Annotated in this window: 124 protein-coding genes, 1 tRNA gene and 3 pseudogenes (1 of these 128 only partly in view); 88 read left to right on the forward strand and 40 right to left on the reverse strand. The window is 69.2% G+C overall.

The window, feature by feature from the left end; all coding sequences use genetic code 11:
• Together JKG67_RS14230 and JKG67_RS14235 are read left to right on the forward strand one after the other, a co-directional pair.
• Positions 1-735, forward strand: a 735-nt coding sequence (locus tag JKG67_RS14230) for an IS256 family transposase (protein ID WP_203338000.1), incomplete at its 5' end; no start/stop codon positions are given.
• A gap of 436 nt (positions 736-1,171) precedes the next feature.
• The gene (locus JKG67_RS14235) at positions 1,172-1,507 is read left to right on the forward strand and encodes a hypothetical protein (RefSeq protein ID WP_203338001.1); all 336 of its coding nucleotides are present in this window, start codon (positions 1,172-1,174) and stop codon (positions 1,505-1,507) included.
• A 191-nt stretch (positions 1,508-1,698) separates the two neighbouring features.
• On the opposite strand, the gene JKG67_RS14240 is transcribed toward JKG67_RS14235, so the two are convergent.
• Positions 1,699-1,869 (reverse strand): hypothetical protein, encoded by a 171-nt coding sequence (locus JKG67_RS14240; RefSeq protein ID WP_203338002.1) that lies wholly within the window; start codon positions 1,867-1,869, stop codon positions 1,699-1,701.
• A 46-nt stretch (positions 1,870-1,915) separates the two neighbouring features.
• Complete coding sequence (locus JKG67_RS14245) at positions 1,916-2,497, reverse strand: cob(I)yrinic acid a,c-diamide adenosyltransferase (RefSeq protein WP_203338003.1); 582 nt, start codon at positions 2,495-2,497, stop codon at positions 1,916-1,918.
• A gap of 52 nt (positions 2,498-2,549) precedes the next feature.
• On the opposite strand from JKG67_RS14245, the gene JKG67_RS14250 reads away from it, so the two are divergent.
• From JKG67_RS14250 to JKG67_RS14285, 8 genes are all read left to right on the forward strand, one after another.
• Positions 2,550-2,897, forward strand: coding sequence for a PadR family transcriptional regulator (locus JKG67_RS14250; RefSeq protein ID WP_203338004.1), 348 nt, complete (start codon positions 2,550-2,552; stop codon positions 2,895-2,897).
• A complete protein-coding gene (locus JKG67_RS14255; RefSeq protein WP_203338005.1) occupies positions 2,894-3,595 on the forward strand; it encodes an HAAS signaling domain-containing protein in 702 nt (233 codons plus the stop codon). The genes JKG67_RS14250 and JKG67_RS14255 overlap by 4 nt, the downstream gene beginning before the upstream one ends.
• Before the next feature lie 43 nt (positions 3,596-3,638).
• Entirely contained in the window at positions 3,639-5,642 is a 2,004-nt protein-coding gene (locus JKG67_RS14260; protein WP_203338006.1) for an ethylmalonyl-CoA mutase, read from the forward strand.
• A gap of 94 nt (positions 5,643-5,736) precedes the next feature.
• Positions 5,737-5,928, forward strand: coding sequence for a hypothetical protein (locus JKG67_RS14265; protein WP_203338171.1), 192 nt, complete (start codon positions 5,737-5,739; stop codon positions 5,926-5,928).
• A gap of 67 nt (positions 5,929-5,995) precedes the next feature.
• Complete coding sequence (locus JKG67_RS14270) at positions 5,996-7,693, forward strand: hypothetical protein (protein ID WP_203338007.1); 1,698 nt, start codon at positions 5,996-5,998, stop codon at positions 7,691-7,693.
• 35 nt (positions 7,694-7,728) lie between these two features.
• Positions 7,729-8,736 carry a hypothetical protein gene (locus tag JKG67_RS14275; RefSeq protein WP_203338008.1) on the forward strand — a complete coding sequence of 336 codons (1,008 nt, stop codon included), beginning with the start codon at positions 7,729-7,731 and terminating at the stop codon, positions 8,734-8,736.
• Between the two features lie 54 nt (positions 8,737-8,790).
• Positions 8,791-9,315, forward strand: coding sequence for a ferritin (locus tag JKG67_RS14280; protein ID WP_203338009.1), 525 nt, complete (start codon positions 8,791-8,793; stop codon positions 9,313-9,315).
• Positions 9,316-9,349: 34 nt separating this feature from the next.
• Positions 9,350-10,258 (forward strand): FAD-dependent oxidoreductase, encoded by a 909-nt coding sequence (locus JKG67_RS14285; protein ID WP_203338010.1) that lies wholly within the window; start codon positions 9,350-9,352, stop codon positions 10,256-10,258.
• Here the strand turns inward: JKG67_RS14285 and JKG67_RS14290 are convergent.
• Complete coding sequence (locus JKG67_RS14290; RefSeq protein WP_203338011.1) at positions 10,247-10,894, reverse strand: DUF952 domain-containing protein; 648 nt, start codon at positions 10,892-10,894, stop codon at positions 10,247-10,249. The genes JKG67_RS14285 and JKG67_RS14290 overlap by 12 nt on opposite strands.
• Before the next feature lie 33 nt (positions 10,895-10,927).
• On the reverse strand, positions 10,928-11,473 hold the full coding sequence (locus JKG67_RS14295) for a DUF1990 domain-containing protein (RefSeq protein ID WP_307816580.1): 546 nt from the start codon (positions 11,471-11,473) through the stop codon (positions 10,928-10,930).
• 31 nt (positions 11,474-11,504) lie between these two features.
• Between JKG67_RS14295 and JKG67_RS14300 the strand changes: the two genes are divergently transcribed.
• On the forward strand, positions 11,505-12,062 hold the full coding sequence (locus JKG67_RS14300; protein WP_203338012.1) for a hypothetical protein: 558 nt from the start codon (positions 11,505-11,507) through the stop codon (positions 12,060-12,062).
• Here the strand turns inward: JKG67_RS14300 and nucS are convergent.
• Positions 12,059-12,736: an endonuclease NucS gene (gene nucS, locus JKG67_RS14305; protein ID WP_203338013.1), complete on the reverse strand. Its 678-nt coding sequence runs from the start codon at positions 12,734-12,736 to the stop codon at positions 12,059-12,061. The genes JKG67_RS14300 and nucS overlap by 4 nt on opposite strands.
• A gap of 120 nt (positions 12,737-12,856) precedes the next feature.
• Here nucS and JKG67_RS14310 point away from each other — a divergent pair, with 120 nt between their 5' ends.
• A complete protein-coding gene (locus tag JKG67_RS14310; protein WP_203338014.1) occupies positions 12,857-13,276 on the forward strand; it encodes a hypothetical protein in 420 nt (139 codons plus the stop codon).
• A 216-nt stretch (positions 13,277-13,492) separates the two neighbouring features.
• The gene (locus JKG67_RS14315; RefSeq protein ID WP_203338015.1) at positions 13,493-14,659 is read left to right on the forward strand and encodes a 3-hydroxyacyl-CoA dehydrogenase NAD-binding domain-containing protein; all 1,167 of its coding nucleotides are present in this window, start codon (positions 13,493-13,495) and stop codon (positions 14,657-14,659) included.
• A 56-nt stretch (positions 14,660-14,715) separates the two neighbouring features.
• Here JKG67_RS14315 and JKG67_RS14320 read toward each other — a convergent pair whose 3' ends face one another.
• A complete protein-coding gene (locus JKG67_RS14320) occupies positions 14,716-15,297 on the reverse strand; it encodes a DinB family protein (RefSeq protein WP_203338016.1) in 582 nt (193 codons plus the stop codon).
• Positions 15,298-15,379: 82 nt separating this feature from the next.
• Between JKG67_RS14320 and JKG67_RS14325 the strand changes: the two genes are divergently transcribed.
• Positions 15,380-16,333, forward strand: coding sequence for a helix-turn-helix transcriptional regulator (locus tag JKG67_RS14325; protein ID WP_203338017.1), 954 nt, complete (start codon positions 15,380-15,382; stop codon positions 16,331-16,333).
• A gap of 4 nt (positions 16,334-16,337) precedes the next feature.
• Positions 16,338-17,108: an alpha/beta fold hydrolase gene (locus tag JKG67_RS14330; RefSeq protein WP_203338018.1), complete on the forward strand. Its 771-nt coding sequence runs from the start codon at positions 16,338-16,340 to the stop codon at positions 17,106-17,108.
• A 15-nt stretch (positions 17,109-17,123) separates the two neighbouring features.
• Here the strand turns inward: JKG67_RS14330 and JKG67_RS14335 are convergent, their stop codons facing one another.
• On the reverse strand, positions 17,124-18,377 hold the full coding sequence (locus JKG67_RS14335) for a pyridoxal phosphate-dependent aminotransferase (protein ID WP_203338019.1): 1,254 nt from the start codon (positions 18,375-18,377) through the stop codon (positions 17,124-17,126).
• 71 nt (positions 18,378-18,448) lie between these two features.
• Here JKG67_RS14335 and JKG67_RS14340 point away from each other — a divergent pair, with 71 nt between their 5' ends.
• The 6 genes from JKG67_RS14340 (at position 18,449) to JKG67_RS14365 (ending at position 23,980) form a co-directional block, all read left to right on the forward strand.
• Positions 18,449-19,363: a LysR family transcriptional regulator gene (locus JKG67_RS14340; RefSeq protein WP_203338020.1), complete on the forward strand. Its 915-nt coding sequence runs from the start codon at positions 18,449-18,451 to the stop codon at positions 19,361-19,363.
• A 408-nt stretch (positions 19,364-19,771) separates the two neighbouring features.
• Positions 19,772-21,010, forward strand: coding sequence for an HNH endonuclease signature motif containing protein (locus tag JKG67_RS14345; protein WP_203338021.1), 1,239 nt, complete (start codon positions 19,772-19,774; stop codon positions 21,008-21,010).
• A 122-nt stretch (positions 21,011-21,132) separates the two neighbouring features.
• A complete protein-coding gene (locus JKG67_RS14350) occupies positions 21,133-21,678 on the forward strand; it encodes a hypothetical protein (protein WP_203338022.1) in 546 nt (181 codons plus the stop codon).
• Between the two features lie 401 nt (positions 21,679-22,079).
• A complete protein-coding gene (locus JKG67_RS14355) occupies positions 22,080-22,553 on the forward strand; it encodes a hypothetical protein (protein WP_203338023.1) in 474 nt (157 codons plus the stop codon).
• Positions 22,554-22,633: 80 nt separating this feature from the next.
• Positions 22,634-23,266 carry a DUF2461 domain-containing protein gene (locus tag JKG67_RS14360; RefSeq protein WP_203338024.1) on the forward strand — a complete coding sequence of 211 codons (633 nt, stop codon included), beginning with the start codon at positions 22,634-22,636 and terminating at the stop codon, positions 23,264-23,266.
• Between the two features lie 69 nt (positions 23,267-23,335).
• On the forward strand, positions 23,336-23,980 hold the full coding sequence (locus JKG67_RS14365) for a DUF998 domain-containing protein (RefSeq protein WP_203338025.1): 645 nt from the start codon (positions 23,336-23,338) through the stop codon (positions 23,978-23,980).
• A gap of 26 nt (positions 23,981-24,006) precedes the next feature.
• Here JKG67_RS14365 and JKG67_RS14370 read toward each other — a convergent pair whose 3' ends face one another.
• Positions 24,007-24,546, reverse strand: coding sequence for a CGNR zinc finger domain-containing protein (locus JKG67_RS14370; RefSeq protein WP_203338026.1), 540 nt, complete (start codon positions 24,544-24,546; stop codon positions 24,007-24,009).
• A gap of 39 nt (positions 24,547-24,585) precedes the next feature.
• Here JKG67_RS14370 and JKG67_RS14375 point away from each other — a divergent pair, with 39 nt between their 5' ends.
• Together JKG67_RS14375 and JKG67_RS14380 are read left to right on the forward strand one after the other, a co-directional pair.
• The gene (locus tag JKG67_RS14375) at positions 24,586-25,533 is read left to right on the forward strand and encodes an EamA family transporter (RefSeq protein ID WP_203338027.1); all 948 of its coding nucleotides are present in this window, start codon (positions 24,586-24,588) and stop codon (positions 25,531-25,533) included.
• A 27-nt stretch (positions 25,534-25,560) separates the two neighbouring features.
• On the forward strand, positions 25,561-26,037 hold the full coding sequence (locus JKG67_RS14380) for a hypothetical protein (RefSeq protein ID WP_203338028.1): 477 nt from the start codon (positions 25,561-25,563) through the stop codon (positions 26,035-26,037).
• A gap of 103 nt (positions 26,038-26,140) precedes the next feature.
• Here JKG67_RS14380 and JKG67_RS14385 read toward each other — a convergent pair whose 3' ends face one another.
• The 3 genes from JKG67_RS14385 to mce all read right to left on the reverse strand — a co-directional run bounded on the left by JKG67_RS14385 (position 26,141) and on the right by mce (position 29,336).
• On the reverse strand, positions 26,141-27,328 hold the full coding sequence (locus JKG67_RS14385; protein ID WP_203338029.1) for a coiled-coil domain-containing protein: 1,188 nt from the start codon (positions 27,326-27,328) through the stop codon (positions 26,141-26,143).
• A gap of 104 nt (positions 27,329-27,432) precedes the next feature.
• Complete coding sequence (ccrA, locus tag JKG67_RS14390) at positions 27,433-28,770, reverse strand: crotonyl-CoA carboxylase/reductase (RefSeq protein ID WP_203338030.1); 1,338 nt, start codon at positions 28,768-28,770, stop codon at positions 27,433-27,435.
• Between the two features lie 116 nt (positions 28,771-28,886).
• Positions 28,887-29,336: a methylmalonyl-CoA epimerase gene (gene mce, locus JKG67_RS14395; protein ID WP_203338031.1), complete on the reverse strand. Its 450-nt coding sequence runs from the start codon at positions 29,334-29,336 to the stop codon at positions 28,887-28,889.
• 128 nt (positions 29,337-29,464) lie between these two features.
• Here mce and JKG67_RS14400 point away from each other — a divergent pair, with 128 nt between their 5' ends.
• The 6 genes from JKG67_RS14400 (at position 29,465) to JKG67_RS14425 (ending at position 33,945) form a co-directional block, all read left to right on the forward strand.
• On the forward strand, positions 29,465-30,658 hold the full coding sequence (locus JKG67_RS14400; RefSeq protein ID WP_203338032.1) for an acetyl-CoA C-acetyltransferase: 1,194 nt from the start codon (positions 29,465-29,467) through the stop codon (positions 30,656-30,658).
• Complete coding sequence (gene meaB / locus JKG67_RS14405; RefSeq protein WP_203338033.1) at positions 30,658-31,662, forward strand: methylmalonyl Co-A mutase-associated GTPase MeaB; 1,005 nt, start codon at positions 30,658-30,660, stop codon at positions 31,660-31,662. The genes JKG67_RS14400 and meaB overlap by 1 nt, the downstream gene beginning before the upstream one ends.
• Before the next feature lie 108 nt (positions 31,663-31,770).
• Positions 31,771-31,941 carry a hypothetical protein gene (locus JKG67_RS14410; RefSeq protein ID WP_203338034.1) on the forward strand — a complete coding sequence of 57 codons (171 nt, stop codon included), beginning with the start codon at positions 31,771-31,773 and terminating at the stop codon, positions 31,939-31,941.
• Between the two features lie 4 nt (positions 31,942-31,945).
• The gene (locus JKG67_RS14415; RefSeq protein WP_203338035.1) at positions 31,946-32,467 is read left to right on the forward strand and encodes a PH domain-containing protein; all 522 of its coding nucleotides are present in this window, start codon (positions 31,946-31,948) and stop codon (positions 32,465-32,467) included.
• Entirely contained in the window at positions 32,467-32,955 is a 489-nt protein-coding gene (locus JKG67_RS14420; protein ID WP_203338036.1) for a MarR family winged helix-turn-helix transcriptional regulator, read from the forward strand. Before JKG67_RS14415 ends, JKG67_RS14420 begins: the two co-directional genes overlap by 1 nt.
• 42 nt (positions 32,956-32,997) lie before the next feature.
• On the forward strand, positions 32,998-33,945 hold the full coding sequence (locus JKG67_RS14425) for a tetratricopeptide repeat protein (protein WP_203338037.1): 948 nt from the start codon (positions 32,998-33,000) through the stop codon (positions 33,943-33,945).
• Between the two features lie 30 nt (positions 33,946-33,975).
• On the opposite strand, the gene JKG67_RS14430 is transcribed toward JKG67_RS14425, so the two are convergent.
• Positions 33,976-34,764: an NUDIX domain-containing protein gene (locus JKG67_RS14430; protein ID WP_307816581.1), complete on the reverse strand. Its 789-nt coding sequence runs from the start codon at positions 34,762-34,764 to the stop codon at positions 33,976-33,978.
• Positions 34,765-34,872: 108 nt separating this feature from the next.
• Here JKG67_RS14430 and JKG67_RS14435 point away from each other — a divergent pair, with 108 nt between their 5' ends.
• The 12 genes from JKG67_RS14435 (at position 34,873) to JKG67_RS14490 (ending at position 42,537) form a co-directional block, all read left to right on the forward strand.
• Complete coding sequence (locus tag JKG67_RS14435; protein ID WP_203338038.1) at positions 34,873-35,091, forward strand: hypothetical protein; 219 nt, start codon at positions 34,873-34,875, stop codon at positions 35,089-35,091.
• Between the two features lie 37 nt (positions 35,092-35,128).
• Positions 35,129-35,908, forward strand: a complete 780-nt coding sequence (locus JKG67_RS14440) for an enoyl-CoA hydratase/isomerase family protein (RefSeq protein WP_203338039.1) — start codon at positions 35,129-35,131, stop codon at positions 35,906-35,908.
• 83 nt (positions 35,909-35,991) lie between these two features.
• Positions 35,992-36,423: a hypothetical protein gene (locus JKG67_RS14445; RefSeq protein WP_307816582.1), complete on the forward strand. Its 432-nt coding sequence runs from the start codon at positions 35,992-35,994 to the stop codon at positions 36,421-36,423.
• A gap of 153 nt (positions 36,424-36,576) precedes the next feature.
• Entirely contained in the window at positions 36,577-37,350 is a 774-nt protein-coding gene (locus JKG67_RS14450; RefSeq protein ID WP_443678538.1) for an electron transfer flavoprotein subunit beta/FixA family protein, read from the forward strand.
• A 10-nt stretch (positions 37,351-37,360) separates the two neighbouring features.
• The gene (locus JKG67_RS14455) at positions 37,361-38,314 is read left to right on the forward strand and encodes an electron transfer flavoprotein subunit alpha/FixB family protein (RefSeq protein WP_203338041.1); all 954 of its coding nucleotides are present in this window, start codon (positions 37,361-37,363) and stop codon (positions 38,312-38,314) included.
• Between the two features lie 101 nt (positions 38,315-38,415).
• Positions 38,416-39,261: an alpha/beta fold hydrolase gene (locus JKG67_RS14460; protein WP_203338042.1), complete on the forward strand. Its 846-nt coding sequence runs from the start codon at positions 38,416-38,418 to the stop codon at positions 39,259-39,261.
• Between the two features lie 62 nt (positions 39,262-39,323).
• Positions 39,324-40,574: a glutamate-5-semialdehyde dehydrogenase gene (locus JKG67_RS14465; RefSeq protein ID WP_203338043.1), complete on the forward strand. Its 1,251-nt coding sequence runs from the start codon at positions 39,324-39,326 to the stop codon at positions 40,572-40,574.
• 29 nt (positions 40,575-40,603) lie between these two features.
• Positions 40,604-40,741: a hypothetical protein gene (locus JKG67_RS14470; RefSeq protein WP_203338044.1), complete on the forward strand. Its 138-nt coding sequence runs from the start codon at positions 40,604-40,606 to the stop codon at positions 40,739-40,741.
• A 5-nt stretch (positions 40,742-40,746) separates the two neighbouring features.
• Positions 40,747-41,364, forward strand: coding sequence for a nicotinate-nucleotide adenylyltransferase (gene nadD / locus JKG67_RS14475; RefSeq protein ID WP_203338045.1), 618 nt, complete (start codon positions 40,747-40,749; stop codon positions 41,362-41,364).
• Between the two features lies 1 nt (position 41,365).
• The gene (gene rsfS / locus JKG67_RS14480) at positions 41,366-41,755 is read left to right on the forward strand and encodes a ribosome silencing factor (protein ID WP_203338046.1); all 390 of its coding nucleotides are present in this window, start codon (positions 41,366-41,368) and stop codon (positions 41,753-41,755) included.
• A 2-nt stretch (positions 41,756-41,757) separates the two neighbouring features.
• Positions 41,758-42,363, forward strand: a complete 606-nt coding sequence (locus JKG67_RS14485; protein ID WP_238998507.1) for a histidine phosphatase family protein — start codon at positions 41,758-41,760, stop codon at positions 42,361-42,363.
• A gap of 101 nt (positions 42,364-42,464) precedes the next feature.
• A tRNA-Ala gene (locus JKG67_RS14490) sits at positions 42,465-42,537 on the forward strand.
• A gap of 96 nt (positions 42,538-42,633) precedes the next feature.
• Here JKG67_RS14490 and JKG67_RS14495 read toward each other — a convergent pair.
• Both JKG67_RS14495 and JKG67_RS14500 read right to left on the reverse strand, forming a co-directional pair.
• A complete protein-coding gene (locus tag JKG67_RS14495; protein ID WP_203338048.1) occupies positions 42,634-43,401 on the reverse strand; it encodes an HD domain-containing protein in 768 nt (255 codons plus the stop codon).
• Between the two features lie 571 nt (positions 43,402-43,972).
• The gene (locus JKG67_RS14500; RefSeq protein ID WP_203338049.1) at positions 43,973-44,779 is read right to left on the reverse strand and encodes a class I SAM-dependent methyltransferase; all 807 of its coding nucleotides are present in this window, start codon (positions 44,777-44,779) and stop codon (positions 43,973-43,975) included.
• Positions 44,780-44,894: 115 nt separating this feature from the next.
• On the opposite strand from JKG67_RS14500, the gene JKG67_RS14505 reads away from it, so the two are divergent.
• Positions 44,895-45,665 carry a helix-turn-helix transcriptional regulator gene (locus JKG67_RS14505; RefSeq protein WP_203338050.1) on the forward strand — a complete coding sequence of 257 codons (771 nt, stop codon included), beginning with the start codon at positions 44,895-44,897 and terminating at the stop codon, positions 45,663-45,665.
• Positions 45,666-45,761: 96 nt separating this feature from the next.
• Here the strand turns inward: JKG67_RS14505 and JKG67_RS14510 are convergent, their stop codons facing one another.
• The 3 genes from JKG67_RS14510 to JKG67_RS14520 all read right to left on the reverse strand — a co-directional run bounded on the left by JKG67_RS14510 (position 45,762) and on the right by JKG67_RS14520 (position 47,783).
• Entirely contained in the window at positions 45,762-46,295 is a 534-nt protein-coding gene (locus JKG67_RS14510; RefSeq protein WP_203338051.1) for a DUF3558 domain-containing protein, read from the reverse strand.
• 127 nt (positions 46,296-46,422) lie between these two features.
• Positions 46,423-47,508, reverse strand: coding sequence for an MBL fold metallo-hydrolase RNA specificity domain-containing protein (locus tag JKG67_RS14515; protein ID WP_203338052.1), 1,086 nt, complete (start codon positions 47,506-47,508; stop codon positions 46,423-46,425).
• A complete protein-coding gene (locus JKG67_RS14520) occupies positions 47,496-47,783 on the reverse strand; it encodes an MBL fold metallo-hydrolase (protein WP_203338053.1) in 288 nt (95 codons plus the stop codon). The genes JKG67_RS14515 and JKG67_RS14520 overlap by 13 nt, the downstream gene beginning before the upstream one ends.
• Positions 47,784-47,900: 117 nt before the next feature.
• On the opposite strand from JKG67_RS14520, the gene JKG67_RS14525 reads away from it, so the two are divergent.
• Both JKG67_RS14525 and JKG67_RS14530 read left to right on the forward strand, forming a co-directional pair.
• Positions 47,901-50,321, forward strand: a complete 2,421-nt coding sequence (locus JKG67_RS14525) for a phosphoketolase family protein (protein WP_203338054.1) — start codon at positions 47,901-47,903, stop codon at positions 50,319-50,321.
• Positions 50,321-51,436 carry an acetate/propionate family kinase gene (locus tag JKG67_RS14530; RefSeq protein WP_238998493.1) on the forward strand — a complete coding sequence of 372 codons (1,116 nt, stop codon included), beginning with the start codon at positions 50,321-50,323 and terminating at the stop codon, positions 51,434-51,436. The genes JKG67_RS14525 and JKG67_RS14530 overlap by 1 nt, the downstream gene beginning before the upstream one ends.
• Here the strand turns inward: JKG67_RS14530 and JKG67_RS14535 are convergent.
• The 5 genes from JKG67_RS14535 to JKG67_RS14560 are packed head-to-tail and all read right to left on the reverse strand — an operon-like array spanning position 51,414 to position 56,004.
• Positions 51,414-51,956 carry an AAA family ATPase gene (locus JKG67_RS14535; RefSeq protein WP_203338055.1) on the reverse strand — a complete coding sequence of 181 codons (543 nt, stop codon included), beginning with the start codon at positions 51,954-51,956 and terminating at the stop codon, positions 51,414-51,416. The two genes, JKG67_RS14530 and JKG67_RS14535, sit on opposite strands and share 23 nt — an antisense overlap.
• Entirely contained in the window at positions 51,953-53,638 is a 1,686-nt protein-coding gene (locus JKG67_RS14540; RefSeq protein ID WP_203338056.1) for an NAD(P)/FAD-dependent oxidoreductase, read from the reverse strand. The genes JKG67_RS14535 and JKG67_RS14540 overlap by 4 nt, the downstream gene beginning before the upstream one ends.
• Complete coding sequence (locus JKG67_RS14550; protein WP_238998494.1) at positions 53,631-55,124, reverse strand: cation:proton antiporter domain-containing protein; 1,494 nt, start codon at positions 55,122-55,124, stop codon at positions 53,631-53,633. Before JKG67_RS14550 ends, JKG67_RS14540 begins: the two co-directional genes overlap by 8 nt.
• Positions 55,125-55,127: 3 nt before the next feature.
• On the reverse strand, positions 55,128-55,349 hold the full coding sequence (locus JKG67_RS14555) for a cation:proton antiporter regulatory subunit (protein ID WP_203338057.1): 222 nt from the start codon (positions 55,347-55,349) through the stop codon (positions 55,128-55,130).
• A 55-nt stretch (positions 55,350-55,404) separates the two neighbouring features.
• Positions 55,405-56,004 carry a TetR/AcrR family transcriptional regulator gene (locus JKG67_RS14560; protein ID WP_203338058.1) on the reverse strand — a complete coding sequence of 200 codons (600 nt, stop codon included), beginning with the start codon at positions 56,002-56,004 and terminating at the stop codon, positions 55,405-55,407.
• Between the two features lie 90 nt (positions 56,005-56,094).
• Here JKG67_RS14560 and JKG67_RS14565 point away from each other — a divergent pair, with 90 nt between their 5' ends.
• The 5 genes from JKG67_RS14565 to JKG67_RS14585 are packed head-to-tail and all read left to right on the forward strand — an operon-like array spanning position 56,095 to position 60,925.
• Entirely contained in the window at positions 56,095-56,847 is a 753-nt protein-coding gene (locus JKG67_RS14565) for an SDR family oxidoreductase (RefSeq protein WP_203338059.1), read from the forward strand.
• A complete protein-coding gene (locus tag JKG67_RS14570) occupies positions 56,847-57,617 on the forward strand; it encodes an SDR family oxidoreductase (protein WP_203338060.1) in 771 nt (256 codons plus the stop codon). Before JKG67_RS14565 ends, JKG67_RS14570 begins: the two co-directional genes overlap by 1 nt.
• A complete protein-coding gene (locus JKG67_RS14575) occupies positions 57,614-58,597 on the forward strand; it encodes an NADPH:quinone oxidoreductase family protein (protein ID WP_203338061.1) in 984 nt (327 codons plus the stop codon). Before JKG67_RS14570 ends, JKG67_RS14575 begins: the two co-directional genes overlap by 4 nt.
• Positions 58,594-59,631 (forward strand): phosphotransferase family protein, encoded by a 1,038-nt coding sequence (locus JKG67_RS14580; protein ID WP_203338062.1) that lies wholly within the window; start codon positions 58,594-58,596, stop codon positions 59,629-59,631. Before JKG67_RS14575 ends, JKG67_RS14580 begins: the two co-directional genes overlap by 4 nt.
• A gap of 52 nt (positions 59,632-59,683) precedes the next feature.
• The gene (locus tag JKG67_RS14585) at positions 59,684-60,925 is read left to right on the forward strand and encodes an acyl-CoA dehydrogenase family protein (RefSeq protein ID WP_203338063.1); all 1,242 of its coding nucleotides are present in this window, start codon (positions 59,684-59,686) and stop codon (positions 60,923-60,925) included.
• Positions 60,926-60,983: 58 nt separating this feature from the next.
• On the opposite strand, the gene JKG67_RS14590 is transcribed toward JKG67_RS14585, so the two are convergent.
• Together JKG67_RS14590 and JKG67_RS14595 are read right to left on the reverse strand one after the other, a co-directional pair.
• Positions 60,984-61,364: a Rieske (2Fe-2S) protein gene (locus JKG67_RS14590; RefSeq protein ID WP_203338064.1), complete on the reverse strand. Its 381-nt coding sequence runs from the start codon at positions 61,362-61,364 to the stop codon at positions 60,984-60,986.
• Between the two features lie 48 nt (positions 61,365-61,412).
• The gene (locus JKG67_RS14595; RefSeq protein ID WP_203338065.1) at positions 61,413-61,817 is read right to left on the reverse strand and encodes a DUF4383 domain-containing protein; all 405 of its coding nucleotides are present in this window, start codon (positions 61,815-61,817) and stop codon (positions 61,413-61,415) included.
• Between the two features lie 135 nt (positions 61,818-61,952).
• Here JKG67_RS14595 and JKG67_RS14600 point away from each other — a divergent pair, with 135 nt between their 5' ends.
• The 6 genes from JKG67_RS14600 to holA all read left to right on the forward strand — a co-directional run bounded on the left by JKG67_RS14600 (position 61,953) and on the right by holA (position 70,417).
• On the forward strand, positions 61,953-62,411 hold the full coding sequence (locus JKG67_RS14600; protein ID WP_203338066.1) for a DUF2867 domain-containing protein: 459 nt from the start codon (positions 61,953-61,955) through the stop codon (positions 62,409-62,411).
• 166 nt (positions 62,412-62,577) lie between these two features.
• Positions 62,578-65,076: a leucine--tRNA ligase gene (gene leuS / locus JKG67_RS14605; RefSeq protein ID WP_203338067.1), complete on the forward strand. Its 2,499-nt coding sequence runs from the start codon at positions 62,578-62,580 to the stop codon at positions 65,074-65,076.
• 277 nt (positions 65,077-65,353) lie between these two features.
• Complete coding sequence (locus tag JKG67_RS14610; protein ID WP_203338068.1) at positions 65,354-66,220, forward strand: DegV family protein; 867 nt, start codon at positions 65,354-65,356, stop codon at positions 66,218-66,220.
• A gap of 95 nt (positions 66,221-66,315) precedes the next feature.
• Complete coding sequence (locus JKG67_RS14615) at positions 66,316-67,107, forward strand: ComEA family DNA-binding protein (RefSeq protein WP_203338069.1); 792 nt, start codon at positions 66,316-66,318, stop codon at positions 67,105-67,107.
• A gap of 4 nt (positions 67,108-67,111) precedes the next feature.
• On the forward strand, positions 67,112-69,427 hold the full coding sequence (locus JKG67_RS14620; protein ID WP_307816583.1) for a ComEC/Rec2 family competence protein: 2,316 nt from the start codon (positions 67,112-67,114) through the stop codon (positions 69,425-69,427).
• Positions 69,428-69,439: 12 nt separating this feature from the next.
• Positions 69,440-70,417, forward strand: a complete 978-nt coding sequence (holA, locus tag JKG67_RS14625) for a DNA polymerase III subunit delta (protein ID WP_203338070.1) — start codon at positions 69,440-69,442, stop codon at positions 70,415-70,417.
• A gap of 51 nt (positions 70,418-70,468) precedes the next feature.
• On the opposite strand, the gene rpsT is transcribed toward holA, so the two are convergent.
• Together rpsT and JKG67_RS14635 are read right to left on the reverse strand one after the other, a co-directional pair.
• Positions 70,469-70,729, reverse strand: coding sequence for a 30S ribosomal protein S20 (gene rpsT, locus JKG67_RS14630; protein ID WP_203338071.1), 261 nt, complete (start codon positions 70,727-70,729; stop codon positions 70,469-70,471).
• A gap of 223 nt (positions 70,730-70,952) precedes the next feature.
• Positions 70,953-71,897, reverse strand: coding sequence for a phosphotransferase family protein (locus JKG67_RS14635; protein WP_203338072.1), 945 nt, complete (start codon positions 71,895-71,897; stop codon positions 70,953-70,955).
• 76 nt (positions 71,898-71,973) lie between these two features.
• Between JKG67_RS14635 and JKG67_RS14640 the strand changes: the two genes are divergently transcribed.
• Positions 71,974-72,513: a GNAT family N-acetyltransferase gene (locus JKG67_RS14640; protein ID WP_203338073.1), complete on the forward strand. Its 540-nt coding sequence runs from the start codon at positions 71,974-71,976 to the stop codon at positions 72,511-72,513.
• Here JKG67_RS14640 and JKG67_RS14645 read toward each other — a convergent pair whose 3' ends face one another.
• The 4 genes from JKG67_RS14645 to JKG67_RS14660 all read right to left on the reverse strand — a co-directional run bounded on the left by JKG67_RS14645 (position 72,514) and on the right by JKG67_RS14660 (position 75,725).
• A complete protein-coding gene (locus JKG67_RS14645) occupies positions 72,514-73,695 on the reverse strand; it encodes a WD40 repeat domain-containing protein (protein WP_203338074.1) in 1,182 nt (393 codons plus the stop codon).
• A gap of 151 nt (positions 73,696-73,846) precedes the next feature.
• Positions 73,847-74,347 carry a DUF4919 domain-containing protein gene (locus JKG67_RS14650; protein ID WP_203338075.1) on the reverse strand — a complete coding sequence of 167 codons (501 nt, stop codon included), beginning with the start codon at positions 74,345-74,347 and terminating at the stop codon, positions 73,847-73,849.
• On the reverse strand, positions 74,344-75,381 hold the full coding sequence (locus JKG67_RS14655) for a M48 family metallopeptidase (protein WP_203338076.1): 1,038 nt from the start codon (positions 75,379-75,381) through the stop codon (positions 74,344-74,346). Before JKG67_RS14655 ends, JKG67_RS14650 begins: the two co-directional genes overlap by 4 nt.
• The gene (locus JKG67_RS14660; protein WP_203338077.1) at positions 75,381-75,725 is read right to left on the reverse strand and encodes a hypothetical protein; all 345 of its coding nucleotides are present in this window, start codon (positions 75,723-75,725) and stop codon (positions 75,381-75,383) included. The genes JKG67_RS14655 and JKG67_RS14660 overlap by 1 nt, the downstream gene beginning before the upstream one ends.
• A gap of 140 nt (positions 75,726-75,865) precedes the next feature.
• Here JKG67_RS14660 and lepA point away from each other — a divergent pair, with 140 nt between their 5' ends.
• From lepA to JKG67_RS14675, 3 genes are all read left to right on the forward strand, one after another.
• Positions 75,866-77,737 (forward strand): translation elongation factor 4, encoded by a 1,872-nt coding sequence (lepA, locus tag JKG67_RS14665; protein ID WP_203338078.1) that lies wholly within the window; start codon positions 75,866-75,868, stop codon positions 77,735-77,737.
• Positions 77,738-77,742: 5 nt separating this feature from the next.
• Entirely contained in the window at positions 77,743-78,390 is a 648-nt protein-coding gene (locus JKG67_RS14670) for an MOSC domain-containing protein (RefSeq protein ID WP_203338079.1), read from the forward strand.
• Positions 78,391-78,766: 376 nt separating this feature from the next.
• Positions 78,767-79,174 carry a hypothetical protein gene (locus JKG67_RS14675; protein WP_203338080.1) on the forward strand — a complete coding sequence of 136 codons (408 nt, stop codon included), beginning with the start codon at positions 78,767-78,769 and terminating at the stop codon, positions 79,172-79,174.
• 367 nt (positions 79,175-79,541) lie between these two features.
• Here the strand turns inward: JKG67_RS14675 and JKG67_RS14680 are convergent, their stop codons facing one another.
• Together JKG67_RS14680 and JKG67_RS14685 are read right to left on the reverse strand one after the other, a co-directional pair.
• On the reverse strand, positions 79,542-80,051 hold the full coding sequence (locus JKG67_RS14680) for a YbjQ family protein (RefSeq protein WP_203338081.1): 510 nt from the start codon (positions 80,049-80,051) through the stop codon (positions 79,542-79,544).
• Positions 80,051-80,371, reverse strand: coding sequence for a YbjQ family protein (locus JKG67_RS14685; protein WP_238998496.1), 321 nt, complete (start codon positions 80,369-80,371; stop codon positions 80,051-80,053). Before JKG67_RS14685 ends, JKG67_RS14680 begins: the two co-directional genes overlap by 1 nt.
• Positions 80,372-80,531: 160 nt before the next feature.
• On the opposite strand from JKG67_RS14685, the gene JKG67_RS14690 reads away from it, so the two are divergent.
• The 3 genes from JKG67_RS14690 to JKG67_RS14700 all read left to right on the forward strand — a co-directional run bounded on the left by JKG67_RS14690 (position 80,532) and on the right by JKG67_RS14700 (position 83,915).
• Positions 80,532-82,352: an AMP-dependent synthetase/ligase gene (locus tag JKG67_RS14690; protein ID WP_203338082.1), complete on the forward strand. Its 1,821-nt coding sequence runs from the start codon at positions 80,532-80,534 to the stop codon at positions 82,350-82,352.
• A complete protein-coding gene (gene hemW, locus JKG67_RS14695; RefSeq protein ID WP_203338083.1) occupies positions 82,349-83,557 on the forward strand; it encodes a radical SAM family heme chaperone HemW in 1,209 nt (402 codons plus the stop codon). Before JKG67_RS14690 ends, hemW begins: the two co-directional genes overlap by 4 nt.
• Positions 83,558-83,618: 61 nt before the next feature.
• Entirely contained in the window at positions 83,619-83,915 is a 297-nt protein-coding gene (locus tag JKG67_RS14700) for a TM2 domain-containing protein (protein ID WP_203338084.1), read from the forward strand.
• Between the two features lie 14 nt (positions 83,916-83,929).
• Here the strand turns inward: JKG67_RS14700 and JKG67_RS14705 are convergent, their stop codons facing one another.
• Positions 83,930-84,772, reverse strand: coding sequence for a DUF3097 domain-containing protein (locus JKG67_RS14705; RefSeq protein ID WP_203338085.1), 843 nt, complete (start codon positions 84,770-84,772; stop codon positions 83,930-83,932).
• A 116-nt stretch (positions 84,773-84,888) separates the two neighbouring features.
• Here JKG67_RS14705 and JKG67_RS14710 point away from each other — a divergent pair, with 116 nt between their 5' ends.
• Together JKG67_RS14710 and JKG67_RS14715 are read left to right on the forward strand one after the other, a co-directional pair.
• Positions 84,889-85,476: a PadR family transcriptional regulator gene (locus JKG67_RS14710; RefSeq protein ID WP_203338086.1), complete on the forward strand. Its 588-nt coding sequence runs from the start codon at positions 84,889-84,891 to the stop codon at positions 85,474-85,476.
• On the forward strand, positions 85,473-85,883 hold the full coding sequence (locus JKG67_RS14715) for a DUF1707 SHOCT-like domain-containing protein (RefSeq protein ID WP_203338087.1): 411 nt from the start codon (positions 85,473-85,475) through the stop codon (positions 85,881-85,883). The genes JKG67_RS14710 and JKG67_RS14715 overlap by 4 nt, the downstream gene beginning before the upstream one ends.
• Here JKG67_RS14715 and JKG67_RS14720 read toward each other — a convergent pair.
• Positions 85,844-86,659, reverse strand: coding sequence for an MBL fold metallo-hydrolase (locus JKG67_RS14720; RefSeq protein WP_203338088.1), 816 nt, complete (start codon positions 86,657-86,659; stop codon positions 85,844-85,846). The genes JKG67_RS14715 and JKG67_RS14720 overlap by 40 nt on opposite strands.
• 96 nt (positions 86,660-86,755) lie before the next feature.
• On the opposite strand from JKG67_RS14720, the gene hrcA reads away from it, so the two are divergent.
• The 4 genes from hrcA to JKG67_RS14740 all read left to right on the forward strand — a co-directional run bounded on the left by hrcA (position 86,756) and on the right by JKG67_RS14740 (position 90,428).
• Positions 86,756-87,772: a heat-inducible transcriptional repressor HrcA gene (gene hrcA / locus JKG67_RS14725; RefSeq protein WP_203338089.1), complete on the forward strand. Its 1,017-nt coding sequence runs from the start codon at positions 86,756-86,758 to the stop codon at positions 87,770-87,772.
• Between the two features lie 34 nt (positions 87,773-87,806).
• Positions 87,807-88,961 carry a molecular chaperone DnaJ gene (gene dnaJ / locus JKG67_RS14730; RefSeq protein WP_203338090.1) on the forward strand — a complete coding sequence of 385 codons (1,155 nt, stop codon included), beginning with the start codon at positions 87,807-87,809 and terminating at the stop codon, positions 88,959-88,961.
• Between the two features lie 4 nt (positions 88,962-88,965).
• A complete protein-coding gene (locus JKG67_RS14735) occupies positions 88,966-89,706 on the forward strand; it encodes a 16S rRNA (uracil(1498)-N(3))-methyltransferase (protein WP_203338091.1) in 741 nt (246 codons plus the stop codon).
• Positions 89,707-90,086: 380 nt separating this feature from the next.
• Positions 90,087-90,428, forward strand: coding sequence for a hypothetical protein (locus JKG67_RS14740; protein ID WP_203338092.1), 342 nt, complete (start codon positions 90,087-90,089; stop codon positions 90,426-90,428).
• A gap of 31 nt (positions 90,429-90,459) precedes the next feature.
• Here JKG67_RS14740 and JKG67_RS14745 read toward each other — a convergent pair.
• The 3 genes and pseudogenes from JKG67_RS14745 to JKG67_RS19255 form a co-directional block, all read right to left on the reverse strand.
• Positions 90,460-91,071: pseudogene (locus JKG67_RS14745) on the reverse strand (transposase); the annotation flags it as partial.
• 3 nt (positions 91,072-91,074) lie between these two features.
• Positions 91,075-91,218 (reverse strand): annotated as a pseudogene (locus JKG67_RS19305) (IS256 family transposase); the annotation flags it as partial.
• Between the two features lie 731 nt (positions 91,219-91,949).
• Positions 91,950-92,072 carry a hypothetical protein gene (locus JKG67_RS19255; protein WP_372442107.1) on the reverse strand — a complete coding sequence of 41 codons (123 nt, stop codon included), beginning with the start codon at positions 92,070-92,072 and terminating at the stop codon, positions 91,950-91,952.
• A gap of 710 nt (positions 92,073-92,782) precedes the next feature.
• Between JKG67_RS19255 and JKG67_RS14750 the strand changes: the two genes are divergently transcribed.
• The 8 genes and pseudogenes from JKG67_RS14750 to JKG67_RS14780 all read left to right on the forward strand — a co-directional run bounded on the left by JKG67_RS14750 (position 92,783) and on the right by JKG67_RS14780 (position 96,923).
• On the forward strand, positions 92,783-93,007 hold the full coding sequence (locus tag JKG67_RS14750) for a hypothetical protein (protein ID WP_203338093.1): 225 nt from the start codon (positions 92,783-92,785) through the stop codon (positions 93,005-93,007).
• A gap of 229 nt (positions 93,008-93,236) precedes the next feature.
• Positions 93,237-93,389, forward strand: a complete 153-nt coding sequence (locus tag JKG67_RS14755) for a hypothetical protein (RefSeq protein WP_203338094.1) — start codon at positions 93,237-93,239, stop codon at positions 93,387-93,389.
• A 38-nt stretch (positions 93,390-93,427) separates the two neighbouring features.
• Positions 93,428-94,327 carry a hypothetical protein gene (locus JKG67_RS14760; protein WP_203338095.1) on the forward strand — a complete coding sequence of 300 codons (900 nt, stop codon included), beginning with the start codon at positions 93,428-93,430 and terminating at the stop codon, positions 94,325-94,327.
• Between the two features lie 104 nt (positions 94,328-94,431).
• Positions 94,432-94,615 (forward strand): annotated as a pseudogene (locus tag JKG67_RS19310) (IS256 family transposase); the annotation flags it as partial.
• Positions 94,616-94,741: 126 nt separating this feature from the next.
• Positions 94,742-94,891, forward strand: a complete 150-nt coding sequence (locus tag JKG67_RS14765) for a 16S rRNA (uracil(1498)-N(3))-methyltransferase (protein ID WP_307816584.1) — start codon at positions 94,742-94,744, stop codon at positions 94,889-94,891.
• Between the two features lie 46 nt (positions 94,892-94,937).
• The gene (locus JKG67_RS14770; protein ID WP_203338096.1) at positions 94,938-96,098 is read left to right on the forward strand and encodes a hypothetical protein; all 1,161 of its coding nucleotides are present in this window, start codon (positions 94,938-94,940) and stop codon (positions 96,096-96,098) included.
• 11 nt (positions 96,099-96,109) lie between these two features.
• Positions 96,110-96,451, forward strand: coding sequence for a hypothetical protein (locus tag JKG67_RS14775; protein ID WP_203338097.1), 342 nt, complete (start codon positions 96,110-96,112; stop codon positions 96,449-96,451).
• A complete protein-coding gene (locus tag JKG67_RS14780; protein WP_203338098.1) occupies positions 96,414-96,923 on the forward strand; it encodes a hypothetical protein in 510 nt (169 codons plus the stop codon). The genes JKG67_RS14775 and JKG67_RS14780 overlap by 38 nt, the downstream gene beginning before the upstream one ends.
• On the opposite strand, the gene JKG67_RS14785 is transcribed toward JKG67_RS14780, so the two are convergent.
• Both JKG67_RS14785 and JKG67_RS14790 read right to left on the reverse strand, forming a co-directional pair.
• A complete protein-coding gene (locus JKG67_RS14785; RefSeq protein ID WP_203338099.1) occupies positions 96,913-97,920 on the reverse strand; it encodes a Gmad2 immunoglobulin-like domain-containing protein in 1,008 nt (335 codons plus the stop codon). The two genes, JKG67_RS14780 and JKG67_RS14785, sit on opposite strands and share 11 nt — an antisense overlap.
• On the reverse strand, positions 97,917-98,465 hold the full coding sequence (locus JKG67_RS14790) for a SigE family RNA polymerase sigma factor (protein ID WP_203338100.1): 549 nt from the start codon (positions 98,463-98,465) through the stop codon (positions 97,917-97,919). Before JKG67_RS14790 ends, JKG67_RS14785 begins: the two co-directional genes overlap by 4 nt.
• Before the next feature lie 103 nt (positions 98,466-98,568).
• On the opposite strand from JKG67_RS14790, the gene JKG67_RS14795 reads away from it, so the two are divergent.
• From JKG67_RS14795 to era, 12 genes are all read left to right on the forward strand, one after another.
• Positions 98,569-98,928: a histidine triad nucleotide-binding protein gene (locus JKG67_RS14795; RefSeq protein WP_203338101.1), complete on the forward strand. Its 360-nt coding sequence runs from the start codon at positions 98,569-98,571 to the stop codon at positions 98,926-98,928.
• Between the two features lie 103 nt (positions 98,929-99,031).
• Positions 99,032-100,063, forward strand: coding sequence for a PhoH family protein (locus JKG67_RS14800; protein WP_203338102.1), 1,032 nt, complete (start codon positions 99,032-99,034; stop codon positions 100,061-100,063).
• Positions 100,060-100,533, forward strand: coding sequence for an rRNA maturation RNase YbeY (ybeY, locus tag JKG67_RS14805; protein ID WP_203338103.1), 474 nt, complete (start codon positions 100,060-100,062; stop codon positions 100,531-100,533). Before JKG67_RS14800 ends, ybeY begins: the two co-directional genes overlap by 4 nt.
• Before the next feature lies 1 nt (position 100,534).
• Positions 100,535-101,857, forward strand: coding sequence for a hemolysin family protein (locus tag JKG67_RS14810; RefSeq protein WP_203338104.1), 1,323 nt, complete (start codon positions 100,535-100,537; stop codon positions 101,855-101,857).
• Positions 101,850-102,200 carry a cytidine deaminase-like protein gene (locus JKG67_RS14815; RefSeq protein ID WP_203338105.1) on the forward strand — a complete coding sequence of 117 codons (351 nt, stop codon included), beginning with the start codon at positions 101,850-101,852 and terminating at the stop codon, positions 102,198-102,200. Before JKG67_RS14810 ends, JKG67_RS14815 begins: the two co-directional genes overlap by 8 nt.
• Entirely contained in the window at positions 102,197-102,805 is a 609-nt protein-coding gene (locus tag JKG67_RS14820; protein WP_203338106.1) for an HAD family hydrolase, read from the forward strand. The genes JKG67_RS14815 and JKG67_RS14820 overlap by 4 nt, the downstream gene beginning before the upstream one ends.
• Positions 102,806-102,949: 144 nt before the next feature.
• A complete protein-coding gene (locus tag JKG67_RS14825; RefSeq protein ID WP_203338107.1) occupies positions 102,950-103,351 on the forward strand; it encodes a VOC family protein in 402 nt (133 codons plus the stop codon).
• A 19-nt stretch (positions 103,352-103,370) separates the two neighbouring features.
• On the forward strand, positions 103,371-104,282 hold the full coding sequence (locus JKG67_RS14830; RefSeq protein WP_203338108.1) for an alpha/beta hydrolase: 912 nt from the start codon (positions 103,371-103,373) through the stop codon (positions 104,280-104,282).
• Positions 104,283-104,367: 85 nt separating this feature from the next.
• On the forward strand, positions 104,368-105,801 hold the full coding sequence (locus JKG67_RS14835) for an FAD-binding oxidoreductase (RefSeq protein ID WP_203338109.1): 1,434 nt from the start codon (positions 104,368-104,370) through the stop codon (positions 105,799-105,801).
• Positions 105,798-107,066 carry an SAM-dependent methyltransferase gene (locus JKG67_RS14840; protein WP_203338110.1) on the forward strand — a complete coding sequence of 423 codons (1,269 nt, stop codon included), beginning with the start codon at positions 105,798-105,800 and terminating at the stop codon, positions 107,064-107,066. The genes JKG67_RS14835 and JKG67_RS14840 overlap by 4 nt, the downstream gene beginning before the upstream one ends.
• A 25-nt stretch (positions 107,067-107,091) precedes the next feature.
• Positions 107,092-107,877: a siderophore-interacting protein gene (locus JKG67_RS14845; RefSeq protein WP_203338111.1), complete on the forward strand. Its 786-nt coding sequence runs from the start codon at positions 107,092-107,094 to the stop codon at positions 107,875-107,877.
• The gene (gene era / locus JKG67_RS14850) at positions 107,874-108,791 is read left to right on the forward strand and encodes a GTPase Era (protein WP_203338112.1); all 918 of its coding nucleotides are present in this window, start codon (positions 107,874-107,876) and stop codon (positions 108,789-108,791) included. The genes JKG67_RS14845 and era overlap by 4 nt, the downstream gene beginning before the upstream one ends.
• Here era and JKG67_RS14855 read toward each other — a convergent pair.
• Positions 108,763-109,437, reverse strand: partial view of an NUDIX hydrolase gene (locus JKG67_RS14855; protein WP_203338113.1) — the 3' portion only. Its footprint extends 36 nt past the window's final position; the window shows 675 of its 711 coding nt (coding positions 37-711); its start codon lies off the right edge, out of view; the stop codon is at positions 108,763-108,765. The genes era and JKG67_RS14855 overlap by 29 nt on opposite strands.

A 109,437-nucleotide genomic window follows, 5' to 3' on the forward strand; every position in this document is an offset into this window, starting at 1 on the left:
GTGATCATCATCGATGCGATCGTGCTCAAGGTCCGCGAGGGCAGCGTCGCCAACCGGCCTGTGTACGTGGCGATGGGCGTGAACCTCGACGGCTTTAGGGATGTTCTGGGCATGTGGGTCGGCCCCTCGGGCGGCGAAGGAGCCAAGCAGTGGATCAACATGCTGACCGACCTGAAGAACCGTGGCATCCTCGACGCATGCATTGTCTGTTGCGACGGCCTCAAGGGTCTCCCGGAGGCGATCAACGCGGTCTGGCCCCAAGCGGTCGTGCAGACCTGTGTGGTGCACCTGGTCCGCAACAGCCTGCGGTACTCCTCCAAGCAGCACTGGCAGAAGATCACCGGGCAACTGCGTCGGATCTACACCGCGCCGACCGTGGAGGCCGCGGAGTTCGAGTTCGAGATCTTCGCCGAGGAGTGGGAAGTGAAGTACCCGGCGATGATCAAGCTGTGGCGCAACGCGTGGGCCGAGTTCGTGCCGTTCCTCGACTTCCCCGTCGAGGTCCGCAAGATCATCTACACCACCAACGCGATCGAGTCCCTCAACGCCCGGTTCCGGGCCGCGACACGGCGGCGCGGGCACTTCCCCGACGAGCAGTCCGCGCTCAAGGTCCTCTACCTCGCCGTGCGGCATCGCGAAGTGAACCGGCCCAACCCCAGCGGCCGGATCGCCGGCTGGAAGAACATCCTCAACGTCTTGTCCATGACCTACGGCGACCGCCTGGGTCTCAACTGAGCCGATGCCCACTTACACAAAGTTTCCGACAGACCCGCGATATTGGCTGGGCGCACGAGTATGGCTTGATCAAGCACGGCACCTATGCTGAAGCGCAAGATTCCAGGCGTGATCGAGCCAACAATGCCTACGCGCTCAGGTGGTACGCAGGCAATTCTGGCCTTGTTCGAGGATGGTTCAGGGCAGCGTCGGGGATGGAGACGTTCTTGCGTCGAATAGGCGCCCATGCGGACTGGCTGTTCAGCCGGGGTGCGGGGTATAGGCTTTGACTTCTTTCGATGCGCAAGTTCCGGTTCCACGATCGAGGCGCCGTGTGTGTATGGCTGGGGGTATCGTGGTTGGAGTCGTACTAGGTTTTGGGCTCTCGGCTGCTGTGGATTGGGTCCGCCAACCCGTCGACTGCCACGAACGTCAGGTGGCGGCGGATGCTCTTGCAGTGCTTGACGTGTTCTACTCGCCACCCCTCGCAGCGTTGAAACTTTCTGGGTCGTGCTCGGAGTCAGTACTGAACTATTACGGGGTGGAGGCTCGTATCGATGCGAGCGACGCTGCCGAAGCGGTAGAGGTGCTACGGCGCTTGCGATGCGATGATCATGAGATCGGTCCTGTCGTGGAGGAAGTCGATGCTGTCGCGGACGCTCATCTGCAATGCCAACTGCCCGAACTTGGGTTAGTGAGAATCGCCGTCAATCCCGGCGGGATCGAGCCTTCTGAACGCCCCGGAGTTGCCATCTGGATGACGTTCGTTGGTTCAGTCTCAACTGGTCAGTGAAGTAGCGGCTGTGGGCGAACTTGATCGGCACGACTGCCCTCACCACTTACGATGCTGCTGGACGCTTGGCCACACAGAGCGATGGTCTCGCCACGTACACCTACACCTACACCTACACCTACGGCCTGAGTTGGGTCACCTGAACTGATTTGCGAGTGGCAGATCTCGCTGACCTGCGACGATGCGTGCGGTTAGTGTGCCGTCAAGGCACTAAATAGGGATCGGTAGGATCGCGCCGTGGCGTGGGTTCGGCGGGTTCGTACGAACAGGATGTAGGCCATCGCCAGGAACGTGGTGGTGCCGGCCACCGTCTCGACCCGGTACGACGATCCCTGATTGCTGATGCCGAAGAAGCGGTCCACGGGGCGTAGTTTGGCAGAGACCCGGCGCTGTGAGGTGACGCGGGCGTTACGACTCGCCGCGCTCGCCGCCCGGCACCCACAGCACGTCGCCCTGTTCGCGGTTCGCGTACCTGGCCAGGATGAAGAGCAGGTCCGAGAGCCGGTTCAGGTAGGTGATCGCCAGCAGATTCATCACCTCGGCGTGCTCGGCGTACGCAGCCCAGGCCGACCGCTCGGCACGGCGGCACACGGTGCGGGCCACGTGCAGTTGCGCCGCTGCCTGGGTACCGCCATTGAGGATGAACGAGCGCAACGCGGGCAGGTCCGCGTTGTAGTGATCGCACCACTCCTCGAGCCGGTCGATGTAGGACTGCTCGACCCGCAACGGCGGGTACTCGGGGTTCTCCACGACCGGGGTGGACAGGTCGGCCCCGACATCGAAGAGGTCGTTCTGGATCCGGGTCAACACCGTGACCACGTCGGGCTCCAGTGCGCCGGTGGCCACCGCCACCCCGATCTGAGCATTCGTCTCGTCCACGTCGGCGTACGCCGCGAGGCGGAGATCGGTCTTGGCCGTCTCGCTCATGTCGCCCAGGCGGGTGCTCCCGGCGTCGCCGGTGCGGGTGTAGATGCGGGTGAGGTTGACCATGGGTTCACGGTAGCGCTTGCGTTTAGTGGCGTCACTGGGTACCTTGTCTCGCATGGTACCCAGTGACGACGCCATCCTCACCCACCTGAGACGTGGTGCGTTGGAGTACTGCGTGCTGGCCACGTTGGCCGACGGCAGTCGCTACGGACTCGACCTGGCGCGCAGCCTCGGCGGGGACGGGCTGCTGCTGGCCAGTGAGGGCACCCTGTATCCGCTGCTCGCCCGACTGCGGAAGGCCGGCATGGTCTCCACGATCTGGCAGGAGTCGGCCGAAGGGCCACCCCGTCGGTACTACGAGCTCACCTCCAGTGGCCGCGAGGCGCTGGACACCTTCGTCGGAGTCTGGCCCAGATTCCGGAACGCAGTCGATGACATCGTTGAAACGGGAGGAACCCCATGAACGCCACCGAACACCCCGAGGTGATCCGCTACCTGGACGCGTTGACGTCACTGCTGACGCCACTGGACCCCGCCGATCGGGCTGAGGTGCTCGCTGGGGTCCGCGAGCACCTTGAGGCAGCCGTGGCTGAGCGCCCCACCGAGGTGGCGCAGGTGCTGGCCGAGCTCGGCCCCCCGGAGTCGGTCGCCCGAGCGGCGTACGCCGAGCACGGTGGGCCCGCCGCTGAGCCGACCCGCGCCGCCGACCGGGCGGCGGTGCCGGTGGTGGTGGCGCTGCTGCAGCTGCTGGGCCTGCTGATCCTGCTGCTGAGCTACGTCGCCTTCGCTCCGGTGGTCACCACCACCTCCGAGGAGGTGAACGGAGTCGTCAGTACCGAGGTGTTCTACCCCGCCGGCGCCGCCATCCTCGGGGCCTTGGCGGCCGGCGTGTTCGCGCTGCCCCTGTGGCTCGCCGCGGCCGTCCTGGTCGGGCTCTCCGGGCTGTGGTCGCGTCGGGAGAAGCTGCTCTGGATGGTGCTGCTGCCCGGCTCCGCCGCGCTATTGGGCGGGCTGCCGGACCTGGGCTGGCAGCTCCTGGGTGAGACCGGCCTGACCATCGGCGCCCTGACCGGCACGGTGCTGGTGGTGGTGGCCGTGCCGCTGCTGGTGTGGCGGCTCACCGCTCGCGGCCGGGAGCAGTGTCGGATTCACCACACCTGAGACCAGTGGCTCGGGTGTGGGATTCGGCATACCCTGACTCCTCATGAGCACTCCTGAAAAGGATCGCCCCTGGGTGATGAGGACCTACGCCGGCCATTCGACCGCCGAAGCGTCCAACGAGTTGTACCGCACCAACCTCGCCAAGGGGCAGACCGGACTCTCGGTCGCCTTCGACCTGCCCACCCAGACCGGGTACGACCCGGACTCGCCGCTGGCCCGCGGCGAGGTCGGCAAGGTCGGCGTACCGGTGCCGCACCTGGGCGAGATGCGCAAGCTCTTCGACCAGATCCCGCTCACCGGGATGAACACCTCGATGACCATCAACGCCACCGCGATGTGGCTGTTGGCGATGTACCAGGTCGCCGCCGAGGAGCAGAACCCCGACCTGTCGCCCACCGAGGTGGCCCATCAGCTCGCCGGGACCACGCAGAACGACATCATCAAGGAGTACCTGTCCCGGGGCACCTACGTGTTCCCGCCGGAGCACTCCTTGCGGCTGATCAGCGACATGATCGCCTACACGGTCCACCAGATCCCCAAGTGGAACCCGATCAACATCTGCAGCTACCACCTGCAGGAGGCCGGCGCCACGCCCAAGCAGGAGTTGGCCTACGCGCTCTGCACCGCGATCGCCGTCCTCGACGCGGTCCGCGACGCCGGCCAGATCGACGAGGCCGACTTCGAGAAGGTGGTCGGCCGGATCAGCTTCTTCGTCAACGCCGGGGTCCGGTTCGTGGAGGAGACCTGCAAGATGCGGGCCTTCGTCGAGCTCTGGGACGAGATCACTCGGGAGCGGTACGGCGTCACCGACCCGAAGATGCGCCGGTTCCGCTACGGCGTCCAGGTGAACTCGCTCGGTCTCACCGAGGCGCAGCCGGAGAACAACGTCCAGCGGATCGTGCTGGAGATGCTCGGCGTGACCCTGTCCAAGGACGCCCGGGCCCGCGCCGTACAGCTGCCGGCCTGGAACGAGGCGCTCGGGCTGCCGCGTCCGTGGGACCAGCAATGGTCGCTGCGCTTCCAGCAGGTGCTCGCCTTCGAGTCCGACCTGTTGGAGTACGACGACATCTTCAACGGCTCGCACGTGATCGAGGCGAAGGTGGCCGAGCTGGTCGCCGGTGCCCGCGAGGAGATGGACCGGGTCCAGGCCATGGGCGGTGCCATCGCCGCGGTCGAGTCCGGCTACATGAAGGAGGCGCTGGTGTCGGCTCATGCCGAGCGCCGGGGCCGGATCGAGTCCGGTGACGAGATCATCGTCGGCGTCAACAAGTTCACCACCACCGAGCAGTCCCCGCTGACCGCGGATCTGGACGGCGCGATCCAGACCGCCGACCCCGAGGCCGAGCGGGCCGCCATCGCCTCCGTCGAGGCCTGGAAGGCGCAGCGCGACGACAACGCGGTGGCCGAGGCGCTGGCCCGGCTGGCCGCCGACGCCAAGAGCGACGTCAACCTGATGGACGCCACCCTCGCCTGCGCCCGCGCCGGGGCCACCACCGGCGAGTGGGCCGGCACTCTGCGCGAGGTTTTCGGCGAGTTCCGGGCTCCCACCGGCGTCGCCGGAGCCGTGGGTGTGGCCGACGCCGGCGCGGAGCTGTCTGCGGTCCGGGACCGGGTGCAGGCCACCGGTGAGGAACTGGGCGGCCGGTTGCGGCTGCTGGTCGGCAAGCCGGGGCTGGACGGGCACTCCAACGGCGCCGAGCAGGTCGCGGTCCGGGCCCGGGACGCCGGGTTCGAGGTCATCTACCAGGGCATCCGGCTCACCCCGGAGCAGATCGTCGCCGCGGCGGTGGCCGAGGACGTGCACTGCGTCGGGCTGTCCATCCTCTCCGGCTCCCACATGGAGTTGGTGCCGGCGGTCCTGGACGGCCTGCGGGAGGCCGGCCTCGACGACGTACCGGTGATCGTCGGCGGGATCATCCCCGACACCGACGGCAAGGCATTGCTGGGACAAGGTGTGGCGGCCGTCTACACGCCCAAGGACTTCGGGCTCACCGGGATCATGGACGGCATCGTGGACGTGATCCGCAAGGCCAACGGCCTCGCCTGAGGCTCGTCGACCGGCCGGGGGAGTGGCCGGTCTCACGTCCACACGGTGAGATTCAGGTTAGGCATACCTCATTAGGTTGGCCTAACCTGTGTGTGTGGCCAAGAAGAAGACCAACGCGGTGCAGCCGAAGGTGAAGTGCTGTGTCAGCAAGTCACGCTGCAAGCGCTGCCCGATCCGACTGCTCAAGGAAGGCAACCTGCCCGACGGGTACACCGTCAAGAAGCGGGCCCTGGTGCGAGTCGACGGCAAGAAGGTCACCAAGAAGCAGCTGCAGAAGGCCGCCTGAGGTTTCAAACGCTTCCGGGCTGGGTATGCCAAGGTGACACTTGTACGCCCGAACACCGAGGAGCCCGATGAGCGGCCCGGAGACCATCCACGCAGAGATGACGTCCGGCAACTTCACGACCATCACCGGCGTGGAGACCGCTGTCGCAGACGTGATGACCGAAGTCAGTGCCAACGTCGCCCTGATCAGATACGCAGCGGACAAGCCCGACTGGGTGAGCCCGGGTCGGCGAACCCGTTTCAACATGGAGGCGTGGACCACTAGGGCAGCCGCCGAGGTTTCCTTCGTCCGCCTCAACCGGGCCGAGTTGGCTTTGCGGATGGTGGCGGACTCGTACCGCTGGATGGTCGAGGCCGCCGACCATGTCATCGGGCAATGGCGAGCACAGAAGCCGCAGATCACCAGCGCAGCGCACCTGCTCCTCTTCCGGGCCGCAGTGATGCTGGCGCAGCGCGGGATCCAGCAGGTGTACCGCGACCGGCTCGTCGAGGCACGCGACTTCGTGGTGAGCGACCCGCTGTCGGAGCAGCTGAGTGAGTGGCTCAAGCATGGCCTCAGTCGGAGCATGCGTCACGACCTTGAGACCCCTATCAACCTCGGTCCGATCATCCCGAACACCCTGGCCACCGGTGACGACGACGGATGGATCCCCCAGGGGCTGGGCTACGACCCGGCGACCGGTCTGTTGCTCCAGGCGTCATACCAGAAGGTGGGCGACGGCTTCGACCAAGCGCAACTCTCCCTGGTCGACCCCGACACCGGGAGGCTGATCAACACAGTCGGACTCGGCGAAGCCATCGATCCCAGCGGTCCGCACAACGTGGGGCCACCGGACCACGCCGGTGGGGTCGCCGTGCACGGCGACACGGTTTGGGTCACCTCGTCGGGGAAGCCGCCGCACGTCTACCCGTACTCGATGACCCAGTTGCGCGAGGCGGCGCCCGGGGCCACAGTCAAGCCGTCGGCCGACCGGCAACAGGTCGCCGCTGGCGCCACCACCACCATCGTCGGCAACACCCTGTATGTCAGCACCTTCGCCAAGGAGACCCCTGGCAGGCTCTACACCTACACCTGGGACGAGCGGACCGGCAGTTGGGTCGATGAGCGGGGCCCGTTCCCGAGCCCGCCGCAGACGCAGGGCATCGCGGTCAAGGGGGACACCATCGTCTTCAGCACCTCCTATGGCCGCCACCATGCCAGCACTCTGCAGAGCTATCCGCTCAGTCAGGTGCTGGGTCGCGAAGGATCACTCGGTGAGCCTCTCGAGACGGTGGAGTTGCCGAACATGACCCAGGGTGTGGTTGCCCTACCGGATGCGTTGTTGACCACCACTGAGGCCGGGGCGGATTCCTTCTCCGCTCCCACGGGCGGCTCGTTCGAGTCGCTGTGGGCGCAGATGAAGATGACGGTCACCCCCTACGCCGAGGTCGGCCTCGACGGGCATGGCATCGAGGTCGAGCCGGCCACGCTCACCGAGGCGAGCAGCCTCTTCCGAGAAGCCGAGAACGGCCTCGAGACGGCCCGCAAACGGATCGAGAGCCTGGCCCTCCCGCCCGCGAGCCTCGGCGTTGTGCCTGGTGCGGTCGAGTTCGCCGGTGCCGTGGGCGAGCACCTCGACGAGACCGCGCGCTGGCTGGAGGAGAGCCGTGTCAGCGCCGACATCACCGCCGATGATCTGGTCGCTGCCGCCCGCGACTACGAGGAGACCGACGCCGGCGTCGGGGGGATCTTCGGTCGGCTCCGCGACCTCTTCGGTGAGTCGTGAGCACCGCGCGGGGCGCATATCGTGCGCTGAGTCTGGTGGCTCTGCTCGTCGGGCTGCTGCTGGGGTCGTGTGCGTCGGAGGGTGGTACAGGAGCCTCGTGGCCGACGGCTGTGAACCCCGTCGAGCAGGCCGAGCCGATGTGGGTGACTGGCTCGGTGCTGCACCTCGGTGACGGCACCCGGCTCGACCTGGGCCACCAGGTGCTGCGCTTCGTGGCCGCTGGCGGTGGCGTCTACTTCGTGAGCTCCGACGAGGAGGCTCGCGACCTGGCAGCCTCCGAGTCCGACGGGATCCCCGCGGCGTACCTCTTCTTCGCCGACCGTGATGGCGTCCAGGACACGGGCGCCCGGATCGATTGGCGCAGCCTGCATGCCTCCCCGGACGGGCGCTACCTCGCCTACATCGACCGGGTCTCGGGGCCGACCGAGCAGTACGACTACCCGGTCGCAGAGGCGGTGATCATCGACCTGGAGCGAGGGCACGAGGTCGTCCGAAGCCGGCAGGGGATGGGGTGGGAGAGCGATGACCCCGATCATGTCCCCGACCTGCCGTGGCTCTACGAGGAGTCGCCCCCCGGTGTGCTTGGTGTCAGTAACGAGTTCGCCTGGGTTGCCACCACCGAGGGCGTACTCGCCGTCGACCTGGCTTCCGGCGGCACTGCCTGGGTGGCAGACGAGGAGGCGCTGCCATGGACTGCCCCACGCTATGACGATCCGTCGATCCGGTACCCGGGACCGTGGAACACCGAGGGCACCTGGGCGATCGCGACGACCCACCCACGGAGTCACTTCGTCTCTGCTGACGGGGACGTGCTGGTCCCCGAGGCGCCTGGCCCGAGTTGGGGCTTGAGTCGCTGGCTGGACGAGACCACCGCGTTCGGGGCGGTGGTCGACGAGGCACCGACCGAGGCGGGCTGGGCCGACACCGACGCGCTCGCCACCTGGATCACCTGCACGGTGCCGGACGGGGTCTGCCGCCCGATTCCGGGCGCCGAGGGCATCGACCGGCTCGAGGTGCTTCTGCCGCATCCCAGCCAGCCATGAAGGTCTCTCGACCGGAGTCCGGCTCGGCGGCACCTGGCAGATAGGCTCTGGCTCATGACTGCGTCTCCCTTCGCTGACCTGCTCAATGCCCAGATCGGCAACGAGCTGGCCGCTCACAACCAGTACCTCGCCTGCGCCGTCCACTACGACGGTTTGACGATGCCGCAGACGGCGGCGTTCTTCTACGCCCAGGCGCTCGAGGAGCGCGACCACGCGATGATGATGGTGCAGTACCTGCTCGACACCGACGCCGACGTGCGTATCCCCGCCGTCGACGCGCCCACCTCCACCTTCGACGGCGTCGTCGAGCCGGTCGCTCTGGCGCTGGAGCAGGAGAAGCGAGTCACCCAGCAGATCAATGCCTTGGTGCGGACCGCACGCGAGAGCGACGACTACGCCGCCGAGCAGTTCATGGCGTGGTTCGTCAAGGAGCAGGTCGAGGAGGTCGCCACCATGAGCGACCTGCTGGCCGTGGTCACCCGCAGCCAGGATGACCTCAACGACATCGAGGAGTACGTCGCCCGGGAGACCGGCGGCGGCGACGCGGACCCGACCGCACCCCCGGCCGCCGGAGCCTGACCCACTCGGGCGCCGGATGCGGCACACTCGACCCATGTCGCGTGTGACCGTCGTCGGCGCCGGGGTGATCGGCCTCAGTTGTGCGGTCCGGTTGCTGGAGGCCGGCTACCGGGTCGACGTACTGGCCCGTGACCTGCCGCTGGAGACCACCTCGGCGGTGGCGGCCGCCATCTGGTACCCCTACCGGGCGCTGCCGCAGCAGCGAGTGAGCGCCTGGTCGCAGACGACGTACACCGTCTTCGACGCCCTCGCCGACACCGACCCCGAGTCGGGGGTGGTGATGCGTGAGGGCACCGAGGTGTTCGCAGCGCCGACCCCGGACCCGTGGTGGTCCGACGCGGTGCCCCGGCTGGCCCGCGAGTCGCTGCTGCCGACCGGATTCGCGGACGGGTGGACCTTCCGGACTCCGGTGGTGGAGATGCCCATCTATCTGGCCTGGCTCGCGGCCAGGGTCCGGGAACTCGGCGGCACCCTCACCCGGATCAGCCTGCGCGGGCTGCCCGAGCCGGCCCCGGGCAACGTGATCGTGGACTGCGCAGGACTGGGAGCCAGGATGCTGGCAGACGACTCGAGCCTGGTGCCGGTGCGGGGACAAGTAGTGCGGGTTGCCCAGTTCGGCTTGGAGCGCTGGTGGCTCGACGCGTCCGGGCCGACGTACGTGGTGCCCCGCAGCAACGACGTCATCGTCGGGGGCACCGACCAGGAAGGGGAGTGGAGTCGTACGCCGTCCCCGGAGACCGCCGCTCAGATCCTGGACAGGGCTCGCAGGCTGGTGCCGGCGCTGGCCGATGCCGAGGTCCTCGGCCATCGGGTGGGGCTGCGCCCGGTGCGGCCCGCGGTGCGACTCGAGCGGGTCGGGGATGTGGTGCACTGCTACGGGCACGGGGGCGCCGGGGTCACCTGCTCGTGGGGGAGTGCCGAGGAGGTCGTCTCACTGCTGTGAGGAGCCCGGGCATGGCCGGGGGCGCTCGATGCTGCGCTCCCTGGCACGGACCAGTCGGGTCGCGATCAGCGTGCCCACGACCAGCACAGCGATCGCCGACCAGAACCCGGCGTGGGGGCCGAGGGTCGTCTGTGCGGCGATGCCGACCGCCCCAGCGACGGTGATCACGCCGAAGCCGAGCGCGATCCGGAAGATGATCTCCTCGAGGAAGAGTTGCATGAAGCTCTTCGACGGCTGCTCACTCGAGGGCACCGGAGCCGTGACGCCGAGGGGGGCCGCCGGCTCGGCGGGGGCGTCCGCCGAGTCGGCCGCGGGTGCCGAGCCCAGGTCGATCACCTGGACCACGGCGTCGACGTTCACCGCGCCGTAGATGTGCGGGAACGTCTCTCCGGTCGTCGGGTCGCCGATCTCGTCGATGACCGGTGCGGTGAGTCGCTCGGGGTCGATCACCAGCAGCACCAGCGGCTCGTCCACGTCGCTGTAGAGGGCGTCGCGGATCCGTTGCCACTGGTCACCCCGGGAGGCATGGATGAACCCGACCTCGGCCAAGGAGGCGCCCCGCGTGGAGCCGACGTACTGGCCGTCGCTGCGTGCCTGGGCCCACTCGGCGGCCGTGCAGAGATGGAAGATCCGCACGTCAGAACGGCCCTCCCTCGCGATGGTGGCTGCTCACCGTCTCCTCCTCGGACGCTCCGGGTCGATCGCCCGAAGATACCGCTGGGTGAAATGGTCCTGGGCCCGGCGGCTCAGCGGCCCGCCGAGTCGGGCGAGCCTGGTGGCGGGGCGGGAGAAGGCCCGGATCGTGAAGGTGGCTTCGTCGTCGTGGCGGGTGAGGACGAACGCTTCCTCGCCGGACTCCGGATGGCCGGGCAGCGTCCCGTAGGCGAATCCGACCCGATCCGGCTCCTCGATCACCGAGACGACGCGGCACACCGCGTCGATGCCCAGCAGGCTCGGTCCCACCCGCATGCTGACGACCTCGTCGGGGGCGACCCGCGGCGCCGAGGAGCGGACCCGAAGCCCGGCGCGCTCGTGCATGCCCCAGGTCATCAGCAGTTCGGCTGCCCCCTCGAACGCACCCCGAGGCAGCGTGGTGGAGTGCGCGAGGTGTCGGTAGCCGGGCGGCATCGCGGAGGCGGTGGCGCCGACCTCGGAGTAGGTCAGCGGCAGGGAGCGAAGCCTGATTGCCGCGCCTTCGCCGAGCAGGGCTACCACCGTTCCTCCTGCCTCCCGAGCATCGTGGCTGGTGTGGGCCTCGATGACGCCGCCGTGCCAGACTCTAGCGATGCGCCCTGGGACAGTCGTGCTCGGCACGAGGCCGGAGGTCGTCACGCTGACCGAGTTGAGTTTCAGTTGGTTCCGCACGAAGGAAACCCGCCAGGAGTGCGCGTACGAAGGGTGGACCGTCGACGGCGTACCGCTTCGTCAGTTGGTGTCGTTCCCTCCGAGCCCGATGGTGCAGCAGGTCACGCCGATCAGGAATGGTCAGGCGAATCACGGCTACGAGGCCGACTACCTCCGTGCGATCCTCGCCGAGGAGCCTCCGCCCGAGTTCGCCGTGATGCCTGATGGCCGGGTGCCGTTGCTGATGTGCGAGGCCGATCTCCATCTGTACTGCGGGACGCTGACGGCCGAGATCGTCCGTGGCGATCGCGTTGTGGTGTGGCGTGACTTCGCCTGGCAGGTCTGTCAAGAGCCGATTGCCGAGAATGCCGGTGAGTTGTCCGCGTTGACCTTCACGTTCGACCGGCACCAGTACGACGAAGTGGTACGGAACCTCCTCGATCGAGCGCTGAGTTCCTAGAAGAGACGCTCGGTGGGGTCGTCCAGCCCGCGCAGGGCGTCGTAGTCGACCACGGCACAGGTGATGCCGCGGTCCTCGGCGAGCACCCGCGCCTGGGGCTTGATCTCCTGGGCGGCGAAGATGCCGCGCACCGGCGCCACCAGGGTGTCCCGGTTCAGAAGTTCGAGGTAGCGGGTGAGCTGCTCGACACCGTCGATCTCGCCGCGGCGCTTGATCTCCACCGCGACCGAGGCGCCCGCCGCGTCGCGGCACATCAGGTCCACCGGTCCGATCGGGGTCGGGTACTCCCGCCGGACCAGGATGAGTCCGTCGGCCAGGGTGGCGGGGTGCTCGGCCAGCAGGACCTGCAGGTGCTTCTCCACCCCGTCCTTCTGCAGTCCGGGGTCGATGCCCAGCTCGTGGGAGGTGTCGTGGTGGATCTCATCGATCAGGATCCGCAACGTGTCGTCGCTCTTGGGGTTGGTCACCGTCCACTCGGCCCGGCCGTCGTCGGCGGTGCCCTCACTGAACGTGCACGGGGGGCTCATCCAGTTGAGCGGCTTGTAGGAGCCGCCGTCGGAGTGGATGAGCACCGACCCGTCCCCCTTGAGCATGATCACCCGATCCGCCATCGGCAGGTGGGCGGTGAGTCGACCGGCATAGTCGACCTGGCAGCGAGCAACGACGAGACGCACGGGAGCCGAGGCTACCCGAGTTCCAGCGCGCTGTGGTCCTCGCCCGTGCCGGTGCGGTTCCGCCACGAACCGGATGCCGAAGCGACGTTCAGGTGCGAGACTGAAGCGATGGATCCATCGATGAAGATCACCGTGAACGGGGTGGAGTACACCTCCTGGGAGCAGATGCCTCCCGAGGTGCGGGCAGCGCTGTCGCAGGCGCTCCCGGATGCCGACGGCGACGGGGTCCCCGACCTCCTCCAGGGCGGGTCCGCACTCGATGCGTTGCGGGGGCTCGGTGAGGGCAGCATCACCACCTCGGTCTCGTCGTACACCGTCGATGGCACGGAGTACTCCTCGGCCAGTGAGTTGCCCGAGCGGGTACGACGCGCGCTGGAGCAGGCGGGGGTGCTGCCGCCCGACGCGGCCACGGCGCCGCTCGGGACGCCGGTGGCACCTCCAGAGGCTCCTGCGGCTCCCCGGCAGACGATGCTCAACGGCGAGCCGTTCGACCCGTCCGCCGAGCCGAAGCGGAAGCGTTGGTGGCAGTTGGGCCACTGACCTGGCGCCGTGGCCTCGATACATCGGCTCGTTCCTCGCCGACACTCGACCACCGAGGAACTTGGGCGTCCTCGCCGACACTCGACCACCGAGGAACTTGGGCGTCCTCGCCGACACTCGACCAGCGAGGCGCTTGTGGCGACCGGGTCGGTCGGGGAGCGTCCGAGTGCTGAACTGGGGATTACCGGCCGGTAGCAGGCGTGGCACGCTTCGGGTATGAGCGACCAGACCACCCTCCGCGACACGCTGATCCTGCCGTACCTCAACCACGCCGCGCGCATGTTCGAGTCGGGCTATGCGTCCGCGACCGACATCGACAACGCGATGCGTTTCGGGTGCGGCTACCCGCAGGGTCCGTTGGCGACCATCGACGAGCTCGGTGTCGCGGCGGTCCGCGACCAGCTCGCCGCCCGGTTCGCCGAGACCGGCGACAACCTGCACCGGCCTGCCGACGTACTGGAGAAGCTGGTGGCCGAAGGCTCGACCTTCGCCGAGTCCGGCGCCGCAGGCGGAGCCGCCGCCCCGGAGCTGAAGCAGTCGATCTCGAAGGTCGGCGTGGTCGGCACCGGCACCATGGCGTCGGGCATCGTCCAGGTCTTCGCGCAGGCCGGGTACGACGTGGTCTTCGTCGGCCGCGGCGAGGACAAGCTCGCCGGTGTCCGGACCTTCATCGAGAAGGGGCTCGGCAAGCTGGTGGAGAAGGGTCGCCTGGAGGAGGCCGACAAGGAGGCCACCCTGGGTCGACTGACCGGCTCCACCACCCGCGAGGACCTGGCCGACGTCGACATCGTCGTCGAGGCCATCGCCGAGGACCTCGCCATCAAGACCGAGCTCTACAAGGACCTCGACCGGATCTGCAAGCCCGGCGCGATCCTGGCCACCACGACGTCGTCGATGCCGATCACCAAGCTCGGTGAGGCGACCACGCGCCCCGAGGCCGTCATCGGGATGCACTTCTTCAACCCGGCGACCATCATGAAGCTGGTCGAGGTCGTCACCACCGAACAGACCTCGGCCGAGGTCAACGAGACCGTGCTCGCGCTCTGCGCCAACGTCAAGAAGGTCGCCGTCTCCTGCGGTGACCGGTCCGGGTTCATCGTCAACTGCCTGCTCTTCCCCTACCTCAACGACGCGGTGAAGCTCGCCGAGTCGGGGGTGGCGAGCATCGACGAGATCGACGCGGCGATCAAGGAGACCACCGGCTTCCCGATGGGCCCCTTCGCGCTCCTCGACGTGGTCGGCAACGACGTCTCGCTGGCCATCCAGAAGGAGCTCTTCGCCGAGTTCGGTGAGCCCGGCTTCGCCCCGGCCGCCACCCTGGAGGCCAAGGTGGCCGAGGGTGCCCTGGGCCGCAAGACCGGTCGCGGGTTCCACACCTACTGAGTCACATCGTCGCGAGCTCCCGTCCGATCAGGACGGGAGCTCGCGGCGTCCTCGGATCAGGCGGCCGGTCGCCACGGCTTGAGCCAGGGCGTCTCCGGCCAGCCCTCGTAGCCGGCGATCAGCTCATACATGGTGGCCCCGTCGATCGACTCGCGGATCAGGTCGGCGTGGCCGGCATGGCGTGCCAACTCCTCGATCAGGTGGAACCACACCCAGCGAACCGACCAATGCGCGACGTCCTTGGGGAACCAAGGCACGTCCGGAACCGGAACCGGAGTGTCCAACGGGAGTCGCTCGACAGCCTCGAGTACGTCGGCGCAGACCTCCTCGTAGGCGGCCAGCGCGTCAGCCGGGTCATCGCTCGGGCCCCAGACGAAGTCACTGCCATAGGCGGACTCGGCCTCCGGCACCGGCGGAGCCAGTTCCGGGGCAGCCAAGGCGTCCCTCAGCCACCCCCGTTGAGCGGCGGTCACATGCTTGAGGAGCCCGCCCAGGCACAGTTCGCTGGGTGCGTGGCGACGGCCGAGGGCCTCATGGTCGAGGCCGAACACCACGGCACGGAACGCGTCCTGTTGCTGGAGGAGGTAGGTGCGCAGGGCGCTGCGTTCGTCGGTCACGGGTGGGGCGGGGACGGGCATCGGAGACTCCTTCTCTCGGGTGATCCCAGTCTCCCGTAGAAACAGGACAGATCCTGTCCTCTATGCATGGCAGGGTGAACCCATGAGTGAGACCACCACCAGGCTGTTGCGCCTGCTCGCGCTGCTTCAGCAGCGACCGGTCTGGACCGGCCCGGAGCTGGCCGAGCGGCTCGGTGTGACCACCCGCAGCATCCGCCGCGACGTCGAGCGACTCCGAGTGCTCGGCTACCCGGTGCACGCACAACAGGGCGCCGGCGGTGGTTACCAACTCGGTCGTGGCAAGGAACTGCCGCCGTTGCTGCTCGATGACGAGGAGGCGGTGGCCACCGCGATCTCGCTGCGACTGGCCGCCGGAGGCACGGTCACCGGGGCCAGCGAGGCCGCCCTGCGGACCCTCGCCAAGCTGGACGCGGTGATGCCTCCGCGGCTGCGTTCGGAGGTGCACGCGATCTCCGAGGCCACCGACATCCTGCTCGGCGGGTCGATCGAGGTCGACGGCGAGGCGCTGCTCCGGCTGGCTCGGGCCTGCCGCGACCAGGTCCGGGTCCGCTTCGACTACACCACGAGGGACGACCGGGCCGCCGAGCGTCACGTCGAGCCGGTCCGGCTGGTGGCCACCGGGCGACGGTGGTACCTGATGGCCTTCGACCTCGACCGTGACGACTGGCGGACTTTCCGGCTGGACCGGATGGGCGAGGTGCGGGTCGGCACCTGGCGCTTCCAGCTCCGCGACCATCCGGACCCGCTCGAGTACGTGCAGCGCTCGCTCAGCCAATCGGCGTACCCGACCACGGCGCAGGTGCGCGTCCAGGCGCCGGCCGCGGTCCTCCGCGACCAGGTGTCGCCGGCCGCCGGGGAGGTGGTCGAGGTGGACGAGGCGAGTTGTCGACTGCTGCTCGGGTACGACGACCCGGAGTGGCTGGTCTGGTACCTGCTGCGACTGGGTCATCCGCTGCGGATCGAGCAGCCACCGGAGCTGGCGGGCGCCGTACGCGACATCTGCGCGCGGGTGCAGGCACTGGCAATGCCAGACTGACCCCGTGCTGCACACCACCACCCACGGCGACGCGGGCAGCGCGGTCGTCTTCTGTCACGGGCTCTTCGGCCAGGGCCGCAACTTCACCCAGCACGCGAAGTCCCTGGCCGCCGACCACCGGGTGCTGCTGGTCGACATCCCCAACCACGGCCGCTCGGCGTGGACCGAGCGCTGGGACTTCGTCGCCGCCGCCGACGAGGTCGCGGAGCTGCTGGACCCGGCCACCCCGGTCACGCTGGTCGGCCACTCGCTGGGCGGCAAGATCGCGATGGTGCTGGCGCTGCGCCACCCCGAGCTCGTGCAGCGGCTCTGTGTGGTCGACGTGTCACCGGTGCCCTACGCCCACGGCGAGGAGTTCGCCGGCTACATGGACGCGATGCTCGCACTGGATCTGAGTGCGCTGCAGCGGCGCGAGGACGCCGACGCCGCCCTGGTCGAGGCGGTCCCGAATCCGGTGGTGCGCGGCTTCCTGTTGCAGAACCTGCGCCGCGACGGTGACGGCTGGTCGTGGCAGTTCAACCTGGCCCTGCTGCGGCGGGATCTCGAGACGCTCAGCGGCTGGCCGGGTGACGAACTGGCCGGGCTGCCGCCGTACGACGGCAGGGTGTTGTGGATCGCGGGCGAGCGGTCCAACTACATCACCGAGGAGTACGCGTCGGTGATGGAGGGCTACTTCCCGCGCACCCGGCGGGTGACCATCAAGGACGCCGGTCACTGGGTGCACTCGGAGCAGCCCGAGGTCTTCATCGAGGTGCTGCGTCGCTTCACCCGCTGACCGGCCGCTGCCGGTTCAGGGTGAGCCGAGCAGGTCGTCCAGTGCCTCGGAGAAGCGATCCAACTGAGCCGAGATCCACGGCAGCGCCAGCGGGTCGTCGGCCTGCAGCGAGGCGAGTCGCTCGGTGTCACTCTCGCCGTACAGCATGCTGGTGGTGAACCGGACCCGGAGCGCATCGACCGGGCCTTCGAACTCCGGCGCCGGCACCGAGCCGAGACCATGCTGGTCGACCAGCCATCGGGACAGCCCTGCTGCGTCGGTGATGCCGCGCCGGGCGAGCGGCTCGGCCAGTTCGGCGAAGTCCGGGTAGACATAGAAGCCGGCCTGCGGGTCGGGAAGCAGTGCACCCACCGTGCGGAGCCGGGCGGCTGCGGACGCAGCCACCTGGCCATGCAACCGGGCGCTCGCCAGGATCCGCTGCCGCAACTCCACCGGCTCGGCGAACGCATCGGCAGCCACGTGCTGCACCGGTAGCGGCGCCGCGGACCAGATCTCGCTGGCGATGGTCAGCACTCGGTCGCGCAGTGCCTCGCCACGGGCGCCCGCGGGGAACCTGGCCACCCCGGTCCGCCAGCCGCCCACCGCCAGCGACTTGGACAATCCGGTGGTGACCACGGTCCGCTCGGGGGCGAACCAGGCCGGGCTGGGCACCACGGTGTCCGGGTCGTGCGGCAGGTCGGCGTAGATCTCATCGGAGAGGATCAGCAGGTCGTGCGCCTCGGCGAGCGCGGCGATCGCGGCCACCGTCGCGGTCGAGACCACCCGCCCGGTCGGGTTGTCGGCCACCGTCAGCACCAGCACCCGGGGGGCCTCCCCGGCGGCCGAGGCCTCCGCCAGCATCGCCGCCAGGCGTGCCGGGTCGGGGGCGCCGCCCTGGCCGGGCTCCACCGGCACATGCCAGACCCGCCGACCGGCCAGCGTCGCCTGGGCCGCGTAGCTGACCCAACTCGGCGCGGGCAGTGCGACGTCGGCCTCCGCGGCCAGGAGTACGGCGTACAGCAGCGCCTTGCTGCCCGGCCCGGCGACCACCTGGGCGGGGTCGGTGGGCAGGCCGCGGCGGGCCCAGTAGCCGGCTGCGGCGGTGCGTAGTTCGTCGACGCCGGCCACCGGGCCGTAGCCGTTCCTGCCGGCATGCTCGGCGAGGGCGTGCCGCAGTCGGGGGTGCACCGGCAGGCCGACCTCCCCGAAGCCCATCGGCAGCACCGGCTGTCCGGCCTGGCGGCGGGCGAGGAGTTCCTGATTGATGGCGAGCGTGGCGGAGACCTTCATGCCTCCCATCGTCGACGCCAGCATGCTTAACTACAAGCATTGATTACTGGCTCTAAGCATAAGGATTAATGATGCTCAGCACCCATCGGCTCTCGCTGTTGGTCGCCTTCGCCCGGCATGGCAGCATCGCTGCCGCGGCCGAGGCTCTCGGCTACACGCCGTCGGCGGTCTCCCAGCAACTGGTCCGATTGGAGCAGGAGGCCGGGGTGGGGCTACTCGATCGCAGTGCCCGCAGCGCCGAGCTCACCGACGCCGGCCGACTGCTGGCGGAGCACGCGCAGCTGATCCTGGCTGCGGCCGAGGACGCCGAGGCTGCGCTGGCGGCCCAGGCGGGGGTCATCTCGGGCGAGGTGCGGGTGGCGGCGCTTCCGTCCGCAGCGCTGGCGTTCGCCCCGCTGCTGGTGAGGCAGTTGCGGCGGCATCGGCAACTCCGTCTGGTCTTCGTCGAGGCCGTTGGCCCGGCCGGGGTGGCGGCAGTGCGGGAGCGGGTCGCCGACATCGCCCTGGTGGAGCGTTGGGCAGGCGCGCCGGCCGCCGACCCCGCACTCTTCACGCAGCACCTGGTCCACGACCCCTTGGAACTCGCGGTCCCCCGGAGGCACTGGCTGGCCAACCCCGACGCTCCGGTCGACCTCGGCGAACTCGTCGATGAGTCCTGGATCATTGCGCCGCCGGGGGAGCCGTCCCGGGCTGGAGTCGAGCGGCTGATGGCGCCGTACGGCGGGGTGCCGGCGGGCGCTTGGGAGTTCGAAGGGCAGTCGGTGATCCTGAGCCTGGTCGCCCATGGTGCCGGCATCGCCGCGGTGCCGGCGCTGACCGCGCGGGTCGGCACTGCCGGGGTGGTTCGGCGGGCGATCCCGGGTGCGCCGGTGGCTCGGGAGATCGATGCGGTGGCGCGCACGTCGACGCTGGCCCGACCCGCCGTGGCCGCCACCCTCGCCGCCCTCCGCTCCGCCGCCCAGCAACTCCTCCTCCCCACCCCCTGACCCACCCCCCGCCCCACCCCCCGCCCCACCCCCCGACCCACCCCCCGCCCCACCCCCCGACCCACCCCCCGACCCACCCCCCGACGAAGTGGGGTTTGTGGCCGCGCGAGGTGGGGTTTGTGGCCGCGCGAGGTGGGGTTTGTGGCCGCGCGAGGTGGGGTTTGTGGCCGGTCGAAAGGGGGGTTGTGGCCGGTCGGGGGTGTCGGGGGTGGAGATTTGGTCTTGAGGTTGTGTCTATTTCCGAACTGGTGTACGTTTGATGGCAGCTGGTTCGGTGAGGTGTCTCCTCCATGTAGGGGTGTTCGAAGCCGGAACGGTGAGACGCAGCACGGTGGCAGTGACCACGGATCCGTGGCCCCCCGGCGTCGCAGTCGAGATGACTCCTGCGAACCCGAGGTGGTGACTGGCGTGTATTCGGAAGTGTTGACGCATCCGTTGATCGAGTGTGTGGCGGTGGTGGAGGAGGCGCTGGCGGGTGCGGTGGGGTGTGAGCCGTTGTACCTGCCCACCCCGGCCAAGGCCGAGGTGTTGGCGCGGCTGGTCGGGGTGCGGTCGCGGTTGGACGGGTTGTTGTTGCGGGTGATGGCCGGTGCTGGTGAGGTGGCTGAGTCGGTGGGGGCGCGTGACGTCGGTGGCTGGTTGGCGGCCGAGACTCGTCAGGATGTGCGGGCGGCCAAGGCTGATGCGAGGTTGGCGGCCGAGCTGGACCGGCGGTGGGTGGCTACCGGGGCTGCGTTGAGTAGCGGGATGGTGTCGTTGGAGCAGGCCCGGGTGATCGCCGCGGTGTTGGGTGAGGTGGCCGAGGATCTCGATGCCGAGGATCTGGTGAAGGCCGAGGCAGTGATGGTCGAGGAGGCCTCCAGGCTTGACCCGCGGGCGTTGCGGGCCCTGGGCCGGCACCTGGTGCGGGTGGTGAACCCGGAGAAGGCTGATGAGGCCGAGGCGCGGCGGCAGGCCGAGACCGACGAGCACGCCGCAGGCAGGTCCCGGCTCACTCTGCGTGAGGTCGGGGACGGGACGATGCGCATCACTGGGGTGGTGCCGGAGTCGGTAGGGCGGCGGTTGAGCGCCTATCTGGAGGCGTTCGCCCAGCCTCGTAAGCAGGCCGCGGCCGCTGATGGGCGGCGGGTGCCGCGTCCGAAGTTGTTGGCTGATGCGTTGCGGGACCTGTTGGAACGTCTCGACCCGGCCGGGCTCCCGGCCCATGGCGGTGATGCGACCACAGTGATCATCACCATGGACCTGGACCGGCTCCGTGCCGGCGTGGGCGCCGCGGGCCTGGGGTGGGACGGTGATGTCGGGATGTCTGCGGCCGAGGTACGCCGGCTTGCCTGTCAGGCCGCCCTGATCCCGATGGTGCTGGGTTCTGGCAGCGAGGTCCTGGACGTGGGCCGCAAGAGCCGACTCCACACTCCGGTGCAACGCAAAGCGATCCGGTTGCGGGACAAGCATTGTCGGGCCGAGGGGTGCACGGTGCCCGCCCAGTGGTGCGATGTGCACCACCCCCATGCCTGGAGTCAGGGTGGGGGGACCTCGGTGGCCAACGGGATGTTGTTGTGCTCCCACCACCACCACCGATCCCACGACCCCGGCTACGACCACACCCTGCTCCCCGACGGAAGCGTCAGGTACCACCGCCGCACCTGAACCAGCGTGCGGGTTCAGCGGATGGCCCTTTGTCCACAGGGAGAACCACAGGGCTTCCCCCTGTCCGGGGTGGCTGGGTAGCCTGCCTCCTGATCTGGTTGCCTTGCTCGGGAGGTCCCCTCGTGATTCTTCGACGTCGCACTGCTGTCGTCGCTGCCGTTGTTGTGGCGATGGCCGGTGCCCTGTCCGCGTGTACCGGCGACGACCCGGGGCCTGAGCCGGAGCCGACCGTCGCGCCGACCCCTGCTCCGGAGCCGGAGCCCGAGCCGACTGCGGAGCCGGTGGAGCGAGAAGACCCTGAGGACTTCATCCGCCGATGGGTCGAGGTCAGCGCTGCCATGCAGAACTCCGGCGACACGACCGACTACCGGTCCATGACGCCAGACTGCGAGCCATGCCAGGGCTTCGCCGACACCATTGAGCGCTTCTATGCGGCGGGCGGCCATGTGAAGACGAATCCGTGGCAGATCAGGGACCTTGAGTTGCATGGTCGAGTTGGCCCGGTGAGGGAGTACCGGTTCGTCGCCGAGACGAGCCAGTCTGAGTACAAGGAGTCGGCCGACGAGGAGCCCCGGACCTCAGAAGAAAACGTCTACGACGCCTACGTTGAGATCGTTCGCGCGGGTGACTCGTGGCATGTCCGTGCCTACGGCGAGTTCGTCCGATGAGCGCTCTGCGAGTGGGGACCCTGGTCCTTGTCTGGGTCCTCGTAGCCAGTCTGGCCACGTCAATTGCCGGTCCCTCCGTGGCATCAAGTCCGAACCGAGAGTGTCCGTCTGAGAACGCCGAAGCGACTGGTGACCTCGGGATGGTGTCCGGTGTCTGCAAGCGAGATGCTGCCGGGTGGGGACATGAGGCGGCCACTGCCGAGTCGCACTGGATCTACTTTCTTCGCCAGCCTTGTGACGATGGTGGGGACTGTCTCTTCACGCCGTCATGTGTACGTGGGGGAGAGGCAGGTGAGTTCTGGGAAGTCTTCCGACGCGACGCACGCCAGCCCGACGAAGGACCAGAATCCTGGGAGTACCGGGGGAGTTTCTGCAGAGTCGCAGGAGAGGATCCCTTCGCGGTGACGCCGGGGGTGGTGCAGCGGGCGTTCGAGCGGTTGGAGTGGCCGGCGGCGGAGCTGTTTGTGGAGCCGGATCGTGGGTGGACGTTGGTGCAGTTGGAGACGAACTTCTATACGACGAATACGGAGCCGAGTCGTCAGGTGGTGGTGTTGTTCGGGGTGGAGGTGGAGGTGGAGGCGTCGCCGGTGTCGTGGACGTGGCGGTTCACGGAGGGGAAGTCGGTGTGGGAGGAGCGGCATCGGGTGGTGACGACGTCGTCGCCGGGTGCTCCGTTGCCGGTGGGGTCGGTGAGTCATGTGTATCGGTGGGCGGGGCAGGTGTTTCGGCCGCGGGTGGATACGACGTATGTGGGGCGGTTCCGGGTTGATGGTGGTGGGTGGCAGGAGATTCCGGAGTCGTTGATGGTGCCGGGGGTGCCGATCGAGTTGGTGACTCGGGAGGCTGCCGCGGTGCTGGTCGACCCACAGGGCTGATCTTTGGGGAAGGTTGAGGTCACCTGGTGCACCGAGACTTCCCCGAAACGGGCGCGTCACCGCACAGGCACAATGGGGCGGTGACCTTCCAAGGCTTCCCCGTCGCCGCGCTCGACTTCTACGACGACCTCGAGGTCGACAACACCAAGTCCTTCTGGGAGTCCCACAAGGACGTCTACAAGGAGCAGGTGCACGCGCCGATGGTGGCGCTCACCGACGCCCTCGCCCCGGAGTTCGGCGCCGCCAAGGTGTTCCGGCCCTACCGGGATGTCCGGTTCAGCAGGGACAAGGCGCCCTACAAGACCCATCAGGGTGCCTTCGTCGGGCTCGCCCCGGCTGCCGGTTGGTACGTCGAACTCTCGGCCCGCGGCGTGCGTGTCGGCGGTGGCTTCTACGAGGCCGACAGCACCCGACTGGCGGCCTTTCGGGCCGCCGTACAGGATCGCCGCCAGGGTGCGGCACTGGAGCGGGTGGTCGCCCAACTCAACGCGAGCGGCTGGACGATCGAGGGCGATCGGCTCAAGACCTCTCCGCGGGGCATCTCTGCCGACCATCCGCGGATCGAACTATTGAGGCATCGCTCCCTGGTCGGCATGCGCAGCTATGGGTTCGAGCCGGTCATCCACACCCCCGAACTCCTCGATCGGATCCGGGCGGACTGGAGGGCCCTGCACCCGCTGAATGACTGGTGCGCCACGGCGCTCGCCGAGTGAACTCGGTGTCGTCACGCACGACCACCACGATGCCGCTGCGGTGCCTCGCGCAACGACTAGGGTGACCTGATGCCCTTGGCACAAGGACGACGGCGCCTCGGAGTCGCCGGGGTCTGGGCTGAGCGCTGGGGAGCGCTGGCCCTGCTCATGCGCCCGGCCTACATCGCGATCGAGTTCGTTGTGGCCGCGGCAACGACGGGCCGCTACAGCTTCCTCTCCGATTCGGTGAGCCGACTCGGTGAGGTCGGTTGCCTGGCGACGTACTGCTCGCCGCGACACGAACTGATGAACGGCTCGTTCATGGTCTTCGGTGCGCTGCTGGCCGGCGGTGCGGTGCTGCTCGCGCGCTCTCTCGGGCCCTGGGTGACGGGGCTGCTCGTGGTCTCCGGGCTGAGCTCGGTCGCCACCGGCCTCGCGCCCCTTGACCAGGACGCCACCCTGCACGCGATGGCCGCGGCACCGTTGTTCGTGGCGCAGCCGATCGCGCTCATCCTTCTCAGTGCGCGAGTGCGGCACGACGGGCCGCGACTGGCCGGGGCGCTGTTGGCCGCGGGGGCTGTCACCGGCACGGCGGCCGTGTTGTTCGTGCTCTCCGGTGACAACCCTGCGTCGGGTGCCCTCGAACGCCTCGCTCTATGGCCGGTGCTGATCGTGCTGGCTTGGTTCGCGTTGACACGACTCAATTCCGATGGCCGTTCGGACCACGGTCATTGACGGGCCAGCGCCCAGACGAGCCAGGCTCAGGAGTCCTCGGCCTGCCGGGCCCGGAAGGACGCCTGGGCGTGCCGATTGCCGCAGGCGGTGCTGCAGAAGCGTTTGGACCGGTTCCGGGAGAGGTCGAGAACGATGCCGGTGCAACCGTCGTCGGCGCAGGTGCTGAACCGGCTCATCTCGTCGGCACGAATCACGTCGATCATCGCCATCGCGGTCTCGACCAGGACCCGGGTCGCCAGCGGCTTGTCCGGATCCACGGCATGCAGATGCCAGTCCCAGCCCGAGTGGCGCACCAACTGGGGGAGGGCGTCGGCCTCCCGCAGCATCGTGTTGACCTGCTCGACGGCCTGGTCCCGACTGCTGGTGATCAACTCCCGCAGCCTGGGCCGCAGGGCCCGGACCGCCGCCACGTCATCCTCGGACTGCGGGGGAGAGCCGGAGTACTCATGGTCGTCGAAGAACGCGTTGAGCTCCTCGAGGGAGCCCAACTCATCGGGGTCGCCGGCCGTGTTCACCAGGTCGACGGCGGCGATCAGGGACGCGCGGGTGTCATGAGCGAAAACCACTTTGACAGATTACCCCATCTCCACGTAGCGTAATGCCCTATGACCACGTTGACTCATGACGCCGGCTCGCGCTCGGTGTCCGCCGCCCTGCCGGGCATCGGCTACGCCCTCGTCTCCGCGCTCGCCTTCGGAATGGCCGGTTCGCTGGCCAAGGGGCTGGTCGAGGCAGGCTGGAGCACCGGCGCGGTGGCCGTGGTCAGGATCCTCGGAGGCTTCGCGGTGCTCGCCATCCCCGCGGCGATGGCGATGCGCGGCCGGTGGTCGCTGCTGGGTGACAACACCCGGTTCATCGCTCTGTACGGCGTCACCGCGGTCGCGGTCGCCCAGTTCTGCTTCTTCTCCGCGGTGGTGCACCTGCAGGTCGGGGTGGCGTTGCTGATCGAGTACACCGCCCCGGTGCTGGTGGTGGCCTGGTTCTGGTTCCGGCACGGGGCCGTGCCCACCCGGACCACCGTGATCGGGATGGTGCTGGCCGGTCTCGGCCTGGTGCTGCTGCTCGACCTGGCCGGGGCCGGGGTGAACCTGGTCGGCGTGCTGTGGGGCCTCGGTGCGATGGCCGGGCTGGCGATGTACTTCGTGCTGTCGGCACAGGAGCGGGCCGGCCTGCCGCCCCTGGTGCTGGCGGCCGGGGGCCTGCTCGTCGGCGGCCTGGCCCTGCTGGCTGCCGGGGCACTGGGCCTGATCCCGCTCGCCGCGGCCTTCGTCGAGGTGCCACTGGCCGGAGCGTCGGTGGCCTGGTGGGTGCCGATGGCGGCGCTTGTGGTGCTCGCCTCGGCGCTGGCCTACGTGACCGGGATCGAGGCCACCCGTCGACTCGGTGCGCGGTTCGCCTCCTTCGTCGGGTTGGCCGAGGTGGTGGCGGCGCTGCTGTTCGCCTGGCTGCTGCTGTCTGAACTCCCCGGCCTGGTCCAGCTCCTCGGCGGCGTGCTGGTGCTGGCCGGGGTGGTCGCGGTCAAGGCCGGCGAACGGCCACTGGTGGCCGCCTGACCACCTGAGTCATGCAATGATCCGGGCGTGAGTGCACTGTTTCGGATCGTCTCCTTGGCCCTGATCGGCGCGTTGCTCGTCGCCTGCTCTTCCGACGACGATGGCTCGGCCACGGACCCCGTCGGCGCGGAATCGCCCCCTGAAACGAACGGGGACCCCAACGGCGACACGAACGGCTCGGAGTCGCCGCCGGCCACGGGTGTGCCCGGCATCAGCCCTGTCTCCACCCACTCCGGTGACTCACTCGGAATGGACGCGCTGCTCACCGGTGAGCTCACCCTCACCGCGGGGTGCCTGACCGTGGTGGTCGAGGACGGCTCGGCCACGATCCCGGTCTTCCCGCGAGGCACGGCGCACTGGAACGACGACCTGCTCGTGGTCGGTGCGGCCGAGTACGCACCCGGCGACGAGGTGGCCTTCGGCGGCGGCTTCGGTGACCCCGACGTCCAGATCAACGTGCCGCCGACCTGCGAGTCGGCAGAGCTCTTCTGGGTCAACCCCTGAGACCAAGCGAGGGCCAGAGGCCCTGAGACCAAGCGAGGGCCGTAGGCCCTGAGACAGAGCGAGGGCCCGAGGTCAACTGACCTCGGGCCCTCGTCATCGCGGCTCAGTCGTCGTCGCCGAACCCCGACATCACGTCGCGCAGCGCGGTGAGCTGGGCGCCGATCGCGTCGCGTCGCTTGGCCATCCGGTCGACCTCGGCCCGGACCGCGGCGAGCTCCCGCTCCGCCTCGGCCTGACCGGTCAACGTCAGCGACTCGGCCTGGGTGCGAGCGGAGTTCACGATCTGCTCCGCCTCCCGACGAGCCCGGGACAGGGTCGCCTCGGCCTCGGACTGGGCCTGCTGCCGCGCACTGTTCGCCTGAGCGAGCGCCTCGGAAGCGCGCCGCTCCGCCGCCTCGGCCCGCAGCTCTGCCTCCTCGACGAGCTTCTTGGTCTCACCCATCGCACTGGCGTGGTGGTCGCTGGCCTCCCGGGCCAGACGCTCCTTCTCCACCGCCAGCATCCGGCGGGCCTCCTGCACCTCACGGTCCGCGCCAGCGCGCACCTTCTCGGCCTCCAACTGGGCGCCGGTGCGGAGCTCGTTGACCTCCTGCTCGGCGGCCAGGCGCAGCTGGTCCGCCTCGCGACGGGCCGCGGCTCGCACATCCTGGGCCTCGGACTGGGCCAGCGAACGCTCCTGCTCGGCCTCGGCCATGATCCGAGCCCGCGTGTCATCGAGGTCGGACAACTGCACCGACCGCATGTCCTCGGCCTCACGGGCGGCATCGGAGCGGATCGCCTTGGCGTCGCGGGTGGCCTGCTCGCGAATCTCCGCAGCCTCGCGGTGGGCCTCCTCCCGCACCTCGGAAGCCTCCTCCTCGGCAAGCCTCAGCATGGCGCTGGCACGCCCACCCAGACCGGCGTACGACGGCTTCTCCGCCTCGTCGAGCTGCTTCTTCAGCTGACCTAGCTGCTTCTCGAGCTCGATCACCCGCCGCTCGCTCGCCTCCAGGCTGTTGCCCAGGCCGGACTTCTCGGTGAGCAGTTGACGCACCGCGGTGTCGACCGCGGCCGGGTCGTAGCCGCCCTTGCGCACCTGGGTGAACGAAGGGGCCTGGACGGGGCGTGGCGCCGCTTGGGTCGGCGCCGGTGCTGTCGGGGCGGCCGCCGGTGCCTTCGGCGCGGCTGCCGGCGGGCCGGGCTGCTTCGGCACTGCAGGGATCACCTGGGTGCGCTCGGAGTCCGGGCCGCCGCGGTTGTCGGCGGTGTCGGTGTCGTTCTCGTCGAAGATGGACAGGCCCTCTTCAGTCATGGTTGCAACTTTCCCTCAAGAGTTGGAATGGGAGCGGGGACACTGGTCACCCACAGGTGACCAGTGTCCCCGATCGGACAACCTGGTTGCTAGACGCGCGCCGATCAGATCCCGCGGAACCGGTTGATCGCGTCCAGGTGCTGCTCGCGCATCTCGGTGTTCAGCACGCCCAACCCCTCTTCGGGGGACAGGCAGAGCACGCCGACCTTGCCCTGGTGCTTGTTGTGGTGCACGTCCAAGGAGGCCTGGCCGGTCTCCTCCAGCGTGTAGGTCCGCGACAGGGTCGGGTGGATCTTGCCCTGGGCGATGAGGCGGTTGGCCTCCCACGACTCGCGGTAGTTCGCGAAGTGGCTGGAGATGATCCGCTTCAGGTTCATCCACAGGTAGCGGTTGTCGTACTCGTGCATGTAGCCCGTGGTCGACGCGCAGGTGGTGATGGTGCCGCCCTTGCGGGTCACGAACACGCTCGCCCCGAAGGTCTCCCGGCCGGGGTGCTCGAAGACGATGTCGATGTCCTCGCCGCCGGTCAGCTCGCGGATGGCGGCGCCGAAGCGCTTCCACTCCTTGGGGTTCTGCTGGGTGCCCTCGTCGTTCCAGAACTTCGGCGCGAGTTCGGAGCGGTTGATGACCATCTCCGCACCCATCGAGCGGACGATGTTCGCCTTCTCCTCGTTGGAGACCACGCAGACCGGGTTCGCGCCGCCGTTGAGGGCGTACTGGGTCGCGAAGCCGCCGAGGCCACCGGAGGCGCCCCAGATCAGCACGTTGTCGCCCTGCTTCATGTTGCCGCCGTTGGTCGAGACCAGCTGCCGGTAGGCGGTGCAGTTCACCAGACCGGGGGAGGCGGCCTCCTCCCAGGTGAGGTGCTCGGGCTTGGGCATCAGCTGGTTGGCCTTGACCATGGCGACGTCGGCGAGGCCGCCGAAGTTGGTCTCGAAGCCCCAGATCCGCTGCGAGGAGTCGAGCATCGTGTCGTTGTGGCCGTCGGGCGACTCCAACTCCACCGAGAGGCAGTGCGCGACGACGCGGTCGCCCGGCTTCCACTTGGTGACGCCGGCGCCGACCGCCAGCACCACGCCGGACAGGTCCGAGCCCACGATGTGGTACGGCAGGTCGTGACGCTTGGCGAGCTCGGACTCACGGCCGTAGCGCTCCAAGAAGCCGAAGGTCGAGACCGGCTCGAAGATCGACGTCCAGACGGTGTTGTAGTTGATCGCCGAGGCCATCACGGCGACGATCGCCTCGCCCGGGCCGAGCTCGGGCATCGGGACCTCGTCGAGGTGGAGCGACTTGCGCGGGTCCTTCTCCTTGCTCGGGATGCCCTCGAACATGTCGACCTCGTCCTTGTGGACGGTGACAGCCCGGTAGGACTCCGGAAGCGAGATGTTGGCGAACTCGTCGGCCGACGCACCGGCGACGATCGCGTCCAGGATGTTCTGCACTCTGATTCACTCCTAGGGGGTTCGGATCGCGCACAACATACCCAGCAGTAGCGGTGCGGTGGGGGTTACGTGGCGGACGTCTCAGTTCCGGGACACTTCGGGACGTTCCGGGCGCCTCAGTGGGCGTCGGGGGAGGGCTCCACCAGCTCGACCAGCACACCGCCGGCGTCCTTGGGGTGGATGAAGTTCACCCGAGAGTTCGAGGTGCCGCGCTTGGGGACGTCGTACAGCAGCCGCACACCGCGCTCGCGAAGGACGTCGCAGGCGGCGTCGATGTCGCTGACCCGGTAGGCGAGCTGCTGCAGGCCGGGGCCGCTGCGGTCCAAGAACTTGCCGATCGTGGTGTCCGGCGACAGCGGAGCCAGCAACTGGATGTGCGCGCCGGTGTCACCGACAGCCACCATCGCCTCACGGACGCCCTGCTCCTCGTTGGTCTCGGTGTGCGCGACCCGCATCCCGAACTTCTCGGTGTAGAGCGCGATCGCCTCGTCCAGGTCCGGGACCGCGATGCCGACGTGGTCGATCGCGGTGAACAGGTGTCCGAGGCTCGATTGGATGTCAGTCATACCGACCATGGTGGCGGCTCGGCGGGGCCTCCGGGTGACCGGGTCCACATCCGGGACATCTGTCTCAGGTGCGGGGTGGAGGACTACAGTCGTGATCGTCAAGACTTTCACTCGTCGTAGGAGGAACCATGTCCCGATCCGTCATCGTTGCCGGGGCGCGTACCCCGGTTGGTCGCCTGTCGGGGGCTCTCAAGGCCCTGTCCGGTGCTGACCTCGGTGGCGTGGCGATCAAGGGCGCCCTCGAGAAGGCCGGTGTCTCCGGCGACCAGGTCGACTACGTGATCATGGGTCAGGTCATCCAGGCCGGCACCGGCCAGATCACCGCCCGCCAGGCCGCCGTCAAGGGCGGCATCCCGATGAACGTCCCCGCGATCACCATCAACAAGGTGTGCCTCTCGGGTGTCAACGCGATCGCGATGGCCGACCAGCTCATCCGGGCCGGGGAGCACGAGATCATCGTCGCCGGCGGCTTCGAGTCGATGACCAACGCCCCGCACCTGCTGCCGAAGTCCCGCGAGGGCCTCAAGTACGGCAACAACACCCTGGTCGACTCGATGGAGTACGACGCGCTCTGGGACCAGTTCACCAACCAGGGCATGGGTGGGCTCACCGACGGCATCAACCGCGACCGCACCACCAAGCTGACCCGTGAGGAGCAGGACGCGTTCGCGGCCCGCTCGCACCAGCTGGCCGCCGCGGCCTGGAAGAACGGCGTCTTCGCCGACGAGGTCGTCCCGGTCGAGATCCCGCAGCGCAAGGGTGACCCGATCGTGGTCTCCGAGGACGAGGGCATCCGCGGTGAGACCACCGCCGAGTCGCTCGGCAAGCTGCGCCCCGCCTTCCACCCCGAGGGCACCATCACCGCCGGCTCGGCCTCGCAGATCTCCGACGGTGCCGCCGCGCTGATCATCATGAGCAAGGAGAAGGCCGAGGAGCTCGGTCTGGAATGGCTCGCCGAGATCGGCGCCTCCGGCCAGGTCGCCGGCCCCGACTCCTCGCTGCAGCTGCAGCCTGCGGAGGCGATCAAGGCCGCCGTGGCCAAGGAGGGCATCGAGGTCTCCGACATCGACCTGTTCGAGCTCAACGAGGCCTTCGCCGCGGTCGGCATCGAGTCGGCCCGGGCACTGGGTGTGGACGAGGACATCGTCAACGTCAACGGTGGCGCCATCGCCATCGGCCACCCGCTGGGCATGTCCGGCGCCCGGATCACGCTGCACCTCGCGCTGGAGCTCAAGCGGCGCGGTGGCGGCATCGGTGCGGCGGCGCTGTGTGGTGGCGGCGGTCAGGGCGACGCGCTGATCGTGCGCGTGCCCAAGGCCTGATGACCACAGATCAACCCAGAGCTGCGGCCGGCCGACCCTCAGGTCGGTCGGCCGCAGCTGTTCCCGAGCTCCTCGCCGCCGCTCGGGAGGGCCAGCCTCGGGCGGTGGCCCGGCTGATCAGCCTGGTCGAGGACGGATCCGACCTGCTGCGCGAGGTGATGGCCGGCCTGGCTGCCCATGTCGGCGGTGCGCACATCGTCGGCATCACCGGTGCGCCCGGGGTCGGCAAGTCGACCTCGACCAACGCGCTGGTGACCGAGTTGCGCCAGCGCGACCTCCGGGTCGCCGTACTCGCGGTCGATCCGTCGTCCCCGTTCTCCGGCGGCGCCCTGCTGGGAGACCGGATCCGGATGGCCGACCACACCGTCGACCCCGGCGTGTTCATCCGGTCGATGGCCTCCCGAGGGCATCTGGGCGGCCTCTCCTGGAGTGCCCCCCAGGCGATCCGGGTGCTGGATGCGGCGGGCTTCGACGTGGTGCTCGTCGAGACCGTGGGCGTCGGCCAGAGCGAGGTCGAGATCGCCGCGCTCGCCGACACCACGCTGGTGCTCCTCGCCCCGGGGATGGGGGACGGGATCCAGGCCGCCAAGGCCGGCATCCTGGAGATCGGCGACCTGTACGTCGTCAACAAGGCCGACCGCGACGGCGCCGAGAAGGTGCAGCGCGACATCCGGTCGATGCTCCGGCTGGCGGACCGGGCCGAGGGCGCCTGGCAGCCGCCGGTGCTGGCCACCGTGGCCATGAAGCAGCAGGGGTTCGCCGAGGTCGTGGATGCGCTCACCGAGCACCGCACCTGGCTCGGCGACAGCGGTGCGCTGTCGCGTCGTCGGGCTCGCCGCGCCCGCGACGAGATCCAGGCGATCGCCGTCGCCGAACTCCGGTCCCGGTGGCGCGACGTCGGGCGGGGGCCCGATCTCGACCGGCTCGCCGCCGCAGTGGCCACCGGCGACCTCGACCCGTACACGGCCGCGGATCGGCTGCTCGCCGAGCACTCGAGTGGTTGACCACGAACTCCGGCGGCGCGCCTGGCCCGTCGTCGAGCCTGATCCTGCTAGGAATGGAATGAGCACTTCTGTGCGCCCACGACTCACACGCCTGCGGAGGGACTGCGGATGAACGCCAAGAACGCGCTGATCGTCCTGGTGGCGGTCTTCCTCGGGTTCTGGATGTTCACCGACCCGAGTGGGCTCGCCGAGGTCTCCCGCACGGCCGGCCTGGCGGTCTGGGACGGCCTGGGCTCGGTCTTCGGAGCCCTGATCAGCTTCATCGCCGAGTTGTTCTGATCCGATGGGCCTGGCCCGCGCCATCACCGACCCGCAGGTCGGCAGGCATCTGCTCCGCGACGAGGGCGAGGTCATCGTCGACGAGGTCCGGCACCACTGGATCGCCTTCGTGCCCTCCACGGGCATCGTGCTGGTCGCGGTGGCGATGTTCGCCGGCACCCCGTTCCTGCCGGTCGACCTGGCCTGGTTCCCGATCCTGGTGTCGTTCGCGGTGCTGCTCATCGGCTGCTACCGGTGGCTCTACGTGTGGACGGACCGCTTCGTGATCACCAACATGCGGGTCTTCCGGGTGCACGGCGTACTGGCCAGGCAGCACGCCACCATGCCGTTGGCGCGGATCCTGGACATCACCGTCCGCAAGCCGGTGCTGGGGCGGATCCTCGGCTACGGACACTTCATCTTCGAGTCCGCAGCCCAGGAGCAGGGCCTCCGCGACATCCGGTTCATCGGCCGCCCCTACCAACGCGACCTGGCGATCCAGCGGGTCGTGCAACGGGCAGGTCTCCGTGGGCCGAGGGTGAACTGATGACGTTGCCCTTCGACCCCATCGACGAGGCCGCCCGCCAGTGGGGACTGCGCTGGCAGGGTGTCCCGGCCATGCACGCAGTGACCTCGCTGATGCGCGTGCAGCAACTGGTCATCGGGCGGCTGGACGCACTGCTCAAGCCGCATGGGCTCACCTTCGCCCGCTACGAGGCGCTGGTGCTGCTGGTGTTCTCCTCGCAGGGCTCGCTGCCGCTGGGCAAGATGGGGGAGCGGCTCCAGGTGCACCCCACCTCGGTCACCTCGATCATCCGCCGACTCGTCCACGACGGACTGGTGGACCGCACTCCCCATCCCGAGGACGGTCGCACCGTGCTGGCGGTGATCACTGCCGCCGGGCGCGACGTCGTCGAGGCGGCCACCCGGGACCTGGTCGAGGCGGATTTCGCGCTCGGGGCGCTCTCGGTCGAGGACCTCACCCGTCTCTCGGAACTGCTGCGACCGGTGCGCCGCGACGCCGGCGACTACTGACCCGCCTACGCTCTCGGACGGGCCCTTCCTAGGATGGGTCCCATGACGCAGCAGCCGTTCAGCCGCCCCGGCGCGATCGACCTCTCCGCTCTCCGCAAGCCGGCGCCTGCGCCGACCCAGGGCGCCGCCCCGACTGGCGGGGCGCCGGGTACGGCGTACTCGGTGCGGATCGACGAGCAGAGCTTCCAGTCGGTGCTCGAGGCGTCGATGATCGCACCGGTGGTGCTGGTCTTCACCTCCCCGTCACAGTCGCCCGAGTCGGTGCAGATGGCCGACGACGTGACCGCGGTCGCGGACGAGCACGAGGGCCGCTTCCTGGCCGGGGTGATCGACGTGGATGCGACGCCGGCGATCGCCAGCGCCATGCAGATCCCGCAGGTGCCGCTGATGCTGATCCTCCTTGACGGGCGACCGGTCACTCAGCCGATCCCCGGCCCGCTGGGCATCGACGACATCCGGGCGATGTTCAACCAATTGGCCCAGCAACTCACCGCGCAGGGGATCACCACGCGGCACCAGCCGCGGGCGGCCGCGGCCGCCGAGCCGGGGACCGGGGGCGCCGAGGGAGAGCCGGAGGTCGACCCCCGCTACGCCGCGGCCCAGGATGCGCTGGGTGACGGCGACATCGACACCGCGGTGGCCGAGTACCAGAAGCTCGTGGACGCCAACCCGTCCGACGCCGAAGCGGTGGCCGGGCTGGCGATGGCCAAGGTGTTGCAGCGGACCCAGGGCGTGGACCTCAACGCCGCCCGGGAGGCTGCGGCGCAACGACCCGACGACGTGGAGGCGCAGACGCTGGTGGCCGACCTGGACCTGCTCGGCGGCCACGTCGAGGATGCGTTCGGCCGGCTCATCGAGCTGGTACGACGCACCTCGGGCAAGGAGCGGGAGGCCGCTCGCGAGCACCTGATCGGCCTCTTCGGAGCGGTGGGCAACGACGACCCCCGAGTGCTCCGCGGGCGGCAGAACCTCGCCTCGGCGCTCTTCTGAGCGGAGCGGTTCGGCGGTCGGCCGGGTGGCTCAGCCGCGTCCGGATTCGGTGTACGACGGGGCGTCCGGATCGTTGGCCGCCGCCAGCGCCGCCTCCACTCGCCGGGCGGTGTAGTCCGAGCACAGCTCCTGGACCTCGGCCACGGTGGCGAACCGGATCGCCTTGATCTCCCGCTCGTCGCGGACAGCCCGGTCAACGAGATCGGGGTCGTGCACGCCGCCGTCGAAGACCAGGCAGATCGCGTCGTCCCAACCGCCCCACGGCGGCAACCAGTCGGTGAGCAGCAGGCGCCCCGACTTCACGTCGATCGCAAGCTCCTCGCCGACCTCCCGGCCGGCCGCCAGTTGCGGCGACTCGCCCACCTCGACGACACCTCCGGGCAGGTCCCAGTCGGGCTTGTAGGTGAGCTGACACAGCAGCACCCGGTCCGCGGGGTCGCGGAGCAGCAACTGGCTGATGCCCCGCTTGCGGGGCAGGAACGAGTTCAGCAGCCCGCGGAAGCCGTCGGGGGTGTCCGGCGCCGGGTCGGTGCGTAGCCGGGCGAAGAGGACCCGGTCCGCGCGGCTGTCCGCGGTCCTGACGCCACCCCGGACGATGCCCTCACGGAACAGCCCCGCCCAGGCGGCCACCCGGTGGACGATCGGGTCATCGGTGGGGGTCAGCATCTCGACCCGCTCGAAGTCGCGCAGCGCGGCCTCGACCACCAGGCGCAACTCACCGACGGCCGCTACCCAGTCCTCGCCCGGCTGCGGAGCCTCGATGCGTGCGACGCCGTCGCCGAGGCTGGTGATCGCGGGAGTTGGGGCGGGGGAGGTCACTCAGGTAGCGTATCCGGGCCGCTCCCAGTCAACTCCACGAGTTGCGTCATGGTGGCGTTCCACGGGCGTCACCACGGTGACAGCCTCACTTGCGACGGGGAAAGGCCGATGAGTCCACTCGAGACGTTCTTCGTGCTGCTCAGCGCGGCTGGGCTCCTCGTCGTTCTGGGGGGAATGGTGGTGCGACACCGTCGCATCCACGCCGAGCACTGGCTGTGGAAGCGGCGCCGGCTGCAGACCGCGCGGCTGCTGCTGTCCTGCGGCGCCGTGCTGTTCGGTGTCGGGATGGTCGCCCTGCTCGTCGTGGAACCGGCCAGCGCCCACTGACCGGGCTCGGGGCACCCGATCGCTAGGCTGCGTCGTCATGACTGAGTTCGTGACCCTGGACGTGACCGACGGCGTCGGCACCATTCGGCTGGACCGCCCGAAGATGAACGCGATCTCCTTCCAGGTGCAGGAGGAGTTGCGCACCGTGGCTGCCGAGGCCACCGCACGTGACGACGTCAGGGCCGTGGTGCTCTACGGCGGTGAGCGTCTCTTCGCTGCCGGCAACGACGTCAAGGAGATGTCCGAGCTCTCCTACGCCGACATGGTCAAGGCGACCCGGGGCGTCTCCCAGGCGGCCACCGCGATCGCGGAGATCCCGAAGCCGGTGGTGGCGGCGGTGACCGGCTACGCCCTCGGCGGTGGCTGTGAGTTGACGCTGGCCGCGGATGTGCGGATCGCCGCCGAGAACGCGACCTTCGGTCAGCCCGAGGTGCTGCTGGGCATCATTCCCGGCGCTGGCGGCACCCAGCGACTGGCCCGACTGGTGGGGCCCAGCAAGGCCAAGGACCTGATCTTCACCGGTCGGTTCGTCAAGGCCGAGGAGGCGCTGGCGATCGGCCTGGTCGACAAGGTGGTGCCGGCCGACTCCGTCTACACCGAAGCGGTGGCCTGGGCGAGCCAGTTCACCGGTGCCGCCGCGTTGGCACTGCGGGCGGCCAAGGAGTGCATCGACCGTGGCCTGGAGACCGACCTGGCCACCGGACTGGCCATCGAGCAGCAGCAGTTCGCGGCGGTCTTCGCCACCGAGGACCGGACCCTGGGGATGCAGTCGTTCCTCGAGAACGGCCCGGGCAAGGCGCGCTTCGTCGGACGTTGAGTGAGATGTGGGTCACCGGGCCGTAGAGTGACCCCGAAGTCATGCATCCGGGAGCCCGGGTGCCCGAGCAGGAGGAGTGAGCCGTGGCCAGCGACAGCAGCGAGCCCCAGGGCAACGAAGCCCCGGAGCCCTCGGGCAGCAAGTCGGTCAGCAAGGACGAGGGCGCCTCGACCGACGAGAAGACCACCGGTGGACGTCGTACCCCCGACATCGACGTCGCCGTGCTGCGAGCCAAGATCGCTCAGGTCGTCTGGGTGGTCTGTGTCGTGCTGGCCCTCTTCCTGGCCGTCGGCGCCCTCTGCATCGCGCTGGGCGCCAACGAGAACAACGGACTCGTCTCCTTCGTGCTCTCCATGGCCGACACCGCCGGCCTGGGGGTGTTCTCGCTCGAGGACGGGATCAAGACCTTCGACGGTGAGAACGCCGAGATCAAGAACGCTCTGTTCAACTGGGGTCTGGGCGCCATTTTCTGGTTGATCCTGGGTCGGGTGCTGGACCGCGTCATCCGTCCCTGAGCATCGTCGTACCACGCCGATCGCGACGGGCTGTGACCCATCGCACGGTGGCACGGAGTTCCGCAGGAGTGCTTGCCACTAGTAGCCTCCACAACCACATCGAGAGCACAGGAGGGGCCGAACCGGCCGCACGCCATGAACATTGTTGTCTGTGTGAAATACGTTCCCGACGCCACTGCCGACCGGCAGTTCGAGTCGGACAACACCGTTGACCGAGTAGGCGTGGACGGTCTGTTGTCCGAGTTGGACGAGTACGCCGTCGAGCAGTCGCTGCAGATCAAGGAGAAGCGCGAGGGCGAGGAGGTCACCGTCACCGCGCTGTGCGTGGGTCCGGCCGAGGCCGAGGCCGCCGTCCGCAAGTCGCTGCAGATGGGCGCTGACGCCGGTGTGCACGTGATCGACGACGCCATCGCCGGCTCGGACGCGATCGCCACCTCGCTGGTGCTGGCCAAGGCCATCGAGAAGATCGGCCAGCCCGACCTCATCGTCTGTGGCATGGCCTCGACCGACGCGGGCATGAGCGTCGTTCCGGCGATGCTGGCCGAGCGTCTGGGTCTGCCGCAGGTCACCTTCGCCTCCGTGGTGGAGACCCAGGGCGACCAGGTGCGGATCAAGCGCGACGGTGACACCGCGACCGAGGTCGTCGGGGGCACCCTGCCGCTGGTGCTGTCCGTGACCGACCAGACCGGTGAGGCCCGCTACCCGTCCTTCAAGGGCATCATGGCGGCCAAGAAGAAGACCGTGGACACCTACTCGCTGGGCGACCTCGGTGTCGACGCCGGCAGTGTCGGTCTGAGCGTGGCGTGGACCGAGGTCGCCGAGACCTCCGCCCGCCCGCCGCGCACCGCCGGCGAGATCGTGACCGACGAGAGCGGGTCGGGCGCCGCGGCGCTGGCCGAGTTCCTCGCCGCCAAGAAGTTCATCTGAGGAGCGAGACATGTCCGAGATTCTGGTTCTCGTCGACCACGTCGACGGTGCAGTCCGCAAGCCCACCCTGGAGCTGCTGGCCATCGCCAAGCGCCTCGGTGCGCCGTCGGCGGTGTTCATCGGTGGTGCCGGTCAGGCCGAGGCTGCCGCCGAGCAGCTGGGCAAGTTCGGTGCCGAGAAGATCTACGCGGTCGATGACGCGCAGATCAAGGGCTACCTGGTGGCCCCCAAGGCCGAGGCGCTTCAGCAGCTCGCCGCCGCCACCAACCCGGGCGCGATCCTGATCAGCTCCTCGTCCGAGGGCAAGGAGATCGCCGGCCGGCTGGCGATCAAGCTCGAGTCCGGGCTGATCACCGACGCGGTGGACGTGGCTGCCGACGGCACCACCACCCAGTCGGTCTTCGCCGGCAACTTCACCGTCCAGGCGAAGGTCACCAAGGGCACGCCGATCATCACGGTCAAGCCGAACGCGGCAGCGCCCGAGGAGGGTGCCGCCGCCGGTGCCGTCGAGGCGTTCGCGGTGACCATCTCCGACGCCGCCAAGACCGCCCAGATCGTGGCCTCGCAGCCGCGGCAGGCGACCGGTCGTCCCGAGCTCACCGAGGCCGCCATCGTGGTCTCCGGTGGTCGTGGCACCGGTGGTGACTTCAGCGCGGTGGAGGCGCTGGCCGACTCGCTCGGTGCCGCCGTCGGTGCGTCCCGGGCCGCGGTGGACTCCGGCTGGAAGCCGCACACCTTCCAGGTGGGTCAGACCGGCAAGACCGTGTCGCCGCAGTTGTACGTGGCCAACGGCATCTCCGGTGCCATCCAGCACCGTGCCGGCATGCAGACCTCGAAGACCATCGTGGCCGTCAACAAGGACGAAGAGGCCCCGATCTTCGAGCTGGTCGACTTCGGTGTCGTCGGGGACCTGCACTCGGTGCTCCCCGCGCTCACCGCGGAGGTCGAGAAGCGCAAGGGCTGATCTGAGGCTCTCGACGCCGCACCACCGGAACCCGGTGGTGCGGCGTCGCTCATTTCTGCCCGATGGTTGCCGACCGGACCGGCTGCTGGTATGCATCGGTGATGGACGAGGTGGCGTGGGCGCGCATCGGTGACGGAGTCGAGCTGGCCTACGTGGAGCGCGGCGACGGCGAGCCGGTGGTGCTGGTGCATGGCAGCCTCGCCGATCTCGGCTACTGGGAGCAGTCCGAGCAACTTGACCGACTCTCCGAGCGGCGTCGCGTCATCGCCTACAGCCGCCGCCACAACCACCCGAACCGCACGGCGGTGTCCGGAAGCCACTCGCCGATGGTGGAGGCGGCCGACCTGGCTGGCCTGCTCGACGTACTCCAGCTGGACCGGGTGCATCTGGTGGGTCACTCCTACGGCGCCTACACCGCCCTGGTGTACGCCCTGGCCCATCCGGACCGACTGGCGAGCCTGACCCTGGCCGAGCCGCCCCTGCTGGCCTGGCTGCCCGACATTCCCGGCGGCGACGGCATCGAGGAGGGATTCATGTCCGGCGTCTGGGAGCCGCTCGGGCGGGCCTTCGTCGACGGCGGGGACGAGGCCGGGCTGGAGTTCACGGCGCAGTGGTACTTCCAGCAGACCTTCGACGAGGTGGACCCGGCCTGGCAGACCCTGATGCGCGACAACGTGGTGGAGTGGCGCGAACTCGCCCGCTCACCGGCGGCCTTCGCCCGTGTCGACCGTGCCGAGGTCGCCGCCCTTCCGGTGCCCACCCTGCTCCTGTCGGGTGGCCGGAACGCGGGTGGCTACAACGACCTGATCGACGCCGAGCTGTTGCGGCTGATCCCCGGGGCGGTGCGCACCGTGATCGCCGACGCCGGGCACGAGATGTTCCTGGAGTTCCCCGAGGAGTCGGCCCGCGCGCTGCTGGAGCATCTCGACCGGCATCCGATGGGCTGATTCCGCGCCCACCAGTTGGTTGGCCGACTGCGCCGGTAGCCGGACTGATTACGCTTGACGGCATGAGTGTCGAGAACGACGTACGCGTCGTCGCTGAGCGGGCCCGTGAGGCCAGCCACCTACTGGCGGTGGCCACCCGGGCCACCAAGGATGCGGCGCTGGAGGCGATGGCCGAGGCACTGATCGCAGCCGAGGCCGCGATCCTGACCGCCAACGCCGAGGACATCGCCCGCGCCGAGGCCGGCGGCACTCCCGCCAACATCATCGACCGGCTCCGGCTGACCCCGGACCGGCTGGCCGCGATGGCCCAGGGACTCCGCGACGTGGCCGGCCTGCCCGACCCGGTCGGCGAGGTGGTCCGCGGCAGCACGCTGGCCAACGGCTTGGAGTTGCGTCAGGTGCGGGTCCCGTTCGGGGTCGTCGGGATGATCTATGAGGCTCGCCCGAACGTGACCGCGGATGCGGCCGGAATCTGCCTCAAGTCGGGCAACGCGGTGCTGCTCAGGGGCAGTTCCAGCGCCCGCTCCAGTAATGCCGCCGTGGTCGAGGTGCTGCGCTGTGCCGCCGAGGCGGCGGGGCTTCCTGCCGATGTGGTGCAGATGGTGCCGGGCGACAGCCACGACAGCGTCAAGGCGCTGATGCGAGCCCGCGGGCTGGTCGACGTACTCATCCCGCGCGGTGGCGCCGGTCTGATCCGCAGCGTGGTCGAGGAGTCGACCGTGCCGGTGATCGAGACCGGGGTGGGCAACTGTCATGTGTACGTCGACGCCGGTGCCGACCTGGACAAGGCGCTGGCGTTGGTCCTCAACTCCAAGACCCAGCGCACCAGCGTCTGCAACGCTGCGGAGTCGCTGCTGGTGCACGCCGACGTCGCCGACGAGTTCCTGCCCCGGATCATCGAAGCGCTGCAGGAGCACCAGGTCACCATCCACGGCGACGAGCGGTTCGCCGAGTACGACGACATCCTCGCCGCCACCGACGAGGACCATGCCTCCGAGTTCCTGGCCCTGGAGATCTCCGCGGCTGTGGTGGCCGACCTGGATGCCGCGATCGCGCACATCCGCAGGTTCAGCAGCGGCCACACCGACGCCATCGTCACCGACGACCTGGCCGCGGCACGTCGGTTCACCGCCGAGGTGGACTCCGCGGCGGTGCTGGTGAACGCCTCCACCCGGTTCACCGACGGGGGAGAGTTCGGCTTCGGCGCCGAGATCGGGATCAGCACCCAGAAGTTGCACGCCCGGGGGCCGATGGGGCTGCCGGAGATGACCTCCACCAAGTACGTCGTCATCGGCGACGGCCACGTCCGCTGACCGCACCCGCGCACGATAGGATCCCTGCCATGTCTGCTGACCTGACCCTGCTGGCTGCCGAGTCCACCCACGTCTCGCCGATCACCGTCGGCGCGATCGTGCTGATCGCCTTCGTGATCGCGATCATCGGCCTGCTGCTCTTCGCCGGCGGGCGCGAGCACTCCTGAGCACGATGCCGACGCCGGCCACTCCCCGACGCAGGGTCGGGGTGATGGGCGGCACGTTCGACCCCATCCATCATGGTCACCTGGTGGCCGCATCCGAGGTGCGGGCCTGGTTCGACCTTGACGAGGTCGTCTTCGTCCCCACCGGCGACCCGTGGCAGAAGAGTGACCGGGTCGTCTCCGCGGCCGAACACCGCTACCTGATGACGGTGATCGCCACCGCCTCGAACCCGTTGTTCCGGGTGTCCCGGGTCGACATCGACCGGTCCGGTCCGACGTACACGATCGACACGCTGCGGGATCTGGCGGCGCAGTTGCCCGACGCGGACCTCTACTTCATCACCGGCGCCGATGCGCTGGCTCAGATCTTCACCTGGCGCGACGCCGACGAGGTCTTCGACCTGGCCCACTTCGTCGGGTGCACCCGGCCCGGGTACGAGGCACATCCGGAGCAGCTGACCCGGATCCCGGCCGACCGGGTGAGCATGGTCGAGATCCCCGCGCTGGCGATCTCGTCCACCGACTGCCGTGAGCGGACCGCCCGCGGCGAGCCGGTGTGGTACCTGGTGCCCGACGGCGTGGTCCAGTACATCGCCAAGCATCGTCTCTATCGACCCGAGGACTGACATGACTGCCACCGACCAAGCCGTCGAACGGATCCGGACCGCTGCCACCGCGGCCGCTGACAAGCTGGCCACCGACCTGCGAGCCTTCGACGTCAGCGAGCAACTCGCGATCACCGACGCGTTCCTGTTGGCCACGGCCAGCAACGAACGTCAGATCGGCGCCGTCGTCGACGAGATCGAGGGCCGACTCCGCCAGATCGGCGCCAAGCCGATCCGCCGGGAGGGGGAGCGGGACGGTCGCTGGGTGCTGATCGACTACGGCGACATCGTGGTGCACGTGCAGCACAGCGAGGAGCGGGAGTTCTATGCGCTGGAGCGGCTGTGGCGTGACTGCCCGGTGATCGACCTGCCTGACTCCGGGTCCGACTCCGGGTCCGACTCCGGGCAGTGACGATGCGCCGCCTGGTGTTGCTCCGGCACGGCGAGACCGACTGGAACGCGGCCGGTCGCCTGCAGGGGCATGCGGACGTGGCCCTGAACGAGGCCGGCCTCGCGCAGGCGATCGCGGTGGCGCCCCACCTGGCCAAGTACCAGCCGGTGGCGATCTGGACCTCGGACCTGGCACGCGCCGCACGGACCGCGGAGATCATCGCCGACATGTGCGACGTCGAGGTGCGCCGCGATGTCCGGTTGCGGGAGATCTCGGTGGGCGCCGCCGAGGGGCTGACCTGGGCAGAGATCGAGGAGTCCTATCCCGGGTACCGGGTGGCCGACGGTCCGCGCGACCACACCCGGGTGCCTGGCGCGGAGAGTGTGGCGGCGCTGGCGGCGCGGATGACCGAGGTGCTGGTCGAGGCGTTGGGCCAGTTGGATGCGGGAGAGACGGTGCTGGTCGTCTCCCACGGCGGCGCCGCGGTGGCCGGTCTGGCGGGGCTTCTGGGCTGGCCGGCCGAGGCGGCGCGGAGCATCCAAGGACTGGCCAACTGCGGCTGGGCGATCGTCGAGGAGGTCGACGGCAGGCTCCGCTTGGGCGCCTACAACCGGGTCGCCGAAGGTTGAGCCGGATCGCGGTGTCCACGCCGGGACCCCGATTTCTCTCCCGCACACCGGTTGGGTAGTATTCCGCAGGTTGCTGGCCGGAGAGATCCGGCAGACGCAATGGGGCTGTGGCGCAGCTGGTAGCGCATCTGCATGGCATGCAGAGGGTCAGGGGTTCGAGTCCCCTCAGCTCCACCCAAGGTTCATTGAGGACCGGGCTTCGGCTCGGTCCTCGATGTGTCTAGCGCCGGCGCAGCTCGCTTTCGGTGGAATTGGCCCGCGAGGGCCGTACTAGCCCCACTCGCCGCGGCGGCGAGTGCGCTCCATGGCCCAGAGGTTGGGCATCAGCCCGGCGAGCGCCGCAGGCGCGGTGTAGCCGCCACACATCATCACGGCGCGGTTGCGGCCAGCGAAGCGGAGCGCATGCTCGCTGAACGCGGCGCCGGAGCGGACCCCGAACTCTCCACGCGGGTAGCGGTCCTGGATCAGCTGGCGGGTGCTTGCCGAGATTAGTCGCCAGCGAAACCCCGTCAGGTCGCTGATGATCCCCTCGTGGAAGAGGTGGGCCTCGACGCCCTGCTCGAGCGGGACCTGGGGGTTGAGGTGGAGCGTGATCGCGTTGCCGACCAATGCTCGTGAGTCTGAGTCGAGATCCGGGGCAGCAGCGTAGGCGGCGTCGACTCCGTCCAGCGTGAAGCAGTGGTCCGAGGCGATCTCGCCGCAGAGGCCTGCGTCATGGAACATCGCGGCGATGAACATCAGCTCGGGGTCCGGGTCGAGTCGCTTGAGTCGCGCGATCGCCATCGCGTAGAAGTAGCCCCGGTAGCAGTGGTCGGTGATCCACCGGGGCTGGGTCTCGAGCGCCTGCTGCTCGGCGTCACGGGCCAGCTTTGAGTCCGGGGCGACCAGGTCGAGGTCGTCGAGGCTGCCGGTCTCGCGCGCGGTCCGGCCGAGGCGGGCAAGGGAGATCGCGGGCATGTCCTTGAGCTGCGCGAGCACGAACGCCGCAATGAACCGGCGCCGCTCGGCCCCGGTCAGCCGCCCGCGGGTGTCACGCATCCAGCTGAGAGTGCCTACTTCGCCGACCTTCACGTGGCCGCCCCGGCAATCGCCCATGTCACCACTGCGCGCGCGGCGACATGGGCGGCCGAATCGAATGAGAACACTTGCTGAGTCTGGACCGGCTGGCCGCCCACGTCAACGACGACGACGAGCCCTAGGTTCGGCCGGGGTCTTGCCGTTGGCTTTCACCGACGGGACCGACTGGCCACTGGGCGTGCCGAGTGACACGGCCCCTTGGTGGGCGAGCCGTGCAGTCCCACCTGGCGCTCGGCGTGACCCATCAGGCGGGGTTCTCGCTGTCCTGACCGGCCCACCAACTCGGCGGGTCGCTGGCCGGGAAGGATCCGCGCCCGACCTCATCGACCTCATCGAAATCGTCCGGCTGGTCGAGTTCGTCAACGGCCTCCGTTGATGTGGGGTCTCCTACCGGTGCCCCCTTCGCTTGCGGACTGGGAATCGACCGGGTCGTCGGAGTGGTTCCGGGGGCGGTCATGCCTCAACAGTCCCTCGACGGTCCGGCATTCGCAAGGGACGTGCCGCTCGAGTGCCGCGGCCCCTGTCGGCGGCTTCAGTGAGTGCGTGCCGGCTTCCGGCACAGGATCTCGCCGTGCAGGATGGAGAACCACCCGTCCTCGGCCTCGACCCACGCCCTCCAGGCCGCGCTGATCCGGCGCAGCTCAGCTGACGTGGCCAGACCGGTGTCGACGAGCTGTTGCGCCATCACGGACTCCAGGATCCGGTCGGACCACATGCCACCCCACCACTCGCGGTCCTCAGGGGTTGCGAAACACCACGTGCTGGAGCTGGCGGTGACCTCGGTCAGGCCTGCGGCCCGTGCCCAACTCAGCATCCGGCGGCCGGCGTCGGGCTCGCCGCCGTTGGCGCGGGCGGCGGCTTGGTACAGCCTCATCCATTCATCGAGCTCCGGGAGCCGGGGCCACCAGCAGAACGCGTGGTAGTCGCTGTCGCGCGCTGCGACTATGCCGCCGGGCCTGGTCACGCGGGCCATCTCGCGGAGCGCCTGCACCGGATCGCCCACATGCTGGAGCACCTGGTGGGCATGGGTGACGTCGAAGGAGTCGTCGGGGAAACTCAGATTGTGGACGTCCGCGACCGCGAACTCGACGTTGGTCACGCCGCGCTCGTGGACGGTGGCTCGCGACAGGGCCAGCTCGTTGTCGCCGACCTCGGTCGCCGTGACCTGCCCGACGCGCTGTGCGAGGTCTGCCGAGATCGTGCCCGGCCCGGCGCCGACGTCGAGCAGGCTGTCGCCCGGCCCCAGGTGCGGCAGGAGGTACGCCGCCGAGTTCTCCGCGGTGCGCCAGCGATGCGAGCGCAGCACTGACTCGTGATGTCCGTGGGTGTAGACCGTCATGGGTTCCTCCGTGGTGTGGTTGCCGTTCCACGGAGAGCCTCGCCGACGCGGCGCAGGGCCGGAAGACCGTACCCTTCCTAGGAGTCCCGCACCCACCCTGAGTCGAGGAGGGCCGATGTCGAACGACCTGGGCACCTTCCTCCGCGCCCGACGGGCCGACGCCGGGCTCGAACCGTCGTACGCCGCGACCGGCCGACGTCGGGTCACGGGCCTTCGCCGCGAAGAGGTCGCCACCCTCGCCGGTATCAGCGTCGACTACTACACGCGCCTGGAGCAGGGGCGCGAGGCTAATCCCAGCGACTCGGTGCTCGAAGCGCTGGCTCGCGTGCTCAACCTCGAGTCCGACGCCGTCGACCACCTGTATGCGCTGCGCGGAAACGGAGCCCCCGAACCACGGCAGGACCTCCACCCGGACACCTCGACCGTGGAGCGGATGACCGCCCTGGTTAAGGCAGTGCGCCCGAACCCGGCGTACGTCCTCGACCGGCTCAGCAACATCGTCGCCAGCAACAAGGAGGGACTCGCGCTCTTCGACGGCCTCGATGAGCGACCCCCGCACCAGCGCAACACCTGCCGCTACCTGATGACGCACCCGCGTGCGCGCGACATCTTCCTCGACTGGGAAGACATTGCCCGTGGGGCCGTCGCACACCTACGCGCAGCGAACGCCCACGACCTCGACGACGAGCACCTCCAGGACCTGGTCGCCGAGCTGAGCGACCAGAGCGATCACTTCGCAGAGTGGTGGGCCGGCCACATCGTGGAGCGACGCCGTTCGGCGGCGAAGCGGATCCGGTCATCGGCCGGCGTGCAGACCCGCCGGTACGAGGTCCTCCACCTTCCGGAGGAACGCCTCCGGATGACCATCTGGCTGCTGGACGACTGACAACTGCAAGCCTCGTTCCAGCTCAATCTGGGACCTGGAGTGCACGAGGCCGCGCCGACGATTCCGGCTGCGGGCGTTGGATCGCGCCTCCACCCGTCACCGGGTGGCGAGGAGCTCCTGCAGCAGGGCCAGAAGCTGGTCGCGGCTCGCCTCACCGGAGTCAAGGTGCAGGGCGACCTGGGCGTAGTCGCTGCCGGCCTGGGCGCCCATCATGGAGATGTCGGGCACGTAGTAGCCGTCGGGGAGCTCGTCGACGTCCTCGGTCTCCAACTCGCCCATGGTCTCGGTAGAGGAGCGGTGGCGCGTGGCGTCACTGTCGTACCCGTACACCACCTGAACCCAGCCGCCGTCGGCGAGGTCGTACATGCACACCGCCTGCTGGTCGCTGGACAGCCCCTCCTCGAGGCGACCGGTCTCCGCGGCCACACCGGTCACCCGCTCGATCCCCGCGGGGGACAAGAAGTCGCAGTCCGCACCGGTCCGTTCCCCCGGGTCGACCGGCTCCGTCGCGCCGCCCGTCGTGGGCGTCGGAGACTCGTTGCCCTCCGGGGCGTTGTCGCTGCCACCGCAGCCCGTCAGGACCATCAGACCAGCGATCAGCAGCGTGCTGAAACGGCGGGTACGGAGCATCATTTCTCACCTCAGCTCGACGGGATGTCGCCAGCATAGGCGCCGGTGGGCACGGCTGACAGGAGAGTCGCAAGACTGGTGGTTCGTGCGCTCAGGGGTCGAGGAGGGGACGCTCGAGCATCGACACCTAGAGGGTGAAGACCTGGTTGGGGCGCGGCACCACGGCCGGCCAGCCGAGCTCGTGGTCGACTCGGGACCGGAACGTGTCCGCAGCCTGCGGCTCGCCGTGAACCACGAACACGCGTTCCGGTGCCTCACGGAAACCGCGGAGCCACCTCAACAGTTCATTGGCGTCGGCGTGGGCCGAGAGCATCGGGAGGGTGGCCACTTCGGCACCGATATCAACCCGGTCGCCGTGGATCCGAAGCTCACGGCGACCCTCCAGTAGGGCCCTGCCGCGAGTGCCGGCCGCCTGGAAGCCGGTGATCAGGATCGTGTTCCGTGGATCGGGCCCGAAGGTCTTCACATGGTGCAGGATGCGGCCGCCGGTCGCCATGCCGCTGGCCGAGACCACGATCTTGGGATCGCGACTGGCGGTGATCCGCTTCGATTCCTCCGCGCTCCGGGTGTAGGTGGCGATCCGGCACACAGCGGTGCAGGTTGCCCAGTCGAGGCGATGGTCGCTGTTGTGCGCGTGCAGGAGGTCGCTCGCGTCGATCGCCATCGGGCTGTCAAGGTAGATGGGTACGTCGGGCAGTCGTCCGGACTCACGGAGCGACCACAGGTAGTACAGCAGGGATTGCGCGCGGCCCACCGCGAACGACGGAATGATGACTGTGCCGCCTCGCTTGGTGGTCCGCGCCACCACCTCGAGCAAGGCCGACGCGGCATCGACGCCGTCGTGAAGCCGGTCCCCATAGGTTGACTCGATGACGACGAAGTCGGCCTCGGGCACCGGCTCGGGGTCCCACATCACCGGATCGTCGTAGCGCCCCAGATCACCCGAGAAGACCACCCTGCGGGAGCCCCACTCGATCTCCACGATCGCGGCACCGAGGATGTGGCCCGCTCTGCGGAACCGTGCCCTGACCCCTGGTCGCACGGCGAACGGCCGGTTGAACGGGCGAGTCTTGAACCTCTCGAGTGCTCGCTCTGCGTCCGCCCCGTCATACAGCGGAAGGGCCGGTGAGTGCCGGGTCTTCTCGATCCGGTTCAGATAGGCCGCGTCCTGCTCCTGCAGTCGTGCGCTGTCCCGCAGGATCAGCGCCGCCACGTCACGGGTCGCGCTGGTCGAGTAGACCGGGCCGCGGAAGCCGGCACGTACCAGTCGGGGAGGTAGCCCGAGTGATCCAGGTGTGCGTGCGTGAGGACCACCGCGTCGATGCTGTCGACCTCGATCGGCAGCGCGTCCCAGTTCTGTTCCCGCAGGTTCTTCACTCCCTGGAACATGCCGCAGTCCACGAGCACCCGAGCGCCCTCGAACTCAAGCAGGTGCTTGGAGCCGGTGACCGTCCCGGCGCCACCGAGGGAGGCCAGCGTCAATGCCATCTCGTCATCCTCCCTGGACAGGCAACCGGCGCAGTAGAAGAAACCTACTCCCGTCCTTGCCCCGATGCGGCAGAGTGGAGAAGGACGTGCAATCGGCGCGCGAGTGGAGGGTGACGAATGCCACGGTCCGGAACCCAGGTGGCCAACCCGTTGACTGAGGCGGAGCTTGCCGCCATCGACGCGTGGTGGCGGGCTGCGAACTATCTGTCGGTCGGGCAGATCTACCTGATGGATAACCCACTGCTGCGGGAGCCCCTGAAACCGGAGCACGTGAAACCGCGACTGCTGGGACATTGGGGGACCACTCCGGGGCTGACCTTCGTCTACGCCCACCTCAACCGGGCCATCATGGCGCGGGGCCTGGACATGATCCACGTGATCGGCCCCGGGCATGGAGGGCCTGGAATCGCGGCCGCCGCCTACCTCGATGGCACCTACAGCGAGGTGTATCCCGACGTGTCCCAGGACGAGGCGGGACTGCGACGCCTGTTCAAGCAGTTCTCCTTCCCCGGCGGCATCCCCAGTCACGTCGCCCCGGATATCCCCGGCTCGATCCACGAGGGCGGGGAACTGGGCTACTCCCTGGCGCATGCCTACGGTGCGGCGTTCGACAACCCGGATCTGGTGGTCGCGGCGATTATCGGTGACGGCGAAGCCGAAACCGGCCCGTTGGCCGCGAGTTGGCACAGCACCAAGTTCGTGGACCCTCGCCGCGACGGTGCCGTGCTGCCCATCCTCCATCTCAACGGCTACAAGATCGCCAACCCCACGGTGCTGGCGAGAATCCCGCAGGACGAACTGGTGAGCCTGCTGCGCGGGTACGGACACGAACCCCATGTCGTGGCTGGGGGCGACCCTGAGTCGATGCACGGCGAGTTCGCCGCAGTCCTGGACAAGTGCCTCGACGACATCGCCGCGATCCAGGCGCATGCCCGAAGCTCGGGCGGGTCAGAGCGCCCACGGTGGCCGATGATCGTGTTGAAGACACCGAAGGGTTGGACCGGGCCCAAGGAGGTCGACGGCAAGGCTGTCGAAGGGTCCTGGCGGTCCCATCAGGTGCCCTTCGCCGACGCACGGACCGACGACGGTCATCGAGCGATCCTCGAGGAGTGGCTGCGTGGCTATCGGCCTGAGGAGTTGTTCGGGGCCGATGGGGCTCCTGTGCCTTCGATCCGGGACCTCCATCCGGCAGGACAGCGCCGGATGAGCGCGAACCCGCACGCCAACGGCGGCGTACTCCTGCAGGAGTTGAGGTTGCCGGACTTCCGCGAGTACGGCGTCCCGGTCGAGCGACCCGGCTCGGGGTCGGTCGAGGCCACCCGCGTCCTGGGGGCCTTCCTTCGCGATGTGATGGCTCAGAACGCTGAGACGTTCCGAGTCTTCTCGCCCGATGAGAACAACTCCAACCGACTCCAGGACATCCTCGAGGTCACCAACCGCACCTGGAACGCGCTGCGTGACCCAGGAGACGACCACCTCGCCCCCGATGGCCGGGTGATGGAGATCCTCTCCGAGCACACCTGCCAGGGCTGGCTGGAGGGCTACCTGTTGACAGGTCGACACGGGTTCTTCTCCTGCTACGAGGCGTTCATCCACATTGTCGGGTCGATGTTCAACCAGCACGCGAAGTGGTTGGACGCAGCCAACGCGATCGGGTGGCGGGCACCCATCGCGAGCTTGAACTACCTGCTGACCAGTCACGTATGGCGGCAGGACCACAACGGCTTCTCGCATCAGGACCCCGGTTTCATCGACCATGTCGTCAAGAAGAAGGCCGAGGTGGTCCGGGTCTACCTGCCGCCGGACGCCAACACGTTGCTCTCGGTGGCCGACCACTGCCTGCGCAGCAAGCAGTATGTGAACGTCATCGTCGCGGGAAAGCAGGCCGCGCTGCAGTACCTGTCCATGGAGGAAGCAGTCGAGCACTGTGCGGCCGGAGTCGGGGTGTGGCCGTGGGCGAGCACCGACGAGGGACACGAGCCGGACGTGGTGATGGCGTGTGCCGGCGACGTGCCGACGATGGAGACCCTCGCCGCAGTCGACCTTCTCCTCGGCTACTTCCCCGACCTGCGAGTGCGGCTGGTCAACGTCGTCGACCTGATGCGACTCCAGCCTCGCCACGAGCACCCCCACGGGCTCACCGACGAGGAGTTCGACGCCCTCTTCACTGCGGACAAGCCCGTCATCTTCTGCCACCACGGCTACCCGTGGCTCATCCACCACCTGGTCTACCGACGGACCAACCACGCCAACTTCCACGTACACGGCTTCAAGGAGGAGGGCACCACCACGACGCCGTTCGATATGACGGTGCTCAACGAGGTCGACCGCTACCACCTGGCGGTCGCGGCTGTTCGTCGGATACCCCGGCTGCGCGAACGAAGCGAGCCGGTCCTGCTGGAGTTGCAGGATCACTTGGCCACGCATCATGCCTACATTCGTGAGCATGGCATCGACATGCCTGAGGTACGGGCATGGGAATGGAGCCGCCCCAACGGCGAGGGCATCCGACCTGGTACGGCGATTCAGGAGCCGTGATGCGAGTCCTTGTCGTCAACGCCGGCTCCAGCACCCTGAAGCTCTCCGTCATCGAAGCGGACGGCGAGCGGACGTTCTCCCAGACGCTGGAGGGAGTCGCGGACGCCGACGACGCGGCGCTGGCGGAGTTCCTCGGTCGGATCGGTGACGTCGATGCGGTGGGTCACCGGGTCGTGCACGGCGGGGCTCGCTTCGTCGCGCCGACTCGGGTCGACGACGAGATGCTTGCCTATCTCGACTCCTTGACGGACCTGGCGCCTTTGCACAACGCACGCTCGGCCAGCGGGATCCGACTGCTCGCCAGGCTGCGACCGGACCTGCCAGCAGTGGCCACGTTCGACACGTCTTTTCACTCGACGCTGACTCCCGCAGCTCGCACCTACGCGCTGCCACGTGCCTGGAACGAACGGCACGGACTGCGGCGCTACGGCTTCCACGGCCTCTCGCACAGTCATGCGGCACGGGCGGGACCCGCCATCGCTGGAGTGACAGCGACGCCGGTGTCGAACACCCGGGTGGTGTCGTGCCACCTGGGATCGGGAGCGTCGGTGGCTGCGATCGTGGGGGGCCGCTCGGTCGACACGACGATGGGCTTCACCCCACTGGCCGGACTCGTGATGCAGACCCGAGTGGGATCGGTGGACCCGGGACTGCTGCTGTGGTTGCTCGACTCCGGCTCCGTGGGCATGCCGGAGATGGTTCATGCGCTCTCCCACGACGCGGGGCTGAAGGGACTGTCCGGGACCTCGGGGGATATGCGGGAAGTCTTGGCAGCCAGAGCCGGCGGCCACGCGGATGCCGTGCTCGCCTTCGATGTGTTCGTGCAGCAGTTGGTGCGCGAGATCGGGGCGATGGCGGCGAGTGCCGGCGGGCTTGACGTGCTGGTCTTCACCGGCGGCGTCGGTGAACACGTGCCGGAAGTGCGTACGGCGGCTGCGGCGTCGTTGGGCTTCCTCGGTGTCCGTCTCGACGAGGATCGGAACCGGGCAGCCTCAGCTGACGCGGACATCACCGCCGACGGAGCCGCCGTGCGGACCGTGGTCGTCACCGCCGCAGAGGACCTCGAGATCGCGCGCCAGACCCGTGATGCGCTCAGGCCAGGTGACCGAGGATGAACTGCACCCGTTCGGCAGCCGGCATCACCGGAACTCGCACCAGGGGACTCGGCAGCGCCGCGTAGACCTCGGTCAGCAGGTCGTGGATGCGCTGCTGGTCCGCGGCGTCCTCGGTCCGCGCATAGTCAGGGGCGAGTGGGAGCAGGTCGAGAACGAACGTCATCCGGTAGCGGGCGTGGTTGACGGCCTTGATCAGACGATCGTCGGGGGCGAGCCCCAAGAAGCGGTAGTAGGCCAGTGAGTCGGGGACCGCGCGATCGAGGAAGACGACCGCGTCCGGGTCGAGTGCGGCCTCCTGCTCCAGTTGCATCGCCAGAACCCCCTGCTGGAACTCGAGTTGCCGAGCGCGCACCTGCTCCGTGGTTCTGCCGGCGATGCGCTGCAGGTCGATGTAGTGACGTGCATGCTCGATCGTGGTCTGGTAGCCACGCTCGCGAAGGAGGTTCACGGTGGTGGTCTTGCCAGAGCTGGGGCCACCGGTGATCACGTACCAGTTGGTCGTGCGCGGGCCGTCGGTCATTGCGCGGCCGTGTCCCGATAGTGAGCCAGCCACGCATGCACCAGCGGGATCACCGAGGCCCCCTCGCCGCTGGCCGAGGCCACCCGCTTCATGGACCCGGCACGCACGTCGCCGACGGCGAAGATGCCCGGCACGGTCGTGGTCAGGCCCTCCGGTGGCAGTTCGTCTGGCCATCGGTCGCGGGGCACATCGCGGCCGGTGAGCACGAAGCCGTGCTCGTCCCGTCCCACCGTCTCAGGCAGCCAGCCGCAGTGCGGGGCGGCGCCGAGCAGAAGGAACAGGCCGCCGGCGGACACCTGCTGCCGTTCGCCGGTGGCGATCTCCTCCAGGGTCAGCCACTCGAGCCGCCCGTTGCCGCCGCCGTCGACGACCCTGCTGCCGGGCCGCACCGAGATGCCTGGATGGTGGTCGATCTCGTCGATCAGGTACTGCGACATCGTCTCGGCCAGGCCGTCGCGGCGGACCACCACAGTCACCGACCGGGCGAACCTCGCCAGATGGACGGCGGCCTGCCCGGCGGAGTTGCCGCCGCCGACCACGTAGACGTCCGCGCCCTGCATCTCCCGGGCGGCGGCCATCGCCGCGCCGTACTGCACTCCTCGGCCGACCAACGCCTCCAAGGGGTCCACCCTGAGTTTGCTGTACCGCACTCCCGACGCGACCACCACCGCCTTGGCGTGCACATCGCCGCCGTCGGTGCGGATCACGTGCGGATGCCCGGGGACCAGCCCCTGGACCTCGACGCCGGTGAAGAACTGGGTGCCGAACCGCAACGCCTGGTTGCGGGCGCGTTGGGCGAGCCGCATCCCGGAGATGCCGCGGGGGAAGCCGAGATAGTTGCGGATCATCGTGCTGGTGCCGGCCTGCCCGCCGATCGCCTCGACCTCCAGCACCACGGTGGAGAGCCCCTCCGAGGAGCCGTACACCGCAGCCGCCAGCCCCGCCGGCCCGGCACCCACGATCGCCAGGTCCACCTCTGTGGGCACGGACAGGTCGTCCGGTGGCCCGAACAGGGCCCGGGCCACCTCGCCCACCGACCGGGGGGTCAGCGCCTTGTCCAGCAGCCACACCAACGGCAGCGACGCCTCCGGACCCGCGGCCTCCCGCAGTCGACGGCCGGTCTCACTGTCGGCGGCGTGCACGGCGTTCGGTGCGCCCATCCGGTCCAGGTAGTCCCGGATCGCCACCGCGAGCGGATCCTGGGGCTCGGCGACGATCTGCGCGGTGACCACTTCGGGCTTGGCCACCGTGGAGCCCCAGTCGGAGAGCAGATCGGTGATGGCGTGGTGGAACTCCTCGTCGCGGACTCCGCGCGGCATCAGCAGATAGGCGTCGAAGGTGCCGGTCGCCATCCCCGGACGCAGCACCGGCGCTTCGGCGCGGAACCGCTCCACCGGCGACGTGATCATCCGTCGAGACGTGGGCACCCGGTCTCGCCACTGCGCCATCGCGGTGAGCACCGGTTGATCGGGGAGCAGTGAGTCGCTGACGAACAGTGCGATCGGCACCCCGGCGGTGATCAGCTCCTCGGTGAGGTCGAGGGCGTCGGCGGCCGAGCGCGCGGTGTGCAGGGAGTACTCGCGGGAGTAGCGCCAGAACTCGTCGAGCAGCCGGTCCGCGTGCTCGGCGGACACCACGATGATCGCTGGTGCCCCGCTGTCAGGGGTCGCGTTGTCAGTCATCGGCAGCTGCCGACGCGGGCCGGAAGACCGGCGGCTCGGGATCGGGGATCAGCACCCGGTCCGGGTAGCAGTAGCGCCAGTCCTCGCCCGGCTCCATCGACGCGATGCACGGGTGCCCCGACGCCTCGTGGTGGCCGGTGGCGTGCCGGTTCGTCGAGTCGTCGCAGCAGCCCACGTAGCCGCATCCCAGACAGACCCGCAGGTGCACCCACTCGTCGCCAGCCGCCAGGCAGTCGACGCAGCCCTCGGCGACCGGAGCGGCCGGACCGGCGTCGATGAGGTGGGCGCACGGTTCGGCCATCGTCTCCTGCTCCACGTACCGATAGCCGGCGAGTACGCCGGTGGGCATCGCCTTGGACAGGTGCCGGGACCTCGTCGACAGCAGCGGCCCGGCGAAGGCCAGGATCAGCACGTACAGCGCCACGAAGGGGCCGATCCGATCGTCGAGGCCGGCCGCGATCGCCATCGTGGCCAGGATCAGCGAGAACTCACCTCGGCCGACCAGCGCCAGGGCCGCATTGGTGGCGGCGCGTTGGTTGAGGCGGTAGATGCGGGCCAGCAGCAGGCCGCCGAGGGTGTTGGTGATGATCGTCAGCACCACGGCGGCGGCCACCGGCAGCGCGATCTCGCCCACGGCGTCGAGCGGGATGCTGGCGCCGAAGACGACGAAGAAGATCGCGGCGAACGCGTCGCGGATCGGCAGGATCAGCCGCTCCACCCGCTCCTTGACCGCGGTCCGGGAGATCACCAGACCGATCATCAGGGCACCGATCGCGTCGGAGACGCCGAGCATCTCGGCCACCCCGGCGACGAAGACGGCCAGCCCGATCACCAGCACGATCAACAACTCGTTGTCGTCGGAGCCGACCAGCATGCCGATCAGCTTCGCGGCGTACCGCGCGAGCAGGAAGAGGCCGATGATGAAGCCGAGCGCCACCCCGAACTGGAGCGCCGCCTCTCCGGCGGTCTCCGCGCCGCCGAGGAACGGCGCGAGCACGGCCAGGTAGACGGCCAGGAACAGGTCCTCGACGACGATCACGCCGAGGATCACCGGCGTCTCGGTATTGGCCAGGCGCCGCAGTTCGACCATCAGTTTGGTCACGATCGCCGAGGAGGAGATGCCGACCGCGCCGGCGATCACCAGCGCCTCGGCGGTGCCCCAGCCCAGCGCGAAGCCGAGCGCCAGCCCACCGCCGACATTGAGCCCGATGTAGCCGAACGCGGTGGCCAGCACCCGGCGGCCGCTCGACATCACCTGCTCCAGCGGGAACTCCACGCCCAGGTGGAACAGCAGCACGATCAGGCCGATGGCGGCGACCAGTTCGAGGGAGTGCACATCCGAGATCACCCCGAGGACGGAGGGACCCAGCAGGATCCCGGCGACCATGTACGACGGGATGGTCGGCAGTGCGAGCCGCCGACCACCGCGGGCCAGGGTGCCCGCTGCGAGGCCGGCGGCTCCGAGGGCAACCAGTTCAGCTGCCATCGGTCACTCGCTGAAGAAGCTGCCGGAGAGGATCGCCGCGGCCCGCCGCGCCTCCTGCTCGTCGAGCCGGATCACCGCGGTCGGCTCTGACGCGCCGGCCTCCAGCTCATAGATCTCGAAGTTGCCGTCCTTGAGTTCGAGCACCGCGAGCCGGTGCGAGCCACCGGCGATCTCGTACTTGGTGCCGATACCGAAGAGTTCCGTCTTGCGCACGGTGTGACTCATGCGCGCGAGTATCGCACAGCCCGGCGGTGCGACGTGGTGACGATGTGGCGGGTGCTCAGGTCCTGGCCCCGACGATCCTCAACGCCAGCTCGGCGTAGTGGTCGGCCAGCTCTGCGGGCGTCCACGGGGCGTCGGGGGAGTACCAGCGGGCGATGTCGATGCCCAGGGACAGGATGGCCGTGGCGGCGATCTTGACGTCCACGTCGAACACCTCGGCCCGGACGCCGTCGGTGAGGATCGCGCGCACCTCGACGTCGATCTGGTGCCGCAGTGTCTGGATCTCGGCCAGGTGGTCTGGGCTCAGGGCGCTCAGCTCGTAGTTGACCACCCGCGCGCCGATGTGTCCGCGGGCATGGTGCTCGACGAAGCCGCGCACCACCTGCAGCAGTTGCTGCACCGGGTCGTCGGAGGAGGTGCGGGCCGTGTGCACCAGGCCGAGGGTCTCCACGTGGCCTGTCAACGAGATCAGGTGCAGCAGCTCCTCCTTGGAGCGGTGGTGCACATAGAGCGCCGCGGGACTCATCCCGGCCGCGGCCGCGATGTCGCGGGTGGTGGTGCCATGGAAGCCCTTGGCCGAGAACGCCTGCACGGCGGCCTCCAGCAGTCGGGCCCTGGTGGCCTCTGCTCCCTTGACGTGATCGGTCACAGGCACCATGATGGGCCTAAGCAAGCGCTTAGTCAATGATTGTCCGAGGTTGAGGATCGGCCCTGGGCGGTCACGTCCGACACGTGGAGGCACAAAGCAGTGAGCAGGTTCGCAGGCAAGACCGCCATCGTCACCGGAGCCAGCCGGGGCATCGGGCTCGGCATCGCCGAGCGACTCGTCGCCGACGGCGCCACGGTGGTGATCACCGCCCGCAAGCCCGAGGCACTGGCCGAGGCGGTCGAGCACCTCGGCGGCCCCGAGAAGGCGGTCTTCGTCGCCGGACGCGCCGACGACAGCGACCACCAGGCCGAGACCGTCGCCAAGGCCATCGAGACCTTCGGCTCGGTCGACATGCTGGTCAACAACACCGGCATCAACCCGACGTACGGCCCGATGATCGACCTCGACCTCGACGTCGCCCGCAAGATCGTCGACGTCAACTGCATCGCCGCGATCTCCTGGTTGCAGCACGTGCACCGCGCCTGGATGCGCGAGCACGGCGGAGCAGTGGTCAACATCTCCTCGGTGGCCGGCACCAAGCCCGCCCCCGGCATCGGCATGTACGGCGCGTCCAAGGCGATGCTCGCCCACATCACCGCCGAACTCGCCGTCGAACTGGGCCCCGACATTCGGGTCAACGCCGTCGCTCCCGCCGTGGTCAAGACGAAGTTCGCCACCGCCCTCTACGAGGGCCGCGAGGAGGAGGTCGCCGCCACCTACCCGCTGAAGCGGCTCGGCGTCCCCGAGGACATCGCCGGCGTCGTCGCCTTCCTGCTCTCCGAGGACGCCGCCTGGCTGACCGGCCAACTGGTCGTCGTCGACGGCGGACTCACCCTCACCGGCGGCGTCTGATGACCGGCGTCGTCGTCACCGGTGCCGGCCACGGCATCGGCCGCGCGCTGGCCACCCGATTGGCCGCCGGTGGCATGCGGGTGGTCGTCAACGACCTCGACGCCGACGCCGCCCACCAGGTCGCCGCCGACATCGGTGGGTACGCCGTGCCCGGCGACGCCGCCGCCGAGGCCGGCGTCGCAGCCCTGGTCGCCGCAGCCCGGGAGCACCTCGGCAGCATCGACATCTGGTTCGGCAACGCCGGACTCGACCGCGGCCTGGGCCTGGACGCGGCCGAGGAGGACTGGGCGATCGCCCACGAGGTGAACGTGATGGCGCACGTGCGCGCCGCCCGACTGCTGATGCCCGACTGGCTCGCCGCCGGACGAGGACGCTACGTCGTCACTGCCTCGGCCGCGGGCCTGCTCACCATGCTCGGCAGCCCGGCGTACTCGGTCACCAAGCACGCCGCCGTCGCCTTCGCCGAATGGCTCTCGGCCACCTATCGCCACCGCGGCATCGTGGTCCAGGCGATCTGCCCCCAGGGAGTCCGCACCCGGATGCTCGAGGAGGCCGGGCCCCTGACCGAGATCCTCACCCGCGACTCCGCGCTCAGCCCCGAGCAGGTCGCCGAGGAGGTGTGGCGGGCGCTGCAGACCGAGGAGTTCCTGGTGCTGCCGCACCCGGAGGTGGCTGGCTACTACGCCACCCGGGCCACCGACACGGACCGGTGGCTGACCGGGATGAACCATCTGCAGCAACAACTCGACGCGAAGGGAGCGACCGGATGAAGGCATGGCAGGTCAACGCACTCGGTGAACCGGCCGAGGTGATGAGGCTCGTTGACGTCCCCGACCCCACCCCCGGCCCCGGCCAGCTGGTGGTCCGAGTGCTCGCCTCACCCGCGAACTTCCCCGACGCGCTGATGTGCCGGGGCCTCTACCAGGTCAAGCCCGACCTGCCGTTCACGCCCGGCGTGGAACTGTGCGGCGAGGTGACCTCCCTCGGCGAGGGCGTCACCGGCTTCGCCGTCGGCGACCGGGTGATCGGCGCCGCGGTGATGCCGCACGGCGGCTTCGCCGAGTCGGCAGTGATGGAGGTGGCCACCACCTTCGCCGCACCCGCCGCGCTCGACGACGCCCAGGCGGCCTCGCTCTACATCGGCTATCAGACCGGTTGGTTCGGGCTGCACCGCCGGGCCGGTATCCGCGAGGGTGAGACGCTGCTCGTGCACGCCGCCGCCGGCGGCGTCGGCAGCGCGGCCATCCAACTCGGGAAGGCCGCCGGTGCCACCGTGATCGGCGTCGTCGGCGGCGACGCCAAGGCCGCCGTGGCCCGCGAGCTCGGCGCCGACATCGTGGTCGACCGGCACAGTGAGGACTTCGTCGCGGTGGTCAAGGAGGCCACCTCCGGCCGCGGCGCCGACGTGATCTATGACCCGGTCGGCGGCGAGACCTACCAACGCTCCACCAAGTGCATCGCCTTCGAAGGCCGGATCCTGGTGATCGGCTTCGCGGGCGGCGACATCCAGTCCGCGGCCCTCAACCACGCGCTGATCAAGAACTACAGCATCGTCGGCCTGCACTGGGGTCTCTACAACCTCTTCGACCCCGCCGCGGTCGCCGAGTGCCACGCCGACCTGACCCGACTCGCCGACGCCGGCGTGGTCCGGCCGCTGGTCTCGGAGAAGCTCGAACTGGCAGCGGTCGCCGACGGCGTCCAGCGCCTCGCCGACGGTTCCACCGTGGGCAGGGTGGTGTACGTCGCATGACTGAGACCCCTGGCCTCGACCCCGCCGCCCTCACCGACTGGTGGCAACGCACCCTGCCCGAGTCCGCCCCACTGGCCGGCCCGCTGAGCGCCACCCTGATCGCCGGCGGCAAGTCGAACCTCACCTACCGGGTCAGCGACGGGCAGCAGAGCTGGGTGGTGCGGCGTCCCCCGCTCGGGCACGTGCTGGCCACCGCCCACGACATGTCCCGGGAGCATCGGGTGATCGCGGCGCTGGCCGACACCGGCGTCCCGGTGCCGACGGCGTACGCCTTCTGTGACGACCTGGACGTGCTCGGTGCGCCCTTCTACGTGATGGCCGACATGCCGGGCACGCCGTACCGCTCCAGCGCCGAGCTGGCCAAGCTCGGCCCCGAGCGCACTCGCGCGATCAGCACCGCCATGGTCGACGTGCTCATCGCACTGCACGGCGTGGACACGCACGTGGTCGGGCTGGCCGACTTCGGCCGCCCCGAGGGCTTCTTGACCCGTCAGGTGCGCCGCTGGAAGAAGCAGCTCGACGCCTCCCACAACCGCGAGCTGCCAGCGGCCGAGGAGCTGCACCGCCGCCTGGCCGAGACGTCTGAGGCCGCCGACGCCGCTGCCGCCTCCCGGATCGGCATCGTGCATGGTGACTTCCGCCTCGACAACCTGCTCGTCGACGACGACGACCGACCCACCGCGGTCCTGGACTGGGAGATGGCCACCGTCGGCGACACCCTCACCGACCTGGCCCTGCTGGTCGTCTACGGCCGACTGGCGGTGCTGCTGCCCGGTTCCGTCACCGACGTCTCCGCGGCGCCGGGCTTCCTCTCCGAGACCGAGATCATCGACCGGTACGCCGCGGCTCGCGACGTGGACGCGCCGGACCTGGGCTTCCACCTGGCCCTGGCCTCGTTCAAGCTCGCCACCATCGTGGAGGGCATCCACTTCCGCTACCTGCAGGGACAGACCGTGGGGGAGGGGTTCGACGGCATCGGTGCCGGCACCGTGCCCCTGCTCGAAGCCGGACTCGCCTCACTCGACCACCACTGAACCCCCTCGCTGACCCCATCTTGAACCCACCCTGAACCGACCGGGAGCCACCATGGACTTCGCGCACGACGCCCGCACCATCGAGCTCCAGCAGAATCTGCTGGACTTCATGGACAGCCACATCCACCCCGCCGAACCGGTCTTCGCCGAGCAGGTCGCCGCGCTGGAGAACAGGTGGGCCTGGTCGAGCGCCCCGGTGCTCGCCGAACTGCGTGCCGAGGCTCGCAGCCGCGGCCTGTGGAACCTCTTCCTCCCCGGCGAGGAAGGCGCCAAGCACGGAGGCGCCGGCCTCAGCAACCTCCAGTACGCCACCCTGGCCGAGATCACCGGTCGCGCCATCCAACTGGCCCCGGCCGTGCTCAACTGTGCCGCCCCGGACACCGGCAACTCCGAGGTGTTGGCCATGTTCGGCACCCCGGCGCAACAGGAGCAGTGGCTGGCGCCTCTGCTGGACGGCCGGATCCGGTCCGCGTTCGCGATGACCGAGCCGGCGGTGGCCTCCTCCGACGCCACCAACATCGCCACCTCGATCGTCCGTGACGGCGACGAGTACGTGATCAACGGCCGCAAGTGGTGGATCACCGGGGCGATGAACCCCGAGTGCGAGATCTTCATCGTGATGGGCAAGACCGACCCGACCGCCGACCGCCACCACCAGCAGTCGATGATCCTGGTGCCCCGGGACACCCCCGGAGTGGAGATCCTCCGCGGCATGGAGGTCTTCGGCTACGACGACCACGACCACGGCGGCCACGCCGAGATGGTCTTCAACGACGTGCGGGTGCCTGCCGCGAACCTGATCGGTGCGGAGGGTCAGGGTTTCGCGATCGCCCAGGCCCGGCTCGGCCCGGGCCGGATCCATCACTGCATGCGCTCCATCGGCCTCGCCGAGCGGGCGATCGAACTGATGTGCGCCCGGGTGGAGGACCGGATCGCCTTCGGTCGACCGCTCGCCGACCAAGGTGTGATCCGGGACTGGATCGCGGAGTCCCGGGTGCGGATCGAGCAGCTGCGACTGCTGGTCCTCAAGACCGCCTGGCTGATGGACACCGTCGGCAACAAGGGCGCCCACACCGAGATCCAGGCGATCAAGATCGCCACCCCGGCCACCGTGCAGTGGATCCTCGACAAGGCGATCCAGGCTCACGGCGCCGGCGGTCTCTCCCAGGACTTCCCCCTCGCTGCGGCGTACGCCGGCATCCGGACGCTGCGGTTCGCCGACGGCCCCGACGAGGTGCACAAGAACGCCCTGGCCCGCACCGAACTGCGACGGCAGGCCGCCGCCCGCGGCTGATCACACGCCCGCGGCTGGCCCCAGTGGGTCCAGTCGCGGGTCAGGTGGGTCGACCCGCTCACACCTCGACGTAGACGTCGTCCCCGTCGATGACCACCCGATAGGTGTCCAGCGGCGCTGGCTTCTTGCCCATCGCGATCAGCTTGCTCGACCAGCGGGGCACCTTCATGCCCGCGAACCCCGGCGTCCAATCGAGGTTCTCACCGGTGGCCAGGTCGAAGCGCGAGTTGTGCCACGGGCAGGTGACCTGCCCCCCGTCGTACTGGACACCCCCCGGCCCCTTGTTGAGCGGGAGCCCCAGGTGGGGGCAACGGTTCTTGGCGGCACAGACCTCGCCGCCAGCCCTCCCGACGACCACCGAGGTGCCCTTCACCTCGACGGTGTGCAGTTGCTCGTCGGCGAAGTCATCGACGCTTCCGATCCTGATCCGCTCCGGCATGGGCTGCCCCTTCGGTCGGTGGTAGCCCCCGTTCTACCACCTCCGGGCTCAGGCGTGCGCCGGGCTGCGCCGGTCCGCGGCCAGTCCGACGCCGAGCAGCACCGCGGCACTGCCCAGGTGCAGCGCGTGGTCCGCGCCGTTGAGGGCCAGGATGTTGAGGCTGCCGGAGCCGACCATCATCCCGACCACGCCGACGAGGAGATAGACAGCGCCCACGGTCGCGTTCACCGACTTGGAGGCCAGCGCGCCAGCCATCGCCGCGCCGATCAGCGCCACCCCGACGGCCAGGTGGACGATGTTGTGCAGCACGTTCACACCGAAGATGCCCAACAGCAGGCCTCCCTCGTGGCCTGCCATGTCGTGCCCGCCGGTGACAGTGAACCCGAGCAGGCCGACGACGATGTAGATGGCCCCGAAGGCCAGGCCCACCTTCTGGTTGATGGTCCGGTTCATGGCTGATCACTCCCAGTCATCGTCGGGCAGGCCTGATGCGCTGCCCGTCTGCTGGGGGATTCGGAGTGCCCCAGGCAACGGATTGGTGGCCACGGTGAGTTGGTGCCGGCACAGTCCGGCGGCCAGAGTGGACCCATGGAGCCAGCCTTCAGGTCCCTCGCGCTCGCCGACATCGCCCGGCCCGACTTCGTCGACCTGGTGGCGATTCCGCTGCCGCCGGGAGCCGACCTCGATCCGGCCCGGTGGGCCGAGACCGTCTTCGCGGTCGGGTCCGCACCAGGGTGGGTGCGACTGCTCTTCGGGATCCGGCAGGCGCTGGTCAGGCTGATCGGGGTGGACCGGGGCGAGGCGTCGGTCTTCGCCGTCGACACCGTGGTCGGGGAGGAGGCACTGATCCGTGCGGACGACCGCCACCTCGACTTCCGCTGCGGCGTGGGTGTCGACCCGACGGCCGGACTGGTGCGGGTCACCACGGTGGTGCGCCTGCACGGCTGGCGGGGACGGCTCTACTTCGCCCCGGTCAAGGTGGTGCATCCCCTGGTGGTGGCGGCCATGCTCAAGCGGGCCGCGCGGGTGATGGCTGCCGCGGGCTGATCACCCGCAGCGCCGGAGGGGTACCATGGGCAGGTGAGCACGTCGTACCTGCTTCTTCACCACCCGCGCTGATCGCCGATCGCGCGGGTACCCCTCTGTGGAGGGGTTTTTTTGTGGCTCCGTGGGCTCGGAGCCGAAGGATCAGGACCAGTCGAGGAGACCAGAGATGACGCAGGACCAAGCGGTGACGTATGACGTCGAGGCGATCCAGGCCAAGTGGCAGCAGGTCTGGGCCGACCTCGACCTGTTCACCGCCGAGGACCGCGCGGTCGACGAGAAGCCGAAGCTGTACGCGTTGACGATGTTCCCCTACCCGTCAGGGGACCTGCACATGGGGCACGCCGAGGTCACCGCGCTGCACGACGTGATCGCCCGGTACGGATGGCTGCGCGGCTACGAGGTGCTCAACCCGATGGGGTGGGACTCCTTCGGCCTGCCCGCTGAGAACGCGGCGATCCGCAACGACGAACACCCGGCCACCTACACCTACGCCAACATCGAGACGCAGGCCTCCTCGTTCCGCAACTACGGGCTGAGCTTCGACTGGAGCCGGCGGCTGCACACCTCAGACCCGGAGTACTACCGGTGGACGCAGTGGCTGTTCCTGAAGTTCCGGGAGCGTGGGCTGGCCTACCGCAAGTCCTCGCCGGTCAACTGGTGCCCGGTCGACCAGACGGTGCTGGCCAACGAGCAGGTCGTCGACGGGGCCTGCGAACGCTGCGGCGCCGAGGTCACCAAGCGTGAACTGACCCAGTGGTACTTCAAGGTCACCGACTACGCCCAGCGACTGCTGGACGACATGGAGCACCTGGAGGGCCGCTGGCCGGAGCGGGTGCTGACGCTGCAGCGGAACTGGATCGGCCGCTCCACCGGCGCCCAGGTGCAGTTCCGGATCGAGGCGCCGCACCTGGAGGACTCCTCTCGCACCGTCGGGGTCTACACCACCCGGCCCGACACCCTGTTCGGAGCCACCTTCATGGTGGTGGCCGCCGACGCGCCGCTGGCTGCGCAGCTGTGTGCCCCCGAGCAGCGGGAGGAGTTCGAGGCGTACCTGGCCGAGGTCCGCAAGGAGTCCGACATCTCCCGGCTGGCCACCGACAAGCCGAAGACCGGCGTACCGCTGGGCGTGGAGGCGATCAACCCGGTCAACGGCGAGCGGATCCCGGTGTGGGCCGCCGACTATGTGCTGGCCGACTACGGCACCGGCGCGATCATGGCGGTGCCCGCGCACGACCAGCGCGACCTGGACTTCGCTCGTGCCTTCGACCTGCCGGTACGCCGGGTCGTGGACACCGGCGATCCGAACCCGGAGGAGACCGGGATCGCCACCGCCGGTGACGGTGTGTACGTGAACTCGGCCAGCGACCTGGCCACCCTGAACGGGCTGACCGACAAGACGGCCGGCATCAACAGCATCGTCGCCGCCCTGGAGGAGACCGGTGCCGGCACCGGCGCCGTCAACTTCCGGTTGCGGGACTGGCTGCTGAGCAGGCAACGGTTCTGGGGTTGCCCGATCCCGATCGTGCACTGCCCCGACTGCGGCGAGGTCGCTGTCCCCGAGGAGCAGTTGCCGGTGGTGCTGCCCGACCTCAAGGGCGCCGACCTGAAGCCGAAGGGTGTCTCGCCGCTGGCGGCAGCCACCGACTGGGTCAACGTAGCCTGCCCCGACTGCGGGGGCGACGCGAAGCGCGACTCCGACACGATGGACACCTTCGTGGACTCGTCCTGGTACTTCCTGCGCTACTGCTCGCCGGAGTACACCGACGGCCCGTTCGACCCCGAGGCGGTGCGCCGCTGGGGGCCGGTCGACCAGTACGTCGGCGGTGTCGAGCATGCGGTGCTGCACTTGATGTACTCGCGCTTCTTCACCAAGGTCCTGCACGACATGGGGATGGTCGACTTCATCGAACCCTTCTCGTCGCTGCTGAACCAGGGTGTGGTGATCAACAAGGGCAAGAAGATGAGCAAGTCGCTGGGCAACGGCGTCAGCCTGGGGGAGCAGCTCGCCGAGTACGGCGTGGATGCGATCCGGCTGACCCTGGTCTTCGCCGGTCCGCCCGAGGACAACATCGACTGGGCCGACCTGTCGCCCGGTGGCGCGTTGCGGTTCCTGCAGCGGGCGTGGCGCCTCTCCGGCGACGTCACCAGCGAGCCTGGCGTCGACCCTGCCACCGGAGATGTGGCCCTGCGCAAGGTCACCCACCGGACCGTCCACGACGCCGCGGAGCTGATCGAGGGCATGCGGTTCAACGTGATGGTGGCCCGGGTGATGGAGCTGGTCAACGCCACCCGGAAGGCGATCGACTCCGGCGCCGGTGGTGCTGACCCGGCGGTGCGCGAGGCCGTCGAGGCGGTCTCGGTGCTGCTGTCGCTGGTCGCGCCGTACACCGCCGAGGAGATGTGGGAGCGGCTGGGGCATGCCCCCGGCATCGCCCGCACGTCGTGGCCGGTGGTCGATGAGTCGCTGCTGGTGGCCGAGGCGGTCACCGCCGTGGTCCAGGTCCAGGGCAAGGTCAAGGCGCGGCTGGAGGTCTCCCCGGAGATCCCCGCGGACGAGCTGGAGCGGCTGGCGTTGGCCGATGAGACGGTGCAGAAGGCGATCGACGGCCGGGCGGTGCGCAAGGTGATCGTGCGCGCCCCCAAGCTGGTCAACGTCGTCGTCTGACCCCACCCAACCCCGCTGGTCGAGTGCCGCCCCCCCCCGCTGGTCGAGTGCCGCCGAGGAACGAGGCGGTGTATCGAGGCCACCCCCCCGCTGGTCGAGTGCCGCCGATGCCTCGGTGGTCGAGTGCCGCCGAGGAACGAGGCGGTGTATCGAGGCCACCCCCACCCCGCTGGTCGAGTGCCGAGATGTGACACTTCGGCCCGCCATTTCGGCTACTTCGGCCGTCGAGATGTGACACTTCGGCGGGGGAGGGAGGGGCAGCCGATAGCCTTCCGTCATGGTTCGCAGCATCGCTCTGGTCACTGACTCGACTGCTTCGCTGCCTGCTGAGGTCGCCGAGGCGCGGGAGATCCACGTGGTGCCCCTGCAGGTGGTGATCGGGGCGACGGCGTACGACGAGGGCGGAACCGACGGGGCGACCCCGGACCGGGTCGCCGAGGCGCTGCGGGAGCGGGCGCCGGTGAGCACCTCACGGCCAGCCCCGGCCACCTTTGCGCAGTGCTACGCCGAACTGGCCGCTGCGGGCGCCACCGAGATCGTCTCGGTGCACCTGTCGGCAGAGATGAGCGGCACCTACGAGTCGGCCTGCTTGGCCGCCAAGGATGCCCCGGTGCCGGTCACCGTCGTGGACAGTCGGCAGGTCGGCATCAGCACCGGGTACGGAGTGCTCGCGGCTGCCGACGTGCTGGACGCGGGTGGGTCGGCAGCTGACGCGGCCACGGCCGCCCGGGAGCGCTGCGCCGCGACCACGTCGCTGTTCTACGTGGACACCCTGGAGTACCTGCGCCGTGGTGGTCGGGTCGGGGCCGCCGCCGCGCTGCTGGGCAGCGCCCTGGCAGTCAAGCCGCTGCTGGCCATCGACGAGGGCAAGGTGGTGCCGCGCGAGAAGGTGCGGACGGCCACCAAGGCCCTGGCTCGCCTCGTGGACCTGGCCGTCGAGGCGGCCGACGAGCACCAGGTCGAGGTCACCGTGGCCCACCTGGCGAACCTGGATCGTGCCGAGCAACTCTCCGAGGCGCTGCACGAGCGTCTCGAGGACAACCTGGCCGGCCGGCAGATCGACTGTGGCGAGGTAGGTGCCGTCCTGGCGGCCCATGTGGGGCCGGGCATGGTGGCGGTGAGCGTGGCTCCGCTTCTCGACTGACCTGACCGCGCCACTTGTCGCCCGGCGGCCTGTGGATTCCACAACTGCCCCCAGACCCGGCTGCCGGCGGCGCTCGACCTGCCTAACGTCGGACCATGTCCAACCGACGCAGTGAGGTGGTGGCGCAGCGACTCGAGTCGCTGCGGCGGGATCTGGCCCACGGAAGCCAGCCGACCCCCGAGGTCACCCACACCGCGATCCGGGAGACGCCCGTCGAGCAGCCGGCATTGCCTGCTGCGGAACCGCTGCCCGCCGGCCCCGCCCCGTGGTGGCCCGAGACGTTGCGCGGCCGGGTCTCACTCACCCCGGCCCACCTGGCAGCCCTGTGCTTCGTGGTCGCCTTCTCGCTCGGCCTGGCCGGCTGGTGGGTGGTCCGACACGTCGGTCAGCCCGCCGAGGTCCAGGTGGTCCCGGTGGCAGCCACCGACTCCGCGGACGCTCCGCTGGTCGACGTCGCGCCCACGGACACCGAGCTGGTCATCGACGTCGCCGGCAAGGTTCGGCGCCCCGGGGTGGTGGTGTTGTCGCCGGGCGCTCGGGTGATCGACGCCATCGACGCCGCCGGCGGCGCCCGCAAGGGAGTGGATCTGACCCCGCTGAACCTGGCCAGGCCACTGACCGACGGGGAGCAGGTGCTGGTCGGGGTGGAGGCTCCCGCCGGTGCCGCCGGGGCCACGACCACACCCGGCGGGGGCACCCTGGTGAACCTCAACACCGCCGACCAGGCCACCCTGGAGACGTTGCCGGGTGTCGGCCCGGTGACCGCGGCGGCCATCATCGACTGGCGTACCGAGAACGGCTCCTTCACCCGAGTGGAGGAACTGGTGGAGGTGTCCGGGATCGGTCCGGCGACGCTGGCGAAGCTCCGCGACCGGGTGACGGTGTGAGCGAGTGCCCGAACTCGCCGAACCCGGGTCACCGGCCCGTGACCTGCGGATGCCGGTGCTCGGTCTCGCCGCCTGGGCCGGCGGGCTCGCCGCGTTGTTGCTGCCCACCGCCGGGCTGCTGGCGGCCTTCGGCGCGGTAGCCCTGGGCGGCTGGCTGCTGTCCCGCCGGATCGGCGGCGCCGCCGTCCTGGCCTGGCTGCTGCTCGCGGTCGCCGTCGCGGTCTGCGCGCTGCTGCGGGGGGAGGTGCTGGCCGCCTCACCGGTCACCGAGGCGGCGGACCGGCAGGCCGTGGCGACCCTCGAAGCCCGGGTGACCATGGACCCCCGGCTACGGGACGGGCGGCACGGCCCCTACGTGGTGCTCCGCGCCCAGGTCACCACCCTGACCGCCCGCGGCGCCAGCCACCGGTTGGGTGCGCCGGTGCTGGTGGTCGCCGAACCCGAGTGGCGGCAGGTGCCGATCGGATCGCTGATCCGGTTCACCGGCCGATTGGACGCCGCCGACGGTCCTGACTTGGCGGCGATCGTCCGGGCCAGATCGGCGCCGGAGGTGCTGGAGCGGCCGGCCTGGCACTGGCGGGTGAGCACCCGGATCCGTGAGTCGCTGCGACGATCGGTGGCCCACACCGGCCCCGGCCCCAGCACCCTGGTGCCCTCCCTGGTGGTCGGCGACGACGAGGGGATGCCCGAAGAACTCGCCGACGACTTCCGGGCCACCGGGCTGACCCACCTGCTGGCGGTGTCGGGAACCAACCTGACCATCGTGGTCGGCAGCATGCTGATCGTGGCCCGCTGGTCGGGGGTGCGCGGTCGGGGCTTCTACATCGTGGGAGCGGTCGGCATCGTCGGGTTCGTGGTCCTGTGCCGGGGCGAACCCAGTGCCCTGCGGGCCGCGACCATGGGCGCGGTGGCGCTCATCGCGATGGGCAGGAACGGTCGCGAGCGAGGCACCCGCGCCCTGGGCGCGGCGATGGTGGGGCTGCTGCTGGTGGAGCCCTGGCTGGCCACCAACCTCGCCTTCGTGCTGTCGGTGCTGGCCACCGGCGGCATCCTCTTCCTGGCCCCGGTGTGGCGCGACGCCATGATGCGTTGGCTGCCCCGCTGGCTCGCCGAGACCATCGCCGTACCCGCCGCTGCCCAGATCACCGTCACCCCGGTGATCGCGGGCATCTCCGGCCAGGTCAGCCTGGTCGCGGTGGCCGCCAACCTGATCGCCGGCCCCGCCGTCGCCCCGGCCACGGTGCTCGGCCTGGTGGCCGGACTCCTCGGGGTGTTCTGGCCCACCGGGGCCGCACTGCTGGGCAGCCTGGCCGGCTGGTCGGGTGGCTGGATCATCGGCATCGCCCACCGCGGCGCGGCGCTGCCGATGGCGGCCGTCGAATGGCAGGTGGGGGCGGTGGCGATGCTGCTGCTGACCGCGCTCTGCGTGCTGATCGCTCTGGCCACCCCCCACCTGCTCGGGCGCCGCGACACCGGTCTTGCGGTGATGGCCCTGACCTGCGTGCTGGTCGCGGTGCCGTTGCCCACGGTGCTGCCCTCGGCGTGGCCGCCGGCGGGCTGGACGGTGGTGGCCTGCGACGTCGGCCAGGGCGACGGCTACGTGCTCCGGGTCGGTGAGCGGGCAGCCGTCGTGATCGACGCCGGGCCCGAGCCGGGTCCGGTGGACCGGTGCCTGCGTCGGCTCGGGATCAATCAGGTGCCGGTGCTGATGCTCACCCACTTCCATGCCGACCACGTGCGCGGCCTGGCCGGCGTACTCCGTGGCCGCGAGGTCGGTGAGATCTGGGTGACCGGCTACGCCGAACCCGCGGAGAACGCCGGCTGGGTGGCCGAGACGGCGGCGGCCCACGACGTCGCGGTCCGGGTGCCGGACTATGGGGAGAGCGCCCGGATCGGGGCGGCGACCCTGCAGGTGGTGGCGCCGCGGTCGGGGGTGGTGCGGACCGCCGGAGGAGCCGAGAGCGGCCCCAACAACGCCAGTCTGGTGCTGTACGCCGAGCGCGACGGTGTCCGGATGCTGTTCACCGGCGACATCGAACCCGCCGGCCAGGGTGACCTGGCTGCGGCCATCCCCACCCTGGACATCGACCTGCTCACCGTCCCGCACCACGGCAGCGCCCGCCAGGACGTCGACTTCCTGCTCTCCCTCGGGGCGGGCATCGCCCTGGTCTCGGCGGGGGAGAACAACTACGGCCATCCGGACCCCGGCGTGCTGGCGGCACTGGTGGCGGCCGGAGTCGAGGTGTACGTGACCCGTGACGCCGGCTCGGTGGCGGTCGCCCCCGGGGAGCAGGGGCTGCGCGTCGTCGGTGACGGATAGGGTGGCCCCACCATGGCAGGTCCACGCGCAGCAGACGTTCTCGGCCGGGTCACCCTGGTGGTCGGCAAGGAGGAGTTCCTCAACGACCGCATCGTCACCCAGGTGCGGGAGGCGGTGCGCGGCCACGACCCGGAGGCGGAGTTCAGCAGCACCACCGCGTCCGGGATGGAGGCCGCCGATCTGGGCGACCTCGCCGCCCCCTCACTCTTCTCCGCGATCCGGTGTGTGGTGGTGACCGACCTGGCCAGCGTGAACGCCGACGCCGCCGACGGCCTGATCGAGTACGCCGCCGCCCCCGCCGACGACGTCGCGCTGGTGCTGGTCCACGACGGTGGTCAGCGAGGGTCGGGCGTGCTCACCAAACTCCGCAAGTTGCCCACCGTCACCGAGGTCAAGCCGGTCGGGCTGAAGCCGTCGGAGTTGCCGGGGTTCGTGGCCGCGGAGATCCGCAGCCGCGGCGCCAGCATCGACCAGGCGGCCTCGGAGGCTCTGATCTCCGCGGTCGGGCAGGACCTGCGCTCGCTGGCCGCCGCGGCCCGGCAGCTCGCCAGCGACTGCGCCGGCCAGAAGGTGACCGTCGAACTGGTCGGCCGCTACTTCGAGGGCCGCGCCGAGGCCAAGTCCTTCGCGGTGGCCGACCACGCGTTCTCCGGCCGGCGTGCGGCAGCCCTGGAGGAGTTGCGCTGGGCGTTGGAGGCGGGCACCGCCGCGGTCCTGGTCACCTCCGCCTTCGCGGGCAGCGTCCGGGGTCTGGCCCGGCTCAAGGGAGCCCCGCGGGGGGCTCGGGACGCCGACCTGGCCCGCGACGTGGGAGTGCCCCCGTGGAAGCTGCGGACCCTGCGGGATCAGGTCCGTGGCTGGTCGCCCGAGGACCTGGCCGCGGCCGTCCGTGCGGTGGCCACCGCGGACGCCGACATCAAGGGCGCCGCCAGCGACCCGGCGTACACGCTGGAGCGACTGGTGCTGACGATCACCGACCTGCACGGCTGAGAACGACGAAGCCCCCGTCGCACAACGACGGGGGCTTGCGTGTGAGCTGACTCAGAGAGAGGCAGCCTTCTTGGCGATCGACGACTTGCGGTTCGCCGCCTGGTTCTTGTGGATGACGCCCTTGGACGCGGCCTTGTCCAGCTTCTTGCAGGCGTCGCGGCCGGCGGTCAGAGCGGTGTCCTTGTCGCCCGCCTCGGCGGCCTCACGGAACTTGCGGATCGCGGTCTTCAGGCCGGACTTGACGGCCTTGTTGCGCTCGTGGCGCTTCTCGTTCTGCTTGTTGCGCTTGATCTGCGACTTGATATTCGCCATGTGACGTATGAGTCCTTCGGGGTTTGTGAACAGGGTTGCGCTCTTCCCGGCCTCTCGTGGGGTGAGAGGGGAGAGGCCCATGAACACGCGACCAACAAGCCTAGCAGCGTCACTGCGCCCCCCAAAATCCCGCCGAAGTGGGGTTTGTGGCCGGCCGAGGTGGGGCTCGTGGCCACGCGAGGTGGGGCTCGTGGCCGCGCGAGGTGGGGTTTGTGGCCCCGCCTCAACTGCTCCAGCCGCGCCGCTCCCCGAGCCAGCCCCACACCACGTCCCGCTGCCAGGCCTGGATCCGCCGCAGATGCGGTGAGTTCGGGGGTCCGGGCTGGTCCGCGGCGGTGAAGAAGTAGGCGGCGAGCAGGGCCAGCACCGTGTCGATGTCCTCGGCGGGCACCTCGCCCAGCAGGGGATGCTCGCGCAGGTGCGCCTCGACGTCGAAGCCGTCGCCACGGGGACCGATCAACAGCAGGAGGGAGTCGAGCCAGGCAGCGCCGCGACACGGCCAGTTCCAGTCACACAGCAGCACCGATCCGTCCGGGCGCACCAGCAGGTTGTCGTCCCGCACGTCGGTGTGTACGACGGTGTCCCCAGCGGTCACCTCGACGTGCCGGGCCGTCAGCGCAGCCGCCTCCGCCACCTGCCACGGGGGCAGCTCGGGGTGCCCGGCACCGATCCGCGGCCACAACGGCGCGGCCTGCGCGAAGTCCTCGGCGAAGGTCGACAACCCGAGTCCCTCGGCCGGAGTCAGCACCTCGGCGGCCGCGACGAGCATCTGCGAGGCAGCAGCCACCTCCTCGCCGACCCAGGGCCGGTGTGGCGCCCGGGCCTCGACGTACTCGAAGCCGAGCACCACCCAGTCCTCGTCCCGGTGGCTCCAGTCGAGCCGCGGCGCCGGAGTCTCCGCCGGCAGCAGCTCCAGCTTGCGAACCTCTTCGGCGTACGCCTCGGCCGTTTGACGCTGTGCCTTCACCGAGGCTGCCTTCACGAAGTGGCGGGTCCCGTCGGCGCAGGTCAACACCGACGCGAAGCCGGGCGTGAAACCCGCGTTGCGCGACTCGGCGCTCTGCACCGACGATCCACACCGCGCCGCGATCAGGTCCCGGATCCGCGGTGGCAGGAACTGCCACTCCAGTCGGCGGGCGGTGTTGCCGTGGGGGAACGGGTCGGCCATAGCGGCATCCTTCCCGACGGCCCGGTCGCGACGAAACCCGGTTGCCCCCACGTCGCCACAACGCGAGGATCGCACGATGGAGCAGGCCCACTTCATCGAGCCCGACGCACGCGTGCACCGCTCCTTCCTGGACGCGATGGACGAGTTCGCGGCCGAGGGGCGAGCCGGCGACAACTCGATGATCGGCGCCGAGATCGCCGAGTGGGCGCCCGGGTGGCAGGAGCCGGAGGTCTTCGAGGCCTACACCCGGCAACTGCGCGCCGATGCGCTGGAGGAGACGCCACGTGCGGCCGGCTGGGTGCCGTGCACCACGCTGTGGTGGGTCCAGGGGGACGACTACCTGGGCCGGCTGGCGATCCGCCATCGGCTCACCCGGCACCTGCGTGAGGTCGGCGGTCACATCGGGTACGACGTCCGGGCGAGCCGGCGCCGGGAGGGTCACGGTACGGCGATGCTCGCGGCAGCGCTTCCGGTGGCCGGGCAACTCGGCATCGCGCAGGCGCTGGTCACCTGCGATGTCGACAATGTGGCGTCGCGTCGCACCATCGAACGCAACGGCGGGGTGCTGGAGGACCAGTGCGGCAACAAACTCAGGTTCTGGGTCCGGACCCGGTGATCAGGGCAGATCGAGGGTCCGCACCTGCTCGCCGGTCGCGACGTCCCAGACGAGGATCGCGTCGGTGTGATCGTCACGGTCGAAGTCCGACGACACCGGGTAGTCGTCGAGTTCGGTGTACGCCGTGAGCAGCCAACCACCGTCGGCGGCGAAGCCCAGCGCGGTCGGTCGCTCGATGTGATTCAGGGGCGTCAACTCGGAACCGGCTTCCCAGTGCCAGAGGGCAGCGCCTTCGCGGTCCAGCATCGCCAGCACGGGCTGGTCGGGGCTGAAGGCCATCTGGGTGGGCTTCAGCCCCAGCCGCGGTCCCTGATAGCTGGGAGTGAAGCCGTCGGTCTCACGTAGGGCCAGTCGCCCACCCTCGTCGATGTGGGCGATCAGAGTGCCGTCCGGACTCCACTGCCAGGCCCCGCTTGCGCTGGGCAGACTCGAGGTGATCTCGAAGGACTCGGCGTCTCGGATCACGATGGCGCCTGCTTCGTCGAGATGAGCGAGCCAGCGGCCGTCCGGGCTCCAAGCGACGTCGCCGCCGCCGACGTGGTCCAAGGTCTCGACGGACCTGCCGCGGCGCGCATCGAGCACCGTCACCGAGGGGTCCGAGCCGCTCGTCGCCACCACCAGCCGTTCGCTGTTAGGGCTGAATGAGACCGAGGCCAGGGCCGGGGCATCGACCTTCGCGAGCCGCCGGCCGTCGGAGACTCGCCATAACTGGAGGGTGTCGTCCCAGCCGACGGTGGCCAGCGTGTTGCCATCGGGGCTGAACTGGATGGAAGTGATCGGCCCCGGAACGTCCATCACCTGTGTGTCATGGTGGCCGGCGAGGACAGCGCTGATGGTGAGGTCGGCGGCGTCAACGATGAGCACCTGGGCGTCGTCGCCCTTCGCGGCGAACCGGCTGCCGTCGGGACTCCACGCGACGGGCGGGAAGACCCGCAGTCGGTCCGAGGCGCCGGTGTCGGTGTCCCAGCGGCAGAGGCCGCCGCCGCAACCCGCCAGCAGGGTGCCGCCGGAGGGACTCAGCGCCATCGTCGTGGGCTGCAGCGGCCAGGACATGGTGCCCGGGTCGACCCCGTCGATCTCGGTCCCCAGTAGCGCCCGGTCGAAGCCGGGGGTGCTGCACCCGCCCAGGATCAGGGCGCTGCTGATCGCAGCCAGGAGGGCCGGTCGTCCCAACGTTGCCATCCGACTCCTTCCTGAACTGCTGCGCCGAGGCTGCCGGCGGGTGCGAACGTCGGCAGGTCCAGCCTCCCCGATCGCACCGCCAATCACCAGCGTCCGCCGCCAGAGTCGGGTCACGGTTCCCCACACCACCCTTCGTGTCACCATCGCCACGTCACCACAGTTCCGTCACGTCGAAGTGGTACGACGTCCCGTCGGTGCAGTCGTGCCGGTCGACGCGCCGACCGCCGACGTCGATCAACCGCTGACCGGTGGGTTGCCGGCCCAGCGCCTGCAGCACGTCGTACTCGTCGCTCAGCCGGAGCACCGACCAGGGTGACTCTGCGGACCCGTCCCCGGAGCTCAGGATGCTCTGCAATGCCGCTTGGGCCAATCCGGCCTCCCGCTGCGCGGCGTTGTCGTCGCCGGTGCGGCGGTGTGCCTCGGCGAGTGCGGCATGCACGGCTGGGCTGAAGAACGCCCCCGGCATCAGCCGTTGCAGGGTCTCGATCAGTTCCGGATAGGCGCCGGCCTCCAGCAGCGGGGCCACCACCTTGGCGGGCACCAGGTCCCGCTGGAAGTTCGGACTGGCTCGCACCGCGCTCCGCAGTCGGGACAGGCTGCTCGGGTCCGGGGCTGCCTGGTAGTCGCGGACCAGGTCGCGCAGCGTGGTCATCGGGTCTCCTGCAGCAGTCGGTCGAGCTCGTCGACGGTGAGGTTGTTGAGGTAGTCGCGGCCGGCCTCACGTGCGTCCACCTCGACCGGCTGGTCCAGGTAGCCCTGGAAGTCCGTGCCGGAGCTGATGTAGTTGTCGAAGTTGTCCCGCCAGATCTCCGCCTGGCCCCGGCTGATCCCGGCCTCCTCATGACGGTCGAAGGGTTGATGGCCACGCAGCCAGTCCCAGAACCCCCGGTCCAGGTCGTTGACGGCGTCGTACTGCTGGCCGTGGCGCATCTCGTGGGCGACGGTGTGCAGGATCCGGGTGGTCTCCATGTTGTTGGGGTTGATCCCCACCTCGAAGCGGCCCTGACTCCAGTAGCCGTTGCCGGTCATCGTGGGGTCGAAGTTGATGGTGGGCATGTCCAGACCCAGTTCCTCGGCCAGCTCCTCGATGATCTGGGTGATCACCGCCATCTTCTCCTCGTCGGAGAGCTTCGACCACGCGTACTCGACGTCGGGGCTGCCCTGGCCGTATTCGCTCACATTGTCGTCGCGGAACGGGATCGTGGCGAGCAATGCGGAGTCGATCGCTACCGCCGTCAGCATGATCGACTCCACCTCGAAGGCGATCTGGCCAGCCAGTCGGGCACGTTCTCTGGTCCACTCCATCGCCTCGAACGAGGACTCGAAGGTGGGCGGCGTCACGGTGCTGGTGACGCTGCCGTCGTCGCCGATCCGGAACCCGTTGGCTCTGGCCTGCCCGTCGGCGGCCTCGACGTCGCGGCGCAGTGCGGTGATCGACGTCTCCGCCTCGAACAGGCCCCTGACCAGGGTCCGGCCCGCCGCGACCCGCGACTCCATCTGCGCCACCAGGACGGCCTGCCGAGTCTTGGCGAACATGCTCGAGAAGCCGGTCCAACCCTCGGGCACCGCCAGCGTCTCGACGTCGTCCTTGCTGGCCTCCAGGGTGTCCAACGCCGATTTGAGGCCCTCGCCCGCTGCCCCGAGCGGCGCCGCGTCCCAGCGTCGTACGTCACCGAAGGTGTACATCAGTTGTCACCCCCGCCCGCGCCGCCCAACTGTTCCTCCACGTGTTCGTCGGTGCTGGAGAAGTCGTTGCTCTGATCGCCGAGGGAGGCTGCGAACGCCTCGGCTGCGTCACTCCAGGCCTCGATGTCGGCCTGCCATTCCGGCGCCATCGCGGTCAGCGTGCTCGCCGACGTCGACTCCGGCATGGCTGCGGCCGCGTCATTCAGATGGGCGGCCCCGTGCGCAGTCCGCGCGTCCGTCGCCGCTTGCAGCACGGCCTCCGAGGCCGCCGTGAGATCAGCGGGGACCACGTCGAATCCCGACACCTGCAACTCCTCCCGAGTCGGTTGCTTGCTCTCAGTCATACCCAATCGGGCCAACCTCAAACCTCGAGCCGTCCCGTGGGTTCACCGGGTGCCCACCGTGCGTGGGAGGATGGGCCCTCGACCGGCGTACGCCGGGCAGAGCCACCCAGGACCGCCGCCCCAGCACCCGAAAGCGCCACGTGAGCACGCAGAACCCTCCCCAGCCCGGCCACACCGATCCCGCGATCATCCGCAACTTCTGCATCATCGCGCACATCGACCACGGCAAGTCCACGCTCGCCGACCGGATGCTGCAACTGACCGGCGTCGTCGACGAGCGGGCCGCCCGGGCGCAGTACCTGGACCGGATGGACATCGAGCGTGAGCGCGGCATCACCATCAAGTCCCAGGCCGTCCGGATGCCGTGGACGGTCCCGGCTGGCAACGAGCAGGGCGCCGAGCCGGGCACCTACGTGCTGAACATGATCGACACCCCCGGCCACGTGGACTTCACCTATGAGGTGTCCCGGTCGCTGCAGGCCTGCGAGGCGGCCGTGCTGCTCGTCGACGCCGCCCAGGGGATCGAGGCGCAGACGCTGGCCAACCTCTATCTGGCGATGGACGCCGACCTGCACATCATCCCGGTGCTCAACAAGATCGACCTGCCCAGCGCGAACCCGGAGAAGTACGCCGCCGAGTTGGCCAACCTGGTCGGCTGTGACCCCGAGGACGTGCTGCTCACCTCGGCGAAGACCGGCCTGGGCGTCGACGCGCTGCTCAACGAGATCGTCACCCAGACCCCGGCCCCGGTCGGCGACGCCGACGCCCCGGCCCGGGCGCTGATCTTCGACTCGGTCTATGACACCTACCGCGGCGTGGTCACCTATGTCCGGGTGTTCGACGGGTCGCTGAAGCACCGGGACCGGATCAAGATGATGTCGAGCGGTGCCGTGCACGAGATGCTCGAGGTGGGTGTGATCAGCCCAGAACCGCTCAAGGCCGGTGAGCTCGGCGTGGGGGAGACCGGCTACCTGATCACCGGGGTGAAGGATGTGCGCCAGTCGCGGGTCGGTGACACGGTCACCAGCCAGTACCACGGCGCGATCGAGCCGCTCGGCGGCTACGACCACCCGACGCCGATGGTGTACGCCGGGCTCTACCCGATCGACGGCGACCAGTACCCCGAACTGCGCGACGCGCTGGAGAAGCTGCAGCTCAACGACGCCTCGCTGGCGTATGAGCCGGAGACCTCCGGCGCTCTGGGCTTCGGGTTCCGGTGTGGCTTCCTCGGCCTGCTGCACATGGAGATCACCCGGGAGCGGCTGGAGCGCGAGTTCAACCTCGACCTCATCTCGACGGCACCCAACGTGGTCTACGAGGTGGTGATGGAGGACGGCTCCGAGCACACGGTGACCAATCCGAGCGAGTACCCCGACGGCAAGATCGCCGAGGTCCGTGAGCCGGTCGTCAAGGCCACCGTCCTCAGCCCCTCGGACTACATCGGCACCATCATGGAGCTCTGTCAGTCCAAGCGCGGCACCCTGCTGGGCATGGACTATCTCTCCGAGGATCGGGTCGAGATGCGGTACACGCTGCCGATGGGCGAGATCGCGTTCGACTTCTTCGACCTGCTCAAGTCCAAGACCAAGGGCTACGCCTCGCTCAACTACGAGCGCTCCGGCGACCAGGCCGCCGACCTGGTCAAGGTGGACATCCTGCTCCAGGGCGAGCCGGTGGACGCCTTCTCGGCGATCATCCACCGCGACGGGGCGTACTCCTACGGCGTGATGATGGCCGGCAAGCTGAAGGACCTCATCCCGCGGCAGCAGTTCGAGGTGCCGATCCAGGCGGCCATCGGCGCCCGGGTGATCGCCCGGGAGAACATCCGCGCCATCCGCAAGGACGTGCTCGCCAAGTGCTACGGCGGCGACATCAGCCGCAAGCGCAAGCTGCTGGAGAAGCAGAAGGAGGGCAAGAAGCGGATGAAGATGGTCGGCCGCGTCGAGGTCCCCCAGGAGGCGTTCGTGGCCGCGCTCTCCACCACTCAGTCGGCCGAGAAGCCGAAGAAGTAGCCACGATGGCGCGCGTGGTAGCGGTCAACGTTGCGACCCCGGAGTACGTCGGCTGGGCCTCGGCCGAGCACACCTCGATCGGCAAGCGGACGGTGAGCGGGTCGGTGGAAGTGACTGCGCTGGGGCTGTCCGGCGACGAGGTCGCGGACGTCAAGCACCACGGCGGCACCGAGCAGGCTGTCTATGCCTTCGCCCGCGAGGACCTGGACTCCTGGGCGGGCGAACTCGGCGTACCGCTGCCCGACGGTGCCTTCGGGGAGAATCTGACCACCGAGGGCATCGACGTGAACGCGGCGATCGTGGGGGAGCGGTGGCGGATCGGGACTGTGGTGCTGGAGATCTCCACCGTGCGGATCCCGTGCCGCACCTTCGCCGACCACCTGGGCTCCCGGCTCGGCGCGGACAGCGCGGGCTGGGTGAAGCGCTTCACCCAGGCGGCGGCTCCGGGGCCGTACTTCCGAGTGCTGGAGCCTGGTGAACTGGCCGCCGGTGACCCGATCGAGGTCCTCCACCGTCCGACCCATGGTGTGAGCGTGGCGACGATGTTCGCGGCGCTGACCACCGAGCGACACCTGCTGCCGGAGTTGCTGGCGGTGTCCGACCTCAACCCCGTCGCCCGGGAACGTGTCGAGACGTTCCTCGCCGGCTCCTGAGCGGCGACTGCGGCAGTGATGCGAACGTTTGGGGCGAGCCTCGTTTGGTTCTTGGTTTTTGTGGTCCGCGGCGTCCTCTTGTGGGTTGTGCTCCCGGTGGCGGCAGTTGGCTGGTTGCTCGCTTTCCTCCCACTCGTGGTCGTCCGTCTCGTCACAGGCAGAACTGTCCCGCTGCGTCCCGGGTTCTACCTGGCATCGGGGACCGCGACTCTCGATGCGGCGCTGTCGCGCACCCTGCTGAGGTGGGCGGGGACACCCTTGCCGTGGCCGTGGCAGTCACCACCCCGCCGAGGCGATGGCACCGGCATTTTCGACGCCTTGTGAGTGCTGGAAAGTCGAGCTCCGTACGGTCACGAGCTGCTGGAGCTGTGCCAGCATGACTAAACGCTCGGGTGGACGCTATCGCGGCGAACCCGCCGACCCCTATCCGTCTCGTTCCTTCTTGCGGGACCTCTGGGAGGAGCCCCGACTGCCCGCGCTCGTTGTCCTCGTCTGTGCGGGCGCGTCAATCTGGAGCATCTGGTTGGTCGTCGAGGCGCGGACGCTGATGGCGGCGGCTACTGCATCGGTGGTTCTGCTGGGAGTTGTCCTGCTGGCAGTCTCGTACACGGTGTACTTCCGGCCGAGATTGTTGAAAGGGACTTGGTGGGAGGCCACGGCGACGCGGCGACTGTGTCGCGTCGTACTCGCACGGGCCTGGATGGTCATCATGGCCGCGCTGATTGTGGGCGCTTTCGTCGTGCTCGGGCTCGACCGGTTGGGTCTGCTGCACGGTCGCTCCTGAACCTGTCGGATGCGATAGTTTGGCCCGCTCAGGGTTCAAGGAGATGGCTGTGACGATCAACGGTTTGCCAGTCTGGTTCTACTGGGCTCTTAGCCTCACGCTCAGTGTGGGGCTCATGATGTGGATTCTCCCTCCTAGTTCCGTCCTCGAGGGCTTGGCCAAGTTCGTTGTCGCCCTCGCTTTTGGTGCCGTGCTGGCGGCCGTATACGTACGCTGGCAGAGCGAGTGACTGGACTTTCGGCGCTGGCTCGGGACCTCCAAGGGCAGAGCCCCGTTGAGCGGTCTACTTCTCCAGACGCCTCGAAGCTTCTGGCGACACCCCCGTAGTCGGACTTCACCCGCGCTCCTCGTTCCCGGTGCTGCTCCCTCAGCGCTGCGGCGCCGGCAGCAATGCATTGCCGTAGGCGAGCAGTTCCAGCACCATCCGCTGGCTCCGTCCGCTGCCGCTGAACACCTCCGAGGTCTCGATCCGGACGTTGCTGACACCGGTGGCACCCAACTGCGCAGCGTGCTCCAGCATCCGCACCACCGCCAGCCGTCGGGCGATCTCGGCCTGCTCGGACATGGACTCGAGCTTGCCTCCGAAGAGATTGCGCCAGCTGCTGACGAAGCGGGACGGCGCATCCGCGGCGTACGCCACGCTGCCGAGTGCGAGGGCGGTGCCGCCGGGGTGCTCGGGCTGCTGGACGTTGCTGGTCAGCAGGTGCGCGAGTCGCGGCTCCTCGGCGGCCAGGTACTGCTGCACCCGCGTCCGTCGTTGGAAGCCGACCACGATGCCGTAGCCGAGGATCAGCAACGGAGACAGCACGATCAGCACGATGATCACCACGAAGATCAGCGCGAAGAGCGCCCCGAGCAGGCCGCCGGAGCCCTCCATCAGTCGTTCTCCAGCACCACGGCGGTGCCGTAGGCATACATCTCCGCAGCGCCCGCGGCGACCGATGCGGTGGTGAACCGGACGTTGACCACTGCGTTCGCGCCCAACTGCTGGGCGTGCGCGATCATCCGGGTGATCGCCTCGTTGCGGCTCTCGGTCAGAAGCTCCGTGTACGCCGTCAGCTCACCGCCGGCGAGGTTCTTGAAGCCGGACATGATGTCGCGGCCCAGATGCTTGGCGCGCACGGTGCTGCCCTGAACGAGTCCCAGGCTCCGGGCGATCCGGGCGCCGGGCACGGTCTCGGTGTTGGTGATGAACAACGTTCCTCCTGATGAAGTGAACGGCCCCCGTTGTGGAAGGGAAACCGCCCAGAATGTGGGGAGTCCCTACCGAGACCGCATGCAGGTGATCTAGGTTACTCATGTGTAGCAGGGCTTCTCGGCCAGTGGTCACACCAAGCAGACTGAGGAAGGCGACTCCATGCCGATCAACCACGATGCATCGTTCCTCGAGACGATGCCCAAGAACTTCGCACTCCAGTTCCTGGACCGAGTGCGCAAATCTCCAGGCAGTGAGGCCTACCGGTACCCCCGGGGCGAGAGTTGGGAGTCGGTCACCTGGCAGCAGGTCGGCGACCGGGTGAACAAGCTCGCCGGTGGTCTGATGGCGCTGGGCATCGAGCCCGAGCAGCGCGTCGCCATCGCGTCCGGCACCCGCTACGAGTGGGTCCTGGCCGACCTGGCGGTCATGTGCGCCGGCGCGGCCACCACGACGGTCTACCCGTCCACCAACGCCGAGGACACGGCGTACATCCTGAGCGACTCCGAGTCCCGGGTGGTCTTCGCCGAGGACAACACCCAGATCGCCAAGCTCAAGGAGCAGAAGGCCGAGCTCCCACATGTCTTCAAGGTGGTCACCTTCGACGGTGACACCGACGGCGACTGGATCATCGGCCTGGACGACCTGGCCAAGCTCGGCGAGGAGCACCTGGCCGCCAACCCGACCGCGATCGAGGACTCGGTCCAGGCGATCGGCCCCGACCAGCTCGCCACGCTGATCTACACCTCCGGCACCACCGGCAAGTCCAAGGGTGTCCGGCTGCCGCACCGCGCGTGGGTCTTCGAGGGTGAAGCGATCCGCTCGCAGAACATCCTCGACGAGACCGACCTGCAGTTCCTGTGGCTGCCGATGGCCCACTCGTTCGGCAAGGTGCTGCTCTCGGCGCAGCTCGCCTGCGGTTTCGCGACCGCCGTCGACGGCCGGGTCGAGAAGATCGTCGACAACCTGGGTGTCGTCAAGCCGACCTTCATGGGTGCCGCGCCCCGGATCTTCGAGAAGGCGCACGGCCGGATCGTCACCATGCAGGCGGCCGAGGGCGGCGTCAAGGAGAAGCTGTTCAAGAAGGCCTTCGAGGTCGGCTTGAAGGTCGACAAGCTCAAGCGTGAGGGCAAGCCGGTCCCGTTCCTGCTGGCCAAGCAGCACGGCCTCTTCGACAAGCTGGTCTTCAGCAAGGTCCGGGAGCGTTTCGGTGGTCGGGTCCGGTTCTTCATCTCCGGCTCCGCCGCGCTGAACCGGGAGATCGCCGAGTGGTTCCACGCCGCCGGCATCGTCATCCTCGAGGGTTACGGGATGACCGAGAACGCCGCCGGCGCCACGGTCAACCACCCCGACCAGTACAAGTTCGGTTCGGTGGGTGCCCCGTTCCCGGGCACCGAGGTGAAGATCGCCGAGGACGGCGAGGTGCTGCTGCGCGGCCCGCACATCATGGACGGCTATCACAACCGTCCTGAGGCGACCGAGGAGACTCTCGACGCCGACGGCTGGCTGCACACCGGTGACATCGGTGAGCTCGACTCCGACGGCTTCCTCAAGATCACCGACCGCAAGAAGGACCTGTTCAAGACCTCCGGCGGCAAGTACATCGCCCCCTCGGAGATCGAGTCCAAGTTCAAGGCGATCTGCCCCTACACCAGCCAGTTCCTGGTGGTCGGCAACGAGCGCAACTACTGCGTCGCGATGGTCACCCTCGACCCCGACCTGATCCAGGGTTGGGCCGACGAGAACGGGATGGGCAGCAAGTCCTACACCGAGATCGTCAGCTCCGAGCCGGTCAAGGCGATGGTCGCCGGCTATGTGGACGAGCTGAACGCCAAGCTCAACCGCTGGGAGACCATCAAGAAGCACGTGATCCTGGACCACGACCTCACCGTCGAGTCCGGTGAACTCACCCCCTCGATGAAGGTCAAGCGCAAGGTCGTCGAGGCGAACAACCAGGAGTTGCTCGACTCGCTCTACGCGTGAGCCCCTCGGCTCCGCCTCCGGGCGACCCGGCCCCGGCCGACGGTTCCCTGCCGGCCTCCGCACTCGCGGAGGCCGGCAGGGCCGCGTTCGGGGTCTATCTGCATGTCCCGTTCTGCACGGTGCGGTGCGGCTACTGCGACTTCAACACCTACACCGCCACCGAGCTCGGTGGCGGCGCCTCGCAGGCTTCCTACGCCGCCACCGCGATCGAGGAGATCAAGCTGGCCCGGCAGGTGCTCGGCCAGGCCGACCTGCCGGTGGCCACCGTCTTCGTCGGCGGCGGTACGCCGACCCTGCTGCCGGCCGGTGACCTGGCTGCGATGCTCGCCGCGATCGCAGGCGAGTTCGGACTCGCCCCCGGTGCTGAGGTGACCACCGAGGCCAACCCCGACAGTGTCACCCCCGCGAGTCTCACTGCCCTCGCCGCCGCCGGCTTCAGCCGCGTCTCCTTCGGGATGCAGTCCGCGGTGCCGCAGGTGCTGGCCACCCTGGACCGCACCCACGACCCTGCCCGGGTGCCGCAGGTGGTCGGCTGGGCCCGGGAGGCCGGACTCCAGGTCAGCCTGGACCTGATCTACGGCACCCCGGGGGAGTCGATGGCCGACTGGCAGGAGTCCGTGGATGCGGCTCTGGCCTGCGCGCCGGACCACATCTCGGCGTACTCGCTGATCGTCGAGGAGGGCACCGCCCTGGCCCGGCGGGTGAAGCGGGGCGAACTGCCGATGCCTGACGAGGACGACCTCGCCGACAAGTACCTGGCCGCCGACGACGCGTTCACCGGGGCCGGACTGGGCTGGTACGAGGTCTCCAACTGGGCCACCAGCGAGCAGACCCGCTGCCGCCACAACCTCAGTTACTGGCGGGGGGATCACTGGTGGGGGGTCGGGCCCGGCGCGCACTCACATTTCGGTGGGGTGCGCTGGTGGAACGTCCGCCACCCCACGGCGTACGCCGGCAGGCTGGCCGCCGGGCTCAGTCCGGCGCAGGCGCGGGAGGTCCTCGACGCAGAGACCCGCCGGGTGGAGCGGGTGCTGCTGGAGGTCCGGCTGGCCGAGGGGCTGGACGTGTCGTTGCTGGACGAGGCCGGCCGGCGCGCCGCGGACCGGATGGTGACCGATGGGTTGGTGGTGGCCGGCGACGAGCGGCTGGTGCTCACCCGACGTGGCCGACTGCTCGCCGACGCGGTGGTCCGGGACCTGCTCTGAGCCAACGCGAGGAGCCACCGGGAGGAGCCACCGCGACTCTGCCAACCACTAGGCTCCCGTCATGAGCTATCCGCCGCCCTCGGGGTACGGCCCGAACCCTGCCGCGCCGTACGGTGTGCACCCCGTCACCGGGGTGCCCTACTCGGACAAGTCCAAGATCATCGCGGGGCTGTTGCAGATCCTGGTGCCGTTGGGGATCGGCCGGATGTACATCGGCGACGTCGGGCTGGGCCTGGTCCAGTTGGCGGTCACGCTGGTCACCTGTGGGATCGGCGCGTTGTGGCCGTTCATCGACGGCATCCTGATCCTGGTCCAGGACACCCAGACCGACCCCCAGGGTCGCCCGCTCAGGTCCTGACGGGACGGTCTGGCTCAGGCGGTCACGAAGTCGATCAGTTCCTCGACCCGGCCGAGCAGTTCCGGCTCCAGGTCGGCGAAGCTGGTCACCTTGGACAGGATGTGCTGCCAGGCGCGGGCGATGTCGGCCTGATTGCGGTGCGGCCAGCCCAGGTGCTGACAGACCCCGACCTTCCACTCCAGGTGGCGGGGGATGGTGGGCCAGGCCTTCAGGCCCAGCCGGTCGGGCTTGACGGACTGCCACACGTCCACGAACGGGTGCCCGACCACCAGCACATGCTGGCCCATCGGCGAGGTGGCGATCCGGTGGGCGATCCTGCTCTCCTTGGAGCCGGGCACCAGGTGGTCCACCAATACGCCGGCCTTGCGGTTCGGCCCCGGTTTGAAGTCACGCAGGTCTTCGGACAGGTCGTCGATGCCGCCGAGGTACTCCACCACCACGCCTTCGACGCGCAGGTCGTCGCCCCACACCTTCTCGACCAGTTCCGCGTCGTGGCGGCCCTCCACGAAGATCCGACTCGCGCGGGCGACCTTGGCCTTCGCCTCATGGACGGCCACCGAGCCCGATGCTGTGCGGCTGGGTTTGGCCGGAGCCTGACGGTGCACGGGGGCGGTGAGGATCACCGGCTTGCCCTCCAGCAGGAAGCCCGGCCCGAGCGGGAAGGTACGCCGTTTCTCGCGGCGGTCCTCCAGGGTCACCGTGTGCAGGTCCCGATCCACCGCGACGATCTCGCCGCACCAGTCGGTGGTGACCTCCTCGACCACCAGGCCGCGGTCAGCGGGGTGTTCGACCGCACGCCCGCGCTTGGGCACGTTCCAATCGCCGGCGAGCACGTCTGATCCGTATCGGTCCCTCACGCCGAGCGAGGTTAGTGCGCCGTCGGCCTTCCGTGCGGGTGCCGCGCCGAAGCCTTGCGAGGCGACCAGTCGCGATATATCGTGACTGTGTCGCGAACGATCGTGGGAGGTAGTCGATGAACTGGCACGGAAACTGGCCGGCACCGGGGAACTGGGGCGGACCGCCCGGACCCCCGCCGTGGGTGGCGGAACTGGTCCGAAACTTCGGCGGCCCCGAGATGGGGCCGCGCGGGCGGGGTCCGAAGGTGCGCCGCGGGGACGTGCGTGCCGCGATCCTCGATGTGCTCTCGGTCGAGCCGATGAACGGCTACCAACTGATCCAGCAGATCAACGAGCGCAGCAACGGCGGCTGGAAGCCCAGCCCCGGCTCGGTCTACCCGACCATCCAGCAGCTCGAGGACGAGGGCCTGGTGGTCGGCATCGAGACCGATGGCCGCCGCACCCTCGACCTCACCGACGCCGGACGCGCCTACGTGCTCGATCACGCCGACGAACTCGCCGCGACCTGGCGACCGTTCACCGGCCCGGGGGAGAGCCCCGGCGAGCGGATCGGTGACCTGATGCCGGTCGTGGGTCAGGTGATGGGAGCGGTGTGGCAGGTGCTGGTCACCGGCACCGAGCAGCAGCGCGCCGAGGCGGCCGAGATCCTCGGGGAGACCCGGCGACGCCTCTACGGACTGCTGGCCGAGGGTGAGCCGGAATGAGCGGCAGCGACCACCTGCGGATCGGCGACGAGGAGCGGCGACAGGCGATCGAGGTCCTCGGCGAGCACTTCGCCGCCGGCCGACTGGACCGCGAGGAGTACGACGAGCGCTGCCGCTCCGTCTGGAACGCCCGCACCAACGCCGCCATCCGGCCGCTCTTCGCGGATCTGCCCGGGGCGCGGGCCGGTGTCCCGGTCCGAGCGCCGATGGCGAACCTTCCGCTGCGACCTCGCCAACCCCGCACCCGACTGCCGTTCATCCCGGTGCTGTTGCTGCTGATCGCGGCGGTGCTCATCACCGGTCACGGCTGGCTGATCCCGTTGGGGCTGGCCCTGTGGCTGCTGCTCAAACGCCCGGTGCCGCGCACTCAGGCGAGCGGCAACCGCCGCCCCATCGCCGGGAGTTGACGATAGCCGCGGCTGATCGCCTCGGCCAGCACCTCATCGGCGAACGGCCACTCGGCGGCCCGGAGCGCGTCGGCGGCGGAGACGCCCTGCCCGGCCAGATGCTCGATGGTGGCGGCGACCATGCCGATGTCACCTCGCTGGTCGCGCACGAAGTCACGGGTCACCGCAGCCCCATGGCCGGGCACCACCGTGGTGGCCGGACCGATCAACTGCAGCACCATGTCCAGGCTGCCCGGCCACTCCAGCGGGAAGCAGTCGTCCCCGTACGCCGGCGGGCCGGACTCCTCGACCAGGTCGCCGGCGAGCACCACGTCGGCGTCAGGGATCCGCAACACCGCATCGCCCGCGGTGTGTCCACGTCCCGGATGCACCACCTCGACCAACCGGTCGCCCAGATCGATCACCCGCACGGAAGAGAAGGTCGAGGTGGGCGCCGCGACATCGGCCAACTGTTCGGCCATCGGCCCTGCCTGGGCCTCGGACAGCTCCCGGGCCGCCTCGACGTGGCAGGTCACCTCGACGTCGGGGAATTCGGCCAGCACCGCGAGGTTGCCGCCGACGTGGTCGAAGTGCCAGTGCGTGTTCACCACCGCCACCACCGGGGTGGCACTGAGGCGGCGCACGTCCTCGAGCAGATCCTTGCCCTCGACCCGGTCCGCCCGGGTGTCCACCAGCAGCAGACCCGCCTCGCCGGCCACCACCGTGACGTTCACGTCGTACGGCTGGTAGCGCAGCATCCAGAGTCGCTCCGCCAGTTGCGTCACCTCGCCGATCACTCGATCAGCCTACGGTCACAGGTAGGATTGGCACTCGGAAGAGTTGAGTGCCAAGGTTGTCCGTCGGGCAGACCCAGGAATCGGAGGTGGACCACGGTGGTCGAGGACCGCAGGCTGGCCGTGCTGCGCGCGATCGTCGAGGACTACGTCGCCACCGAGGAGCCGGTCGGTTCCAAGGCCCTGGTCGACCGTCACTCCCTCGGAGTCTCACCGGCGACGGTCCGCAACGACATGGCCGCGCTGGAGGAGGAGGGGTACATCACCCAGCCGCACACCAGCGCCGGCCGGGTGCCCACCGACAAGGGGTACCGGCTCTTCGTTGACCGGCTCACCACACTGAAGCCGATGTCGGCAGCCGAGCGGCGCGCGATCTCGAACTTCCTCGACGGCGCCGTCGACCTCGACGACGTGGTGCAGCGCAGCGTCCGACTGCTCGCCCAACTGACCCGCCAGGTCGCGGTGATGCAGTACCCGACCCTGTCCCACTCGACGGTGCGGCACGTGGAACTCGTCGGACTCACCCCGACCCGGACGCTGCTGGTGCTGATCAGCTCCAACGGCCGCGTCGAACAGCGCTTCGTCGAGCACCCGGCCGAGGTCGACGACACCACGCTGGCCGACCTGCGCGCCCGGATCTCGGTGGCCGTCATCGGCCAACAGGCCGCGGGCGCGGCCACCGCGCTGAGCGGGCTCGCCGATCAGGTGCCACCGGGCCTGCGCACCACCCTCGAGCCGATCGCCGCCGCGTTGCAGGACGCGATGAGCGAGACCGAGGACCGGGTGGTGGTCGGCGGCACCGCGAACCTCGCCCACTTCGGCAGCGGCTTCGACACCACGATGCGCCCGATGCTGGAGGCCATGGAGGAGCACGTGGTGCTGCTCAAACTTCTCGGTGAGGCCTCCGGTGCCGGGGCGCTGACCGTGCGGATCGGCCACGAGGGCCCGGTCGAGGAACTCGCCGGCACCTCGGTGGTGGCCACCGGCTACGGCCCGGGCGACGATGCCCTGGCCGCTCTCGGCATCGTCGGACCGACCCGGATGGACTACCCCTCCACCATGGTCGCGGTCCGGGCGGTCGCCCGCTACGTCTCCCGCATCCTCGACGAGGCCTGAGCCAGGCCCAGGACGAACAGGACCAGACACACCCGTGAGCCAAGATCTCTACGCCCTGCTCGGTGTCGACCGCAGCGCCGACGCCGACGCCATCAAGAAGGCCTACCGCAAACTGGCGCGCCAGTTGCACCCGGACGTGAACCCGGACCCGGAGACCCAGGAACGCTTCAAGGAGGTGTCCCGGGCCTACGAGGTGCTCTCGGACCCGCAGAAGCGCGCGGCGTACGACCGGGGCGGCGACATCGGCGGCTTCGGTCAGGGTGCCGGCTTCTCGTTCACCGACATCATGGACGCCTTCTTCGGCGGCCAGGGTGGAGCCGCCGGTGGCCGCGGCCCGCGACCGCGGACCCGGCGGGGACAGGACGCGCTGATCCGTCTCGATGTCGAGCTGGCCGAGGCTGCCTTCGGCGTCACCCGCGAGCTCAAGGTCGACACCGCGGTGACCTGCACCCTGTGCCACGGCGAGGGCGCGGCCCCGGGCACCCGACCGGTCACCTGCGATACCTGCCACGGCGCCGGCGAGGTGGCGCACGTGCAGCGTTCGTTCCTCGGCGAGATCCGCACCCTGCGACCGTGCGCCGCATGCCGGGGCTACGGCACCCTCATCGCCGACCCGTGCCAGGAGTGCGCCGGTGACGGGCGGGTCCGGTCCCGGCGCACCATCACCGTGAAGATCCCGGCCGGCGTCGACGACGGCACCCGGGTTCAGTTGTCCGGCCAGGGCGAGGTCGGCCCCGGTGGTGGCCAGCCAGGCGACCTGTTCGTGGAGATCCACGTGGCGCCGCACCCGACCTTCCGCCGACACGGCTACGACCTGCAGTGCACCGTCTCGGTGCCGATGACCGCAGCCGCGCTGGGCACCACGCTGGAGCTGCCCACCCTGGAGGCGGACGTGGCGGGAGAGGAGTCCGAGCTGCCTCGGACCTTCACCATCGAGGTCCGGCCCGGCACCCAGTCCGGCACCGAGACCGTGCTGCGTGGTCAGGGTGTCCCGGCGCTGCGAGGCACTGGCCGCGGGGACCTGGTGGTGACCGTCCTGGTGGAGACTCCGACCCGGCTCGACGACCGGCAGGAGGAACTGCTCGCCGAGCTTGCCAAGCTGCGCGGCGAAGAGACGGTGGCCGGCCAGTTGCGACCTGCCCAGAAGTCGGTCTTCGGGCGCCTCCGCGACGCCTTCAACCCCCACTGAGCCGATGTCGCTTCCGGTGCACCTGGTGCCGAACCTGGCCCAGACGTCGGTCGGCGGCACCGTCGAGGTCGAGGGTGACGAGGCCCACCACGCGGTGGTGGTACGCCGGCTCGAGGTCGGGGAGCGGGTGGTGCTCACCGACGGGCGTGGTCGGAGTGTGACCGGGCCGATCACCAGCACCGGGAAGCGGCGGTTCACCGTCGAGGTCGCCGACCTGACCGATTCGCCGGCCCCCGCACCCGACGTCACCGTGGTCCAGGCTCTGCCCAAGGGCGACCGCGGCGAACGAGCCGTCGAGATGCTCACCGAGGTCGGGGTGGCCCGGATCGTGCCCTGGGCCGCCGAACGCTCGGTGGCGGTATGGCGCGGCGAGCGGGCCACGAAGGGTCACGCCAAGTGGACCGCCACCGCCCGGGAGGCCGCCAAGCAGGCCAGACGCGCCTGGTTCCCGGTGGTGGACGGGCTCACCGACACCACCGAGGTCGTGGAGTTGCTCGCAAGCGCCGACCTGGCCGTGGTGCTGCACGAGGACGGCGCGATCCCGATGGCTTCATTGACGGTCCCCGAGAGCGGCTCGATCGTGGTCGTGGTGGGCCCCGAGGGCGGTCTCGCCCCGGCCGAACTGGCTGCCTTCGCCGAGGTCGGCGTGGAGTCGGTCCACCTCGGCGCCGAGGTGCTGCGCACCTCCACCGCCGGAGTGGCCGCGGTCGCCGCCGTCCTCAGCCGGACCCGCCGCTGGGCTTAACCCCGGTCCCTTATGGCGGCGCCGACGGGGTGTCGCGGCGTGAGGTGACCCGGTGAGTGCCGGAGCGCATGGCGCTGGGCCGACTGGCGCTGCCGGGTTGCGGTTCTCCGGTCACACATGCCGTCGAACATCGCCGGACAGTGGTACTGGCGGATTGCTTGCATGATCAACCGTTGGTGCGGTTGACTGCGTTTGCTCGGGCGCGATTCCCGCGGCCCTTTCGGGTAGGAGATCCTCGTGGTTGGTCAGGCTCGGCGTCTTGAACAGCAGGGATCTGGTCGGTGACCCGACGTTTGATCGCATTCGCGACATCGCCGACGACGAGAGCCGTTGCGGTCCTGGTTTCGTGGGTAGTTGTGGGCCTAGTTTGGCATTTCGCGATGGCGGCGCTCCTCTGGAAGCTGGACTTCACTCACTCCGCGGCTCTGCTCGTGATGTCGGGGATCGGGATCGTGGTTTCCGCTCGGCTGCTGAAGGTCGAGGACGCTCTCAGGCACCTCGCCAAGATCGGCACCCTGAAGCTGCTCGTGGCGACAGCTCTGATCGGCGCATTCTCAGTAGGTGCCGGAAGTGCGCTGATCAGTTCCCTCAGTCTTTCGACTGACTCGCTCGCCCTCGTCGTCTTGTTCATCCTCCTTGGGATATTGCCGTTCGTGTTCGCGACACTCCTGGCAGGGCTTCGCGTCACGAGCGCGATCCTTCGAAAACTTCGCATGATCTAGTGGCGCGGATTTGAAGTTGTTGCAGGGCTCATCACGATCCAGGGTGTAGTTGCGGTCTGAAGCCGCTGGTCTTGAGCAACGATCTGGCGATGTAGTTGGTCAGGTTGCGGAACCCGAGCGCGGAGCCACGCAGGTGCTCGAGCCGCCCGTTGATCGCCTCCATCGGGCCATTGGACGTGCCGGGACGGTCGAAGTACGCGAGCACGTCGGCGGCCCGCTTCTTCAGGGTCCGCCCCAGGGTGGTGGTCTCGACCAGCGCCTTCGGTACGCCGCTGGTGATCGAGTCGATCAGATTGACCATCAGGTCACGGCCTTGGCGGTGGTCTTCGTGCCGGTAGGCGGCGATCATCCGCTGGTAGACGCCCCAGGACGCCTCGACCTCGACATGGGCGTCGTCGGCGAGCAGCGCCCGCAGCCTGTCGGCCTGTTTGTCGGTGAGCAGGTCGGCGCCGGTGTGCAGTGTGCGCCGCGACTTGTAGAGAGGGTCGTCTTTGAAGCCGGTGAACCCGTCCATCGCGTCCACCTCGACCGCACCGCGGAAGGCCTCGTCGCGTTCGGCGAGCCATGCCTTGAACGCCTGCTTGGAGCGGCCCTCGACTATGTCGAGCAGCCGCGCCGGACCAGTGCCGTCGCGGACCGGGGTGGGGGTCAACTCGGTCAACAGCCCACCTTCACCGGTCAGGGCCAGACCACGATCGGTGGCCGAAGCCACCAACTCCTCGGCGAGCCGGACCATGTCCGGCTCCCTGACCGCTGGCAACGCCGTACTCTCAGACTCATGCTCGCTCATGATGTGATGTTCGTTCGACCACGGACCCAGCCCGTGGCATCACGCCGATGCGCTTACACAAAATTCCTGACAGACCCCTCTACGACGCATTCTCCGGCAAGGTTACGGCGGTCATGCTGAAGTGCTGAGCCGTGTAGTAGGTACCTTTCGTAGCCGAGCTTGGCCTTGGTTCTTCACTTTGGGACTCTTGTTCCTATGTTCGTGGGCCTTGGAGAGGGGGGTATACCCCGAATGGTGGCTAATTATCCCGCTGGGGTGGTTTGTGGCGGCGGCGACAATGGCGTGGCAAGAAGGCAGGGACTCAAAGTTGGAGTGACACCTGCCGGCGTCGGAACTTGTCAAGGTGAATGAGGCCAGTGGGTGTCAGGCGGCGGCATGATCGGCCGGGTCGGCTGGCGCGGTGGGCTGGTTGATCCAGGCGTCCTGGGGCAGGTCGAGGATCTTGGTGTCGGTGGCGGTGCCGAACCGTTCGGGTGTCCCTGCTCGCGCTGCGGCGAGTGGCGGCGGATCGATGGACGGCGATGATGTAGCGGGAGTAGATGTCGATCATCACGTAGGCGTCGTAGTAGATCCCGCGGGCCGGTCCAGCCAGCTTGGTGACGTCCCATGTAGACCTGCCCAGGTCCGGTGGCCACCAGTTCGGGTACCGCCCGGGCGGGGTGTCGGGCCAGCCGGCGGCGTTCCTTGACCTGGCCGGCGTCGGCGAGGATCCGGTACATCGTGGAGACCGATCACAGGTAGGTCCGACTCTCCAGGAGCGTGGCGTAGACCTGTAGCGGCGGCTGGTCGACGAACTCGGTCGAGTCCAAGACCTCCAGCACCCGGGTCCGTTCGGCCAGGCTGAGCTTGTTCACCGGGGCCGCGCGGGGCGAGGCGTCGGTTGCGGGGGCCGGGTTCACGCGCCGGGTCGCGGTTGCCCGCGAGACACCGATCAACGCCGCCGCCCCGGGTGGTGAGGCTCGCGCCGCAGCCGAGCCAGCTCAGCCTGCTCCGCGGACGGCCGCCCGGGCTCCTTGCCCTCAAGCAGGCCCGCGTCGCGGAGCCGTCGCCATTCCGAGATCAGCAAGGAGTACAGAGCCCTCGCGGCGCAGGTACGCGCCGCCCTGCCCGACCTCGCATGCCGTCTCGCACTCGGTCAGGTGGTGGAGCTTCTGGGCCGGGGTGAATGACCGGCGCCGTGACGGGCCACCAGCCCGAGGAGAACTCATCGCCCCATCCTCGGCCATCTCGGCAGAGGTCAAAAGCCATCGTGCTGCTCATCGGTGATCGGTCCTTGATCTCGCCCTGCGTTAGGCGGACTTGCTATGAACCACTGGACTCAACTCACCCTGACACGCAGGGCCTCGCCAACACCCATGACCTGTGGGCCCTACCCGTTGATCTGCGCACCGGGTAGGGCCCACAGCCATCTCCCGACGTCTGGCGGCACTGCGCGCAGGAACGAACCTCCTTGCGCACCCGGGATGAGCCCGAACCGTCCCCGCCGAGGTCGGAACTTCCTCCGGCCCACCGGGCATTCTCCGGCGGCAGCACGTTCGCCGTCGGAGTGGACGAAGGACTAACCATGAACATCCAACAGTTCGTCACCCTGTTCCTCGCGGCTGAGGTCGCCATCCGCACCCTCGCTCTCATGTGCCACTACCTGGCGGAGAGGACCCCAGCGGAGATTGCGGAGGACGACCGCAGCACTCAGCCCCCGTCACCGCAGCCCTCCCGGATGCGGCACGCGTCCTCCTGGCTCACCCGCGCCTGCATGGTCCTCGACATCCTCAGCCGACTCCTCGGCTGAGGGGCCGGGCGACAGAGGCCCGGCGAAGGGCTGACCCTGCCGGGTCAGACAGCCCTCCCACCAGGTTCCTTGCTCCCAACGCCGCACATCGTTTCAGGCTCGCCGGCCCAGTCAAGGCCAAGGCATGTCCTCGCTGCGCTCGGAGCCTTGACTGGCCCGGCTCACCCGATGGGCGGCAGTTGTTGGGAGCAAGGGGCTCCCGAGGTCACCACCCCGCAGGAGGAACACCGTGAGCCTTACGGAGCCCATCGACCACAAGGCCACCCGACAGGCGATGACCGAGCAGGCCGCCGCCTTCATCGCCAACCTCGCGGGCTGGCCAGCCGCGATGGCAGCCCGCGCGCTGGCCACCCGGCCTACTCGCCGAACAACCAAGCGCTGATCGTGGCTCAACTATGGGCTCGGTTCAACGCCGAAGGCATGGACGACCGTGCAGCGTTCGCCGCCGCGATCCACGCCGCCGCCGAGGAGATCGCACCCCGCTACATCTGGGCCAAGCGCGGCTATGTCCCACAGTCCGGCCGCGGGCTGTGGATCTGGTCGCGCCCCATCCCGATGTGGGTCAACCCCGACACCGGCAAGAAGTGCGACAAGGACACCCCCGGCGCGGTCCGCAAGACCGTTTTCCGCACCGAGCAGACCTACCGCGCAGCCGACGTCACCAACGACCAGGACGAGACCGCCGAGACCGCCTACGCCGCACCGGAGTTGCCCGCGGGGGAGGCCCGCGAGGTCTTCAAGCGGATCGCAGCATGGATCACCGTCCAGGGCTGGACCGTCACCCGCACCGGCAAAGACATGCGCGAGGGCGGCTACACCATCCACGCCACCCGGCAGATCGTCGTCCATGGCGGACTGGCCGAGTGGGCAGCCGTCGAAACCCTGGCCCACGAGGTTGCCCACGCGCTGCTCCACGGAGCCGAGGAAGACCGGCCCTACGCCGGAGAGCACCGCGGCGACATGGCAGCCAAAGCCGAAGCGGTCGCGTTCGGGATCCTGACCGCCTACGGGCAGGGCGACCCAGCCCGAGGCTCGGCCCGCTACGCCGCCGAGTGGACCCGCGACCCCGAGCGGGTCGCGGTGGCCTACGAGCGCGTCAGCCACGTGCTCGACGCCGTGGCCGCGTCGCGTTCGGTGCCGAAGAGGTCACCGTCGCCGAATCCGCCAAATGACCTTCGACTGGACGACGAAGCGACCTTCAGCACACCGCGTCATTGGCGAGACATGGCCGGAGGCGAGGACGACCAGAGTGAACTGTTCTGGGAGTTCATCGATGAGATCATGACTAAGTGGCAACGACGCCAACGCCGTCTGAGATGAGCCAGAAGCCCCTCTTCTGATCAGGTGGGGTCTGTCAGGAATTTTGTGTAACCGCATCGGCGTGATGCCACGGGCTGGGTCCGTGGCAGAAGGAGCATCACGTCATGAACGAGCACGAGTCTGAGACTACGACGTTGCCAGCGGTGAGGGAGCCGGACATGGTTCGGCTCGCCGAGGAGTTGGTGGCTTCGGCCACCGATCGCGGTCTGGCCCTGACGGGTGAGGGTGGGCTGTTGACCGAGTTGACCCGCAAGGTGCTGGGAGTCGGCGCTGGAGGCCGACCTGAGTTGGGTCAATCGGGTTGGTGCCTTTCGGTCGGGTCTTGCAGAGCGTTGAGGATCGCGGCCTCGTCGGGGCCGATTGCGGGCGGGATCGTGATGATCACCCCCAACTCAGGGCATCGACGAGGTCGTGGTGGGTCCCGAGGGCGGTCTCGCGCCAGCCGAGCTGGCCGCCTTCGCCGAGGTCGGCGTGGAGTCGGTCCACCTCGGGGTCGAGGTGTTGCGCGCCTCCACTGCCAGGTTGGCCGCGGTCGCCGCCCTGCTCAGCCGGACCCGGGGCTGAGTTTAAGATCGCCCACGACTGGTGACCTGTTGTCTCGGGAGGAAAGATGTCTGAATTTCATGTCGACTATGACGCGTTGGATCGGCTGCAGTTGCTGCTGAACCGCGCGGCCGCGGATGCGGGTGCCATCAAGAACCATCTCGCTCCCCTTGAGCACCTCAAGGCCGGGGGATCCGGACACCTGGACGGGGCAGCGCATACCGAGGTGATCGGATCGATCATGTCTTGGATGGAGAGTCTCGGCCGGGTGTATGCGAGTACGTCGACCGGTGTTGACGATGCCGCGAGGTACTACCGGGAGGCCGACGAGGCGATCGCCCGTGACTTCGACTCCACCGAGTTCCCGGCAGGTCAGGACATGACTGAGTTCCGCCGGCACCTGGGGTTGTGGCCGATCGACTCGCATGATTCCGCTGCGCAGTTCAACGACGTCGGCGATCCTCGCAGTCATGTGTCGACCTACGTCGACCCCGGGGCGTATGAGGACGAGAGCCGGATGAGTGACCTCAACTGGTACGACGCCTTCAGCATCAGTGCTTGGGCCAACTCGATGATCACTGAGGCATCTCAGGTGCTGGTCTGGCTGGGCATCAGGGATCGGCGTTTCAATCCGCTCGAGGAGCTCTTCCGGCCGTTCGTCGGTGACTGGTCGAGTGTGCGTGCCACGAGTGAGGCGTTGAGCAACGTCTCACTCGCCAATCACGAACTCGGGCTCAATGTCCGGTGGGCGGGACAAGGGTGTGAGGTGGCCTGGGTCGGGAACGCAGGCAACAGTGCCGCGAGGTTCCTGCTGAATTCGGCGAAGCCGCCCACGGACTCCATGACACCTCTGGCTGAACTCTCCGCGGCCTACCTCGCGGTGACGAACGACATGATCCAACTCCGCACCGGCCTGGTGGGCCTGTACGGGACAGCCATCGACACCGCAGTCGAGGTCGCCATTGCCGGAGCCGTCGCCGGAGGGGCTACCGCTTCCGGGGTGGGTGCTCCGGTGGGTGGTCTGGCCGCCCTGTACGCCGCGTACAAAGCGTCGCGCTTGGCGCAGTACATCACGCAGTTGCTGACCTACATCAGTGCCTTGGAGGCCTCGCTGGATCTGTTCAAGTCGATGTTGTCCAAGTGGACCCGGGCTGGTCTGTCGGTCGAACTACCGCCGCTGCCGGATTCGGAGTTCCCCCCGAGCAGACTGCCCGTACCCACCAACTGAGAGGAGGCGCGATGGATGACGAGGACCGGATCCCCCAGAGCCCTGAAGAGTTCATGGCCGCTGTCCGGGGCACCCAGTATGAGGAGTTCTTTCGGGATGAAGGCGAACTCGACCGATTGTTCGTCAGGCTTCTGAGCAGCGCTGACGATGAGATGGCTAAGGAAGTCAGCCATGGTCTGCGGGATGGTTCCCTGACCCCGCGAGCGATCGCCAGCGGTTCTGCCTACCAGGAGTTCCTCGCCTCAAGTGTGACGAAGTTGGGGGACACCGACTTCAAGGCGGTGTTCCGGGAGTTGGCGGCCCAGCAGCGAGTCCATGACCAGCACAAGAGCAGCGACGATCGTGAGGAGTGAGTCCTCACGCCGGAAGCGACTGCTCGGAGCCCTCCTGATCGTCGTAGGTGCGGCTGCGCTGTTGGTCTATCTGGCTGGTCACCTGGTCACCCCGCTGGTCAGTGACCACCTCTCTCCGAAGGCGGAGGCGTCCTGGTCCGGCGAGCAGATGTACGTCTACCCGACCCATCGGACCCAGTGCCACCTAGAGGGGCACGATGCCGCCGAGTTCTCCATCGGGGCACACCGCGGGCCCGGCGCCATCCGCCGCAACGGGGGGCAGTTCAGGCACACGCAGGCGGTCCTCCAGGTCCGCGGCCGGTGGGTGCCCGCAGCGGACGCTGGGGGCACGTTGTCCTGCTCGCGCGGAGTCTGGATCGCGCGCGGCCCGGCGGTACTGCTGCCCCGCTACGCCGACCTCGGTGCCTTCGTCGTGTTTCCGAGCCTGATCCTGATGCTCGGCGGGGCAGCGCTACGCCGACTCACTCGATGACGAACGTCCGCGTGTCCACGAACGCACCGGGCCCCTCGCCGTCGGACGGGTCGTCGGTGCTCACCTCGAGCACGTAGGTGCCCGGCTCCAGCGCGGAGACGTCGATGTCGTCGCCGTACGGGTAGAGCTGCTCCAGCCAGCCCTCGGCGGCGAAGAAACCGGCGTCCACCTCGGTGCCGTCGGCGAGGATCCGCCACGGCACGGTGGCCTCGAAGGAGCTGGCCACGCCGTTGACACGCAGCGTGCCCCCGGAGACGGTGCTGCCCTCGGCCGGGTCGGAGATCGACACCAGGGACAGCACGCTCATCCACTCGCCCTCGGCCAGTGGCTCCGAGGTGGGCTGACCGAACACCTCGGCCACCGGGTTGCCGCCGGCCATGAACTGCACCGGGAGGCGCTGACCGATGGCCGCCTGAGCGGTGTAGATCACCTGCTCCAGAGCCTGGGAGGCCTCGTTGCTGTCGGCCACGTCCGAGGCGCTGGGCACCGAGTCCAACTCGATCCGGATCTGGTCGCCGTCCTCGGTCGCCGACAGCACCTCGGTGCCCGGCCACGGGCTCCAGTAGTCAGGGTCATTCGGCGTGCCCTGCACGGCGGCCCGCACTGCGGCCAGCAGGTGCGTCTCGTCGGAGACCTGCTGGAACTCGCGGTAGAGCCGCACCCCCATCGGGGTGTCACCGAGGTAGTAGACGGCTGCAGTGAACGTCTCGTGCACCGGGTCGGGCTCCGGCTCCGGGTCGGGGGTCGGCTCCTGGGTGGTGGTCGGGTCACTGGTCGGTGGCAGCGGCTCGGGCGAGCCGAACATGCCGCCCGCCCAGGCGATGCCGGCGATGACGGCGGCCGTGCCGATCACCGACGCTGCGATCACAGCGAACTTGCTGCTGGCCATGGGGTCCTCCTTGGTCGTGGTGCTGGCGCGGATCGCGGACAGCCTGTCGGTCGGGGTCACGTCTGCGACGGCGTCGTGCAGCAGTCGGCGCAGTTGGTCGTCGTTCATCGTTCCTCCAGCAGGGTGTGGGGGAGGAGATCGCGCAGCGCAGCCGCGCCGCGAGAGGCATGCGTCTTCACCGATCCCCGGGACACGCCCAGAGTGTCGGCGATCTCAGATTCGGAGAGATCCAGATAGTGCCGCAGCACCAACACCTCGCGTTGGCGCCTCGGGAGCTGACCGAGCGCCGCCAGCACCGCATCCCGGCGTGCCTCGCGGAGTACGGCGGCGTCGGCGGACTCCTGGTGGTCGAGGCGATGCCGGGCCTGCTCGAGTTGCCGCTCGACGACCTTGCGGTGCCGCAACAGCGAGCGGCAGCCGTTCACCACCGAGGTGCGCAGGTAGCCCGCCGCGCGGCCGTGGTCGTCGAGCCGTGACCAGCGCCGATGCAACGCAATGAAGGCGTCCTGGACGACCTCCTCGCCGACCCCGGTCTCGCCGGTGAGCAGCACGGCCAGGCGCACCAGCTCAGGCCAGTGCGCGGCGTACAACTCGGTGACCGCCGCGTCCGCGTCCACGGCGGAGCGACGGGCGGGTCGCGGTTGTTCGACCATCCAGACTCCTGCTCGGGGGGACGGTTGTGAAGCTCTCACGCTACTGACACGCATCGGGCCTCGCATCGGTTGACACGCGGTTGGCTGCGCCTAGGCTGGAGACATGACCCCTCCAGCAGCCAAGGACGACTGCCTCTTCTGCCGGATCGTGAAGGGGGAGGTGCCGGCCGACGTCGTGCACGCGGGGGAGACCACGATCGCGTTCCGGGACATCAACCCGCAGGCACCGACGCACGTGCTGGTGATCCCGAGCAGCCACTACGCGAATATCGCCGAACTCGCCCAGTGGGAGCCCGGAGCCGTCACGGAACTCTTCGCCACCGCCGCCGAGGTGGCCGAGTCCGAGGGCCTGGGCGATCAGTACCGGCTGGTGTTCAACACCGGTGCGGAGGCGGGGCAGGCCGTCTTCCACACCCACATGCACGTCCTCGGCGGGCGACCGTTGAACTGGCCCCCCGGCTGAGCGGGAGCGGGCGGGCGAATTCGACTCGTGGCCCGGACCGGTGCGGACGTAACATGGGGGTGCCAACGTCTTCGCACCAGAAAGGCAGCCCATCCCGGGCCTCATGACTGATTCACAGCGCAGTGGCACTCCGCGGACCGGCACCCGTCACGTGGTGGTGGTGCCCAACAGCATCAACATGGTGAGCCTGCTCGGGCCGGCCGACGAGCACCTGGCCGCGATCGAGAAGGCCTTCGACGCCGACGTACACGTGCGAGGCAACCGGATCCAGATGGCCGGCGACCCGGCCGAGGTGGCGCTCGCCGAACGACTCCTCGACGAACTCGTCACCATCATCCGCACCGGCCAGCCGGTCACCGCCGAGACCGTGGAGCGGGTGATCGGCATGCTCCGCGCCGAGACCTCCGAGCGTCCGGCCGAGGTGCTCAGCCTCAACATCCTCTCCAACCGTGGCCGCACGATCCGCCCGAAGACCCTGAACCAGAAGCGCTACGTCGACGCGATCGACAAGCACACCATCACCTTCGGCATCGGCCCCGCGGGCACCGGCAAGACCTATCTGGCGATGGCCAAGGCGGTGCAGGCGCTGACCTCCAAGGAGGTCAACCGGATCATCCTGTCCCGCCCGGCCGTCGAAGCCGGTGAGAAGCTCGGCTTCCTGCCCGGCACGCTCTCGGAGAAGATCGACCCCTACCTGCGGCCGCTGTACGACGCGCTGCACGACATGATCGACCCCGAGTCGATCCCCAAGCTGCTCGCCGCCGGGACGATCGAGGTGGCGCCGCTGGCCTACCTGCGTGGGCGGTCCCTCAACGACTCGTTCATCATCTTGGACGAGGCCCAGAACACCACGCCCGAGCAGATGAAGATGTTCTTGACCCGACTCGGCTTCGGCTCCAAGATCGTGGTCACCGGTGACATCACCCAGACCGACCTGCCCGGCGGCGTGAAGTCCGGGCTGCGGGTCGTCGAGGGGATCCTCGACGGTCTCCGGGACATCTCCTTCAACCGGCTCACCGCCCACGACGTGGTCCGGCACAAGCTGGTCGGACACATCGTGGCGGCGTACGACGACTTCGACGCGCGGGCCGAGGCCCTCACCGAGGCACGCGGTGTCCGGGAGGATCGTCGGTGACGATCGAGGTGATGAACGAGTCCGGGATGGATGTCGATCTGCGGATGCTGTCGCAGTTGGCCCGGTTCGTCATGGACACGATGCGGGTGCACCCGCAGGCCGAGTTGTGCATCAAGGCGGTCGACGAGCCGACCATCGCCGAGCTCAACCAGCAGTGGATGGACAAGCAGGGTCCGACCGACGTGCTCGCCTTCCCGATGGACGAACTGCGGCCCGGCCGGGTCGGCGAGGAGCCCGAGGAGGGAGTGCTCGGCGACCTGGTGCTCAGTCCGGCTGTGGCGCGCAGGCAGGCCGAGGACCGGGTGCTCGCCGGGCACGCCGGCTACACCGCAGAGGCCGAGCTCGAACTGCTGGTCACCCACGGGGTGCTGCACCTGCTCGGCTACGACCACGCCGAACCGGAGGAGCACGCAGTGATGTTCGGACTGCAGGACGAACTGCTGGCCCAGTGGCGGGCCCGGGGCGCCTGAGGTGCCCACGATCTGGTTGCTCGGCTGCGCCGTCCTGCTGATCCTGCTCGCCGGGCTGCTGGCGGCCGCCGATGCCGCCTTGGCTTCGTTCTCCAAGGCTCGCGCCGAAGAACTGCGCGACGAAGGTCGAGTCGGCGGCCGCTGGCTGGTCCGGCTGCTCGAGGACTCGCCGAGGATCCTCAACACCGCACTGCTGCTGCGGCTGCTGGCCGAGGTCACCGCGATCGTGCTGGTGACCCTGCACCTGCACGACTACTTCGATGGCGACTTCTGGCCGGCGGTCTTCGCCGCAGCAGGGGTCATGGTGGTGATCTCCTTCGTGGTGCTCGGGGTCGCGCCACGGACCCTGGGGCGGCAGCACGATGACCGGGTGGCCCTGCTCGCCGCCGGGCCGCTGGTGGCGCTGACCTGGGTGCTGGGCCCGATCCCGAAGGTGCTGATCGCCGTGGGCAACGCGATCACCCCCGGCCGCGGCTTCTCCGAGGGCCCGTTCTCCACCGAGACCGAGCTGAGGGAGATGGTCGACATCGCCGAGGCGGCCGCGGTGATCGAGGCCGAGGAGCGGCGGATGATCCACTCCGTCTTCGAGCTCGGTGACACCACCGTGCGTGAGGTGATGGTGCCGCGTCCCGAGGTCGTCTTCATCGAGGACTTCAAGAACCTGCGCCAGGCGCGGTCGCTCTTCCTGCGCAGCGGATTCAGCCGGGTGCCGGTGGTCGGCGAGAACCTCGACGACGTACGCGGCTTCGCCTATCTCAAGGACGTCGCCCGGCGTGACTTCGAGGACGCCGACGCGGAGGTGAGCGAGCGGATCGACTCGGTGATGCGGGAGGCCTTCTTCGTCCCGGACAGCAAGCCGGTCGATGATCTGTTGAAGGAGATGCAGGCCAGGCGGCGGCACATTGCGGTGGTGGTCGACGAGTACGGCGGCACTGCCGGGATCGTGACCATCGAGGACGTGCTCGAGGAGATCGTCGGTGAGATCACCGACGAGTACGACGAGGAGGCTGCCGACGTGGAGCGGCTGGCCCCCGACGTGGTCCGGGTGCCGGCGCGGTTCCCCATCGACGACCTCGACGAGGTCCTCGGGGTGGCCGTCGACGACGACGAGGTGGACTCGGTGGGCGGCCTGATGGCCAAGCACCTCGGCCTGGTGCCCCTGCCCGGGTCCAGCGTCGACGCCCACGGCCTGCGGTTCGTGGCCGAGGGGATGGTCGGGCGCCGCAAGCGGATCGCCACCGTCCTGGTGCGGGTGCTCGATCCAGAAGGCGAGGACGCCGCGGATGTCGCTGCCGGCGATGACTACGCTGAGGCGCATGACTGACGCCGTGGAGTTGAGCGCCGAGGACACCAAACTGGTCACCCTGGCCCGGGCGACCCGGGCTCGGGTGCGGTCCGAGGAAGCTGCCGCGGTGCGGGACCAGGACGGTCGTACCTACGCAGCGGCGACGGTGGACCTGCCCTCCCTGAAGGTCTCCGCGATCGCCGGCTGCGTGGTGATGGCCCTGGCAGCGGGCGCGACCACCCTGGAAGCGGTGGTGGTGCTCGGTGAACACGACACGGTGGCCGAGCCGGATGTGGCGTTGGTGCGGGAGTTCGGCGGCACCGGCATCCCCGTGCACCACGGCGACCCCCGCGGACGGATCACCGGCACCCTGGTCTCATGAGCCGACCGTCCATCGGCTTCGACCTGGACATGACCCTGATCGACACCGTGCCGGGGTTCGGCGCTGTGTTGCGGGCACTGGCGCTCGAACTCGACGTGGTGTTGCCGGTGGAGGAGTTGACCAGTCGACTCGGGCCACCCCTGGAGATGATGCTGGCGCCGTATCTGCCCGAGGGTGAGGTGGCGGCTGCCAGTGACCGGTTCCGGGCGTTGTATCCCACCCATGCGATCACCTCTGTGCCGTTGCTGCCCGGTGCCCACGCCGCGTTGGCTGCGGTGCGGTCGCGGGGTGGGCGGAACGTGCTGGTCACCGGCAAGTACCCGGCCAACGCACAACTTCACGTGGATCACCTCCAGCTCGACGTGGATGTCCTGGAAGGGTGGGTCTGGGGGATCGGGAAGGCCGAGGTGTTGCGCAGAGAGGGCGTGGCGGCGTACGTCGGGGATCACGTCCACGACGTGGAGGGGGCGCTGGCGGCCGGAGTGGTGAGTGTCTCGGTGCTCACCGGCGGCTGCACCCGCGCCGAACTCCTCGATGCCGGCACCGACGTGGTGCTGGACTCCCTGGAGGAGTTCCCCGACTGGTTCTCCGACTTCACCCGCTGACCCCCGCATTCCCGTGCATTCAGCACCAAGAACGGGCCAGATCACAGCCACAATGCACGGGAATCGACGGGTGAGGCGCGGCCACCGGACAGTGGCTGTCCGGGATCGCTGGAGAAATCAGTGCCAGCGGGCAAGCATGGGCGCATGGCTCTTCGCTGGTACACCGTGGTCATCGACTGTCGCGACGTCGCCGCCCAGGCCCGCTGGTGGGCGCAGGCGCTGGACTGGAAGCCGATCTATGAGGCTGAGGACGAGGTGGTGCTGGTGCCGTCGTGGGTGGATGACGAGGCGCTGAGTTCCACTCCTTGGCAACGCGTCCCACCGGGGCTGGTCTTCGTGCCGGTCCCGGAGGGCAAACAGGTCAAGAACCGACTCCACCTCGATCTGGCCCCGCACATCACCGACGACCGCGAGGCCGAGATCGACCGGCTGCTGTCCCTGGGCGCCACCCGGGTGGACGTCGGTCAGCGCGACGACACCTCCTGGGACGTGCTGGCCGACCCGGAGGGCAACGAGTTCTGCGTGCTGTCGTCGCGGGAGAACTGAGCCCGGCTATGGTCTGGCCATGCCTGTGGACCCTCAACTCGTCCCGATCCTTCAGCTCATCGAGAGCGGGACACCCCTTCATGAACTCGGCCCCGACGAAGCGCGCGGTTCCTTCCGCAAGCTGACCGTGGAGATGCGGGCACCCGACAGCGTGGTCCCGGTCGAGTCGGTGGCCGACACCACCGTGGCCGGGGCGGCGGGCGTCCTCCCGGCCAGGGTCTACCGGCCGGACGCCGACGGCCCGGTGCCGACCGTGGTACTCCTGCACGGGGGCGGCTTCGTGATCGGGGACCTGGACACCCACGACAACATGGCCAGGTCGATCTGCCGGGGCGCTCAGTCGGTGGTGGTCTCGGTCGACTACCGGCTCGCCCCCGAGGCCCGGTTCCCGGCCGCCGCCGAGGACGCGATCGCCGCCACCGCCGACGTTCAGCGGCGACTCGCCGAGTTCGGCGGCAACGACGTACTCGCGGTGGCTGGTGACTCCGCCGGTGGCAACCTGTCCGCGGTGACCGCCCAGCACGTGCCCGGCATCGCCGCTCAACTGCTGATCTACCCGGCCACCGACGTGCTCGGTGACTACCCGTCCCGGGTCGAGAACGCCACCGGCTATTTCCTCGACGAGCCCACGATGGCCTGGTTCATCGGCCAGTACGTCGAGGCCGACACTGATCTGCTTGACCCGCGGCTCTCCCCGCTGCGCGGCGACCTCGCCGATCTGCCGCCGGCGGTGGTGGTGACGGCCGAGTTCGACCCGCTGCGAGACGAGGGCATCGCGTACGCCGAGGCGCTGTCCGCCGCCGGGACCGACGTCTGGCAGCACACCTGGCCCGGCCTGATCCACGGCTTCTTCGACATGGGCCCCTGGTCGGCCGCCTGTCAGACCGCGATCGACGAGACCATCGCCCGGTTCGCCACGCTACTGCGCTGACCCGGGGCCCTGGCCGGTCGCACGCGGGACCTGCCCAGCCGGAAAGGGGTAGGAAACCCCGGCGACATTCGCTACCGTCGATGCAATGACGTCGTCGGGGACGTGGGAGGAGCACGCGGCAGCCGTTGAGCGGCTGCGCGCGTCGTACGCCGCGCTGCCCGAGGATGCGCCGGTCCGGATCGCCAAGCGCACCTCGAACCTCTTCCGCCCGCGTGCCGCCACCGGCGTGCCCGGACTCGACGTGGTCGGGTTGTCGTCGGTGATCGAGGTCGACGCCGACGCCCGCACCGCCGACGTCCAGGGCATGTGCACGTACGAGGACCTCGTCGACGCGACCCTCCCGCACGGGCTGATCCCGCTCGTCGTCCCGCAACTGCGCACCATCACCCTCGGCGGCGCGGTCACCGGCCTGGGCGTCGAGGCCACCTCGTTCCGCAACGGACTGCCGCATGAGTCGGTGCTGGAGATGGACGTGTTCACCGGTGCCGGCGAGGTGGTCACCGCCCGGCCCGACAACGAGCACGCCGACCTGTTCCGCACCTTCCCCAACTCCTACGGGTCCCTCGGGTACGCCGTCCGGCTCCGGATCGCGCTCGAAGCGGTCCCGGACCGGGTCGAGCTCCGACATGTCCGCTTCGACACCTCCGCCGCGCTCACCGAGGCCGTACTCCGCATCGCCGAGGATCGGAGCTGGGACGGCGTTCGCGTGGACGGACTCGACGGAGTCGCCTTCGGCCCCCACGAGCTGTACCTGACCCTGGCCACCTGGACCGACCGCGACGGACCCACCAGCGACTACACCGGCCCACAGATCTACTACCGGTCGATCCAGACCCGTAGCACCGACCTGCTGACCATGCACGACTACCTGTGGCGCTGGGACACCGACTGGTTCTGGTGCTCGGGCGCGTTCGGGCTGCACAACCCACGGATCCGGCGGCTCTGGCCGCGTCGCTGGCGTCGTTCGGACGTCTACCACCGGCTGGTCGGGCTGGACCGCCGACTGAAGGTCATGGATCGCCTCGACGCCCGTGCGGGTCGTCAGCCCCGCGAGCACGTGATCCAGGACGTCGAGGTGCCGGCCGAGCACCTGCCCGAGTTCCTGGCCTGGTTCGACGAGCACGTCGGGATGACCCCGGTATGGCTCTGCCCGTTGCGGGTCTCGACAAGCTCGACCGGCGAGGGAGACTCGACCGGCGAGGGAGACTCGACCGGCGAGGGAGACTCGACCGCGCACCCGTGGCCGTCGTACCCGCTGCGTCCCGGCACCACCTACGTCAACGTCGGCTTCTGGGGGGTGGTCCGCGTCGATGACCCGACCGAGGCGCCGACCAACCGGGCGATCGAGGCAAAGGTGCACGAGCTCGACGGCCACAAGTCGCTCTACTCCGAGGCCTTCTACGACCGCGACACCTTCGACGGACTCTACGACGGCGCCAACCTGGCGACCGTGAAGAAGCGCTACGACCCCGACGACAGATTGACCACTCTCTACGACAAGGCGGTGAGACGACGATGACGATCCGGATCGGTGAGGCCGTCGAGGCGCTGGTGCCCGACGGGATGCCGCTGCGGTTCACGGCGTACGACGGGAGTGCGGTGGGTCCAGACGATGCCCCCGTCGCTCTGCACCTGCGCAACGAACGCGGGCTCGAGTACCTGATGACGGCCCCCGGCGACCTGGGCATGGCCCGCGCCTACGTGCGCGGCGACATGGTCGCCGAAGGGGTGCACCCGGGTGACCCGTACCTGTTGGTGGCCGCCCTGGCCGGGGTGCGGTTCCAGCTCCCCGGACCGGCCGAACTGGTGCGACTGATCCGTGGCCTGGGCCTCAACCACCTCAAGCCGCCGCCGGTCCCGCCCCAGGAGCACCTGCCGCGCTGGCGGCGGGCGATCGAAGGGCTGCGGCATTCGATGAGCCGGGACGCAGAGGTGATCAGTCACCACTACGACGTCTCCAACCGGTTCTACGAGATGGTGCTCGGCCCGTCCATGACCTACACCTGCGCCGTGTACGAGACCGAGGACGCCACCTTGGAGGAGGCTCAGGCCGCCAAGTACGACCTGATCTGCCGCAAGCTCGACCTCCAGGCAGGCCAGCGGCTGCTCGATGTCGGCTGTGGCTGGGGTGGCATGGTCCGCTTCGCCGCCCGGGAGTACGGCGTCCGGGCGCTGGGCGTCACCCTGTCCAGGCAACAGGCCGACTGGGGAAAGCAGGCCATCGACTCCGAAGGACTCGGGGACCTGGCCGAGATCCGGCACCTGGACTACCGGGACGTGATCGAGGCCGACTTCGATGCGGTCAGTTCGATCGGGCTGACCGAGCACGTCGGGGTGCGCAACTACCCGGCGTACTTCAGTCACCTGCGGGACCGGCTCAAGCCTGAGGGACGGCTGCTCAACCACTGCATCACCCGACCGCACAACCGGCCTCAGGAGACCGGCGCCTTCATCGACCGCTACGTCTTCCCGGACGGGGAACTCACCGGGTCGGGACGGATCGTGACCGCCGCCCAGGACGTCGGACTGGAGGTGCAGCACGCGGAGAACTTCCGGGTCCACTACGCCCGCACGTTGGCCGGGTGGTGTCGCAACCTGGTGGCCAACTGGGACGAATGTGTGGCGGAGGTCGGTGAGGGCACCGCGCGGGTGTGGGGTCTCTACATGGCCGGCTCCCGATTCGGGTTCGAGCGCAACGAGATCCAGCTGCACCACGTGCTGGCGACCCGGACCGACGGAACGGGGCGGAGCGGCTACCCGTTGCGGCACAGCTTCGGTGCCTGAGGCCCACCCCGGCTAGGCTCACCCGGTGAGCACCCGGGCCCAGCAGCATGTCGTCGACGTGATCGAGCGGCGACAGCTCTCGAACCACCTGGTGCGACTGGTCCTCGGCGGCCCGGGGCTGTCCACGTTCACCAGCACCGGCATCCCCGACGAGTGGGTCGGGCTGATCGTGCCGGGTCAGTTCCAGAGCCGCTACTACACCGTCACTGCGCTCGACGACGAGCACCTGGTGGTCGACGTGGTGGTGCACCAGGAAGGCCTGGTCACCAGTTGGGCGGTCGGCGACTGTGTGGGCGACCAGGTGACGATCACCGACCCGAAGGGCTCGTTCGCGATGCCCGACGACGCCGGCTGGCTGCATCTGGTCGGCGACCTGACCGCGATGCCTGCTCTGGCCCGGATCCTCACCGAGGTCGGTGACCGGGTGCCTACCCGGGTGTGGTGCGAGGTGCCCGACGACCTGACCGGCTACCTGCCCGAGGGTGCGGACGTGACCTGGTCCGCGCCCCCGGCCGACCAGGACAGCGCCTTGGCCGCCCTCGTCGAGGAGATCGACTTCCCGGCTGGCCCGGGCTACTTCTGGATGGCGGGGGAGTCGGCGCAGATGCGGGCGATCCGCAAACACCTGATGCGCGTGGTCAGGCTCGCATCGACCCAGTACGACGTGATGGGCTACTGGCGCGGCGGCGGCCAGAGACGACAGCCCCGAGCCGTGGATCCGGGTCCGATCTGGTCCGCCGGCAAGGCGGCGGGCAAGAGCGACGAGCAGATCTGGGCCGACTACGACGCAGCCCAGGAGGCAGCCGAATGACCGAACATCGCAGTGGATTCGCCAGTTTCGTCGGCCGCCCCAACGCCGGCAAGTCGACGCTGACCAACGCGTTGGTCGGCACCAAGGTGGCGATCACCAGTTCGCGGCCACAGACCACGCGGACCGTGGTCCGGGGCATCGTGCACCGCCCGGACGCCCAGCTGATCCTGGTGGACACCCCCGGTCTGCACCGGCCGCGCACCCTGCTGGGGGAGCGGCTCAACGACCTGGTCAAGAGCACCTGGGGCGAGGTCGACGTGGTCGCCGTCTGCTTCCCCTGCGACCAGAAGATCGGACCCGGGGACCGGTTCCTGGTCGCCGAACTGGCGAAGGTGCGCGGCAGCATCAAGATCGCGGTCGCCACCAAGACCGACCTGGCCAGCGGCGAGCGGATCGCCGAGCACCTGATGGACATCGCCGAGGTCGGTCGCCAGAACGGCATCGACTGGGCCGAGGTGGTGCCGGTCTCTGCGGTGGCCGACGACCAGGTGCAACTGTTGGCCGACCTGCTGGTGGCGTTGATGCCCGAGGGGCCGCCGCTGTACCCCGACGGTGAACTCACCGACTCTCCCGAGGAGGCGATCGTCGGCGAACTGATCAGGGAGGCGGCGTTGGAGGGCGTGCGTGACGAACTGCCGCACTCGATCGCGGTGGTGGTCGAGGAGATGGGGTTGCGGGAGGGGCGTCCCGAGGACAAACCGCTGCTCGACATCCATGCGTCGGTGTTCGTGGAGCGCGACTCCCAGAAGGGCATCATGATCGGTCACAAGGGCTCCCGGCTGCGCACCGTCGGCACCGCGGCCCGGACCCAGATCGAGGCGATGCTCGGCACTCCGGTCTACCTGGACCTGAGGGTCCGGGTGGCCAAGGACTGGCAGCGTGACCCTAGGCAGTTGCGCCGGCTCGGCTTCTGATCAGGGGCGGGTGCAGCGTCTGGGCCGGGCCCACCCGGAACAACTGCGCGGGTCGGCCGCCCAGGCGTGTGGTGGTCTCGCCGGTGGCGATCAGGAACCCTTCTGCGGTGGTGACCTTGCGGTGGAAGTTCCGGGGGTCCAGGGGCTGACCCCAGACGATCTCGTAGACGCGCCGTAGTTCGGCCACGGTGAACTCGGCCGGGCAGAAGGCGGCGGCCAGCGGGGAGTACTCCAGTTTGGCTCTGGCCCGTTCGACGCCGTCGGCCAGGATCTGGGCATGGTCGAAGGCGAGCTGTTCGGACGTCAGTTCGTCGACGGGGCGCCACTGCGCGTCGGCGGCGTCGGAGCCGGCGCGGGGACTGGGCAGGTCGGGTGCCAGGGCCAGGTGGGCCACCGTCACCACCCGCATCCGGGGATCTCGGCCGGGGTTCCCGTAGCTGCCGAGCTGCTCGACGTGCACCACGGCGGGGCTCAGCCCGGTCTCCTCCTCGAGCTCCCGGGCGGCGGCGTCGGCGAGTGACTCGTCGGGGTGGACGAAGCCGCCGGGCAGGGCCCATCGGCCTTCGAAGGGCGGTGCGCCGCGTCGTACGCCCAGCACGCACAGGGTGCCGTCCCGCACGGTCAGCACCACAAGGTCCACGGTGAC

The sequence above is a fragment of the Nocardioides limicola genome (genome assembly GCF_016827675.1).
Lineage (GTDB): Bacteria > Actinomycetota > Actinomycetes > Propionibacteriales > Nocardioidaceae > Nocardioides > Nocardioides limicola.

Bases quoted from the DNA above. Each gene is read 5' to 3' on its own strand.
- JKG67_RS14710 (WP_203338086.1), top strand. From the start codon at position 84,889: ATGAACTGGCACGGAAACTGGCCGGCACCGGGGAACTGGGGCGGACCG.
- JKG67_RS14505 (WP_203338050.1), top strand. From the start codon at position 44,895: ATGTCGAACGACCTGGGCACCTTCCTCCGCGCCCGACGGGCCGACGCC.
- JKG67_RS14440 (WP_203338039.1), top strand. From the start codon at position 35,129: ATGACTGAGTTCGTGACCCTGGACGTGACCGACGGCGTCGGCACCATT.
- JKG67_RS14570 (WP_203338060.1), top strand. From the start codon at position 56,847: ATGACCGGCGTCGTCGTCACCGGTGCCGGCCACGGCATCGGCCGCGCG.
- JKG67_RS14500 (WP_203338049.1), bottom strand. From the start codon at position 44,779: ATGACGGTCTACACCCACGGACATCACGAGTCAGTGCTGCGCTCGCAT.
- JKG67_RS14700 (WP_203338084.1), top strand. From the start codon at position 83,619: ATGAGCTATCCGCCGCCCTCGGGGTACGGCCCGAACCCTGCCGCGCCG.
- JKG67_RS14785 (WP_203338099.1), bottom strand. From the start codon at position 97,920: ATGAACGACGACCAACTGCGCCGACTGCTGCACGACGCCGTCGCAGAC.
- JKG67_RS14260 (WP_203338006.1), top strand. From the start codon at position 3,639: ATGAGCACTCCTGAAAAGGATCGCCCCTGGGTGATGAGGACCTACGCC.
- JKG67_RS14795 (WP_203338101.1), top strand. From the start codon at position 98,569: ATGACCCCTCCAGCAGCCAAGGACGACTGCCTCTTCTGCCGGATCGTG.
- JKG67_RS14645 (WP_203338074.1), bottom strand. From the start codon at position 73,695: ATGGCAACGTTGGGACGACCGGCCCTCCTGGCTGCGATCAGCAGCGCC.
- era (WP_203338112.1), top strand. From the start codon at position 107,874: ATGACCGAACATCGCAGTGGATTCGCCAGTTTCGTCGGCCGCCCCAAC.
- JKG67_RS14335 (WP_203338019.1), bottom strand. From the start codon at position 18,377: ATGAAGGTCTCCGCCACGCTCGCCATCAATCAGGAACTCCTCGCCCGC.
- JKG67_RS14690 (WP_203338082.1), top strand. From the start codon at position 80,532: ATGCCGATCAACCACGATGCATCGTTCCTCGAGACGATGCCCAAGAAC.
- JKG67_RS14830 (WP_203338108.1), top strand. From the start codon at position 103,371: ATGCCTGTGGACCCTCAACTCGTCCCGATCCTTCAGCTCATCGAGAGC.
- JKG67_RS14310 (WP_203338014.1), top strand. From the start codon at position 12,857: ATGAAGATCACCGTGAACGGGGTGGAGTACACCTCCTGGGAGCAGATG.
- JKG67_RS14525 (WP_203338054.1), top strand. From the start codon at position 47,901: ATGCCACGGTCCGGAACCCAGGTGGCCAACCCGTTGACTGAGGCGGAG.
- JKG67_RS14800 (WP_203338102.1), top strand. From the start codon at position 99,032: ATGACTGATTCACAGCGCAGTGGCACTCCGCGGACCGGCACCCGTCAC.
- rsfS (WP_203338046.1), top strand. From the start codon at position 41,366: ATGACTGCCACCGACCAAGCCGTCGAACGGATCCGGACCGCTGCCACC.
- JKG67_RS14385 (WP_203338029.1), bottom strand. From the start codon at position 27,328: ATGACTGAAGAGGGCCTGTCCATCTTCGACGAGAACGACACCGACACC.
- JKG67_RS14670 (WP_203338079.1), top strand. From the start codon at position 77,743: ATGGCGCGCGTGGTAGCGGTCAACGTTGCGACCCCGGAGTACGTCGGC.
- JKG67_RS14560 (WP_203338058.1), bottom strand. From the start codon at position 56,004: ATGGTGCCTGTGACCGATCACGTCAAGGGAGCAGAGGCCACCAGGGCC.
- JKG67_RS14340 (WP_203338020.1), top strand. From the start codon at position 18,449: ATGCTCAGCACCCATCGGCTCTCGCTGTTGGTCGCCTTCGCCCGGCAT.
- JKG67_RS14270 (WP_203338007.1), top strand. From the start codon at position 5,996: ATGAGCGGCCCGGAGACCATCCACGCAGAGATGACGTCCGGCAACTTC.
- JKG67_RS14485 (WP_238998507.1), top strand. From the start codon at position 41,758: ATGCGCCGCCTGGTGTTGCTCCGGCACGGCGAGACCGACTGGAACGCG.
- JKG67_RS14775 (WP_203338097.1), top strand. From the start codon at position 96,110: ATGGATGACGAGGACCGGATCCCCCAGAGCCCTGAAGAGTTCATGGCC.
- JKG67_RS14660 (WP_203338077.1), bottom strand. From the start codon at position 75,725: ATGACTGAGAGCAAGCAACCGACTCGGGAGGAGTTGCAGGTGTCGGGA.
- JKG67_RS14425 (WP_203338037.1), top strand. From the start codon at position 32,998: ATGACGCAGCAGCCGTTCAGCCGCCCCGGCGCGATCGACCTCTCCGCT.
- JKG67_RS14555 (WP_203338057.1), bottom strand. From the start codon at position 55,349: ATGAGTCACACCGTGCGCAAGACGGAACTCTTCGGTATCGGCACCAAG.
- JKG67_RS14600 (WP_203338066.1), top strand. From the start codon at position 61,953: ATGGAGCCAGCCTTCAGGTCCCTCGCGCTCGCCGACATCGCCCGGCCC.
- JKG67_RS14590 (WP_203338064.1), bottom strand. From the start codon at position 61,364: ATGCCGGAGCGGATCAGGATCGGAAGCGTCGATGACTTCGCCGACGAG.
- JKG67_RS14760 (WP_203338095.1), top strand. From the start codon at position 93,428: ATGGACGACCGTGCAGCGTTCGCCGCCGCGATCCACGCCGCCGCCGAG.
- JKG67_RS14250 (WP_203338004.1), top strand. From the start codon at position 2,550: ATGGTACCCAGTGACGACGCCATCCTCACCCACCTGAGACGTGGTGCG.
- JKG67_RS14650 (WP_203338075.1), bottom strand. From the start codon at position 74,347: ATGACCACGCTGCGCGACCTGGTCCGCGACTACCAGGCAGCCCCGGAC.
- JKG67_RS14535 (WP_203338055.1), bottom strand. From the start codon at position 51,956: ATGACCGACGGCCCGCGCACGACCAACTGGTACGTGATCACCGGTGGC.
- nadD (WP_203338045.1), top strand. From the start codon at position 40,747: ATGCCGACGCCGGCCACTCCCCGACGCAGGGTCGGGGTGATGGGCGGC.
- rpsT (WP_203338071.1), bottom strand. From the start codon at position 70,729: ATGGCGAATATCAAGTCGCAGATCAAGCGCAACAAGCAGAACGAGAAG.
- JKG67_RS14520 (WP_203338053.1), bottom strand. From the start codon at position 47,783: ATGGCATTGACGCTGGCCTCCCTCGGTGGCGCCGGGACGGTCACCGGC.
- JKG67_RS14715 (WP_203338087.1), top strand. From the start codon at position 85,473: ATGAGCGGCAGCGACCACCTGCGGATCGGCGACGAGGAGCGGCGACAG.
- JKG67_RS14820 (WP_203338106.1), top strand. From the start codon at position 102,197: ATGAGCCGACCGTCCATCGGCTTCGACCTGGACATGACCCTGATCGAC.
- JKG67_RS14400 (WP_203338032.1), top strand. From the start codon at position 29,465: ATGTCCCGATCCGTCATCGTTGCCGGGGCGCGTACCCCGGTTGGTCGC.
- JKG67_RS14735 (WP_203338091.1), top strand. From the start codon at position 88,966: ATGTCGCTTCCGGTGCACCTGGTGCCGAACCTGGCCCAGACGTCGGTC.
- JKG67_RS14740 (WP_203338092.1), top strand. From the start codon at position 90,087: ATGGCGGCGCTCCTCTGGAAGCTGGACTTCACTCACTCCGCGGCTCTG.
- JKG67_RS14245 (WP_203338003.1), bottom strand. From the start codon at position 2,497: ATGGTCAACCTCACCCGCATCTACACCCGCACCGGCGACGCCGGGAGC.
- JKG67_RS14285 (WP_203338010.1), top strand. From the start codon at position 9,350: ATGTCGCGTGTGACCGTCGTCGGCGCCGGGGTGATCGGCCTCAGTTGT.
- JKG67_RS14435 (WP_203338038.1), top strand. From the start codon at position 34,873: ATGAGTCCACTCGAGACGTTCTTCGTGCTGCTCAGCGCGGCTGGGCTC.
- JKG67_RS14750 (WP_203338093.1), top strand. From the start codon at position 92,783: ATGAACATCCAACAGTTCGTCACCCTGTTCCTCGCGGCTGAGGTCGCC.
- JKG67_RS14320 (WP_203338016.1), bottom strand. From the start codon at position 15,297: ATGCCCGTCCCCGCCCCACCCGTGACCGACGAACGCAGCGCCCTGCGC.
- JKG67_RS14825 (WP_203338107.1), top strand. From the start codon at position 102,950: ATGGCTCTTCGCTGGTACACCGTGGTCATCGACTGTCGCGACGTCGCC.
- JKG67_RS14610 (WP_203338068.1), top strand. From the start codon at position 65,354: ATGGTTCGCAGCATCGCTCTGGTCACTGACTCGACTGCTTCGCTGCCT.
- meaB (WP_203338033.1), top strand. From the start codon at position 30,658: ATGACCACAGATCAACCCAGAGCTGCGGCCGGCCGACCCTCAGGTCGG.
- JKG67_RS14495 (WP_203338048.1), bottom strand. From the start codon at position 43,401: ATGCGTGACACCCGCGGGCGGCTGACCGGGGCCGAGCGGCGCCGGTTC.
- JKG67_RS14635 (WP_203338072.1), bottom strand. From the start codon at position 71,897: ATGGCCGACCCGTTCCCCCACGGCAACACCGCCCGCCGACTGGAGTGG.
- JKG67_RS14530 (WP_238998493.1), top strand. From the start codon at position 50,321: ATGCGAGTCCTTGTCGTCAACGCCGGCTCCAGCACCCTGAAGCTCTCC.
- JKG67_RS14640 (WP_203338073.1), top strand. From the start codon at position 71,974: ATGGAGCAGGCCCACTTCATCGAGCCCGACGCACGCGTGCACCGCTCC.
- JKG67_RS14680 (WP_203338081.1), bottom strand. From the start codon at position 80,051: ATGGAGGGCTCCGGCGGCCTGCTCGGGGCGCTCTTCGCGCTGATCTTC.
- JKG67_RS14815 (WP_203338105.1), top strand. From the start codon at position 101,850: ATGACTGACGCCGTGGAGTTGAGCGCCGAGGACACCAAACTGGTCACC.
- JKG67_RS14770 (WP_203338096.1), top strand. From the start codon at position 94,938: ATGTCTGAATTTCATGTCGACTATGACGCGTTGGATCGGCTGCAGTTG.
- JKG67_RS14780 (WP_203338098.1), top strand. From the start codon at position 96,414: ATGACCAGCACAAGAGCAGCGACGATCGTGAGGAGTGAGTCCTCACGC.
- JKG67_RS14585 (WP_203338063.1), top strand. From the start codon at position 59,684: ATGGACTTCGCGCACGACGCCCGCACCATCGAGCTCCAGCAGAATCTG.
- JKG67_RS14280 (WP_203338009.1), top strand. From the start codon at position 8,791: ATGACTGCGTCTCCCTTCGCTGACCTGCTCAATGCCCAGATCGGCAAC.
- JKG67_RS14315 (WP_203338015.1), top strand. From the start codon at position 13,493: ATGAGCGACCAGACCACCCTCCGCGACACGCTGATCCTGCCGTACCTC.
- leuS (WP_203338067.1), top strand. From the start codon at position 62,578: ATGACGCAGGACCAAGCGGTGACGTATGACGTCGAGGCGATCCAGGCC.
- JKG67_RS14325 (WP_203338017.1), top strand. From the start codon at position 15,380: ATGAGTGAGACCACCACCAGGCTGTTGCGCCTGCTCGCGCTGCTTCAG.
- JKG67_RS14550 (WP_238998494.1), bottom strand. From the start codon at position 55,124: ATGGCAGCTGAACTGGTTGCCCTCGGAGCCGCCGGCCTCGCAGCGGGC.
- JKG67_RS14465 (WP_203338043.1), top strand. From the start codon at position 39,324: ATGAGTGTCGAGAACGACGTACGCGTCGTCGCTGAGCGGGCCCGTGAG.
- mce (WP_203338031.1), bottom strand. From the start codon at position 29,336: ATGACTGACATCCAATCGAGCCTCGGACACCTGTTCACCGCGATCGAC.
- JKG67_RS14540 (WP_203338056.1), bottom strand. From the start codon at position 53,638: ATGACTGACAACGCGACCCCTGACAGCGGGGCACCAGCGATCATCGTG.
- JKG67_RS14580 (WP_203338062.1), top strand. From the start codon at position 58,594: ATGACTGAGACCCCTGGCCTCGACCCCGCCGCCCTCACCGACTGGTGG.
- JKG67_RS14510 (WP_203338051.1), bottom strand. From the start codon at position 46,295: ATGCTCCGTACCCGCCGTTTCAGCACGCTGCTGATCGCTGGTCTGATG.
- JKG67_RS14415 (WP_203338035.1), top strand. From the start codon at position 31,946: ATGGGCCTGGCCCGCGCCATCACCGACCCGCAGGTCGGCAGGCATCTG.
- JKG67_RS14470 (WP_203338044.1), top strand. From the start codon at position 40,604: ATGTCTGCTGACCTGACCCTGCTGGCTGCCGAGTCCACCCACGTCTCG.
- JKG67_RS14835 (WP_203338109.1), top strand. From the start codon at position 104,368: ATGACGTCGTCGGGGACGTGGGAGGAGCACGCGGCAGCCGTTGAGCGG.
- JKG67_RS14365 (WP_203338025.1), top strand. From the start codon at position 23,336: ATGCCCTTGGCACAAGGACGACGGCGCCTCGGAGTCGCCGGGGTCTGG.
- holA (WP_203338070.1), top strand. From the start codon at position 69,440: ATGGCAGGTCCACGCGCAGCAGACGTTCTCGGCCGGGTCACCCTGGTG.
- JKG67_RS14655 (WP_203338076.1), bottom strand. From the start codon at position 75,381: ATGTACACCTTCGGTGACGTACGACGCTGGGACGCGGCGCCGCTCGGG.
- JKG67_RS14375 (WP_203338027.1), top strand. From the start codon at position 24,586: ATGACCACGTTGACTCATGACGCCGGCTCGCGCTCGGTGTCCGCCGCC.
- JKG67_RS14455 (WP_203338041.1), top strand. From the start codon at position 37,361: ATGTCCGAGATTCTGGTTCTCGTCGACCACGTCGACGGTGCAGTCCGC.
- JKG67_RS14615 (WP_203338069.1), top strand. From the start codon at position 66,316: ATGTCCAACCGACGCAGTGAGGTGGTGGCGCAGCGACTCGAGTCGCTG.
- JKG67_RS14675 (WP_203338080.1), top strand. From the start codon at position 78,767: ATGACTAAACGCTCGGGTGGACGCTATCGCGGCGAACCCGCCGACCCC.
- JKG67_RS14255 (WP_203338005.1), top strand. From the start codon at position 2,894: ATGAACGCCACCGAACACCCCGAGGTGATCCGCTACCTGGACGCGTTG.
- JKG67_RS14595 (WP_203338065.1), bottom strand. From the start codon at position 61,817: ATGAACCGGACCATCAACCAGAAGGTGGGCCTGGCCTTCGGGGCCATC.
- JKG67_RS14460 (WP_203338042.1), top strand. From the start codon at position 38,416: ATGGACGAGGTGGCGTGGGCGCGCATCGGTGACGGAGTCGAGCTGGCC.
- JKG67_RS14420 (WP_203338036.1), top strand. From the start codon at position 32,467: ATGACGTTGCCCTTCGACCCCATCGACGAGGCCGCCCGCCAGTGGGGA.
- JKG67_RS14840 (WP_203338110.1), top strand. From the start codon at position 105,798: ATGACGATCCGGATCGGTGAGGCCGTCGAGGCGCTGGTGCCCGACGGG.
- JKG67_RS14410 (WP_203338034.1), top strand. From the start codon at position 31,771: ATGAACGCCAAGAACGCGCTGATCGTCCTGGTGGCGGTCTTCCTCGGG.
- JKG67_RS14790 (WP_203338100.1), bottom strand. From the start codon at position 98,465: ATGGTCGAACAACCGCGACCCGCCCGTCGCTCCGCCGTGGACGCGGAC.
- JKG67_RS14575 (WP_203338061.1), top strand. From the start codon at position 57,614: ATGAAGGCATGGCAGGTCAACGCACTCGGTGAACCGGCCGAGGTGATG.